A 115,343-nucleotide genomic window follows, 5' to 3' on the forward strand; every position below is an offset into this window, starting at 1 on the left:
CGTCTACCCGGGCAGGCGAATGTACCTCGACGAGGACATCGCCAACGGAGTTGCGGTCAAGGACGCGGTCCAGCTGATGAACACCAATCCCGACTTCAATGTCACGGCGTCCACCAAGCGATACGGCGTCTACGACGAGGCAGGCAACCGGATCAGCGGCGCCACCGCCACCGACGCCCAGATCGCGCTGAATGATCTGGCGGCGGCGCTGGCCGCAGGCAACGCCACCATGGTCACGATCAACACCGACTCCATCTGGAGCACGCAGCCGGACTACCGGACGTCGGCGACACCGAATTACACCCGTGCCAACCACGAAGCGGTGGTGATTGCCGTCGACCTGGTCAACGGCACGGTGTACTTCAACGACAGCGGGCCGGCGTACGGCAAGGACATGGCCGTACCGATCGGGGCGTTCCTCAACGGTTGGCAGAGCAACGACTACGAGTTGACCATCGTGAAGGCCAAACCCACCACCACATAAGCTCACTCGGGTGAGTCAGATCGTTGTCGCCGGAGCGCTGATCTCCGGCGCGACACTTCTGGTGGCCCAGCGACAGCGTCCGCCCGCACTCGCCGGACTGTGGGAGTTGCCGGGTGGCAAGGTCGCAGCGGGGGAGACCGAGGCTGACGCGCTGGTGCGGGAGCTACGCGAAGAACTCGGCGTCGACGTGGTCGTCGGTGAGCGGCTCGGGGCGGACGTTCCCCTTGGCCAGGCAATGATCCTGCGGGCCTATCTCGTCACCCACGCCGACGGCGACCTCCACCCGCACGACCACCGCGCATTGCGGTGGGTGAACTCCGACGAGCTGGACTCGCTGGACTGGGTGCCCGCCGATCGGGCATGGCTGCCGGACCTCGCGAAACGCCTTGGAGCCTGAGCCCGTCGCCCTATGATCTGGGTCGTGCTCACGGACGTCACCGCCGGCGTCGATCTGATGGACGGCCGGTTCTACGCCAGCAATGAGGCGCGTGACGCCTACCGCTGGATGCGCACGCACCAGCCGGTCTTTCGCGACCGCAACGGACTGGCCGCCGCGGCGACCTACCGGGCGGTGATCGACGCCGAGCGGCAGCCGGAGTTGTTCTCCAACACCGGCGGTATCCGGCCCACCACACCGCCGTTGCCGCACATGATCGACATGGACGACCCGGAGCACCTGCTGCGGCGCAAGCTGGTCAACGCCGGCTTCACCCGGAAGCGGGTCAGAGACAGAGCGGAATCCATTGACGCGCTGTGCGATACATTGATCGACGCGATCTGCGAGCGCGGCTCGTGCGACTTCGTCCGCGACCTCGCCGCACCGCTGCCGATGGCCGTCATCGGCGACATGCTCGGCGTCGCACCCCAAGACCGGGACACGCTGCTGGGCTGGTCCGACGACATGGTGGTCGCACTGAGTTCGGTGGCCACCGAGGAGTCGCTCACCACGGCGGCGAACGCGCTGACCGCGTACAACGAGTTCATGGCGGGCTTCGTCGCCGAACGTCGGCGCGAACCCGCCGACGACCTGGTCAGCGTGCTGATCGCCGCCGAGGTCGATGGCCAGCAGCTCACCGACGAGCAGATCTTCGCCGAGACGCTGCTGATCCTCATCGGCGGCGACGAGACCACCCGCCACACCCTCTCCGGCGGAACCGCCGAACTGACCCGCCATCCAGACCAGTGGCAGGCGTTGCGCGACGACCCCGAACTGCTGCCCGGTGCGGTGGAGGAGATGCTGCGGTGGACCTCGCCGATCAAGAACATGTGCCGAATGTTGACTGCCGACACCGAATTTCACGGCACCGCTCTGCACAAGGGCGAGAAGATCATGCTGCTGTTCGAGTCGGCGAACTTCGACGAAACGGTATTCGGTGATCCCGACGTATTCCGTATCGACCGCAATCCCAACAACCATGTCAGCTTCGGGTTCGGCACCCACTTCTGCCTGGGCAACCAGCTGGCTCGCCTGGAGTTGACGGCCATGACTCGGCGGGTGCTGGAGCGGCTGCCGGATCTGCGGCTGGCCGACAGGGCCGAGCTGCCGCTGCGGCCGGCCAACTTCGTCAGCGGACTGGAGGCCATGCCCGTCGAATTCACCCCGACCGCCCCGATTTCCCGCTGAGGGTCGTGGGCGTGCTCCGGTTCATCTGGCAGCGTGTACTGGCGTTCGACCGCATCGGGTCCCGGATCCCGCAGCTGATCCAAATCTGGCTTCTCGAACTGTTTTTCGCGTTGCCGCTGGCGTTCTTCATCGGCAAGGCCATCGACATCCACGGCGCGTTCGGAGTGCCCGGCACGGGGGAGTCGATGCCCGGTACCTTCTGGGCTGCGCTCGTGATCGCCCTGATCGCCGGGTTCTTCTTCGTGCGTTCCCTCGTCAAGCCGAGGATTGTGCAGGGCTCGTGGGCGCCGGTAGTCCACGCCGATGTCGGCGACTTCACGATCTACGCCGCCAACAACCAAGCTCGGGTCAACTACGTCTACCTGAGCAGCCACCCGTCGTACGCGCTGCTGCTCCTGCTCACCGCGCCCATTCCCGCGGTCATGTTCGCGGCCACCCAGAACCAGGGTGACAGCACCTTCTACTGGCGGATAACCGGCATCGTCGGTCTGATCATTCTCGGCTGTATGGCGCTGGCGCGGGTATTGGCCTGGTACGTCTTCAAATTCGGCCGCAAGCAGCTCGACGACCAGCTGTCGGTCCTGCCGGTGTCGCCGCGAAGGTTGAGCTGGGAGATCGCCTGGAAACCGGTGCTGATGCTGATGGTCCTGATGTACGGGATCGTCTGCGTCCCACTCGGCTGGATGTGGCTGGCCGAGAAACGCACGATCGCCGCGCTACCCGAAGTGACCGTCGCGGACGCACAGAGCCATGTCGGTGACTACCGCAGGGTGCAGGGCCGGCCGGCCTCGGACCCGGTGTACTGGGCGCCCCGTGGCACCGGCCGTGGCGGCAACAACTATGCAGGCGCAGGGATTCTCATCGATCTCGACAATGGCGGGCAGGCACTGCTGCTCGCGGAATCGATGTCGGTACCCGACTTCCGCGGCGTCATGAAGGACACCGGCAACGGCCGATTGACGGCGACCGGCAAGGTGATCGACGAGATCACCGCCGACCAGCGCAGGTATTACGGCTTCGACCCGGATGCGTTCGGCGTCGCGCCGCGGGACGGGCGCGTCATGCTGCTGCTGTCCTATCCCTGAGGTCGGCGCCTAGCGCGCCGTCTCCAGTTGCGCGCGCACCGCTTCGACGCCGACCCCCCGGATATCGTCGCGGCGGATCGTGGCCCACCGGGCCTGCGTCATGGCGAATCCGACCATGGTGTCGGGGCGGTCCCGGCGGGTCTCCACCGTCGTGCCCGTCTCGGTGTAGGGCAGCGAACGTGTCACCGCCAGCGAGGCGGTGTTGTCGTGCCAGGCCCGGGTGATGGCCAGATCGGCGTCGAAGCCGGCGAAGATCAGGTGCAGTGCCGCCTGCCGCATCTCCTTGCCGATGCCCCGGCGCTGGTACGCGCGGCCCAGCCAGGACCCGGTGGTCAGACTGCGGTTCTGCGGAAAGTGTTCGGCGTGAACCGAACACATGCCGACAACCACCTCATCGACCAGCACGGCGAGATCGAGATTCCATCGGTTCGCCGACGTCTCGGCGCGGTTGCGCCAATAGAACTGCAGGCTGTTGCGTTCCAGCTGCGGGGAGGGCACATCCGTCCACGGCTCACTGAACGGCATGGTGGCTGGATCGTGAATGCCTTTGGCCGCCAACGTAGCCAGCTGCACACCCAACTCGTCGCTGACGTAGCGCAGCACCAATCGCGGTGTCACCACCTGTAGGTCGGCCAGCGGCCAGATATCAGCCATGACCAATCGGACCACAGCGCATGCCGAGCGTGAAAGCGATTTATCCGCGCAGCTGCGGCAGCACCTCTTTCTCCCACGCGGCGAAGAACCCGTCCATGTCCGGCGCGATCTGCTGGACGTAGACCTCGTCGACCCCGGCGTCGATGTACTTGCGCGCTCGCGCGGCGTGCTTGTCGGAGTCCGGTCCACAGATGATCGACTCGCCGACCGTCTCCCGCGGCACCAGGTCCATCAACGCGGCAAAGTCCTTGGGCCGCGGCAGAGTCTGCGCGCTCTGCCCCGGCAGGCCGTCGTTGGCCCATAGTCGGTGCGCGATGTCCAGCGCGGTGTCGGCGTCGCGATCCCAGGCGACCTTCATGCCCGCCTGCACCGGTTTGTCACCCCCGCCGGATGTGCGGAACGTCTGCACCAGATCGGCGTCCGGCGTCACCAGCACGTAGCCGTCGCCGATGCGGCCGGCCAGCTCGGCGGCCTGCGGCCCGAAACCCGAGACGTAGATCGGCACCGGCTGCTCGGGCCGGGTGTAGATGCGGGCCTCCTGCACTTCGTAATACACACCGTGATGGCTCACCTCGTCGCCGCGGTGCAGCAGCCGGATCACCTCGACCGCCTCCTCGAGCATCTTGAGCCGAACCCCGACCGACGGCCACGGGTCGCCGAGGATGTGTTCGTTGAGGGCCTCACCACTGCCCACGCCCAACACGAATTTTCCGTCGAGTTGCACGGCGGCCGTCGCGGCGGCTTGGGCGATGATCGCCGGGTGGATCCGTATCGTCGGGCAGGTCACGGCCGTCGACACCGGAAGCGAGGTGGCTTCCGACAGCGCGCCGATCACGCCCCAGACGAACGCGCTCTGCCCCTGTTCGTCGTTCCACGGATGGAAATGGTCCGAGATCCACAGACTTTCGAATCCGGCCGCCTCCGCGCGCTTGGCCTGATCGACGAGTTCCTTGGGGCGGTACTGCTCAGAAGACAGGAAATATCCGATTTTCGCCATGACGGCGAAGTACCCATTGCGGGCAAGGCTATTCGCTGGTCTGCCGGCCTTGCGGGCCGGAATGCCGCGATGATGGAGGCCCCCGAACTCGACGTCAGATCGGGGTCGGAGAGCACACGGATTAGCGCCGCTGCGGGGGCTCTACGTCGACGGCGGACACGTGCTGGACACCGAAACCGGCCATTTGCTAACCACTTTCGCCGATCAGGCATGCCATGCCTGGCGCCGGCGCGATGCCGGGACCTGGAACGACTCGAGCACTGGCGTCCACCATCGACGCGCTGTTCGGCAACCTGCCGCAGGGGCTCAGCCGTCTGGCGCTGATCGGCGCCGGGCTCGACCTCGCGTCCTGACGTGCGGCAAGATGCCGGGTAATGAGCACACCTAACGGACCCCAAGTGGCCTTCTGCGTCGGCTTCACCGGGGTCAGCGAGGCCGGCATCTCCCTGCAGCAACAGGTGAGTTCGGCGCTCGTCGACCACCGCGGCCTGGTCGAGATGCCGGCGTACGCGGTGATGGCTGAATCGGTGACCAGCGGCGCCTACTGGTATTCCTTCGACGAACCGGTCGCGACCGTGCAGTCCTGGCTGGCGCTGACCGCAGGTGCCCGGCCGCAGGTGGGGGACCGCCTGCACGCCGTGTCGGTGCTGGCCCATCACGACGACGCCCATGGCACCGCGACGATGACGGTCACCAACGGCTCCCATGACGTCGTCTGCTCCGGGGTTGCCCGCGCCGTACGGGTCGGCCGCACCACCGAAGCGCTGCGTGCCGTGGAGAAGCGGGTCGTCGTCGAACCCGACGAGCTGCCGGCGCCGCCGGACATCGACGCAGACGTCTCGGCCATCGACCCGGACTGGGACGGCCGGCGCATCCTGACCGCCATCGCCCGCGGCGACATTGCCCGCGGGCCACTGTGCGAACTGCTGGCCATGACCGTCGAGCCCGGCGATGACCCCGTGATGACCGTCGAGCCGCAGCCGTGGATGGCCAACCCGCTCGGTGCCATCCAGGGCGGCGTCATCGCCTCGATCATCGGTCAGGCCTGCTCGCTGGCCGGCCAGGCCCACACCGGCCCCGGCGACCGCTACACCCTGGCCGACCTGAGCGTTTACTATTTCCGGTCGCCTCCGGTCGACGGCCGAGCCCTCACGTTGACGGCCACCACCGACCGGGTCGGGGGGCGGATGGCGACCGTCGAGGCCGCGATGACCGACGCCGCCGGCACCCGCTACGTCCGGGCCGTCGCCAACATCGCCTACGAGCGGGGACGAGCGTTTTGACCGGCCCGCATCGTCGCAGGTAAGCTGCCACGTTGGCGTGCGGTACGCCGCGGATTCGTCCGCGGGGTAAGCCGGGTTCTCGGGTCAGTGTTGGTCGCCGAGAAGCAACCCCACCTGTCGCGTCCCGACCGGCACCCGGGTCATACCGGGGCTCATCCGAGAAGAAAAGAAGGTAGCGCTGTGCCTACGTACACGCCGAAGGCGGGTGACACCACGCGTTCGTGGTACGTCATCGACGCCACCGACGTGGTGCTCGGCCGGCTCGCCGTCGCGGCAGCAAGTCTGTTGCGCGGCAAGCACAAGCCGACATTCACGCCGAATGTGGACGGTGGCGATTTCGTCATCGTCATCAATGCCGACAAGATCGCCGTCAGTGGCGACAAGCTGCAGACCAAAATGGCCTACCGTCACTCGGGTTACCCCGGTGGTTTGCGGGCGCGCACGCTCGGCGACGAGATGGCCAAGCATGCCGATCGCGTGGTCGAGAAGGCCATCATCGGGATGCTGCCGCACAACAAGCTGAGCCGGCAGATCCAGAAGAAGCTCAAGGTCTACGCGGGCCCGGATCATCCGCACGCCGCCCAGCAGCCGATTCCGTACGAGATCAAGCAGGTGGCCCAGTGAGCGAACCGACAGACGTGACCGAGGTCGAGGTGACCGAGGTCGAGGTGACCGAGGCCCCGGAGGCCGCTGCCGAGAGCACGCCCCGCGCGCCGGTGATCATCGACCGTCCGATCCAGACCGTCGGCCGCCGCAAGGAGGCCGTGGTGCGGGTTCGGCTGGTGCCGGGCACCGGCCAGTTCAACCTCGACGGCCGCAGCCTCGAGGCGTACTTCCCGAACAAGGTGCACCAGCAGCTGATCAAGGCCCCGCTGGTGACTGTCGACCGGGTGGACAGCTTCGACGTCTTCGCCCACCTCGACGGCGGTGGCCCCTCGGGTCAGGCCGGTGCGCTTCGCCTCGCGATCGCCCGCGCGCTGATCCTGGTGCAGCCCGAGGACCGTCCGGCGCTGAAGAAGGCCGGCTTCCTCACGCGTGACCCGCGTGCCATCGAGCGCAAGAAGTACGGCCTCAAGAAGGCCCGCAAGGCGCCGCAGTACAGCAAGCGCTGATCTGCCGGGTCCCTATGCAACGGCCCACCGGGCGTCGCCCAGCTTTTCGCTGGAGGCGCCCGGTGCGTCGTTTGTGGCCTGGGTCACACACGTGTGGCCTGCTCAGCGGGTGTGCCGCAGAGAATTATTAAAAAATGGTTTGAGTACATGCCGCTCCGGCAAGCCTTGAAGAGGCCGGCGGAAACGTCGGCTGCCCAAGGTAGGAGCAGGACCCTTCGGGGGGTCGGTGTCCTCCTTCGGGGCTGTGAGGTGAGTTGAATGCTCCCGCAGCTCTGATTCCCTGCCAATCACGCAGAAGAAAAGGAGCGAACATGAACACGTTCACGAAGACGGCCGCTGGTGCGGTTTTGGGTGGCTCGCTGCTCGTCGCGGGTGGTTTCGGACTCGCGAACGCGGCTCCCGAGGCCCCGGCGCCTCAGCCCCAGGCTCAGTCCGTGGTGAGCGACGGCAAGGTCAACGTCGCGCTTTCGGTCAACGGCCAGCAGCTGGGCATCATCCAAGATGTGACGCTGACCAACGCCGAGAGCCTCGCCACGGCGGTGTGCCCCAGCGATGACCTGGCGTCGCGCCTGGGTGAGCTCGACACCAACCAGATCACCACGCTTCCGGTTTGCGCCAGCGTGACCGGTGGCCTGAGCTACACCTTCACCCAGAACGGGCCGGGTAACTCTGAGGTCGCTCAGGGTCAGGGCCACGGCAACGGCAACGGCAGCATGGGGTCGGCTACCACGACCGCGGTGCCCGCGCCGACGGCGCCCTCGGCCGGCTCGTCGACCGCTGACAGCCAGTAGGCAATAGTCAGCCCGTACAAGCTGCGCACTGCCCGCACCCGCACCGGGTGCGGGCAGTGTTCGCTGTTGGGCGTCTCGGAGCAGTGTCGGTTTGGCGGCGACACGGTGGTTGACCTCATTGGTTGTGTCGTGAGCGGCCACATGTGAGAGGTTTGTCCGCATGGGTCGACTGTTCGGCACTGACGGTGTCCGGGGCGTCGCCAACCGTGAACTGACTGCCGAGCTGGGTCTGGCGTTGGGAGCGGCGGCGGCTCGCCGTCTCGCCGTCTCGGCAAGCTCTGGGCGGCGGTTCGCGGTCATCGGTCGTGATCCGCGGGCCAGCGGCGAAATGCTCGAAGCGGCGGTGATCGCCGGCGTCACCAGCGAGGGTGTGGACGCGCTGCGCGTCGGTGTGCTGCCCACGCCGGCAGTGGCGCACCTGACCGCGTCATACGGCGCAGACTTCGGTGTGATGATCTCCGCCTCGCACAACGCCATGCCGGACAACGGCATCAAGATCTTCGGCTCCGGCGGCCACAAGCTCGATGACGACGCCGAGGACCGCATCGAAGAGCTCGTGGCTCAGGGTCCCGGGCTGCGGCCCGTCGGCGCCGACATCGGCCGCGTACTCGATGCCCGCGACGCTTTGGAGCGCTACCTGCACCACGTGCGTGCGGCGGTGCCGGTCCGGTTGGACGGCCTGACCGTGGTGGTCGACTGCGCCAACGGCGCGGCGTTCCAGGCCGCTCCGCGCGCCTATCACGCTGCCGGCGCCCGGGTCATCGCGATCAACGCCGATCCGGACGGCCTGAACATCAACCACGGCTGCGGCTCGACGCATCTGGAGCAGGTGCAGGCCGCCGTGTTGGCCCACGGTGCCGACCTTGGCTTGGCGCACGACGGTGACGCGGACCGCTGCCTGGCGGTCGATGCGACCGGGCGCGTGGTCGACGGCGACGCGATCATGGTGATCTTGGCGCTGGCCATGCGCGAGGCCGGTGAGCTGACGTCCGAGACGCTGGTGGCCACGGTGATGAGCAATCTCGGGTTGCACATCGCCATGCGTGAGGCCGGTATCGCGGTGCGCATCACCGGCGTTGGGGATCGGTATGTCCTGGAGGAGCTACGGGCCGGAGGGTTCAGCCTTGGCGGTGAGCAGTCGGGCCACATCGTGATGCCAGCGCTGGGCACCACTGGGGACGGCATCGCGACCGGGCTGCGGCTGATGGCGCGGATGGCGCAGACCGGCCGGTCGTTGGCCGAGCTGGCCGCACCCATGCAGACCGTGCCGCAGGTGCTCATCAACGTCCAGGTCGCCGACAAGGCGACAGTCGCCGAAGCGCCCGCGGTGCAGAGCGCGGTGCGCGAGGCCGAGGCCGAACTCGGCGACACCGGACGGATTCTGTTGCGCCCGTCGGGAACTGAACAGATGGTCCGCGTCATGGTGGAGGCTGCCGACGAGGACACCGCTCGGCAACTGGCGGTCCGGATCGCCGAATCGGTCAGCGCCGCGGGCTGATCTGAACTTTTTGGAACCGGTTCGGCGTTTTGTGCGTCATACCCGAATATGGGTAACACGCGTGTGGACTGCGCTGGGGTACGCGTTGCCGCGCAACGTTTCGACGCCACCGCTGGGATACTCGACGGTGCATTGCGTGCGCAGCTGAGCCGCTTGCAGTTCGACCGCAATGTGGCGGGGCGCGCGCATGGTGCTCACGGCGACGCGGTCCGTGCCGAGCTTGAGCGTCTGACGGCCGGGATGGCGCAGTGGTCGCGGGCGGCAGTGCGGGTGGCCGACGCGCTACGAGTCACCGCCGACCGCTACGGTGACGCCGAACTACGGGCGGTGATCCGATGACCCTGGACGTCGCTGCACGGCTCGCGGCGGGGCGGCCGTCGGTGACCAACACGCAGACCTACGTGACCGCGTGCCATGCCGTCGGCTATCAGCATCCGGATTTGACTGCGCACCCGGCGCAGATCGTCGAGTGGTTCGGCAATGAGGACGGCCTGGACTTGACCCAGCTCGATGCCGACTGTGCGGCGCTGCGCGCTGCATCGGCCGCCGCCGACGACGCCGTGCGCGCGTCGAGAGATGGGCTGGCAGCCCTGACGGCGGCATGGGACGGTGAGTCCGGCTCTATGGCAATCGAATTCGTCGACCGCCATTGTGCGGCAGGGTTGGCGTTGGCGGGCGCACTGCGTGCCGCAGCCGCGGCGTGTGAAGCACTGCGTGATGGTCTGAGCCGGCTGGTCGACGAGAAGGTCGGTGCTGCGGTATCGATCGACGACCGTCGCGCCGGCGAGCGGCCGGTATGGCTGGCCGCGGCGGCGACGGTGTCCGGCGGGGGAGCGGAGGTCGTCACCCACCAGATCGTCCCGTACGTTGACGCCGACATCCGCATCGACTGGCTCACTGCGATGCGATCGGCGACGTCGTCGGTGTCAGCCGCCTACGAGGACGCGCTGCGGCAGTTGAATGCCGCTGCGACGGTCTATTTCGAGGTGCCCGGCGCCTTCGGTTCGCCGCCTCCTTCCGCTGCGCCTGCGCCGCCGCCTGCGCCGCCGCCTGCGCCTGCGCCGGTCACGTCGCCGGCCGCCGTGCCCCTCCTTCCCCCGCCGGTCACCGTACCTGAACCGACGGTGCCACTGTCGGCCGCGGATCCCGCTCCGGCTCAACCACTTCCGCCACCCCCGCTTGCCGGACCGCCGGCTCTCGATACACCCGCGTCTGCCGGCATACCGGCCATGCCGACCATGCCTGATGTCGGCGGTGGCCTGTCCGGGCTGGTGGGGCAGATCGCCGACGCGCTCGGTGGGCTGTTCGACTCCATGCCGGATGATGCGGTAGCCAATGACATGCCGGAGGCCGAAGACTCTGTCGCCAAAAACGATCCCGACAATGTGGACGTCGTGGAAGAGCCTGCATCCGAACACGATCCGGCTGCCGAGGAACCCATCCCCGAGGAGGTGGCGACCGAAGAAATGCTTGCCCCGGACGCAGAGGCACCCGAAGCCGAGCCGCCGCCACCGCCCCCGCCACCCGAACCGGTGACGGCACCAGTCCCACCGCCGCCGGTTGCCGAGCAGCCCGATGGGCAGACGCCGTGTGAGATCGCCGCCGACGAACTTCCGCAGGTCGGCCAGTGACCGAGCGTGAACGGCCCCTTGTGCCGGCATCCCGTCGCCGGCTGCTGCGTCCGGCCGACGAGCAACGGGCCGCACACCCACCGGTCGTCAGGGCAGTAGCTGCCGCAATTCCTCGACCCAGCTGATGTATTCACCGGCGTCGGTTGTGGTGGGCGTGGCCAACAGTGTGGTGACGCCGGCCTGGGCGAACGCGGCGATGCGTTCCTTGACGAATCCGCGCGGGCCGATCAGGTTCACCGCGCGCACCAGCTCGTCAGGCACCGCGGCGATCGCCTCGGCCTTGCGGCCGGACAGGAACAGGTCTTGGATGTGGTCGGCCACCTCGCCGTACCCGTAGCGAGTCGCCAGCTTGTGGTAGAAGTTCTGGCCTCGAGCGCCCATTCCGCCGATGTAGAGCGCCAGGTGCGGCTTGGCCCAGTTCAGGCGTTCCTCGACATCGTCGCCGATGGCCAGTGACACGCCGACCATCACGTCTAATTCACCAAGTGCGCTGTCACGCTTGGCCTTTCCGGCCCGCAACGCGTCACCCCAGACGTCATCGGCCTTCTCCGGGTAGAAGAACACCGGCTGCCAGCCCTCGGCGATCTCGGCCGTCAGCTCGACGTTCTTGGGGCCGAGTGCGGCGATGGTGATCGGAATCCGTTCGCGGACAGGGTGATTGATCAACTGCAGCGGCTTGCCCAATCCGGTTCCCCGGTCGGCGGGCAGAGGGATCTGATAGTTGCGACCCTGGTGCTGGACGCGTTCACGGCGCCAGACCTGCCGGCAGATATCGACGACTTCGCGGGTGCGGCCCAGTGGCGCGTCGAACGGCACTCCGTGAAATCCCTCCACCACCTGCGGGCCGGACGTGCCGATGCCGAGCCGGAAGCGACCGTCGGACACGAAGTCCAGGCCGGCCGCGGTCATCGCCAGCAGCGTCGGCGTCCGGGTGTAGATCGGGAAGACGCCCGAGCCCAGCTCGATCGTCGAGGTCTTCGCGGCCAGATAGCCGAGCTGGCTGACCGCGTCGTACGAGTAGGCCTCGGCGACGAGGGCGATGTCGACCCCGGCTTTCTCCAACACGACGATGTGCTCGACGGCCTCGCGGAAGCCGCCCGAATAGTCCAGAAATATCCCGGTGCGCATTCGCAAAGTAAATCACCAACCAGTTGGTTGGGCGAGGGTGGCTACTTCAGCAGCGCGACGAACTGTTGCTCCGGGGTCACCGGCTCGGCGTCGGGATCGGGCAATTCGGTCTTGGGCAGCACCGCCTCTGGATCGGCGAACTCTCGATAGGTCTTGTCGCCGGTCAGGTGGAACAGCAGGAAGCCGGTCAGCAGAGCACGCGCCGTCTTCTGCGTCTTTCTGTCCGACCCCGGCATGCCCAGCACCTTGGCGAATCGACGCTTCTCGGCCAGCCCGGACGACTCGGCCTTACTGACGATGCGCAGCACCGATCCCTTCCAGGCCTCGGCCAGGTGAATGGCATCGGTGCGCAGCGAATGCAGATCATCGGGCGCACTGAGCACCAGGCCGGGCACTTTCAGCGACGCCGCCGGCTGCTCAGCCTCGGGCTTGGTCACCGTCGGGAAAAGCGCTGCGACCGCCTTGGGGGCGCCCGACGCCGCCCCGGCCAGGCCCGCCGCGGCGAAGACCGCGGCCGAGCCACCGAAGCCGTGTCCGGCCAGGCCCAGTTTGGTGGGGTGCACGCTGATCTCACCGGGGCCCAGCCGCACGCCGCTGATGATGTCGAGGGTGGTGCCCAGGTCGACCGAAAGATTCAGCACCGACGGCGCGAATCCGCGCTCGGTGTTCGGGGCGGCCGCGACGATGCCCCATGACGCGAGATGTTCCAACGTCTTCACGTAGTGGTCGACATCTGTGAGCCAATCGTGGCCGAAGGCCACACCTGGCAGATTGAATCCCGACGCCGGGGTGTAGACGATGCCGGGTAACCCGGCAAAGGCCAGGTCACCGCGCAGAACCTGATGCGGACCGCGGCGTGTCAGCGCCGCGAAGAGCTTGCGTGTCCGGGCCACCCCTTGAACCTAGCGGACTCGGTTGAACCCCGGATGCTGCACTACCCTGGATCAACATGTGCGGAATCGTGGCCTACGTCGGGCATCGTCCTGCCCGCGGTGTCGTGGTCGATGCACTGCGGCGCATGGAATACCGCGGCTACGACTCATCCGGGGTCGCCCTGCTGGACGGCGACGGCGGCTTGACCGTGCGTCGCCGGGCCGGCCGGCTGACCAATCTCGAGGAGGCGCTGGCCGAAACCGACCCCGATGCGCTGACCGGGACCGCAGGAATGGGCCACACCCGGTGGGCCACCCACGGCCGCCCGACCGACCGCAACGCCCATCCGCACCGCGACGCGGCCGGCAAGTTCGCCGTCGTGCACAACGGGATCATCGAGAACTTCGCCACCCTGCGCCACGAGCTGGAGGCCGACGGTGTGGAGTTCGCCAGCGACACCGACAGCGAGGTGGCTGTTCACCTGGTCGCCCAGGCGTACCGCCAGGGCCCGACCGCGGGTGACTTCGAGGCGTCTGTGCTGGCGGTGCTGCGGCGGCTCGAGGGCCATTTCACGCTGGTGTTCGCCCACGCCGACGATCCCGGCACGATCATCGCCGCCCGTCGGTCCACCCCCCTGGTCGTCGGCATCGGCGACGGCGAGATGTTCATCGGCTCCGACGTCGCGGCGTTCATCGAGTTCACCCGCGACGCTGTCGAGTTGGGCCAGGACCAGGCGGTGGTGATCACCGCCGAGGGCTATTCGATCACCGACTTCGACGGGGTCGACGACACCGCGAACGCCCGCGAATTTCACATCGACTGGGATCTGTCAGCCGCTGAGAAGGGCGGCTACGACTACTTCATGCTCAAGGAGATCGCGGAGCAGCCGGCGGCCGTCGCCGACACCCTGCTCGGCCATTTCATCGACGGCCGCATCGTGCTCGACGAGCAGCGCCTGTCCGATCAGGAACTGCGCGAGGTCGACAAGGTCTTCATCGTCGCCTGCGGCACGGCATTCCACTCCGGGCTACTGGCCAAGTACGCCATCGAGCATTGGACCCGCCTGCCGGTGGAGGTAGAACTCGCCAGTGAGTTCAGATACCGCGATCCCGTCTTGGACCGCGGCACCCTGGTGATCGCGATCTCCCAGTCCGGCGAGACCGCCGACACCCTGGAGGCCGTCCGGCACGCCAAGAGCCAGAAGGCCAAGGTGCTGGCGATCTGCAACACCAACGGCAGCCAGATCCCGCGTGAGGCGGACGCGGTGCTCTACACCCGCGCCGGGCCCGAGATCGGGGTGGCGGCCACGAAGACCTTCCTGGCCCAGATCGCCGCGAACTATCTCGTCGGCCTCGCGCTGGCGCAGGCCCGGGGCACCAAGTACCCCGATGAGGTCGAGCGCGAGTATCACGAGTTGGAGTCGATGCCCGACCAGGTCACCCGGGTGCTCGAACACCTCGAGCCCATCACGGCGTTGGGTCAGCAGTTCGCGTCGTCGCCGACGGTGCTGTTCCTGGGCCGCCACGTCGGCTATCCGGTGGCGCTCGAGGGTGCGCTCAAGCTCAAGGAATTGGCGTACATGCACGCCGAGGGCTTCGCGGCCGGCGAGCTCAAGCACGGACCGATCGCGCTGATCGAAGACGGCCTACCCGTGATCGTGGTGATGCCGTCACCGAAGAACGCGGCGACCCTGCACGCCAAGTTGCTGAGCAACATCCGCGAAATCCAGGCCCGCGGCGCGGTCACGATCGTGATCGCCGAGGACGGCGATGACACCGTGCGCCCGTACGCCGACTACATCTTCGAAATACCCGCGGTGTCAACGCTTTTCCAGCCGCTGCTGTCCACCGTCCCGCTGCAGGTGTTCGCGGCCGCGGTGGCCCGGGCTCGCGGCTTCGACGTCGACAAGCCCCGCAATCTCGCCAAGTCCGTCACGGTCGAGTGACGACGGCGGTCTGCTGATACAGCACGAGCCGCCACCTGCCGTCGACGCGGTGATACACCGACGACATGGCTCCGACGAACGGTTCCTCGGCACCGTCGCGCCGGGCCGTGCCGACGTACACCAGTGCCGCCGTGTCGGCGCCCGCGGCGACGACCCGGGGATCGGACAGCTCGAAACTCGTCCACGGCGGAGCCTGGCCGAGCGCCGAGGTGACGGCAGCGCGGTCCATCACCGAACCGTTGGCCAACACCATTACCGCGTCCTCGGTCATCAGGTCGCCGTAGAAGCGATCGCCGGTGGACTCACACAGCGATTGCCACCCGGCCTGTTCGACTTCCAGGAGCTCATTCAGTAACTGCTGATCGGTCATGAGCGTGAATACCCACGCGGACTTGGCTGCTATCCGCGATTGAGCACGTAACCTTGGTGCCGATGCGGCACTACTACACCGCCGACGCGATTCGCGCCGCCGAGGCGCCCTTGCTGGCGAGCCTGCCCGATGGTGTGCTGATGCGCCGTGCCGCCTACGGTTTAGCCACCGCGATCGCCCGGGAACTGCGGGCGCGCACCGGCGCGGTGACCGGTCGTCAGCTGTGTGCGGTGGTCGGCTCGGGTGACAACGGCGGTGACGCGCTGTGGGCGGTGACCTTGCTGCGGCGCCGCGGTGCGGCCGCAACAGCCGTGCTACTCAACCCCGAACACACCCATGCCAAGGCGTTGACGGCGTTCCGCTCCGCCGGTGGCCGGGTGGTGCCCGCCGTGCCGCCGTCGACCGATCTCGTGATCGACGGAGTCGTCGGCATCTCCGGCAGCGGCCCTCTGCGCCCGGCGGCCGCCGAACTGTTCGCCGCCGTCGACGACGCCGGCATTCCGGTGGTGGCCGTCGACATCCCCAGCGGCATCGACGTGCAGACCGGAGCGATCACCGGGCCGGCGGTGCACGCCGCGGTCACCGTCACCTTCGGTGGCCTCAAACCCGTTCATGCGCTGGCCGACTGCGGTCGCGTCGAACTCGTCGACATCGGCCTGGACCTGCCACGTACCGATGTGCTGGGCATGGAAGCCCCCGACGTGAAGGCACGCTGGCCGTTGCCCGGTGTGCGCGACGACAAGTACTCCCAAGGCGTGACCGGCATCTTGGCCGGTTCGTCCACCTACCCCGGGGCGGCGATCCTGTGCACGGGTGCCGCGGTGGCCACGACCTCGGGCATGAAGCGCTACGCGGGATCCGCCGCAGCCGAGGTCGTGTCACACTGGCCGGAGGTGGTGGCCGCGCCGAACCCGCACGCCGCCGGACGGGTGCAATCCTGGGTCGTCGGACCCGGCCTCGGTACCGACGAGAACGGTTTTGCCGCATTGCATTTCGCGCTCAGTTCAGATCTTCCGGTGGTGGTCGACGCCGACGCTCTGACCATCCTCTCGACGCAGCCCGACCTGGTGGCCGGGCGGGCAGCGCCGACGGTGCTGACCCCGCATGCCGGCGAGTTCGCCCGGCTGGCCGGCGGTCCGCCCGGCGAGGACCGGGTCGCCGCCACCCGCAGGCTGGCCGAGGCCTTCGGCGCCACGGTCCTCCTCAAGGGCAACGTCACGGTCATTGCGGAGCCGTCCGGCACGGTGTACCTCAACCCGGCCGGCGGGTCGTGGGCGGCAACCGCCGGCTCCGGCGACGTGTTGTCCGGCATGATCGGTGGGCTGCTGGCGTCTGGACTGCCACCCGCGGAGGCGGCGGCGTCAGCGGCGTTCGTGCACGCCCGCGCCGCCAACGCCTCTGCTGCCGATCCCGGCCCGTCCCCGGTGCCCACGTCGGCGTCGCGCATCCTCGCCCATATCCGTCAAGCCATCGCAGAACTGTAGAAAGGACGCCCGTGCCCCACGTCAAATACCGATCCCCGTCGATCGCACCGGCATACACCGGACGTCTGTCCACCGACCCGATCCCGTCGCTGAGGCTGCCCGACGAAGCGATGGAACCCACTGCGGCATACCGATTCATCCACGACGAGCTGATGCTCGACGGCAGCTCTCGGCTCAACCTCGCTACGTTCGTCACCACCTGGATGGACCCCGAGGCCGAGAAGCTGATGGCCGAGACGTTCGACAAGAATATGATCGACAAGGACGAATACCCAGCCACCGCGGCCATCGAATCACGCTGTGTGGCAATGGTTGCCGATCTGTTCCACGCCGAGAACCTTCGTGACGACGATGCCGCCACCGCGGTCGGGGTCTCCACCATCGGGTCGTCGGAGGCGGTGATGCTCGGCGGGTTGGCCCTGAAGTGGCGCTGGAAGGCCCGGGTCGGGGATAAGTGGAAAACCCGCACCCCCAACCTGGTGATGGGCTCCAACGTGCAGGTGGTGTGGGAGAAGTTCTGCCGTTACTTCGAGGTCGAGCCGCGCTACCTGCCGATGGCCGAAGACCGCTACGTCATCACCCCCGAGCAGGTCCTTGACTACGTCGACGAGGACACCATCGGTGTCGTGGGCATCCTGGGCACCACCTACACCGGTGAACTGGAGCCGATCGCCGACATCTGTGCGGCCCTGGACAAACTGCAGAAGGAGAAGGGACTCGACATCCCGGTCCACGTCGACGCGGCCAGCGGCGGCTTCGTGGTGCCGTTCCTGCACCCGGACATCAAGTGGGACTTCCGGTTACCGCGCGTGGCGTCGATCAACGTCAGCGGCCACAAGTACGGGCTGACCTATCCGGGCATCGGATTCGTGGTGTGGCGCAACGCCGATTGCCTACCAGAAGAGCTGGTGTTCCGGGTCAACTACCTCGGCGGTGACATGCCGACCTTCACGCTGAACTTCTCCCGGCCCGGCAATCAGGTGGTCGGCCAGTACTACAACTTCCTGCGGCTGGGCCGGGCCGGTTATACCCATGTGATGCAATGCCTTTCCGGGACGGCACGGTGGCTGTCCGACCAGCTGGAGGCTTGTCAGCACTTCGAGGTGATCTCGGACGGCTCGGCGATCCCGGTGGTGGCGTTCCGGCTCAAGGGTGACCTCGGCTACACCGAGTTCGACGTGTCAGCAGCGCTGCGCTCCTACGGCTGGCAGGTGCCCGCCTACACCATGCCTGATGGCGCGGAGAACATCTCGGTCCTGCGCGTGGTGGTCCGTGAAGGCTTCTCCGCCGATCTGGCCCGCTCGCTGTGGGCGGACCTCAACGCCGTGCTCGGCCACCTCGACGCGATCCAGCCCGAGGGTCACTTCACACAGGAACACTTCGCGCACTGATGGCCGACTCCGACGCTGCTGCAATACGCGCTGACCGTGCCGCCTGGGCGGCGCAACACCTTGCGACCTATCTGGAATCCGGCGGGACGCGCGGACATGTCCTCGACTTGAGCGAGGTGGGTGGTCGCACGTTCACTACCCACTGCCTGCTCCGCTACACCGGACGCAAGTCGGGTCAGCACTACATCAAGCCGTTGATCTACGGCAATGCCGGCGGTGAGGTCGTGATTGTCGCGTCGAAAGGTGGCGCGGACAGTCATCCGGAGTGGTATCTGAACGTCCTGGCCAGCGAGACGCTCGAGGTGCAGATTGCAACGGAGGCTTTCGAAGCCGCGTGGCGCGAACCGCAGGGCGATGAGCGGCATCAGGTGTGGGAGTACATGTGCCACCTGTATCCGCCCTACATCGCGTATCAGCAGTCCACGAGTCGGCGCATTCCGCTGGTGATGTTGAGTCTGCTCAGGCCGATAGCGACGTTCAGCGCACCCGCTGATTAGCCGGGTCGTAGATCGGCTTGAGCGACACCGTGATCGGGTAGGTCTCGCCGCCGACGTTGACGGCGTAGGAACCGGCCCGCACCCAGTCAGCTGTGACGACGGCGTGGTCGGGCGCCCGGACATAACCCAGCCCGACGCACGCGCCGGTGGTGGCGCCCCATGCCGCCGAGCTGACCTGCCCGGCGATGGCGCCGTCGCGCAGGATCAGCTCGCCACCCCACAGCATCGGCTCGGCCGAGTCGACGGCGAAGCTCACCAGCCGCTTACGCGCGCCTTCGGCCTTCATTTTCTCCACCGCCGCGCGGCCGAGGAAGTCGATGTCGGAGGAGAGTTTGCAGGCGAACAGCAGACCGGCCTCGACCGGACTGTCGTTGGGGGTGAGTTCCCGGCCGAACGCCCGATAACCCTTCTCCAGCCGCATCGACTCGATCGCGTAGTAACCGCCGCGGGCGATGCCGAAGCTCTCACCGGTAGCCACGAGGTCCTCGTAGACACCCACTGCGAACTCGGTGGGAACGTAGAGCTCCCAACCCAGTTCACCGACGTAGGTGATACGCGTCGCCCGCACCGTGGCATAGCCCAGTGAGATCATCTGGCTGGTGCCGAACGGGAACGCGGCATCGGACAGGTCGGCGTCGGTGAGCTCGCTGAGCAACTCTCGCGACTTCGGGCCCATCACGCCGAACACCGCCATCGACGATGTGACGTCGACGAGTTCGGCGTGCGCCCCGGGCGGCATGTTCTTGCGGATGTGGTCCTTGTCGCGCTCGGTGGTGGCCGCGCTGCTGACGATCAGGTATTCCTGTGGGCCGGTGCGGGTGACGGTGACGTCCGACTCGTAGGTGCCGCGTTCGTTGAGCATGCCGGTGTACACCGACTTGCCAACCGGCACAGCCACATCCGCGCTGCACAGCCACTGCAGTGCCGCCTCGGCTCCCGGACCGGCGAGCACGTACTTGGAGAACGACGTCTGGTCGAAGACCGTGACCGCGGTTCGGGTGTTGATCTGCTCGGCCGCCGACCAGGGCAGCCAGTTCTGCTTGCCCCACGAGTATTCGATGACCGGCTCGCTGCCCGGCGGAGCGAAGAAATTGGCGCGCTCCCAACCCATCCGGCTGCCGAAGTTCGCGTTCGCTGCGGCGAGCAAATGGTGCACCGGGGAGCGTCGGAACGGTCGTGCCGTCGTCAGCTCGCGGTTGGGCCAGGGGATTTCGTAGTGCACGCCGAGAACCTCGGCCACCCGGTCGTGTAACCAGGCCACGTTGCCGTTGAACGGGGCGAAGCGCCGGATGTCGACGCCGGTGAGATCGGTGGTGGGGGAGCCGTTGACGATCCACTCGGCCAGCGCGCGTCCGGCGCCGCCGGCCGAGGCGATGCCCACCGAGTTGAATCCCGCGCCGACGAAGAAGTTCGAGCACTCGGGTGCCTCGCCGAGGATGAACTGATTGTCCGGGGTGAAACTCTCCGGGCCGTTGTACAGCTTCTTCAGCCCGGTGTGCTCCAGTGCCGGAATCCGCAGCAGCGCGTTGTCCATCAGAATCTCGAAGTGCTCCCAGTCCTCGTCGAGCAGCTGGAACTCGAAGGGGTAGGGGATCTTGTCGGGCGCCACCCACGGCTTGGCCTCCGGCTCGAAGCCACCGATGACCAACCCGCCGACTTCCTCCTTGAAGTAGGTGTAGCCGTCGGGATCTCGCAGGATCGGAAGGTCGGGGTGCACACCGGCGATGGTTTCGGTGACCACATAGAAGTGCTCGGCCGAATACAGCGGCACGTTCACCCCGGCCAGTGCGCCAATGGCTTTGGCCCACTGCCCGGCGCAGTTGACGACGATTTCGGCCTCGATGTCACCGGCATCGGTGCGCACACCGGTCACCCGGTCGCCGGCGGTCAGGACGTCGAGCACGCGGACGTGTTCGAATACCTTGGCACCGCGCTGGCGCGCACCTTTTGCCAACGCCATTGTCAGGTCGGTCGGATTGGCCTTGCCGTCGGCGGGCAACCAGATGGCGCCCACCAGATCGTCGACCCGCATCACCGGGTAGCGTTCGACAGCCTCATCGGGGCTGAGGAGTTCGCAGTCGAGCTGGTACGCCGCCGCGTTCGCCGCCGTGCGGCGCAGCTGGGTCATCCGGTCTTCGCTGCGGGCCACCGTCACCCCGCCGCACTGCTTGTAGCCGGCGCTCAATCCCGTCTCGGCCTCCAGCTCGGCGTACAGCGAGGTGGAGTACTGCACCAGCCTGGTGCCACTTTCCGACGCGCGGAGCTGGCCGACCAAACCGGCTGCGTGCCAGGTGGTTCCGCACGACAGCTGACCCTGCTCGAGCAACACGACATCGGTGCGGCCCAGCTTGGTGAGGTGGTAGGCGACGCTGGTGCCGATGACGCCGCCGCCGATGATGACGATCTGGGCGCGGTCGGGCAATGATGGGAGCGACATGGGTTCCTATGGGTTCCTATCCGTCGTCAGTCGGGTGCCTGGGCATCAGCGAGCAGGCGCGGGAAATCGGGTCCGCGGAATTCGGCGACCGCGGATTCGTAGCGTTCCATCGCCCATTCCCAGAAATCGAAATCCAATGTGCTGATGCCATTTTGGATACAGCCCCACAAAGTCCAGCCGTACTTGCCGATGATGCCCTGCAGGCGGGCCCGTGCGGTCTTGTGCCGCAACCGGCGGCCGTAGTACAGGCTGACCAATTCGTCGAGCTGGTCCGTGGACAACCCGCACTCGGCCCAGATGTTGCCGAGTTCGAAACAGGGGTCGTTGTTCCCGGAGTACTCGTAGTCGATCAGCCAGACCTTGCTGCCGTTGTCGACGAAATTGCCGGCTAGCAGGTCGTTGTTACACGGAACGGTCACGTGTTCGTCGGGCCCGAGAATGCGCTTCACCGCCTGGAACTCGCGTGTGAAGTACATATAGTCGGTCGGTATCAGGAACCCGCGCTCCTGAACCACCTTCAAATAAGCGGGTTGGCGCTCGAACATGTTGAAGCGGTCGCGGAACCGTGGACCGGCGTGCAGTGTGCGGCAACCCTCGGCGACGCGGGCCAGCACGTCGGGACGCTGCAGGTCGGTGTTGGTCAAGGTGTTGCCCTCGAGGAAGCCGACCAGCAGGATGCCGAGATCGGGTCGGTAGTCGATCACCGGTGCCCCGACGCCGGCCTGCTGGGCAGCCTTGCTGTTGTAGTACTCGTTGTCGCGGTCGATGCCGAGCAGGCTGGTGGCATTGATGCTGCAGCGAGCGACGTAAATGCCTGCCGGAGTTGTGATCTTGATGTTGCGGTTGGTCAGACCGCCGGAAAGTTCCTCGAGTTCGCGCGGTTGCCCGGCCAATGCCGGCAGTTGATCCAGCAGCGCGTCCAGTTCCGGATCGGAATTGAACGGCATGATGCATCCTTGCGCAGAGAGTAAATGTGTCGCGCCTAAAAGACTAGACTATTGACTTGTGGCGGCGCTAATGTTCGGCCGTGCCGTCATATCAGGATGCCCGTCTGGCCCGCGAGATAATCAGCGACTGGGCGGGTGCCCGGCGGCCTGCGGTGATCTTCGACTTCAACGGAACGCTGTCCGACGACGAGCCGGTGTTGTTCCGCATCTTCAGCGAGCTGTTCGCCGAGCATCTGGACTGGTCGATGACGCAGCAGGATTATGACCAGCATCTGTTGGGCCACAGCGACCGCGAGATCGTCGAGAAAGCGCTGGAGATGGCCGGCGCCGAAGGGCTCGACATCGACCAGTTGCTCGAACTACGCAAGCGCCGCTACCGCGAACTCGTCGCCGACGACAACCCGATCCGGCCCGACACGGTGCGGCTGGTGCAGCTGCTGGCTGACCACGATGTGCCGATGGCCATCGTTACCGGGGCGCAGCGCGACGACGTCCGTGCCGTCCTGGAAAGCAGCCCGGTCGGTGAGCTGATCCGGGTGGTCGTCACCGAGGAAGACGTCGCCCGCGGGAAGCCGGATCCGGAAGGCTTCCTGGCTGGCGCTAGCCAATTAGATTGTGCGCCAGAGCAGATCGTGGTCTTCGAAGACTCGGTACCGGGTGTGCGCGGCGCCCTCGCGGCCGGAATGCGCTGCATCGCCGTTGCCGTCGAGCCCAGTGCCGAGCTGGCAGCAGTGGCACCGGCCATCGTCGAGCGGCTGTCTCCACACCTCATAAAGCCCGTCCTGCCGTTACTGCTCAGACGCTAGTTGTCAGGCGGCGGTTGTGGTTCGAAGGGGTGGTACCACTTCCATTGGGCGCGTTCGCCGATCGGCCCCGGACACGGCGGGACATCCGGTGGTGGGTTGTTCGGCGGGCGCGCTAGCGACTGTGACGTGAGTGGTTCGCCATCGCTGTCGGTGACGGTCAGCTGATGGGCGGGTCCGCTGATGGTGATGTCGCCGCGGTGGTGTGCCCGGTGGTGATACGGACACAACAGCACCAGGTTGTGCAATTCGGTGGGCCCGCCGTTTTCCCAGTGCTGGATGTGATGGGCGTGCAGTCCGCGTGTTGCGCCGCAGCCGGGGACCGCGCATGTGGCGTCGCGATGTTCGAGCGCGCGGCGGAGCCGCCGGTTGATGGTCCGGGTGGTGCGACCGGCGCCGATCGGTTGGCCGTCGCGTTCGAACCAGACTTCACAGGTGGCGTCGCAGGTCAGGTATTGGCGGTCGGCATCGGACAGCAGTGGGCCCAAATGGAGCGCAGCAATCCGCTGCTCGACATCGACATGCATGACCACCGTGGTGCGTTGCCCGTGCGGCCGTTGCACCACGTCGGCGTCCCAGCCGGCCTCGACCAGGCTCATGAACGCGTCCACTGTATTCGGCAGTGGCGGCGGGGTTTCCGCCGTCTCGTGCTCGCGCTGGTATTCGGCGATGAGACTGTCGTGGTGAGACTGTAGTGCAGCCTCGACTGTCGCGGCCTCGTCGGCGGGCACGGTGATACGCCACGTGGTGGACTCGTCGCGAACGGTTTTGCGCACTGATCGTGGCGGGTCGGGTTGCGGACCAGGCTTGGGTGGCCGGGGTTCGAGCTTGATGGCTTTGCGCAGCTGGCTGACTGTCGCAACAGAGGCCAGCTGTGCGTAGTGCTCATCGGAGCCGTCGGCGGCTCGTTCGGCGATGACGCCGACCTGATCCACCGACAGCCGTCCCTCACGCAGCGCTTGGGTGCAAAGCGGGAACTCGGGAAGTCGGTGCGCCACAGCAGAAATCGTCTTGGCGGTGGTCGATGAAGTGCCCAACTTCCAAGCCACTACCGCGGCGACGGAACGTGCACCGGTCATGCCGCAGAGATTGCCGTGCTCCAGCTCGGCGACGAGTTCCACGATGCGCCCGTCGATCGCATTGCGCTGACCGGCCAGCTCCGCAAGCTCCTCGAACAACACCTCGAGGCGTTCCTTCGGGCTGAGCGCCACGGTCGACGACATACTGCCATCATGGCGGAAGGGTCCGACAAGTTTGGGTCGCGGCGGTGCTAGGACGCCGGCGAGGTCTCCACTTTGGCGTCGGGCCCGCGGTCGAGGCCGGACTTCACCCGGATGCGGGTGCGGTCCGAGCGGAAGTAGTCGTAGGAGAACTCCACCGGAACGTCGTTGCCGTCGTACGCCGTTCGCGTCACCAGCAGCAACGGATCGCCGACCGCCACGCCCAGCAGCTCGGCCGAGGACTCACCGGCCGGTACCGCCTCGATGTGTTCATCGGCCGAATACAGCGGGGTGTCGAACTCGTCGGCCATCAGCGCGTATATCGAGCCGGTCAGGTCGGCGGCCAGCAGTCCCGGGAAGCGGGTGGCCGGCAGATAGGTCTCCTCGATCAACACCGGCGTGTTGTTGGCCGACCGCATGCGCACGATCTTGTAGACCTGAGCGCCCCGCTTGAGGTGCAGTGCTTGGCGCACGACAGCCGTCGCCGGACGGGTGGCAGCGCCGATCACCCGTGCGCCCGCGGCCATGTCCAGCCTGCGCAGCTGCTCGGTGAATCCCGGAAGGCCGGTGTGGTCGAACTCCAGCCGCGGCGTCTCGACGAAGTTGCCCCCGAACCGCCCCCGGCTGCGTCGGATGAGTCCCTTGGCTTCAATGGCCGCCAGGGCCTGGCGCAGCGTCATCCGGCTCACGCCCAGCGCTCCGGCGATCTCGACCTCGGCCGGCAACTTGTCGCCCGGCGTCAGCCGCCCGGAGATGATCAGCTTCTCCAGCCAGGTGGCGATCCGCGAGTGCGCCGGGCCCTCGGAGGTCTCGCCCAGGTCCGGCCGCTCGGCCAGCACGGCGTCGTCCATCGACAGCACCCGCATACTGCCGACTCTACCGCCCCTTCAGCGATGAAAGGACAGGTCAGCGCCCTATGCGGGGCCTCGTGTCGGTTTCTGGGACAATTGGCCGTGGTGACATGACTATGCACACGACTCCGTTGACCTCGTCGACGCACACCCAGGTTTGGCGCCCCGGCGCCGAAGCGATCATCGATCTCGGGGCGATCGCCCACAACGTGCGTGTTCTGCGTGAGCACGCAGGCTCCGCCCAGGTGATGGCGGTCGTCAAAGCCGACGCCTACGGCCACGGCGCCGTACCGGCCGGTCAGGCGGCCGTCGACGCCGGCGCGGCCGAGTTGGGTGTGGCCACCATCGACGAGGCGCTGGCGCTACGTCGCGGCGGCATCACGGCACCGGTCTTGGCCTGGTTGCACCCGCCGGGAACCGACTTCGCCCCGGCGCTGTCGGCCGACGTCGGAGTCGCCGTGTCCTCGGTGCTTCAGGTCGGAGCGGTGCTCGACGCCGTCGAACGCACAGGCCGCACGGCTGAGGTCACTGTCAAGGTCGACACCGGGCTCAATCGCAACGGGGTCAGCGCCGCGGACTACCCGGCCCTGCTGACCGAACTACAGCGTGGGGTTGCCGCCGACGCGGTCCGGCTGCGCGGCATCATGTCGCACCTGGCCAACGGTGACGTCCCCGATGATCCGCTGAATGATCTTCAGGCACAACGATTTACCGACATGATTGCCGAAGCCCGCTCACGGGGAATCACCTTCGACGTTGCGCACCTGTCCAACTCGCCGTCGGCGATGACGCGGCCGGATCTGGGCTTCGACATGGTTCGTCCCGGTATCGCGGTGTACGGGCTGAGCCCGATCCCGGAACGCGGTGGTATGGGATTGCGCCCGGCGATGACGTTGAGATGCACCGTTGCGATGGTCAAACCGGTCAAAGCCGGCGACGGAGTGTCCTACGGGCACACCTGGATCGCCGAGCGGGACACCAACCTGGCGCTGCTGCCGGTGGGTTACGCCGACGGGCTGTATCGCACACTCGGCGGCCGCATCGACGTCCTGATCAACGGTCGGTTGCGTCGCAGCGTCGGCCGGGTGTGCATGGACCAGTTCGTCGTCGATCTCGGCCCCGGCGACCCCGACGCCGCCGAGGGCGACGAGGCAATCCTGTTCGGCCCCGGCGCGTCCGGCGAACCGACCGCTCAAGATTGGGCCGACCTGCTCGGCACGATCCACTACGAGGTAGTCACCAGCCCGCGCGGACGGGTCGTGCGCACCTACCGGGAGGCCGCCGCCGATGGGCAGTGACGAGCGGGTGAACCCCAAGCCGCGCGGCATCGACGGACGGCTGGCGCGCCGGGCCGAAAAGAGCGCTGAGCGGCTGGCCCGCAAGGCCGAGCATCCCGGCCTCGGCGTGGGCAAGCGAGCCGGTCTGCTTGCCGGAGTCGCCGGGCTCGGCGCGGTCGGAACCGTCGCCGGTGTCTCGGCCGCCCGCGCGCTCGGGCACCGGTCCGCAGTCGAAGACATCTACGAGCGTGAGGATTTCGGACTGCTTCACGCCGACCGCGGTTGTGTGGTCACCACCCCCGACGGCATCCCGCTGGTGGTGCGCGAGGTCGGACCGACCACCGCCCCGCTGACGGTGGTGTTCGCCCATGGCTTCTGCCTGCAGATGGGATCGTTTCACTTTCAGCGCGCGGCGCTGGCGGACCGCTGGGGCGATCAGGTCAGGATGGTGTTCTACGACCAGCGTGGGCACGGTCAGTCCAGCCCCGCACCGGTCGAGACCTACACGGTGGAACAGCTGGGCAAGGATCTGGAAACGATTCTGCAAGTGATGGTTCCGCGTGGTCCCGTCGTGCTCGTCGGGCACTCGATGGGCGGCATGACGGTGCTCTCGCACGCCCGCCAGTTCCCCAAGCACTATGGCACCCGCATCGTCGGCGCGGCGCTGATCTCCTCGGCCGCCGAAGGCCTGTCCCGTTCACCGCTCGGCGAGATCCTGCAGAACCCCGCACTGGAAGCGGTGCGCTTCGCGGCTCGGTACGCGCCCAAGCTCGTCCACCGCACCCGCGGTGCGGCGCGCGCCGTCATCCGTCCCATCCTGCGGGCCGCGTCCTACGGCGACGACCAGATGAGCCCGCGTGTTGTCGCGTACTCCGAGGAGATGATTCACGACACGCCGATCGCCACGCTGGTGGAGTTCCTGCACGCCTTGGAAGTTCACGACGAGAGCGCGGCGCTTCCGGTGCTGGCCCGGATCCCGACGCTGATCGCTTGTGGTGATCACGACGTGCTGACCCCGATGGTGCACTCCGAGGAAATGGCGGACGTGCTGCCGGACAGTGATCTGCTGATAGTCGGGGGCGCAGGTCATCTGGTGCAGCTCGAGCGGCCCGAGCTGATCAACGATGGGCTCGTAGAGCTCGTCGAACGTGCGACTCCGTCGAAACTGGTGGCTTTGGCCCGGCGGCTCAAGGACCGGACCCGTGGATAGCACGCAGGTACAGAGCGGCACGCGTGAGCTGCCCACCGTCGAGGACACCATCGCGCTGGGCGAACAGCTCGGCCGACAACTTCGGGCCGGTGACGTCGTCGTGCTGTCCGGACCGCTCGGAGCGGGAAAGACCGCTCTCACCAAGGGGATCGCGCTCGGCATGGATGTCGAGGGCCCGGTGACCTCACCGACGTTCGTACTGGCACGGGTGCACCGCGCGCGCCGGCCCGGTGGCCCGGAACTGGTACATGTCGACGTCTATCGGTTGCTCGAACACACCGGCGCCGACCTGTTGGCCGAACTCGATTCGCTGGACCTCGACGCCGACCTTGAGGATGCCGTCGTGGTGGTCGAGTGGGGCGAAGGTCTGGCTGAGCGGCTGTCGGAGAACCACCTCGACATCCGACTCGAGCGCGCCGCTGACAGCGACGTGCGCACCGCGATCTGGCAGTGGAATCACGGATGATTCGCAATATCTTGGTCATCGACACCGCCACGCCGGCAGTCACGGCGGCGGTGGTGGTGCGTGAGCGTGGCATCGAGGTGGCCGGTGAGCGGATCACGCTCGACGCGCGCGCCCACGCCGAGACGCTGACCCCGAATGTGGTGATGGCGGTCGCCGACGCCCGGCTGACCATGGCCGCCCTGGATGCCGTCGTCGTCGGTTGCGGCCCAGGACCTTTCACCGGGTTGCGGGTGGGGATGGCCACCGCCGCGGCCTACGGACACGCGTTGAACATCCCGGTGCACGGGGTGTGCAGCCTGGACGCCATCGGCCTTCACACCACCGGCGAGGTCCTGGTCGTCACCGATGCTCGTCGCCGTGAGGTGTACTGGGCGCGGTACGCCGACGGAACGCGGCTCGAGGGCCCCGATGTCGCCGCGCCCGCCGACGTTTCGGTCGGCGACGCCGCGGCGGTGGCCGGATCACCGGAACACGCCGCGCTCTTCGGCCTGCCCGTCGTCGGGCCGGCTTACCCGACGGCGACGGGTCTGGTTGCCGCCGTTGCAGATTTGGATGCCGAACCCGAGCCGCTGGTTCCGCTGTACCTCCGTCGCCCGGACGCGAAGACGCTCGCGGAACGCGGGGTCCTGCGATGAACGTCCGCTACGGCCCGCTGCAGGAGGCCGACGCCGCTCGCTGCGCCGAGCTGGAGAACATGTTGTTCGACGGCGACGATCCCTGGCCGGACTTCGCATTCGTGCGTGAGCTGGCCGTTCCGCACAATCGTTATGTCGCAGCGCGGGTGGACGACAAGCTGGTCGGCTACGCCGGGATATCGCGCCTGGGCCGGATTCCGCCGTTCGAATACGAGATCCACACCGTCGGAGTCGATCCCGCCTACCAGGGTCAGGGTATCGGTCGGCAGATGATGGTCGAGCTGCTCAGCGAGGTCGGCCCGAAGTCGACGGTGTTCCTGGAGGTCCGCACCGACAACGCGCCGGCGATCGCGCTCTACACCAGCCTTGGTTTCGCGAAAGTTGGTGTGCGTAAACGTTATTACCGGGTCAGCGGCGCTGATGCCTACACCATGCGACGGGATCCCACACCATGATTGTGCTCGCCCTCGAAAGCTCTTGTGACGAAACCGGAGTCGGGATCGCTCGCCTCGACGACAACGGCACCGTCACGCTGCTGGCCGATGAGGTGGCCTCCAGCGTCGACGAGCACACCCGATTCGGCGGGGTGGTACCCGAAATCGCGTCCCGCGCCCACCTCGAAGCGCTCGGGCCGACCATGCGCCGGGCCATGCAGGTGGCCGGGATCGGGAAGCCCGATGTCGTTGCGGCCACGATCGGGCCTGGGCTGGCGGGAGCCCTGCTGGTCGGGGTGGCCGCCGCCAAGGCGTACGCCGCGGCGTGGGGCGTTCCGTTCTACGCCGTCAACCACCTGGGTGGACATCTGGCGGCCGATGTCTACGACCACGGTCCGCTGCCGGAATGCGTAGGACTGCTGGTGTCCGGCGGGCACACCCATCTGCTGCACGTGCGATCACTGGGTGAGCCGATCATCGAACTCGGCAGCACCGTCGACGACGCGGCAGGGGAGGCCTACGACAAGGTGGCCAGGCTGCTCGGCCTCGGCTATCCGGGCGGCCGGCCGCTCGATGAACTGGCCCGCACCGGGGATCGAGACGCCATCGTCTTCCCGCGCGGCATGACCGGCCCGCGCGACGAACCGTTCGCGTTCTCGTTCTCCGGGCTCAAGACCGCCGTCGCGCGGTATGTCGAGAGTCATCCCGATGTGGCGACCGCCGACGTAGCCGCCGGGTTCCAGGAGGCTGTCGCCGACGTGCTGACCGCCAAGGCGGTGCGGGCCGCCGCCGAGCTCGGGGTCTCGACGCTGCTGATCGCCGGCGGGGTCGCGGCCAACTCGCGGCTTCGCGAACTGGCCGAAGAGCGTTGTGCCGCAGCCGGTTTGACACTACGGATCCCGCGACCGCGATTGTGCACCGACAATGGGGCGATGATCGCCTCCTTCGCTGCGCACCTCATCGCCGCGGGCGCCGCGCCGTCACCGCTGGACGTGCCCAGCGACCCGGGCCTGCCCGTCATCGCGGGTCAGGTCGCCACCAGCCGAGCCGGTCGCTGATGCACTACGACATCCGGCTGCGTCCCGCGCAGCCGGATACTCCGGGACCCGATGCCTTCACGATCCATCGCGCCGAGGTGCCGCCCAGCCCCGGGCGCGACGGGCTGACGCTGGCCTACGTCCACGAGGGGCCGAAAAGCGGGGCCGGGTACCCGCTGCTTCTGCTGCACGGCTACCCCGAAACCAAGCGGATCTGGTGGCGCAACATCGCCGCACTCGCCGAGGCGGGCTACGAGGTGATCGCCCCGGACCTGCGCGGACATGGAGACTCCGACATGTCACAAGACGACGTCTATGACATCGCGGCCTACAGCCGAGACGTCTACCTGTTGGTCCGCTCCTTGGGTCATGAGCGGTGCGGGGTCGTCGGCGGCGACGTCGGTGGGGTGGTCGCGGTGGACCTGCTGCACCGCTATCCCGGGTTCGTCGAGAAGCTCGTCTTCTTCGACACCGTGCCGCCCCTGGTCTTCGACGACTACATCGCCGCCGGGCTCGACCCGATGAGCATCCTGAGCGACGGCCCGACCGGAGATTACCGCCAACGGCAAGGCGCCGCCCCGGACGAACTGGCCGCCGAACTCGACACGAAAGACAAGCGACGGCGCTACGTGGGGGAGATGTACGGCCACCGACTATGGGCGTCGCCGGGCACGTTCAGTCCCGGCGACGTCGACTTCATGACCGAGCCCTTCGGCAGTGCGGAGCGGCTGCGGGCGGGATGGGCCGTCTACCAGCTGGCGCACGGCCGGCCGGTCAGTGAGCCGCCTATCATGGATCGCAAGGTCGACGTCCCGACCCTGATCCTCTACGGCATGGACGACCATGTCGTCGGCCCGGAGTTCATGCACTTTTGCGAGGTGGCCTTCACCAATCGGACTGGACCCGTCATGCTGCCGGGTGCCGGGCACTTCCTGCAATGGGAACGCGCGGACCTGTTCAACGCGCTGGTCATCGCGTTCTACGGCGACTTACGCGTGCGTCATGAGCTGGGTGAACAGCCCGCGGTGTCCGCTCTGGGCGAATAGGCAGCATGCCACCCTTGAGTGCTAGCACTCGCATGTATAGAGTGCTAGGTGGCTGCGGACAACCCCTGTGCCGGCACCCGCGACGACGGCGCGAGGGCATGGACGTACGCCGAACACCTGGCAATTCCGACTGGTCCGGGCGCCACAGCCCCGGCCGCAAGTTAACTAAGTGGAGGACTCCATCGTGGCCGTGAACATCAAGCCACTCGAGGACAAGATCCTCGTACAGGCCAATGAGGCCGAGACGACCACCGCATCCGGTCTGGTCATCCCGGACACCGCCAAGGAGAAGCCGCAGGAAGGCACCGTCGTCGCAGTTGGCCCCGGCCGCTGGGACGAGGATGGCGAGAAGCGGATTCCCCTGGACGTTGCCGAGGGTGACACCGTCATCTACAGCAAGTACGGCGGCACCGAGATCAAGTACAACGGCGAGGAGTACCTGATCCTGTCCGCCCGCGACGTGCTGGCGGTCGTCAACAAGTAGCAGTCGTGAACCGCCCCGGAGGTCCCCGTATTCGTGCGGGCGGTTTCCGGGGCGGAACGCGCTGGAGCGAAGTCAGGACTGACATATGAGCAAGCAGATTGAGTTCAACGAGACTGCGCGTCGAGCCATGGAGGTCGGCGTCGACAAGCTCGCCGACGCCGTGAAGGTGACGCTGGGTCCGCGCGGTCGCCATGTGGTGCTCGCCAAGTCGTTCGGCGGCCCGACGGTCACCAACGACGGTGTGACCATCGCGCGTGAGATCGAGCTGGAAGATCCGTTCGAGAACCTCGGTGCCCAGCTGGTGAAGTCGGTGGCCACCAAGACCAACGACATCGCCGGCGACGGCACCACCACGGCCACCGTTCTGGCGCAGGCCATCATCAAGAACGGCCTGCGCAACGTGGCCGCGGGTGCCAACCCGATCGCGCTGGGTGTAGGCATTGGCCGCGCGGCCGATGCCGTGTCCGAGGCGCTGCTGGCATCGGCCAAGCAGGTGTCGGACAAGGTCGCCATCGGCCAGGTCGCAACCGTCTCCTCGCGCGACGAGGAGGTCGGCGAGATGGTCGGCGAGGCGATGACCAAGGTCGGCGCCGATGGTGTGGTCAGTGTCGAGGAGTCCTCGACCATGAACACCGAGCTGGAGATCACCGACGGTGTCGGTTTCGACAAGGGCTTCATCTCGGCCTACTTCGTCACCGATTTCGATTCGCAGGAGGCCGTCCTCGAGGACGCGCTGGTGCTGCTGCACCGCGACAAGATCAGCTCGCTGCCTGACCTGCTGCCGTTGCTGGAGAAGGTTGCGCAGGCCGGTAAGCCGTTGCTGATCGTGGCCGAGGACGTCGAGGGTGAGGCGCTGTCGACGCTGGTCGTCAATGCAATTCGCAAGACCCTCAAGGCTGTTGCGGTCAAGGCGCCGTTCTTCGGTGATCGCCGCAAGGCGTTTCTCGACGACCTGGCGGTCGTGACCGGTGGTCAGGTGGTCAACCCCGACATCGGCCTGCTGCTGCGTGAGGTCGGCCTCGAGGTGCTGGGCTCCGCGCGCCGCGTGGTGGTCAGCAAGGACGACACCGTGATCGTCGACGGTGGCGGCACCGCCGAGGCGATCGCCGATCGCGTCAAGCAGCTCAAGAGCGAGATCGAGGCGAGCGACTCCGACTGGGACCGCGAGAAGCTGCAGGAGCGGCTGGCCAAACTGGCCGGCGGTGTTGCGGTGATCAAGGTCGGTGCGGCCACCGAGACCGCGCTCAAGGAGCGCAAGCACCGGGTCGAGGACGCCGTTTCGGCAGCCAAGGCCGCGGTCGAGGAGGGCATCGTCGCCGGCGGCGGCAGTGCTCTGGTCCAGGCCAATGCGGCACTGGATGCGCTGCGCGCAACGGTGTCCGGTGACGAGGCGCTGGGCGTCGAGGTGTTCGCGTCGTCACTGTCGGCTCCGCTGTTCTGGATCGCCACCAACGCCGGTTTCGACGGCGCCGTCGTGGTCAACAAGGTGAGCGAATTGCCGGTCGGACACGGCTTCAACGCCGCGACGCTGACCTACGGCGATCTGATCGCCGACGGTGTGATCGACCCGGTGAAGGTGACCCGCTCCGCGGTGCTCAACGCCGCGTCGGTGGCACGCATGGTTCTCACCACCGAGACCGCTATCGTCGAGAAGCCGGTCGAGGTCGACGAGCATGCCGGCCATGGCCATCACCACGGCCACGCGCACTGACGAGTTCCACGGAAGCACCCCCGGTCCTGTTGGGCCGGGGGTGTTTTCGTTTCGGGTCACATACGCCCGCGCGAGTAACCAAACCCGACCTGGCTGTAGTGACAGCCAGCGTCGTTCAGCGATATGCAGACGGCATTGGCTGCGGCCACGACTTCATGCTGCCCATCAGTTTATTTACTTACCCTGACTTGCCAGCCAGTCATCGATGCGCTCGGCGACAGCCTTCCAGCCGGGCTCGAGCATCATGATGTGTCCCATGTCCGGGAATAGCTCCAGGTCTGCTCGGTAGATTTTCGCCACCGCCGAGGCATCCCCGTCGACTCGCGAGGCGTCATCTCTCGCACCGAGAACAAGCAGTGGGGTTGTTACGAGATCAGGAACGGGCAGCGGATTGACCGTCTGCCGGGCGGCGCGCACACTTTCGGGTTCCAAACGGCTCGCACACGATTCGACAATTGAGTCGGGGGTGTTCGGGCTGAACAGGAACTCACGGACCAATGCCGGTGTGCTGAAGAGGTCCACCGGATTGCCGAATGTGTTGGTAATGAAGACCCGCCACGGGTGCCGGCGAAGAGCTCGCAGTGCCCATCGACGCAATCCCGCTGGCGTGCCGGGGGCCAGCAGGACTGCCGCTGAAACACTCTGTCTTGCAAGGTAGTTCAGTACAACCCAGCATCCCATTGAATGCCCGATGAGTACCGGTGACGAGCTCAAACCCGCCGCTACGGTGTCGACGTCGTCGACGTAGTCCTCGAGCGAGCATGATCTGAGCGGCTGGGACAAACTGCTGGCCCCGTGGCCACGAAGACTCACGGCGACAGCGTGGTAGCCGCTATCGGCGAAGAAATCCAAGAAATGGTCATCCCACACTCCTGCGGCGCTGCAAGCTCCGTGGACGAAAAGCAATGGGAATGGATGCGCGCTCGTAGTCGCACCCTTCTCGATCACTTCTAGCAATGGGCGGCCCTTTCGATCCCCTGGCACCAAAGCGATTTTTGCAGACGGTGCGCGGTCGTCTGGGTCAATTCGTTCCGTTGCCCGACAGACGTACACACTGCCGTGGCTGCACCCCACCACCGCCGATGCAGGCCGCGGCGGCCACGACGGGCACGCCAGTGAGCAATTCGTTACCGGCATGGATCCTGACAACCGGAATTGTTGGAATCGGTAGCGGCGCCGGACCTGTGCACTGAGCATCCTGCGCGTCGCCGCACATCGCACGCCAGTCTGAGGAGGAACGATGCCGCTATCGGTGCTGCCGCGCCACCCTTGGGCGGCTATCTTCGCCGCCGCCGCCGCCGCCATCGCTGCCGTCGCGGTCGCTCCGCCGGCCAACGCCGATCCGCTCGACCCCATCCCCGGAGAGGGCGTCTTTCTCGTCGGCCGTGACATCGCGCCTGGTCTGTACAACACCAGCGGATCGGCGGCACCCTTCGCCGTCTACATCAACGATGTGCCAACCCAGGACTCGATGTGCGTGTGGGTCACCTACAGCACGCCGGACACCAATAAGGACCACGTCGTCGCGACCAACATGTCCATCGGCCCGATGAACGCGGCGATCAATTCGACGGTCATGGCCTTCGAGACGCACAACTGCGAGCCCTGGGCTCGGGTCAGCTGAATGCAGCCAATGACGTCGCGATGTCGACCTCGGACGTCAGCGTTTGATGCACCGGGCAGTGCTCGGCGATCGCGAGGAGCCGCTCACGCTGGCTGTCGTCGAGGTCGCCGACCAAGGTGATGGACCGATCGATATGGCTGACCCAGCCCTTCGTGGTCTCGCACTCAGCGCAATCTTCGGCGTGAATGCGGGAGTGCCGCAGGCTCACCTGGACCCGCTCGAGCGGCCAGCCCTTCTTGTTCGCATACATCCGAATCGTCATCGACGTGCATGCCCCGAGCCCGGCCAACAGCAGGTCGTACGGCGTCGGCCCGGCGTCCTCGCTGATCGGCTTCGGTTCGTCCGCGATCAGCTGATGCCGCCCCGCAGTGATCTGCTGTGTATAGGTCCCCGTGCCGGATTCGGTCACCGTAACCGTGCCCTCGGACGATGTGGGGTGAGCGCCGAAATTCTCTGCCGTCATGGCTGCAATCCAACACCACACGCAGTGACCTGCGCCTATGCTGCCCGCATACTCGTCCCGTCACGCGTGAGTGAGGCGCAGATGAACAACGGCGACAAGCGCAACCGCTGGTCGATGGTCAGCGTGGTCTGCGCTGTGGTGATCAGTGTGGTGACACCGGCGACCGGCAGCGCGGACCCCGCAGGCGGCACCGTGGTCACGCTGCAGCAATTGCTGTCCGCGCCAGTGCCTGCGCTATGTCAGCACGACCCCGGCAATCTGGTGAACGGCACTCTGCCACAACAGGAGTCGCACCGCGGGCATGTTGGAATCGCCCGGAGATACGACCAACTCGGCGAACCTTACAAGGTTGCCTTCGGCAGCCTGACCGGCGAGGACAACACCGATGCCGCGATGGTGACCGACTGCAGCGCCGGCGGAGTGCCGTGGCCGGAGACCGTGCAGCTCTACACTGCCGGGCCGACACGCCTGGGTGGTGTGGACCTGGGCGACATCACCCACAGTCGCGAGGTGGTGACGGATCTGTCCATCAGTGACGGCCTTGTTCACGTCACGTGGTTGGCCAACGCGCCAGGCGACGGCGAGTGCTGCCCCTCGATTCAGATGGCGGCTGACGTGCGTTGGGACGGTCTGACTGTGAGCGCGGAAAACGTCCGCAGGATCAACTGACGGTTGTCGGCTGGATCGACACCAGCTGGAAGACGCCGGGCGCAGCGTCGTCGGGCGTGAATCGGACCAACAGAGTGTTCGTCGGGAACTGCGTGGCAAGGTCATTCAGTGTCCTCGGCATGAACACTCGGGTCTTGGCATTGCCGTACCAGTTTGGGTCGAACTGGTCGACACTGAGACTGCCCACGCTGTCGATGGTGGTGTCCCACTGCTTGATGGGCTCCGGTACCGCATCGCCGAATCCCGCCGACTTCAGGTACGCATCGCCCTGTCCTGCAAGGGTTATCGCTGTGTTGCCCCCGACCGGTGTCCCGGTGATGGTGCCGTTGACGGCGTCGGCGGAAACCGACGTCAGACGTGTGGTGCAGACGTTGTCGACGACATGGGCCGGCACGCAGAAGCCGGGCAGCGGATCGGCATGCGACACGGCGATGGTCGGCGCGCCGACGGACAGCACCGGGGCGGCGACAGCCGCCACGGCACGGGTGCGAGCGTGCGGCATCCCAGCGTCTCTCCTTCGCAAGCGTCGACTTCCTGCACTGTATTCGGCACCGCGGCCAAGGGAGTTACCTGAATACGAAATAAGCCCGGCGATCGATTGAAACGTTCAGATCCACCACGGCGATGTCCTTACTGATCTCCCTGAGGGGGAGTCGGATTGACAAGTGGGGGAACCAATCATGAACAGATCTGTCGCTGTGCTGGCCGCGTCGGTTTTCGGCGTCATTGCCATCGGAGTCGCCGCACCCGCGAATGCTCAACCAACGGTGCCGTTCAAGAACTGCACTGCCGCCAAAGCCGCGGGTTATTGCGATATACCGACCGACAGCCCGCTGTACACCCCCAGCCAGGATCGCGACAGCGACGGAGTCGCCTGCGAGTGCTGATCTAGTCGCGGCCGCCGGCCAACAACCCGCTGGACGCGAACTTCAAGCCGGCGCGTAGTTCGTCCAGGGAGATGGGGTCGTCGGATTCGATGTAGCGCATGGTCGTTGCCACGGCCATGTTGAAGAACAACCACGCCAGGGCGCTGGTGCTCAGCTCGTCGCGGTAGTGGCTTCGATAGTGCGTCATATGCAGTCGGGTCATCGCCAGCAGCGTGGCGTTGAGCCCGGACACGCTCTCGAAGGTGCGGACGTGCTCAGGACGTTCGTTGAGGTAGCGGATCAACCGACGATTGGCGATCGTGAAGTCGATGAGCATATCGATCGACGACTCCATCGCCGACTCCGGCCGCTCCAGGGTGTGTGCCCGCAACATCTCCTCGATCGCCGGGGCCTGTTCGGCGGCGAGCTGCTCGACCGCGGCGTTGATCATCTGATCCTTGTTCTCGAAGTACTGGTAGATCGATCCCTTCGAGATACCGGCTTTCTCCGCGATCAGATTCGTGGTGATCTCCTCAGGGGCGTGCCGGTGCAGCAACATCGCCGTTGTCGAGACGATTTTTGCGACCATCTCGCGGGAACGCGCCTGCTGTGGCGCTTTGCGGCGCTCTGATCTGGGCTTTGCTGTGCTCACACAACACTCCTGATGCGACTTGAATGCGACCTGATAGTCAGGTTAGCGTCTGGCCAACCGTTAGGAGGGTTACCGATGACCGCAACCCCGGATGTCGATATCCGCCAGTTCACCGAGGATCCCGGGCCGATCGAACTCGTGCCGCCCGACTCGCTGACCGCCGAGCACACCGGCCATTGGACGTTCCTCATCCTCGAGGGTGCGGCGTTCATGATGCAGGCCATGCACCCGGTTATCGCCGAAGTCACCGGGAAGTACTCCGCTGCCTTCCACGGTGACCCGGGCGGTCGCGCTATCCGCTCCGTCGACTCGGTGCTGCGCTGGACCTACGGTGGCGCTGAGGCCGCCGCCGAAGGCGATCGCGTTCGCGACCTGCACAAGCCCATCACGATGAAGAGTGCCGAAACCGGTAAGCAGATCAGCGCTTTGAACCCCGAGGCCTATCAGTGGGTGATTGCCACCGGCTACATCGTCAACGCCCAGGCCGGGCGGCTGATGATCGGTCGGGAGTTCACCGACGCGGAAAAGGATGAGCTGCTGCGGGATAACCGCCGCCTGGCTCGTCTGCTGCACGTCCCGATGCGCGGCTATCCCGAGACTCAGCAGGAAATGGCTGACTACTACGAGGCGATGATCGGCACGCTGCAAGGCACGCCGCAGGCACTGTCGTTGATCGAGGATCTGAAGAACGGCAAGACCGAGGTGCCGCCGTCGACGCCGAAGCCCGTGGCTGCTCTGGTGCGGGCGGCGTTGAAGCCCGCGTTGCGCTTGAATTATCTGTCGATCGTCGGGCTGTTGGATCCACGACTTCGCGAGAAGCTGGGCGTCACCTGGAGCGCCGAAGAAGAATGCCAGCTCACGCGAAGATACGCCGCCATCCGCACTGCCTACCGGGTGCTACCCGACCGGCTGACGTACTTCCCGTTGGCTTATCACGCTCGCAAGCACCATAGGTGCCTCGAGAAAATGAAGCAGCGCCAACAAAAGTCGTTCGCCTACAACCTGCCGAAGTAGGCCCGGCGAGGGGAGGATCTGAAGTCGGGTCCCTTCGACACGAGCGGCTACGCCCGCTCGAGCAGCACTCCAGGCTGGAATTCGGTGAAGAGTCCCTGGCACGGGCGCGCACGCACTGAAAGGGAAGGCCGCTCGCGCAGAGGCTTACGGGCTTAACCCAGCGGCGGCTTGATACTCACGGGCGACATCGAGCACCCGGAAGAGCTCACACGGCGTGGCGATGCCCTTCAGCGTGTGTGTCCCGCGGCCCTCCAGCGTGATGCCAGAGCCGGCAACCAGATTGCGGACAGCCGACGAAACCATCACTTCCGAGTTGGCCGCCACGCCTTGCACGCGCGCAGCCTGATGCACCGTCAGCCCGGCTACATCGCCACCGCGAATTTCGATTTCGCCGGTGTGCAGGCCCGCCCGTATTTCGACACCGAGTTCCGAACGGATGCGATCAGTCAGCGCCCATGCGCATCGGATTGCGCGACTGGGGCTGTCGAACGTCGCCAGCATTCCGTCGCCGGTGCTCTTGACCCAACGTCCGCCGCAGACACCGATCTCGATGCGGCACAAATCATCGTGGCGGTCCAGGACGTCGCGCCACACTGTGTCGCCGACACGCGCCGCATGCACTGTCGAACCGACGATGTCGGTGAACAGAACTGTTGCAAGCTTTCGAGAGTGGTCGGCATTCGGCCGGGTGCCGGTGAGGAATTCCTCGATTGCGTCGGCGTATGTGTCGCGCGCGCTGAACCAGACCGCGTGGTCGTCAGTAGGCACCTCGAGGAACCTGGCGCCCACGATGTGCTCGGCCAGGTAACGGCCGCTTTGGAATGGAACAATGCGGTCCCCGGGAGCGTGCATGACGAGAGTCGGCGCGTAGATGGCGGGCAGCACGTGGCGGACGTCGAGGTCGGCGATCATCTGACCGAACGAAGTGAGCTTCGATCGGGCGATCGACGCACGTTCATACCGTCCGGCCCAGCGGCGAAAGCCGGGCTGCTTCGCCACCGAAGGGGCCATGTTGCGAGCCGATGCTATGCCGGTGCCCCAGAGTAACGGTCCGAACCGAAAGACCAGCGACTGCTGTCGACGAGTTGGCGCCCACGGATGGTCGGCACAGCGCACCCAGCTTGCGAAGCTCCCGCTGAGGATGAGGCCCTCGGTGCGCTCGGGATACGTCGCGGCAAAGAATGCCGCCAGGGTGCCACCCTCTGACCAGCCGAGCAGGACGGCGCGGTCCACGGCTTCGGCTCGCATCACCGCGTCGAGGTCCTGCACCCGCGCGTCGAGAGAGGGCAGCGGCAGGGCGCGGTCGGACGTTCCCGTGCCCCGCTTGTCGAACTGAATCACCCGGCAGAAGGACCCAAGACGTTCGAAAAAGGCTGCAGCTTCGGGGTTTTCCCAGATCACCTCGATGTTCTGAGCGAACCCCAGGACGCAGATCAACGTGCGCTTTCCCGAACCGAACACCTGGTAGCCGATGCGCACACCGTCTGCCTCGGCGTATCGGGTTTCGGGGCGGGGGAGTGTCACACTCGCAAACTACAAACCGCCGGGTGCCCTCGTTGATCTTTCACCGGAATGCGGTCAACGCTTCGATGTCGCTCGTCCCGAGGCCAGACCGCCCCTGGCAGGTCCGCCACGCTGTAAGCGAGGGGTACTGCTGATACCCCGAACGACCGTCCCTGTCCGGGGCTCAGGCAGGCCACCTAGTGTCGAGCCATGCGAGCAACCGTGATGTACGAAGCCGGCGACGTGCGGGTCGAAAGTGTGCCAGACCCCGTCCTGCAGAATCCGACCGATGCCATCGTGCGGGTCACGAGCGCCTGCATCTGCGGCAGCGACCTGTGGCCCTACCAATCCATGCCGCACAAGGACGGCGGTCGCCGGATGGGGCATGAGTTCATCGGAATCGTCGAGGACGTCGGCTCCGATGTCGCAAACCTCAACCGCGGTGATCTGGTCGTCGCGCCGTTCGTCTGGGCTGACAACACCTGCGACTTCTGCCGCGAGGGCCTCCAGACATCGTGCCGCCACGGTGGTGGGTGGGGAGCCCGTGGCGTCGACGCCGGCCAAGGCGAAGCCGTACGCGTGCCCCAGGCTCAAGGCACGCTGGTGAAGCTGCCGGTCGCCGAGGACTCGGCCCTGATGCCGTCGCTGCTAACGCTGTCCGACGTGTTCTGTACCGGCCACCACGGTGTGGTGACGGCCAAGGTGCGGCCCGGGTCATCGGTGACCGTCATCGGCGACGGCGCGGTGGGACTGTGCGCGGTCCTGGCCGCCAAGCGCCTCGGCGCAGAGCAGATCATCCTCAACGGCCGCCACATCGACCGAACAGATCTGGGCCGCGACTTCGGCGCGACCGATGTCGTGGCTGAACGCGGTGACGAAGCTGTGGAAAAGATCCGAGAACTCACCGGCGGCGACGGTACCCATGCCGTCATCGAATGTGTCGGAACGGAACAGGCGCTCGTCACCGCCCTCGGGGCCGTCCGTGCCGGAGGCGCGGTCAGTCGACTCGGGGTAGCGCAATACCGCCAGGGTCCAATGGGTTTCGACATGATGATGCGCAACATCACTCTCACCGGTGGTGCTGCACCCGCCCGCGCCTACATCGAGGAACTCATGCCCGACATCCTCGACGGCGCCATTGAACCCGGCCGGGTCTTCGACCGCACCATCGGCCTGGACGAGACGCCGGACGGCTATCGGGCCATGGCCGACCGCGAAGCCCTCAAGGTGCTGATCCAGCCGTAGCCCTAAATCCGTACACCACGAGCGGCCCAGGCGGTCGCTGTGACTGTGAATGGGCCATCGCCCAACCGTTTGCGAGCCGTCGCCTCGAGACGGGCGATGGCGTCTGCATCGAGTCGTCGGACATATTCGCCGGCCGGGCCGATACCGAATGTGTACGGCTGCCACCACTCCTGGAACGTCGCATGCAGGACTTCGACGGCGAGGGAACCCTCTCGTACGCCGGTCAATCCGGCTTCGCCGAACAGTTCGGTCAAATGACCGGCAGACGCTCCTGAGCGGAACGCGTCATCTTGAGCGTCTGGAGCGATCATGTGCACCGCATCCCAAAATGGCGCCAGGGCTCCCGAAGTGCCGTCCCACACGCATGCCGCAACGGTGCCTCCAGGGCGGGTCACTCGTGCCATCTCTTCGAGGCCGGCCACGGGGTCGGTCATGAAGTGCACCACCAGTTGCGCAAGGCATGCGTCGAATGATGCTGTCGCGAAGGGCAATTCCTCCGCTATCCCGAGACGGGCGTCGACGTCCGGCAAACGCTCGGCGATTGCAGCGACGAACGGCGGTGAAGGGTCGATCGCCTTGACGTCGGCTCCAACAGAGCGCAGGTGTGCCGTGAGCGCGCCTGTTCCACACCCCACGTCGAGCACTTTATCGCCGGAACTGATCCCTGCGAATGCCGCGAAAACCGGAGCCAACGGTTCGGCGTAGCGGCCCATGAACCGGGCATAGTCCTCTGGAGGGACCTCGAAGCTCACCCTGGCAATGCTACGTCGCTGAAGGCTCTACTCACTTGGCCACCGCCGCCACCTCGAAAGCGGATCGCCGTCCCGTTGGAACGCTCGAACCCGATCGAGAAGATCGAGATTTAAACGGCTCGGCGAAGGTTGCCACATCGCGTCGCCGGTCACAGTAAAGTGCTGGTCGTGGTCAATGTGTTCGCCGGCGCGCGAGGTCGCTGGCTGGCGGTGGCGGCTTCGGTGGCCGTCGCCGGTGGCATGTTCTATGCCCAGAGCACCGAAGCCCCGAAGTGTTGTGTTGCGGCGCCGACGGTTTCGCCGGCCGCCCAGACCTCCGTCGCAGCTGACATGCCGCGCATCGCCCAGCCCACCGAAGCCGAATTGCTGGCAGCCAGCGCACCCGTCGCCGGCGCCGACTTCCAGTTGGCGCTGCCTCGCGGCATCGCGCCCGAGGAAGGCCTACAGGTGCACACCATCTGGGTGGCCCGGGCGATCAGCGTGATGTTCCTCGAGATCAAGACAATCGGCGGCTACCGCCAAGACCCGTTGCCCTGGCACCCGAACGGGTTGGCGATCGACGTGATGATCCCGAACTACCACTCGCAGGAAGGAATCGAGCTCGGTAACCAGATCGCCGGCTTTGCCCTGGCGAATGCCAAGCGGTGGGGCGTGCTGCACGTGATCTGGCGACAGGGCTTCTACCCGGGCATCGGGGCGCCGAGTTGGACCGCCGACTACGGCAACGAAACCGCCAACCACTACGACCACGTCCACATCGCCACCGACGGTGGCGGGTACCCGACCGGACACGAGACGTACTTCCTCGGGTCCATGCGCTCAGGGCCGGCCTAGCAGGTGCATACCGCGACGACCCGCGTGGCGATGCTCGCTGTTGCGGGCATCACCGCACTGAGTCCGCTGACCGCCTGTGCCGGACCCAATCCGCACCCCGCGACCGCGCCGGCGCCGCCCGTCAGTTCGGGAGAGGCCGCTGGGGCTCCGATGCCGCAGGACGCGCCCGGCCAACCGCCGACGGCCAAACGCGATGTGGTCAAGACGGCGTCGATGTCGATTTCCGTGGCCCACCCGGCGGAGGCCGCGGACAAAGCCGCCGTCATCGTCGAGAACGCCAAGGGCCGAGTCGACAGCCGATCCGAGGACGCGGGGTCGGGCACAGGGCGGGCTCGGTCGACGGTGGTCCTGCGGGTCCCGGCTGCCAAGCTCGATGAGACCCTGCGTGAACTCAAGACGTTGGGCACCGTCGAGCACGTACAGGTCAGTGCGGACGATGTCACCGCCCAGCGCGTCGATCTCGACGCCCGGATCACGGCATTGCAGACGTCGGTCGACCGGCTGCTCGGCATCATGCGTGACGCCAAAGACCCCGACGCACTGATCAAGGCCGAAAGTGCGCTGTCCGAGCGTCAGGCAGATCTCGACAGCCTGCGGGCCCAGCGACAGGCACTCGGCGACCAGATCGACTACAGCACCGTCGATGTCACGTTCATCGCCCAGGAGATCGGCGGGCCTGCGCCCACCGAGTACCGCGGATTCTTCGGCCAGGTCGAACGCGGCTGGGACACACTGGTTTCGGTAGCCGGCAACCTGGTGTTGCTGTTCGGTCTGTTGCTGCCCTGGCTGGCGGTGCTAGCCGTTGCCGGCTTGATCGTTTATCTGATCGTGCGGGTGACGAAGGCCCGACAATCTGCGCCGCAACCTCCGCAGCCCACTCCGGTCGGTGCTCCTCCCGAGGACGAGGCACCGCCCAGCTGACATGGTGACCCGATACGACCGGCCCTGGCGACGGCCCGGTGCAGCGGCCTATGCCCGGCGCCGGATTCGGTCCTTCCTGCATCCGCCGGTGAGCGTCGTGCCCGCACCGACCGACTTGATCAAGGACCATGACGTCGCGGTCCCGATGCGCGACGGAGTCACGTTACGCGCCAACATCTATCGCCCGCCTGGCGACGGACCCTTTCCGGTCATCATGTCCGTGCACCCCTATGGAAAAGACGCGCTGCCGCGGCGGACCGGCAGAGGCTGGCGGCTCAACTTCCAGTTCCGGATCATGAATCAACCCGAACCTCTGCAGATTTCGAGCGAGACCGGCTGGGAGGCACCCGATCCCGTGGCATGGGTTGGGCGTGGGTATGTCGTGATCAACGCCGACTCGCGCGGCGCAGGCACCTCCGGCGGTACCGGCTCACTGCTGACCGACGACGAGGCCCGCGACACCTACGACCTGATCGAATGGGCCGGAACGCAACCCTGGTCCAACGGCCGGGTGGGGATGCTCGGCGTTTCGTATCTGGCTCTCTCGCAATATAAGCCGGCGGCACTGCGGCCACCCCACCTCGCCGCCATCTGCCCATGGGAGGGATTCACCGACGCCTACTGCGACTTCATGACGCCGGGCGGCATCCCAGAGCGGGGCTTCTCGGTGATCTGGCAGACGCTGACGCGTCGCGTCGCCCGCCTCTCGGTCGACATCGGGGCGCAGCGACGCCGGCATCCGCTGCGCGACGCGTGGTGGCAGTCCATCACCCCGGACCTCGGCAGCATCGAGGTGCCGATCCTGGCCTGCGCCAGCTTCTCCGATCACAACCTGCACAGCCAGGGCTCCTGGCGGCTCATCGAGCGAGCGGGCTCGGCGGAGTGCAGTGCGTACGCGCATCGCGGCGGCAAGTGGGCGGTGTTTTACAGTGACGAGGCGCAGCGTGCGCAGGCCGCGTTCTTCGACCGGCATCTGCGAAGCCTGGATGTTCCCGCCCCTCCGCGGGTCCGGCTGGAAGTCCGCGAACGCCGAGACACGGTGGTTGCCGTGCGTGACGAACACGACTGGCCGTTGGCCCGGACCTGTTGGGCTGCACTGCATCTCGGCGACGACGGCGCCCTCGGCGAGTCCAAGCCGGCCGTGACGGGCACCGCGTCATTCCGGCTGCGCCGCCAAGCCATCGCGTTCTCCCACCGCTTCGACCGCGACGTCGAGCTCACCGGCCCGATGAACCTGCGGCTGCGGATGTCGTTGGACGGCGCGGACGACGCGCACCTGTTCGTCGGCGTCGAGAAATGGAGCGACGGGCACTACGTACCGTTCGAGGGCTCCTACGGTTACGGCCGGGACCGGATCGCCGACGGCCGGCTGCGGCTGGCGATGCGGGAATCCCTGGACGTCCTAAATCCGCTGCGACCGGGTGAAATCGTGGACGCCCACATCCCGCTGAGCGCGTCATCGACATTGTTCCGGGCCGGCGACGAACTCCGGCTGCTGATCGCCGGCCGATACCTCGAACCGTTCAATCCTCTGTTCGGCCACCTGCCCGCGCGGTATACGCCCAGCCGTCGGGGTCGCGCCGTCGTGCACTGGGGACCGGGCGCCTCGGCGCTAACCATTCCGGTGATCCCGGGATGAACCCGCGATCGCCACGGCGTTCAGTACAACAGGTACCGACAACCATCTCTGGAGGTCTTCCATGCGTATCGCGGTAGCCGGCGCGACCGGCAATATCGGGGCTCGCACCGTCGCGGCCCTCGAGCGCAACGGGCACGATGCTGTGCGGATCAGCCGCTCCCTCGGTGTCGACCTCATGACCGGCGACGGCCTGGATGCGGCGCTCGCCGGCGTCGACGCGGTGGTCGATGCCATCAGCGCCCCGCCCGTCGGCCCGGACGAGACCCGTGAGTACTTCGCAACAACGACGACAAACCTGCTCGCAGCCGAGCAACGAGCCGGCGTGCGCCATCATGTGCTGCTGTCGATCGTCGGCATCAATCGGATCGACGGGGGCACCGCCCACTATGAGGGCAAACGGGCGCAGGAACGCCTGGTGGAGGCCGGCGCGGTGCCATGGACGATCGTCCCGGCCGCGCAGTTCCACGACTTCGCCGCAATGGCGGCCAGCTGGACCGAACAGCAGGGCGTCGCGGTGATCGCCCCACTGCTTGTACAGCCGATCGCCCCCGACGACATCGCCGCGGTGCTGGCCGAGGTCGCTGCGGGCGAACCGCAGGGCCGATACGTCGACGTCGTCGGCCCGGAAACCCAGGATCTGGTCGACATGGCCCGGCGCACCCACGCGGTGCAGGGCCGTTCGGTGAAGCTGGTTCCGTCCTGGTCGGGCCCACTGGGAGAGGAACTGGCCGGAAACGTCCTGCTTCCCGGCGACGGCGCCCGCATCGCCCCGACCACGTTCGAACAATGGCTGGCGGACGGCGCGAAGTGAGAAAGAGGCCCACCCCGCGTGGGATGGGCCTCTCTCAAAGGTTTGCTGCGATCAGGCAGTCCGGCGAATTCCGCGCTTGAGCAACAACTCGCGCTCGGATTCACTCAATCCGCCCCAGATGCCATAAGGCTCGGCGACAGCCAAGGCATGGGAACGGCATTGAGCAATCACCGGGCAACTCCGGCACATTTCTTTGGCGCGCATCTCGCGCTGGGCGCGAGCGCGGCCACGCTCCCCGTCGGGGTGGAAGAACATGGACGAATCGACGCCCCGACAGACGCCTTGCATCTGCCAATCCCAGATGTCGGCGTTCGGGCCAGGTAGCTGCTGCGGCTGTGGCATTGGAAAACCCCTCTCTCCGCACATCTTTCACATGCGTGAGTTGTGGAACCGATCCGAGCACTGTCGCCGGTGACTACTCGTGGGAACAAAGTTAGGGGCGCTTCGCAAAGCGAGTCAATAGCCATGCCATGTGCGGAATCACATAATCGCAGCTCGAGAATTTACATCACGTTCATCATTGCGACCCATCGCCGCCGGGCAAGGTGCTATTCGACACGCGATCATCGTGATGGTTTTGTGATTTGTGCAGGACGGCGCCTCAGGAGTCGACACCGGATTTCGGTGCACTCGGGTGGCAGTAAACACGGCCGTAACACGGTGACCACGAACTGTTAACTGAGATGTTTTCGGTCGCCGGTTGATAGCGTGCCGGGCAGATGGACACCTCCGCACTGAGCGCCGCCGCTTTCGGTGATACCCCGGGCCGCTGGCCGCTGCCCGCCGCGCGCACTCCCGAACAGCTATGGGCTCGTGCCGTCGCCGCCGCCGGCCAGGGGCGCTACAGCAACGCCCGCGCCGACCTCGCCGCGCTGCGTCGGCGGGAACCGGCCGGGGCCTTGGCGTCGCTGTCGTTGAGCACCGAGGCGTCATTGCTACGCCAACTCGGGGGTCATCGACTCGCGGCCGGGTGGGACGGCCGCGCCCTGGCGATGGCACCGACCACGAGCGACGGCCCACTCGCCGTGCAGGCCCGCGCCGACGCCGTCGTAGGTCTGGCCGCCGACGCATTGGGGGTGGGCCGGCTCGCGGCCTCGGCGCGACTGCTCGAGCAGGCCGGGGAGCTGACGCGTGAGGCCCAGGTGCCGCGGTTGGCCATCCGCCTGGCCTGGGTCAACGCTGAACTGGCGATGGCCGGTGGCCGGGGCGAGGACGCCGTGACCCACGCGCGCCGCGGGGTCGAGATTGCCGAGAGGGCACTGCCGGCTTTGCGGCGGCATCGGGTCAAAAGTGGCGTGGTGCTCGCCGCTGCGTTCTGCTCCGCGGGGTCCCTGGAGTCCGCCCGCGAGGTCGCCGACGCCACGCTGAGCGACACCGAGACCCATGGACTGGTTCCGCTACGCTGGGCGCTGGCGTGTCTGCTGGCCGATATCGGTAGTGCATCGCTTACGTCACAGCAGGTCTCGGCCATCCGGGACGATTGTGCTGGCCTTATCACACGGCGCGGCGGTCGGTGGAGTAGCCGCTAACACCCGATCGGCACTTTGGGCCGATATTGTCTAGCTGAATGGCTGCCGGGAAGCGTCCCGTACGTAACGTTGGAGATATCGCCGTCGATGACAATTCCAGGAGAACGTCTCGACGCCGCCGTTGCTGAGGCAGTGGGCGGCAGCCGAGATGCCCTCCGGGAAGTTGTGGAGACCATCCGCCCCATCGTGGTCCGTTATGTCCGGGCTCGCCTGGGGTCCACGGAGCGGGTCGGTCTCTCTGCAGACGACGTCGCTCAGGAGGTTTGCTTGGCCGCCATCCAGGCGCTGCCGCGCTACCAGGATCAGGGTCGCCCCTTCCTGGCCTTCGTGTACGGCATCGCTGCCCACAAGGTCGCCGACGCGCATCGCGCCGCGGCCCGTAACCGTGCCGACCCCACCGATGTGGTGCCGGAGCGGTTCTCGCTCGACGCCGGCCCCGAGCAGATGGCGATGCAGTCCGATTCCGCCGCGCGGATGACCAAATTGCTGGAGATCCTGCCCGAGAAGCAGCGCGAAATCCTCATGCTGCGCATCGTGGTCGGGTTGTCCGCCGAGGAGACCGCCGACGCCGTCGGCAGCACACCCGGTGCGGTCCGCGTCGCACAGCACCGCGCGTTGGCCAAGTTGAAGACCGAGATCACCGCGGCAGGTAACGGCCATGCCTGACTTCGGACGCACTTCCCGCAACGACGATCCGTCGCTCGATGCCATCCTGGCCAGTGAGCGCTTCCTCGACGCCCTGGCCGCCGGTCATCCGGTGGCCCCACAAGACCGCGCCGACGCCGAACTGGCGGACCTGCTCGGTGGGTGGCGCGACGAGATGCGCTGGCCGCCGGCGACCGGCCTGATCACCGAGCGTGACGCCGTCACCGCACTGCGTGCCGGGCTGGCCGAGAAGCAGAGCAGCGGACGCAGCCGGCGCGGTCTGAGCATCGTCGGCGCAGCCGCTGCCGGTGTGCTCGCCCTCGGCGGCTTCGGTGCGGTCGTGGCCGGTGCCGGACCGGGCGACGCCCTCTACGGACTGCGCACGATGCTGTTCGGCGCGCCGACCCAGGTCCGCGACGACCAGGTGGCGCTGGCCTCGGCCAAGGAGCAGCTCGCCCAGGTCCAGCAGTTGGTCGCCCAGGGCGACTGGCAGCGGGCCCAGGACAAGCTGGTCGAGGTCAGCAGCAAGGTGAACAGCCTCGGTGACGAGCCGCAGAAGCAGCAGCTGCTCGAGCAGTGGAACGAACTGTCGGCGAAGGTCGTGCAGAAGGATCCGGAGGCCACCGTGCCGCCCGGCATCACCTACACGGTTCCGCCGTCGGCCTCCGAGCTCGTCCCGGCGGTGATCACCCCGACCAATGGACCTGAGGTGCCGCCGACCAGCATCCCGGGTATGCCGCCGATCACAATCTCGACGACGCCGGATGGCACCGGCACGTTCGGTCCGTCGCCCTCGGACGCGCCGACATCGCCGGCTCAGCAGACCGATCCGTCGACCACGACGACGACCCCGTCCACGACGACCGTCGCTCCGACCACGACGCAGCCGACGACGACGGTTCCCACCACGTCGACGAGCGGCACCACGACCACCACCAGGCTGCCGACGACGACCACCACGACGACGTTGGCCGGGGCGACGTCGAGTGCCAGCACCGCCGCCGAGGCGCCGGCACTGGCAACGACGGCCCAGGCCGCGCCGGAGCCTCCGGCTGCGGCCACGTCGACGGCCGTCGTCGAGCAGCAGCAGCAGACCGTCGCCTCGATTCCGTCGACGGTGATTCAGGCGCCACGAACGCAGTCGCCGAATGCTGTGATCACCACCACGATGTTGTTCCCGATGCCGCAGGCGCCTGCGCTACCGCAATTGCCGAACCTGCCGGGTCTCGGCGGAGGCGGCAGCGGTCAGGGCAGTGGGCACTGAGCGGTTTCGCGCTCAGCAGATATTGACGCCGCGCTCAGCGGAATCCGTCGTAGTCCGACGTCGCTTCGTTCAGTGATGCGTCGGCGTATCCGCGGCAGTAATCCCACGTGACGTAGGCATCCGGCTCGGGGTCGTATGCGGGCTCGTGCGGGCGGACCGTGCCGTCGACCAACAGCTGAAGTAGGTTGGCGCGCAACATATCCCAGTCGTGATAGTGGTCCTGCTGGCATTCGTCACAGCACACCACGAGCCCGCGAACCCCGCGGTGTGCGAGCAGTGCCTCGTAGACCGCCAGGTCCGCCAGATCGGCCTCGACCGCGGCGCGCTCCTGGGGGTCCAGTGGCTGCCCCGGCTCAAGTGCATCCAACGCGGCCGACGGGTCGGCCGGGTCGTCGGCGAACGGATCGGGTGGCAGGCCTGGTGGGAGGTGGTCGCGCACGAGTCCACACTACGTAACGCGGCGGGTATCGCGCCAGGGAACGTAACCGTGAGCCGATAGGATGGTGTCCTCATTCCGCCAGCTGATGGGGGCCCCACCGATGACCATTGCCGAAGGCAGCGCCGGCCGCATCGACGGCTTGACCGCGCATCTGAATGGCCTGCTGGGGGAATCGGTTCCCACCGGCGGTGACGACCCCAACAAGATCGCGATGCTGGGGTTGACATTCGACGACGTGCTGCTGCTGCCCGCCGCCTCCGACGTGGTTCCGGCCACCGCCGACACCTCCAGCCAGTTGACCAAGAAAATCCGGCTCAAGGTGCCGCTGGTGAGCGCCGCGATGGATACCGTGACCGAGGCCCGCATGGCGATCGCGATGGCCCGCCAGGGCGGCATGGGCGTCCTGCACCGCAATCTGTCGATCGCTGAGCAGGCCGGACAGGTCGAAATGGTCAAGCGGTCCGAGGCCGGCATGGTCACCGACCCGGTGACCTGTTCGCCGGACAACACGCTGGCCGAGGTCGACGCGATGTGCGCCCGGTTCCGCATCTCCGGTCTGCCGGTGGTGGATGCGCAGGGCTCACTTGTTGGCATCATCACCAACCGCGACATGCGCTTCGAAGTCGACATGAGCAAGCCGGTTTCCGAGGTGATGACCAAGGCCCCGCTGATCACCGCCCAGGAGGGTGTGACGGCCGATGCGGCGTTAGGCCTGTTGCGGCGCAACAAGATTGAGAAACTCCCGATCGTCGACGGTCACGGCAGGTTGACCGGCCTGATCACCGTCAAGGACTTCGTCAAGACCGAGCAGCACCCGCTGGCCACCAAGGACAGCGACGGGCGCCTGCTGGTCGGTGCGGCAGTCGGCGTCGGTGATGACGCGTGGGAGCGTGCCATGACGCTCGCCGACGCCGGAGTGGACGTGCTGATCGTCGACACCGCGCACGCCCACAACCGCCGGGTGCTCGACACGGTCGGCAAGCTCAAGGCCGAGGTGGGGCACCGGGTGGAGGTGGTCGGCGGCAACGTCGCCACCCGCAGCGGAGCCGCTGCACTCGTCGAGGCCGGTGCCGACGCCGTCAAGGTCGGTGTGGGCCCCGGCTCGATCTGCACCACCCGGGTCGTGGCAGGTGTTGGCGCTCCACAGATCACGGCGATTCTGGAGGCCACCGCGGTGTGCGCACCTGCCGGCGTGCCGGTGATCGCCGACGGCGGGCTGCAGTATTCCGGCGATATCGCCAAGGCACTGGCAGCCGGTGCGTCGACGGCGATGCTCGGCTCACTGCTCGCCGGCACCGCCGAGGCGCCCGGTGACCTGATCTTCGTCAACGGCAAGCAGTTCAAGAGCTACCGCGGCATGGGCTCGCTGGGCGCCATGCAGGGTCGCGGTGCGGCCAAGTCCTACTCCAAAGACCGCTATTTCCAGGACGATGTGCTCTCCGAGGACAAGCTGGTCCCCGAGGGAATCGAGGGCCGGGTGCCCTTCCGCGGCCCGCTGTCCACCGTCATCCACCAGCTCACCGGTGGACTGCGCGCCGCCATGGGCTACACCGGAGCCTCCAGCATCGAAGGGTTGCAGCACGCGCAGTTCGTGCGGATCACCGCCGCCGGACTCAAGGAGAGCCACCCGCACGACGTCACCATGACCGTCGAAGCCCCCAACTACTACGCCCGCTAGGGGTCGATCATGCGTGACATGGTTGAAATCGGCATGGGCAGAACTGCCCGTCGCACTTACGAACTCGACGACATCAACATCGTTCCGTCCCGGCGCACCCGCTCGTCGCAGGACGTGTCCACGGCCTGGCAGCTCGACGCCTACCGGTTCGAGATCCCGGTGATCGCTCACCCGACCGATGCGCTGGTGTCCCCGGAGTTCGCCATCGAGATGGGCCGCCTGGGCGGTCTCGGGGTGCTCAACGGCGAGGGCCTGATCGGCAGGCATGCCGACGTCGAGGCGAAGATCACCCAGGTGATCGAGGCCGCTGAGAAGGAGCCCGAACCGTCGGCGGCGATCCGGCTGTTGCAGCAGCTACACGCCGCGCCGCTGGACCCGGAGCTGCTGGGTGCGGCCGTGGCCCGAATCCGCGACGCCGGCGTGACCACCGCGGTGCGGGTGAGCCCGCAGAACGCGCAGGCGCTGACGCCGGCGCTGGTTCAGGCTGGCGTCGATCTGCTGGTCATCCAGGGCACGATCATCTCCGCTGAGCGGGTGGCCTCCGATGGCGAGCCGCTGAATCTGAAGACGTTCATCTCCGAGCTCGACATTCCCGTAGTGGCCGGCGGCGTGCTGGATCACCGGACCGCACTGCATCTGATGCGCACCGGGGCGGCCGGGGTGATCGTCGGTTACGGCTCGACGCTCGGGGTCACCACCAGCGATGAGGTGCTGGGCATCAGCGTGCCGATGGCAACGGCGATCGCCGACGCGGCCGCGGCCCGTCGGGAGTACCTCGACGAAACCGGTGGCCGCTACGTCCACGTCCTGGCCGACGGCGACATCCACACCTCGGGTGACCTCGCGAAGGCCATCGCATGCGGCGCCGACGCCGTCGTGTTGGGTACGCCGCTGGCCGAATCCGCCGAGGCCCTCGGTGACGGCTGGTTCTGGCCGGTGGCTGCCGCGCACCCGTCGCTGCCGCGGGGTGCCCTGCTGCAGATCGCGGCGGGGGAGCGCCCGTCGCTGGACAAGGTGCTCAACGGGCCTTCCGACGACCCGTTCGGCTCGCTCAACCTGGTCGGCGGGCTGCGCCGGTCGATGGCCAAGGCCGGGTACTGCGACCTCAAGGAATTCCAGAAGGTCGGCCTGACTGTCGGCCGCTGAACGGCTCACCTGCAGGATCCGGTCGGCTCAGCTGGCGAGCAGGACGATGCCCGACACTCCCGCGATGACGATGATGAGGTGGCGACGGTACGTCCGCATCCAGTTGTACAGGGACGTCAGCGTCGCCTGTGTCCGCGAGGGGTGCACCAGGTAGCTGATGAGCAGAAGTTCGAGGATCGCGAGCATGGCGACGGTGAAGGCGATCGAAGCACCGACCTGGGAGCCGATCGACGCCCCCGAAGCGTGGATGACCGCTATGACAGCGAGGTACTCGACCGGCGCCGGCCCCTGAAGGAGCCCGGCGACAAACGAGATCCATGGATTCCCGCGGTTCAGCATGCGGCGCGCGCGGAAAACCAACTCTGAGATCGCAGTCGACTTAGCCGGCTTAGGCGGCTGCTCGGCCCAATCCGACGGATTGCCAGTACCTTCGGGCACCAATGCCGGTTTACGTATCAGACGCACGGCGCCCACCACGGCGACGACAAGGAGGATCACGCCAAAGACCGGTTTGCCATGGCCGCCGGTGAGGTGCCCCGTTGCAGCAAGCGCCTTTGCGATGAGTTCGGGGACGACGTCCTTCAGCAAGACGAAGGTTCCGATGGCGAAGGTCAATCCCGCCACCATGGCGCCGGCCCAGAACGCGACGAGATTGAGGAATGGCCGCGGGCGTGCCGTCAAGATCATCATGATCCCGATGCGCAGTGGGTCCGCCGCCACGGAGAGGCCCAGCAGCAAGACGATGCCCCACATATGGGTGAACGGTACCCACGGTCTGCGGGGCCGTCAAACCGCTAGTTAACCCGCGTCGAGCGGGTTCGGTCGTTCGGTTGGCTGTGGTCGAGTGACGGTGGTCGGGTGTTGGCATGTTTGCCAGATGACCCGAGTCCGCTGCCGCTCACTGTGATACCGTCCCCCGGGAACAGGATGCGCCGGACCTAACAACGAGTGTCAACCGGTGCCGATGTTGGGGGTCTGCAGTGGCCCCGCTTGGGAGGACGGGTGGGGCGGTCACCGGCGAGATTCTCATGGCTCCAGTGTTTGCTGGGTCGTTCGAACACCAGGCTCGTCCGGCACATCGCCTCGCATACTCGAGCGCGTCGCGCCAAGCAGGAAAAGATGTTGGCTAACAAAAGTTCGGTTGGGCCCGTGGTCCCAGTGCGGGCGGAATGCAGCAAGCGGCCATCGATCCGGAAGGTGTTCGACATGACTCCCGCATACGGTTTCCTCATGAGGATGACGACGGATCGGCTTGGTGCTGCCAATGGCTGAGGGATTGCCGGTTGTTGCGGCCATTCCGAACTACAACATGGGCGAACACCTGCGCAGACTGATCCCGCAAGTGTTGGCTCAGAATTACGATGCCGTGTTCGTGCTCGACGATGCGTCGACCGACGACACGAGCGATGTCGTACGTGAATTCGGCGACGACGTGCGACTGGTGAGCAGCGGTGAAAATCGCGGCGCCGGCGCCAACCGGAACCAGATACTCGACCAGGTCGCAGACGACGTGATCATCCATTTCGTTGACGCCGACATGGACTTGGAGACGCCCGAGATACCGCTGGTCGCAAGAACACTCGTCGAGCGTTACGCCGCGAGCGGGGTCGGCGCGATCGGTGGGCTTGTCAGCCGGAACGACGGCACTCAGGAGCCATACAACTACGGTCCGGTGTTCTCGCTGTGGGGAAACACAGTCGGGGCGTCGCTGCCGGCGATGTTCGATCGCTTGAGGGACAAGCCACGGCTTGCTCACGCCATCCACCGGGTGGTCGCACCGTTGATGCGGGGTTGTCCGTACGTGCTCGAACCGCCCGTTGCGGAGCCGGCGTACTGGCTGCATGAAGGCAATCTGCTCATCCGGGCCGACGTCTTCCGAGCGGCGGGCGGCTACAACCCCCTTCTGCGGTCACATGAGGCTCAGGATCTCGCAATACGTTTGGAGAAATTGGGCGTCGGGCGGCAGTTCGACCCGAGCATCAGGGTCATCCATCATCACATCGATGTCAGGGGCGGCAACCGGTCGAAGTGGGAGCGGGCGGCGCTGCTCTATCTGATCCGCGAGCATGGCGTCTATCGCTTTCTGACCGAGCACTAGCCACGAGGTGAAGCAAAAGCCCTGGAAAACCAGGGGGCGCTAGCTAGTTACCCGGCGGTAAGTTCATACTGGTTGGTATGGAGCCGGATTTCGACGTTCTCATCATCGGTTCGGGTTTTGGCGGCAGCGTCAGCGCGCTACGGCTGACCGAGAAGGGCTATAAGGTCGGCGTTCTGGAGGCGGGCCGCCGCTACGCCGACCACGAGTTCGCCAAGACCTCGTGGCGACTGCGCGAGTTCCTCTGGGCGCCTCGGCTGGGCTGCTACGGGATCCAGCGGATCCATCTGCTGCGCAACGTCATGATCCTGGCCGGCGCGGGCGTCGGCGGAGGATCGCTGAACTACGCCAACACTCTCTATGTGCCGCCGGACCCGTTCTTCAACGATCCGCAGTGGAAGGACATCACTGACTGGCGCGCAGAGCTGATGCCGCACTACGACCAGGCGCAGCGGATGCTGGGCGTGGTCAAGAACCCGACGTTCACCGACGCCGACCGCATCATGAAAGAGGTGGCCGACGAGATGGGCGTGGGCGACACGTTCACGCCCACCCCGGTGGGCGTGTTCTTCGGGGTGGGCGGCGAGAAGACACCCGGCAAGACGGTGCCGGACCCCTACTTCGGCGGTGTCGGTCCGGCCCGCACCGGCTGTATCGAGTGCGGCGAGTGCATGACCGGCTGCCGGCACGGCGCCAAGAACACTTTGGTCAAGAACTACCTGGGCCTGGCGGAACGAGCTGGGGCGCAGGTCTTTCCGATGACCACCGTCACCGGCTTCGTCCAGCGGCCCGATGGCGTTTGGGAAATCAATACCGTGCGCACCGGGCGGGTCGCCCGCAAGGATCGCCGCACGTTCACCGCGAACCAGGTCATCCTGGCGGCAGGGACCTGGGGCACGCAGAAGCTGCTGTTCAAGATGCGCGATACCGGCACGCTGCCCAAGCTGTCCGACAAGCTCGGGGTGCTGACCCGAACCAACTCAGAATCGATCGTCGGCGCGGGACGATTGGAGGCCCGCCCCGATCTCGACCTCACTCACGGGGTGGCGATCACGTCCTCGATTCACCCGAGTGCGGACACCCACGTCGAGCCGTGCCGCTACGGCAAGGGCTCCAACGCGATGGGTCTGCTGCAGACGTTGATGACCGACGGTCCGGGACCCGAGGGCAGTGACGTACCGCGGTGGAAACAGTTGCTCACCAACGCCGGCGAGGATCCGAAGGCCATGATCCGGATGCTGAGCCCGCGGCGCTGGAGCGAGCGCACGATGATCTCGCTCGTCATGCAGCACCTGGACAATTCGATCACCACCTACACCAAGCGCGGTGCGTTCGGCAGACGGCGGATGACAAGCAAGCAGGGTCACGGCGAACCGAATCCGACCTGGATTCCGGTGGGCAACAAGGTAACTCGCCGTGTCGCGGAGAAGATCGACGGCGTGGCCGGTGGCACCTGGGGAGAGTTGTTCAACATCCCGCTGACCGCACACTTCCTCGGAGGTGCCGCGATCAGCGACAAGCCCGAGAACGGTGTCATCGACCCATATCAGCGGGTGTACAACTACCCGACGCTGCACGTCATGGACGGCGCCTCGGTGTCGGCGAACCTCGGCGTCAACCCGTCGCTGTCCATCACCGCCCAGGCCGAGCGGGCAACATCGTTGTGGCCCAACAAGGGTGAAGAAGATCTGCGTCCTGCTCAGGGCCAGCCCTACCGGCGCCTGACGCCGATCGCGCCGAAGAATCCGGTGGTGCCCACCGAAGCGCCGGGCGGCCTGCGTAACCTGCCGATCGAGCCGATCAACACCGGGGCGTAGTACTCAGTCCTCGATGTGCCGGCGCGGCGCGCGGCCGGGCGGCTGTTGGGGGGCGGGTAGCAGGGGGCGGCGGTGTCGCAGCGCCACCTTGGTCGGGGCACGGGTGGTCAAAGCCAGATCGTCGCCGGAATGCCGGATGGTGAGCTGTCCGTCGGGCCCGTCGCGCAGCGTATAGGTGACCTCGTCGTGGTTGATGTCGGCGGCAAGTCGGTACTTGCGCCAGTGCAATCCGAACTTCAGCCGTGAGATCTCTTCGGGTAGTTGAGGATCCAGCGACAAGATGTGTTCGTCGTCGCGGAGGCCGCCGAAACCGGCCACCAGCGCGGTCCAGGTTCCGGCCAGCGAGGCCATGTGCAGTCCGTCGCGGGTGTTGTGATGCAGGTCCCGAAGGTCGATCAGAGCCGCTTCCTGGGTGTAGTCATGGGCCAGTTCCAGGTGGCCGACCTCGGCGCACATGACCGCTTGGGTGCAGGCCGACAGGGATGAGTCGCGTACCGTGCGGCGCTCGTAATAGTCGACGTTGCGGGCCTTTTGGTCGCTGGTGAACGCGTGGCTCTGCCACTGCATCGCCAGTACCAGGTCGGCCTGCTTGATCACCTGCGAGGGATAGAGCCGTACATACGGCTGGTGCATCAGCAGCGGATAGACGGTGTCGTCGGTGAAGTCCCACTCCCGCAGCTTTGTGAAGCCGTCGCACTGCTGGTGTACCCCCAGGTGCTCGTCGTAGGGGATGTGGGCGCAGTCGGCGGCGTCGCGCCATGCGGCGGTCTCCTCGGTGCTGACCCCCATCGCGTACGCCGCCTCGGCGTTGCGGTTGCAGGCGTCGGCCGCGGTTCGGAGATTGTCTGCGGCCATGAGGTTGGTGAACACGTTGTCATTGACGACGGCGGTGTACTCATCAGGTCCGGTGACCCCGTTGAGGTGCCACACCCCATCGCGGTCGTGGTGGCCCAGCGACATCCACAGTCGGGCAGTCTCGACGAGAACCGCTAGGCCGCAGTCTGACTCAAGGGAATTGTCTCCGGTGACCGTCCGGTAGCGTTCGAACGCCATGGCGATGTCGGCGTTGATGTGCCACGCGGCGGTGCCGGCAGGCCAATAGGCGGAGCATTCCTCCCCGTGAATCGTCCGCCATGGGAACGCCGCACCCCGCAGGTCGAGCAGCTCGGCCCGCTGCTTGGCCAGACCGAGGATCGAGGCACGCCACCGGAGCGCGTCGGCGGCCGCCTCGGGCTGGGTGTAGGTCAACACCGGCAGGACGAAACCTTCGGTGTCCCAGAAGGCGTGGCCGTCATAACCAGGCCCGGTGAGGCCCTTCCCGGCGATCGCCCGGCGCTCGGCTCGCGCACTGGCCTGAATCACGTGGAACAGACCGAACCGCACCGCCTGCTGGACACCTGGGTCACCATCGACCTCGACGTCGGAGCAGTCCCAGTACTCGTCGAGATAGCTTCGCTGGGCCTTCAGCAGACCGTCCCAACCGGTGTAGCGGGCCCCGGCCAGCGCGCCGGCCACCTGGTCGCGCAGCGCGGGACGGGAGCGCAGGCTCGACCAGCCGTAGGCCAGAAACTTCACGATGCGCAACCGCTGACCCGGGCGCAACCCGCAGATGACCGTGGTACGCGCGATGTCTTCGTGTGCGATGGAGTCGATCTCGACCCGGCCCGGGACCTCGACGAGATGATCCATCGCGGCGGCCACCATCAACTTGCTCGCCCTGGTGCGGTGCACCAGGAGGCAGCCCTCTTCGGTGGCCTCGTGCTGGATCGCCTCCAGCGGATGCTTCAGCACCGCCGACACCCGCGGATCGGTGGACTGTTCTGGTTGATCCTCGTTCGCGACGAGTTCGGATTGCACAGTGAGACGGGCGAATTCGTCGACGGCCTCGACTGTGTACTCGATCGCCGCCACCGAGCGCTGAGCCAATGACACCAGTCGCGTCGAGACCACCTTGACCTGCTTGCCCGCCGGTGAACGCCACCGCGCCCGTCGGGTCAGAGTTCCGGCGCGCAGGTCCAGGACTCGCTCATGTTCGTCGAGGTCGCCGTACCGAACGTCGAAGGGCTCGTCGTCGACCAGGAGCCGCAGAATCTTGCCGTTGGTGACGTCCACGATCGTTTGGCCGTCCTCCGGGTAGCCGAAACCCGACTCGGCGTACGGCAGGGGACGCGCCTCGTAGAGGGAGTTCAGGTATGTACCCGGAATACCAAACGGCTCACCCTCGTCGAGATTGCCACGTAATCCGATGTGCCCGTTGGATAGTGCGAACAGCGACTCCGACTGCGCCAGTTGGTCGAGGTCCAGGTGGGTCTCCCGGACCTGCCAGGGCTCGATCGGAAATGCTTCGCCACTGATCACGGCGGGCCCAGCAACTCGGCAAGATCGGTGACGACGATGTCAGCGCCGTTGTGCCGCAACGCATCAGCCTGCCCCAGCCGGTCGACGCCGACGACGAAACCGAATTTCCCGGCCCGGCCTGCTGCCACTCCGGCCAAGGCGTCTTCGAACACCGCTGCGTGCTCCGGTTCGACATCGAGCAGCTGCGCTCCGCGCAGGAACGAATCCGGTGCCGGCTTGCCGCGCAAGTTCTCGTCGCGAATCGTGACCCCGTCGACGCGCTGCTGCACGAAGCGGTTCAGCCCGGTGATTTCCAGCACCTGCTCGGTGTTCGCGCTGGACGACACCACTGCTGCCGGGATGCCCGCGGCGTGCACGGCCTCCAGATAACGCCGCGAGCCGTCGAACACCTCGACACCCTGCTTCTGCAGGATCTGCTGGAAGAGCGCGTTCTTGCGGTTGCCCAGTCCGTTGATCGTCTCCGCGGTCGACGGGTCGTCCAGGTCGCCGTCGGGCAGATCGATGTTGCGACTGGCCAGGAAGGACCGAACACCGTCTTGACGCTTCTTGCCGTCGACATAGGTGCGGTAGTCCTTGACCGGGTCGAACGGCACGAACGCGGTGTGAGCCCGTTGGGCCCGCCGCTCGAGATACCCGTCGAACATCGACTTCCAGGCACGGGTATGCACACGGGCGGTATCGGTCAGGACGCCGTCGAGGTCGAACAAACAGGCATGTACCCCGTCTGGCAGTCCCAGCACGCGCCGTCTCCTTTGTCGGTCCCCCCGCTATCCATTCCCGTTCTTACCCCATAACATTCCTGACCCGCAGATGAGCACTCATAGGTGACGGCGGAGGTGATCGGCGAGGCTGCTGCGGAAGTCCTGCATCGCAGGTACTTTGGCGGCGAGTCCGTCCGCGCCGTGGTACATCCCGGTCACGGTCACCAGTTCGCACGGGACACCGTCGGCGCGCAGCCGCTTCGCGTAGTCGACGGATTCGTCGTAAAACAAGTCCAGGTCACCGACCCCTATCCACGCCGGTGCCAGGCTGGACAGGGATTTTCGCCGGGCCGGCGCGGCGTATTGCGGCGCGTCCGACGCCTGCGGTGAACTTCCCAGGTAGGCCGTCCAGCCGAATCGATTGGACTCGGGTGTCCACAGGAAACGGCCGCGACCGTTGTGGTCGCCACGCAACACGGTGCGGTCGTCGAGCATCGGATACGCCAGCGCCTGCGCCACCAACGGGATGCCCTCGTCGTGCGCACGTTGCGCGACGGCTGCGGACAGCCCGCCGCCGGCACTGGACCCGGTGACCGCGATGCGGTCTGGATCGATGCCGAGTTCGGCGGCGTTGTCGCGCATCCAGTACAGGGTCGACATGCAGTCGTCGAGGGCGGCCGGGAACGGATGCTCGGGCGCGAGTCGGTAATCCGGTGACGCGACAAGAACCCCCAGTTGCCGCGCTAGCGCTGCGCTGCCTCTGGCCTCAGACTGCGGCGAGCCCACCACCATTCCGCCACCGTGGATGTAGAGCAGCGCGCCGGTGCCCTGATTAGGCGGGGTCAGGACGAGCACCAATCGGCCCCGGACCTGTCGTTTCGCCAGCGCGACCCCATGGCCGGGGGGGATGTTGAGGCGGGAGGCCAGCCGGGTGGCTTTCAACGAGCGCGGCGTGGTGTCGCGGGCCAGCACCGCCAGCAGTGGACTGCGCAGCTCGGCGGGCACCGCGGCGAGGGCGTCGCGCACCGACAGGTAGCGGCGCAGCGCCAGTGTGGCCGAAGCGACGACAGTGACTCCCAGAGCCGCCGACAGGGCTTTCATCAGCGAAAGGCTACCTGCGCCTGCCGAGCGGCCCGGGCGATCCGGCGCACTAGACTCTATGCGTGACATCCCCCTCGCCTCGTCCTGTGTTGGTGGTCGATTTCGGTGCTCAGTACGCCCAGCTGATTGCCCGGCGGGTCCGGGAAGCCCGGGTGTTCTCCGAGGTCATCCCGCACACCGCGACCGTCGAGGAGATCAAGGCCAAGGATCCGCAGGCCATCGTGCTCTCCGGCGGACCGGCCAGCGTGTATGCCGACGGCGCCCCGCAGCTCGATCCGGCCGTCTTCGACCTCGATGTACCGGTGTTCGGCATCTGCTACGGATTCCAGGCCATGGCCCGGGCCCTCGGCGGCACCGTCGCCCGTACGGGCACCAGCGAATACGGCCGCACTGAACTGGAAGTGCTTGGCGGAGACCTACATTCGGGCCTGCCCGGCTCGCAGCCGGTCTGGATGAGCCACGGCGACGCGGTCACATCGGCGCCGGAGGGGTTCGAGGTGGTGGCTGTCAGCTCCGGAGCGCCGGTTGCCGCCTTCGAAGACCGGGCCCGTCGGTTGGCCGGGGTGCAATACCACCCGGAGGTCATGCACACTCCGCACGGCCAGCAGGTCCTCAGCCGCTTCCTGCACGACTTCGCCGGCATCGGCGCAAGCTGGACTCCGGCCAACATCGCCGAGAGCCTGATCGAGCAGGTGCGCGAGCAGATCGGTGAGGGCAAGGCCATCTGCGGGCTGTCCGGCGGGGTCGATTCCGCGGTGGCGGCCGCGCTCGTGCAGCGCGCCATCGGCGACCGGCTGACATGCGTGTTCGTCGACCACGGACTGTTGCGTGCCGGTGAACGAGCGCAGGTGCAAAGGGATTTCGTAGCCGCCACCGGTGCCCGGTTGGTGACCGTCGATGCCGAGGGACGGTTCCTGCAGGCGTTGTCCGGCGTGCATGATCCGGAAGGCAAGCGCAAGATCATCGGCCGGGAGTTCATTCGCGCGTTCGAAGGCTCGGTGCGAGACCTGCTGGCCGAGAACGATTCCGACGGTCATCCGGTCGAATTCCTGGTCCAGGGCACGCTCTATCCCGACGTCGTGGAGTCCGGTGGTGGAACCGGGACGGCGAACATCAAGAGCCACCACAATGTTGGCGGGCTGCCGGCCGACCTGAAGTTCAAGCTCGTCGAACCGCTGCGGTTGCTGTTCAAAGACGAGGTGCGCGCGGTCGGCCGCGAGTTGGGTCTGCCGGAGGAAATCGTTGGCCGCCAACCCTTCCCGGGGCCTGGTCTGGGTATCCGGATCGTCGGTGAGGTGACGGCGAGCCGGCTGGACACCCTGCGCCGAGCCGACCTGATCGCTCGCGAAGAGCTGACGTCGGCAGGTTTGGACGGTCAGATCTGGCAGTGCCCGGTCGTGCTGCTGGCCGATGTCCACTCGGTTGGTGTGCAGGGCGACGGGCGCACCTACGGCCACCCGATCGTCCTGCGGCCGGTGTCCAGTGAGGACGCGATGACCGCCGACTGGACCCGGGTGCCCTACGAGGTGTTGGAGCGTATCTCCACCCGCATCACCAATGAGGTGCCCGAGGTGAATCGGGTGGTGCTCGATGTCACGAGCAAGCCGCCCGGCACCATCGAATGGGAGTGAGTCCCCCGTTAAGTCGCTGAGGCGGCGGCGATTTCGGCGATCGCCTCGTCAAGGGTCTTGTCGAACTCCTCGTCGCTCTGCTGGGCGGTCAGCCCCTCGGTCAGTGCGCGGGAGAAGCTGGCGATGACGCCATGGTTGCGGGCGAGGCGCTCGCAGGCCGCGGTGCGGTCGTAGCCGCCGGACAGGGCGACAACCCGCATCACCTTGGGGTGTTCGACCAGTTCACGGTAGAGATCGTCGGTGTCGGGCAGGGTGAGCTTGAGCATCACCTGCTGGTCCTCGCCGAGGGCGCCGAGGTGGCTGAGAATCGCGGCTTTGAGCTGCTTCTCGGCGGCACCCTTCTCCGGGCTGTGGATATCGACCTCGGGCTCGATGATCGGGATGAGGCCGGCGGCCAGGATCTGGCGGGCGATCGCGAACTGCTGCTCGACCACCGCATCCAAGCCACCGCCGGGCAGCTTGATGACCGAGCGCATCTTGGTGCCGAAGATGCCGTTGGCGACCGCGCGGGACAGCAGCTCATCCAGACCGTCGATGGGCTTCATCACCGCAGCACCGTCCTCTTCGGCGGCCAGACCCTTGTCGACCTTGAGGATCGGTACGACGTTCTTGACGTTCCACAGGTAGTCGGCGGTCGGGCGCCCCTCGATCTCGCGGTCCATGGTCATCTCGAACAGGATCGCGGCGACGATCCGGTCGCCGTTGAAGCTCGGGCTGGTGATGATCCGGGTGCGCATCTCGTGCACCAGGTCGAACATCTGCTCGTCGCCGGAGTAAGCGTCCTCGGCGATGCCGTAGAGCTTCAGCGCCTTGGGGGTGCTGCCACCGCTCTGGTCGAGCGCGGCAATGAAGCCGGCTCCGTGGGCAACCTTGTCAGCTTGTTCGCGGTTGATCGTCATGCCCTGCATCGTGCCAGGTGCGATTTCGGACGCGTCACCAACATCGGCTTGGGTGCACAGCGGGGCGATTCCACGCTTGACGCTGTCGGTGGGTGGGTGTTTACTCGGAGTATCGAACATACATTCGAACACAGTGAATCGGGATCGCAGCTGGAGGTGGGCGATGACGGCGGCGATTGCCCTGGAGAAGCGTCAGCTTAACCGCGCTGAGCAGCTAGAACAACTCAGACGCCAGATGGCGGCGGTGTCGGGGAAGGTGGGCGTCACCCGACCTGTTACGGATGTGGCGAATGAGGTGATTCCCGCCTCTGAAAGTTTGCTGCCGGTCCCCGAATCGCTGGCCGGAGTGCTGCCGACGGGGTTGCCGCGTGGTGCTGTCGCAGTGGCGTCGGGAGCATTGTCCTTGCCGGTGAGCATGGCCGCGGCGGTCACGGCAGGTGGTGGGCATGTGGCCGTCGTGGGGCTACCGGATTTCGGTCTGCTGGCCGCCGTGGAGATGGGTGCGGACCTGAGCCGGCTGGCGGTTATCCCGGACCCGGGCACCGATCCCGTCGAGGTGGCCGCGGTGCTGATGGACGGGATGGATCTGGTGGTGCTCGGGCTGGCCGGCCGGACGGTGACCGCTACTCGGGCGCGGGCGGTGGTGGCCCGGGCCCGGCAGAAGGGTTGCACCCTGCTGGTGGCCCGGGGGGACTGGCAAGGCGCGACGATGCGCTTGGACGCCCGGGTGCGTGGCTATGAGATCACCGCGGGTCGCGGTGATGTCCCGGTGTCGGGGTGTGGCCGCATCAGTCGGGTGCGGTTGTCGGTCAGGGCGCACGGTCGCGCCGCCCGATCCAGGGTGAGCTGACATGACCGGCCGGGTGCTGGCGATCTGGTGCATGGACTGGCCCGCCGTCGCCGCGGCCGCGGCAGCCGGGCTGCCGGCGACGTCTCCGGTCGCGGTCACCCTGGCCAACCGGGTGATCGCCTGCTCGGCCGCCGCCCGCGCGGCCGGGGTTCGCCGCACTCTGCGCCGGCGCGAGGCACAAGCCCGGTGCCCGCAGCTGCATGTGGTCACCGCCGACCCGGCCCGCGACGCCCGCTACTTCGAAGGGGTGACGGCGGCGGTCGACGAGGTGGTGCCCCGCGCCGAGGTACTGCGGCCCGGGCTGCTGGTGTTGTCGGTTCGCGGCGCGGCCCGTTACTTCGGTTCCGAACAGGCCGCCGCCGAGCGGTTGGTCGATGCCGTCGCCGCGGCCGGTGCCGAATGTCAGGTGGGAATTGCCGATCAGTTGCCGACGGCGGTCTTCGCAGCTCGTGCCGGTCGGGTGATCGAGACCGGTGGGGACGCCCGATTTCTGTCGGCGTTGTCGATCCGCCAGCTGGCCGGTGAGCCCAGCCTGTCCGGCCCCGGTCGGGAAGAACTGGCTGATCTGTTGTGGCGCATGGGTATTCGCAACCTCGGTCAGTTCGCGGCGTTGTCGCGCAGCGATGTCGCGTCCCGGTTCGGCGCTGATGGGGTGGCCGCTCATCGCTTCGCCCGGGGTGAGCCGGTACGCGGCCCATCCGGTCGCGAGCCGCCCGCCGACCTCGAGGCGGTGTTGCAGTGCGACCCGCCGGTCGACCGGGTCGACGCGGCGGCGTTCGCCGGGCGAACGCTGGCGAGCGCCCTGCATCGCAGTCTGGAGGCGGCCGGTGTGGGATGTACCAGGTTGGCCATCCATGCCCTCACCGCGAGTGGTGGTGAGCTGACCCGGGTGTGGCGCTGTGCCGAGCCGCTGACCGAGGATGCGACCGCCGACCGGGTGCGCTGGCAGCTCGACGGTTGGCTCAACAGACGCCGGCCCGACGACCGTCCGAACTCGCCGGTGACGATGCTTCGGTTGCAGCCGGTGGAAGTTGTTTCCGCAGAAGCGCTTCAGTTACCGCTGTGGGGCGGTATTGGCGAGGAAGACCGGTTGCGGGCTCGCCGGGCGCTGGTTCGGGTGCAGGGCTTGCTGGGGCAGGAAGCCGTCCAGCTGCCGGTGTTGTCCGGTGGTCGCGGTCCCGCCGAGCGCATCACGTTGACCCCACTCGGTGACGAGCTGGTGCCCAGGGCAAACCCCGACCGGCCGTGGCCCGGTCGGCTGCCTGAGCCCGCGCCGGTGGTGATCCTCGATGATCCGGTGGAATTGCTTGACGCCGAAGGTAATCCGGTGCGGGTCACCGGGCGCGGAATGTTCACGGCCGAGCCGGCGAGGTTGGACGGTGCGGGTCACCACTACCGGGGTGCGCTGAGCTGGTGGGCCGGGCCGTGGTCGGTGGACGAACGGTGGTGGGATCAGGGTCAACAGTCCAGGGCCGGCCGGACGGCGCGCGCTCAGGTGCTGGTGGACAGCCGACCCGGTGAGCCGGGAACCGCACTGCTGCTCTGCTACCGGCAGCGCCGGTGGTATCTGGAAGGCGTCTACGAATGAGCGGCAAGCCGACGCGCGAACGGGCCCACTCGTTCAATGAACCGGTCGAAGAACGCCGCCGGATCAACTCCCACCCCGACGTGCGCGTTGGGTTCCCGGCCCCACCGCTGGCTCCAGTCGGCGATGGTCATGCCGCGGGTCAGCGTTCCTGTGAGCTCGACATCGACTGTCGTCGCCCGGGTTTGGATCAATCCGGGATCCAAGGCCACCGCCGCCGCCAGTGGATCGTGCAGATGCGCCAGATAACCCTCGCCCTGGTCGAAGTGGAACTCGAAGTAGAACCGCATCGCATCCTCGAGTACGCGGATCAACCCGTTGTCGGCCGCCGACCGGGTGCCCCGGGAATCCAGGACGCTCATCGCGGTGCTGACGGTTTCCGCTGCGGCAGCCAGACGGCTCAAGATCTTCGGTGTCAATGCGATGTTCTCGGTCAGGTTCAACCCACACACGATCGGAAGTTGATGCGGTGCAATCGCATTGGCATCCGCGGCCCGCCCCCAGGCGCTGAACACCTCGGCTGCGGCCTCCGGGTCGACGCTGATGTTCCACTCGGCCACCGGGGTGGTGTTACCGCGGTAGTCGAATGCCCCACCCATGATCACCAGTCGGCGTAACAACGACGGCAGGTTCGGCTCATCACGCACGGCCAGTGCGAGGTTGGTCATCGGCCCGGTGACCAGACCGACGAGCTCGCCGGGCAGGGCGCGGGCTGCGCGTACCCAGGCCTCGGCCGCGTCATAACTGGTGAGTTCGCTCCTGTGCACCGGTAATTCGGCGTAGCCCAGGCCGGCGGGCCCGTGGGTGTCTTCGGCGGTGCGCATCGCGGTGCTCAGTGGTTGATCGGCGCCCCGTGACACCGGGATCGCGGTGGCCCCGCACAGCTCGAGCAGCCCGAGGTTGTTGCGGCACACCTGATCAACATCGACATTGCCACCGGTGGAGGCGACGCCGATGAGGTTTGCATCGGAGCTGGCCAGCAAGTAGACCAGCGCCATCGCATCGTCGACGCCGGTGTCCACATCGGCGAAAACGGGCAGCGCAGTGGCCTGATCATCCCCGACAGTCACGCGGTAACGATACCCGTCGGTGCATCAACTCTGGGGACCGCGCGCACCGCCCGGGCGGATGATGGCGGCCAGCCCATCACGATCGGACACACCGAGTTTCAGACACGCCCGATAGACGTGACCTTCGACGGTGCGGACCGAAACCGACAGCTGCTCGGCGATTTCGCGGTTCGGTTGACCGGCGGCGACCAACTCGGCAACCTCGAGTTCACGCGCGGTCACCGGCAATGGTCTCGCCGCTGCCCGAATCGCGGGGGAGGAGACACCACCGCATAGGGAAACCAGATGCATTGTCCGGGTTACTGATTCGATCTCCTTGCGGCGGTCATGACTTTGCTGGTGGCTCGCGGCAGCCTGCGCGGCGGAATCGGCGGCGGCCAACAGCAGCCCGGCCCGTTCGAACTCGAGGCTGACGGCGTCCAGCGCATCGCCGTCGGCGTCCGCCACCGCAGCGGCGTGCCGGGCATACAACTGCGGCAGCGGACCGTCGATGCGTCCCACCAGCGACTGCAGCCGATGTGCCAGTTTGCGGTCACCGAAGCGGGCGGCGTCGTGCAATGCCTCGGCTTCCACCGCGAACTGCCCGCTGCGTTGCGCGGCGTCGGCGGCCGACCGAGCCAGTTCGGCGGCTCGCCGCCCGCCGCCGCGGGCCGCGGCGATCCATGCCCTGGCGAGCAACAGCTGCGGGTCGAACAGTGCCACTGTGGGACCGGCGTGTTCAGCAGCCTCAGCCAGCACCCGGTCGGCCTCGTCGGGCCTGCCCAGGCCGGCGTAGGAGCGGGCCAGCAGAAGCCGGCCCGGCAACCGCCACGGCAGCGAATTCTCCGCGTTGAACGCCGCCAACGCCTGCTCGAACGTCGGGATTGCTTCGGCGAACCTGCCCCGGTAACACGCCACCATTCCGGCCATCGTCTTGGCGATGGCCCAGCCCAGAAACTCTCCGGACGAGGAGAACTCGGCGTAGTTCACGGCCTGCGTTTCGGCCTTGTCGAGTTCGCCGCTGTGCACCAGGGCCAGCACCTCGCCGTACCGGGCGAGCATCCGGATCAGGCCATCGGTCGACTTCTGGGTGTCGAAGCAGCGCGCGACGATCGCCGTGTACTCAGCGCCGCGTCCGGCCAACGGCATCGCCATCCCGGCCGCAAAAGCCGCGGTTTCCACGGCTTGCTCCGGAGCCTCGGGGTTGGACAACACCGCCTCGGCTTTCGCCAGTCCCTCGGGCAGCTTGTTCTCGAAGATCGTCAGCGCCGCGTCGGCGGCGTCGAGCATCGGTCGCAGGATCGGATTGCCGACCCGGTGCCGCAGCAACTCCAGCACCTCGTAGGCGCGCGTCACCTCGCCGAGCGACCAGAACACGATCGAGGCCCGCGGAACGCCCCACAGCAGCAGCTGGCCCTCGTCGAGGTCGTCGGGGTCGAACCGGCCCAGGATCTCGTCGGCCTCGGCGGGCCGGCCCTGCCACATCAGCGCCCGCGACAGCAGATGTGCCGCCCGCATCCCGGCGTCGCGCTCGAATGCGGTGCGCGCCAAGCGTTCCCCCAACGGCGCATTGGCCAGTGACACCGCGTCTTTGGCCGCCGCCACCAACAGCCCGGTATCGGCGTTCTGGTCACTGTCCAGATACAACTCGGCCAGTCTGATCCGGGCTGCCGCCGATGTCGGCTTCTCCCGGTTCAGCACGTTCACGATCTGGCCGCGCAACATCCGAGCCGATGCCGTGCCGATCTGCCGCCGCACCACGTCGCCGTACAGCGGATGACTGATCCGCGCATTGAGTGTCGGACCGTCGCGATCGATCCGGATCAGATGCTCCTTCTCCGCGGCATCGATCGCCTGCTCGCCGGCCAGTTCCACCAGCGAATCGAGATCCAGCGGCTCGCACAACGACAGCAACCGAAGCACCGTGACGGCACTGGGATCGGCGTTGTCGAAACGGCTTTCCAGCAGCGTGGCCAGGACGGGCGACACCGTGGTCGCCCCGCGCAATTGCCACACGCCCTTGACCTCGCTCAGGGTGCCGGCCTCCAGTGCCGCCTCCACCATGTGCCGCAGGAACAGCGGATTGCCGCCCGACTGGGACCAGATGACGTTGGCGCTGAGCTCTTCCAACGTGCCGCCGAGTACCGACTCGACCAGGGCGACGCACTCTTGCCTGCTGAACGGCTCCAGGTCGATGTGGCGTAGGTAGCCGTCCTTCCACAGCGTCATCACCGAATCGGGTACGGGTTCCCCGCTGCGCACCGTCGCGACGATCGAACCGGTGCGCTCGACGGCGATTTGGTGTAGCAGTGTGGCCGACAGCTGGTCGAGCAGGTGCGCGTCGTCGACGCCGATCACCGCGGGACCGTCGGCCAGTAGGGACTGACGTGCCGACACCAGCAACTGGATCGGATCCCGAGCCTCGGTGGGTCTGACCCACTGTGCGAAGGCGCCGAGCGGGATGCTGCTCGACGACGTGGTGCAGGCCGCCCAACGAGCCCGCCCGGGCAGAGACGCGGTGACCGAACGGGCCAACGTTGTTTTGCCGACCCCGGCCACACCCGTGATCACGACACCTGAAGCTTCGCTGTCGGACAGCGCGGACCTGATGACCTCGTACTTGGCCGGGCGCTCCAGTAGCTGCCAGGCCGTCCCCATGTAGTCAGCCTAAGTGTCGATCCGGCCTGCCGCTGAGTCTCGCCGCGAACTGGTTGAGTTCACCAGTGCACGCCGGGCACCAGTCGTACGGCGTGCTTGACCGGACGCGGTGCACGGAGTCGGATCACCGGTAGACGGGGACCCGGCGCCGAGGGGCGCCGGACCTCGCCGCGGGCTGCCGCCGAGTCGGGATAGCCCAGGTACAGCTGGTGCAGTACCCGGCGCGCCAGCTTCGGGGTGAAGTACTGGCCCGCGTCGGCCAGCGTGCCCAGCGGGGTGTCGATGCGCACCGGTTTGTCCACCAGGGCCCGCACCACCATCGCCGCCGCGTGTTCGGCGCTGATCGGTGGCACCGGGTTCAGCCGACCCGACGGCGCGATCATCGGCGTCTTGACCAACGGCATATGGATCGTCGTGAAGGTGATGTTGTCCGACAACGTCTCCGAGGCCACCACATCGGTGAAAGCATCGAGCGCCGCCTTGGTCGGCAGGTACGAGCTGTACTTGGGATTGCGGGCCTGCACCCCGGCGCTGGACACGTTCACGACATGCCCGAACCGGCGTGCGCGCCAGTGCGGCAGCAGCGCCAGCACCATCCGGACGGCGCCGAAATAGTTGACTGCCATCACCCGCTCGTAGTCGTGCAGCCGGTCGGTCGACGCGCTCACCGACCGCCGGATCGACCGGCCCGCGTTGTTCACCAGATAGTCGACGTGACCGAACCGGCCCAGAATCTCGGCGATCGTCGTGTCGACGGATTCGGTATCGGTGACGTCACAGCTGAAGGCGAAGGCCTGCCCGCCGTCGGCGGTGATCTCCTCGACCAGTTCCTGTAGCGCTGCGCCGTTGCGTGCCAACGCGAACACGGTGGCACCACGCGCCGCCACCGCCACCGCCGAGGCACGGCCGATACCGCTGGACGCGCCGGTGATGATCACGTGCCTGCCCGCCAGCGGCTCAGAGTCGGAGACGGTGCGGTCGGGGTCCAGATGTTCGGCCCAGTATCGCCACAGCACGGGGGCATACGCCGGGAAGGCAGGCGGCTCGATCCCACTGGGAAGCAACGCCTTTCGGGTCACCTCGGAATGAAACACGGCTGCGGTCTCCAGCGTGTCGATGGCCTCCGGTGGCACACCGAGTTGCGTGACGGCCATGTCTCGCAACACTTTCGCGCGGCCGCGAGCGGCCAGCAGCGGCTTCGTCATCTGGCGGGGCAGTCCACCGCGCAGCGGCGGCAGTCCCGCGCTGCGGGCCACGCCCCGATAGATCTGACGCACGCCGACCGGCTCGAGTGCGGTGAGGTGGAACGTCTGCCCGTCCCGGCCGTCGATATGCATGAGTTCGACCAGTGCCGCGGCTACATAGTCGACCGGGACGAGGTTGATCCGGCCGATGTCCGGCAGCAGCACCGGTGTGATCGACGGCAACGCGGCCAGCCGGGCGAGTAACCCAAAGAGGTGATACGGGCCGGTGATCCGGTCGATTTCGCCGGTGCGTGAGTCGCCCACGATCACGCCGGTCCGATAGATGCGAAATCGCACATCCGCCGAGCGCACCAGGTGTTCGGCCTCGAACGCCACACGGTGCCGGCCGGTGGGCAGCTGCTGGCCGATATCGAAATCGTCCTCGGTGAACTCGCCCCGGAAGTCGCCGGCCACCGCGACCGAAGACAGCTGATGCAACGTCGCGCCCAGGTCCCGGCTCAGCGCCAGCGCCGATTCGGTGTCGGCAGCCCGGAGGTTCACAACATGGTCGGCGTCGGTCGGCAGGGCCGCGTCCGGCAACGCATGCACGCGCTGCCCCCAGTCCGCGGCGAGCATGGCCAAACCGGTCCGAGTCGATGAGTCGCGGGCAGCCAGCCATACCTCGGCGTCATCTCTCTGTGCGAGCAGCCGGGTGACGACCCGGCGCCCGATGAACCCGGTACCGCCGGTAACGACATAGCGCATGGGTCATCTTTGATCGGCGGTCGCACCCCGGTCAACAGGCTGACGAGATTCGTTCCCGGAACCAGTCCGGCCATGGCTGTTTCTCGAACGTCGCCGCGTCGACGCAGACGTGGACCATCGAGGCCTCCGCGATCAGATCCTCGCCGCGCCGGATCGCGAACCTGCTGCGCAGCGACGTCGTGCCCACCGGGTCGAACCGGACATCGACCACGAGGTCGTCGTCGAATCGCGCCGGCTGGCGAAACTGCAATTCCGCCGCGGCCACGACGAAGTCGATGCCCCCGTCGAGCAGCACCTGGTAGTCGCCGAAGATGTCCCGGAAGGCTTCGTTGAGCGCCATGTCGACCCACGTCAGGTAGTGGCCGTTGAAGACCCGGCCCTGCATGTCGCATTCGACATACCGCACGCGCAGCGGCATGCCGAACCCCATCTGCGTCATCTCAGAACGAGGTGATGCCATCCCAGTCCACGAGTGTCCAGCCGATGACCGGGTTGCCCGTCACCACGACGCGGCCGGTGTTGGGCAGCGGATGATCCGTGGCGAGGCTGTTTTTGGCATTGCGGGCGTTCATCAACGTCCACAACATGATTGACGCCGCGCTGGAGAACGCGACCGGCTTGTTGTTGCCACTCTCGTAGATGCGCTGCACCGCCCCGGTGAACTTGCCGTTGAACTCGGCGCCGCTCACCGAACCGGGAATGGTGAAGTCGGTGTCGCCGCGCAGCCAGTCGGCCGGGGCGACCATGTACGTCGCGGCGGCGCTCTTCACGTTGCCGCCGTTGAACCAGCCCGCCGAGATTTCGTTGAGGCCCGGCAGCACGGTGACCTGCTTGCCGAGCGCCTTGGCCATCGGCGCGGCAGTCTGCTGGGTTCGCACCATCTCCGAGGCGTAGACACCGTCATATCCGTTCCCCTTCAGCCGGTTGGCGGCCGCGGCGGCCTGCTGCTCGCCGGTCGGAGTCAGCGAGGGGCCGGGAACTTCGGTATCGATCACCCCGGCCGCATTGGCCTCCGATTCCCCGTGACGGATGAACGTCAGCGTGATCGTCCGGTCGTGCGGCGTATCAGAACTGCAACTGGCGAGCAGGACAACGGCCAAGAGGGCGGCAATCAGCGAGACAAGGGTCCGGGCGCGCAGAAGAGGCATCCTCCTAGCGTGCCTTGTCGACCGCTGTGGTGGGTCCAATTCTGGCCAGTGCGACGATGATGTTTCTGATCCGACGACGTCAGGAGTACGGCAATGGCCATCGACCCCACCGCAATCGGAGCGGTCACCGATCCTGCGCCCTACCGGTGGACCGACCGCGACACGATGCTCTACGCGCTCGGCGTGGGCGCAGGCACCGATGATTTGGCCTTCACCACCGACAACAGCCACGACATCACCCAGCAGGTATTGCCGACCTTTGCCGTCATCTGCTGCCCGGCATTCGGGGCCGCCACCAAGGTGGGTTCATTCAACTGGGGCATGCTGCTGCACGGCTCGCAGGAGATCCGCTTGCACGCACCGCTGCCCGCGTCGGGTGAGCTGTCGGTGGTCTCCGAGGTGGCCGACATTCAGGACAAGGGGGAGGGCAAGAACGCGATCATCGTGATGCGCGGCAAGGGCACCGATCCGGCGACCGGAGAACTGATCGCCGAAACGCTGTCGACGGCGGTGATCCGCGGCGAGGGCGGCTTCGGCGGGCAACCCGGTCAGCGCCCGGCCGCTCCCGAATTCCCCGATCGCGAACCGGACGCCCGCATCGCCATGCCCACCCGAGGCGATCAGGCGTTGATCTACCGACTGTCCGGTGACCGCAATCCGCTGCACAGCGACCCCTGGTTCGCCCGCGAGATGGCCGGCTTCGACAGGCCGATCCTGCACGGGCTGTGCACCTATGGGTTCGCCGGTCGCGCGCTGCTGGCCGAGTTGGCCGGCAGCGACGCCGCGAAGCTCACCGCGGTCAGCGCGCGATTTACGTCGCCGGTCTTCCCGGGTGAGACGTTGACGACGTCGATCTGGCGCACCGATCCTGGCCGGGCGGTCTACCGCACCGAGGCCAGCGGGCCCGACGGCTCCAACGCGCGGGTCGTGCTCGACGACGGCTCGGCCGAGTACCGCTAGCCCACGGCGCCGCCGACCAGGTGGCCGATGCCGAACGTGATGCCCATCGCCAGCGCACCGCCGATGACCACCCGGTAGATCGCCCGCCGCGGGTTGGCGCCACCGAGGCGCGCGCTGACCCAGCCGGTGACCGCCAACGCGATCAACACCGCGATGAAGGTGACCGGCACCCGAATCGACGGCGGCGGCAACAGAATTGCCAGTAGGGGCAGGATCGCGCCGACCGTGAAGGAGACTGCCGAGGAGAACGCGGCCTGCCACGGATTGGTGAGTTCGTCGGGGTTGATCCGCAATTCGATCTCGACGTGGGCGGCGAATGCGTCGTGGTCGGTCAGTTCCTCGGCCACGGCGCGCGCGGTCGCCGGCGTCAAGCCCTTGGCCTCATAGAGCGCGGCGAGTTCGTCGAGCTCGGCCGCCGGTTCGGTGTCCAATTCGCGGCGTTCCTTCTTCAGCATCGCCTCTTCGGAATCCCGCTGGGTACTCACCGAGACGTATTCACCGACCGCCATCGACAGGGCGCCGGCCGCCAGGGCCGCGATGCCGGCCGTGAAGATCGGCCCGCGCTCGATGGTTGCCGCGGCGACACCGACGACGATGCCTGCCGTGGACACGATGCCGTCATTGGCGCCGAGGACACCCGCCCGCAGCCAGTTCAGTCGACTTCCGAAGGCGTCGTGGTGCGGCTCGGCTGGATGGACCGGGGGTATCGGTGGCGTCGTCACGTGTGCAGCGTAGGACTTTCGCCGTAGGCCCGCGCAATGTCTTCCGAGCCGGCCCAACCGGAATACGTCGGTCGCTGCGGCCAGCCGTCGGGGGAGTCCTGCCATTCCTCCTGCCGGCCCCAGGGCAGTAGGTCGATGAGCGCGAATGAGTGACTGAGTTGCTCGGTGCCGCGACCATTGGTGTGCCACGTGCGGTAGACGGTGTCGCCGTCGCGCATAAAGACGTTGACGCCGAACCCGTCGCCCGGGGCGGCGTCGACATCGGCGCCGAACGAGCTGCCCGCCGACGAGTACCAGTCCATGGCATTGCCGACCTTGGCTTTGTAGGCCAGGGCTTCGTCGATCGGCCCGTTCGTGACGATCACGAAGCGGGCGTCGTAGTTGTCCAGAAACTCCAGCCGGGTGAACTGTGAGGTGAACCCGGTGCAGCCCGGGCACTGCCACTCCGCGCCGTCGGTCCACATGTGGTTGTAGACGATCAGCTGTGCGCGCCCGTCGAACACCTCGGCCAGGCAGACCGGACCTTGGGCCCCGGTCAAGACATAGTTCGGCATCTCGACCATCGGTAGGCGCCGGCGTTGTGCGGCGATCGCGTCGAGTTCGCGGGTGGCGGCCTTCTCGCGCACGCGCAGCTCGTCGAGTGCGGCGCGCCAAGTCTGCTGATCGACCACCGGAGGCAGGGCGGACATGGGGACTCCTTTGTGTCGGGTTACTTCACAAAGGGTTGACTCGCCCCGCCCCCGATAGTCATCGCGTTCGGTCAGCCCCGCTTACTGCGGGCCCCGCCGCTCTTGGTGCCGGTCTTGGCTGACGTGGCTTTCTTTGCGCTCGCCGAAGCGGCCGACGGGGCCTTCGACCGGTCCCGCGCCGAGCCCGCCACCCCAGATGCTCGCGGACTCGCCGTGGTCGCGGCCGCCGTGGGCTGCGACGTTGCCGCGCCTGCCTTCTTGAACGGCAGGACGATGGTCGGTGGCGTGGTGTAAAGGGCCTGAGTCAGCAGGTTTCGGACGACGATCGGAAGGCCGATCGGACCGTAGATGCCGAGCAGTCCGACCTCGTTGTTGAGGATGACGTCGAGGAACGCTGCCGGTGCTTCGAACACACCCACCAGCGGGTTGGCGCTGCCGGTGAAGGTGTTGATGGCGGACTGGACGGCGGCGATCGGTAACTGAAGTTGAGCGGCGATGATCGGCGGGAGCGCGTTGACTACCGTTGAACCGACGCTGATTACGCCGGTGAGGTGTGCGCTGATCTCCGCAGGGATCGAAGCACCCTGGCCGGTGAACAATTGGGCGGCGTAGATCAGCTGATTCAGCACCAGCTGGGTCACGACCGGAGCCAGCGGAATGGTGGGGCTCGGCAACGGAACGTTGTTGTTGACGCCGAATGCTGTCGCGGCGAGCTGAATTACGTTGGCTACCGTGTTGTTTGCCAGATCTGACCATGCGTCGGTGAGCTGGACTGCTTCAGCGGAAATTCGTGAGGGGGCGACGGCCATCTCGTGCGGCGTCGCGATCACGGGCGACAGGGCCAGGGCCCCAGCGGTGGTCATGGTTGCAACCGCGAGCAGCGAGCGACGGGCGGCATGTTCCATCGAAGAGTGCTCCTTCGTAGTGCGGTGCCGACGAGGCCTCGTCGACTTCTCTTCCCCGACCGGGAATCCGCTGTGGTCAGCATTCCAGGAGGGCCCGAGCAGCGCATGATAATTTGCTGAATCTGCAGCTGCATTCCCAAGTGCGAAAGCTCGTCAACTGTCGTAGTCGGCGAGACCGCTCAGGACCGCGGGCAGCGGGCGTTGATGTAACACGCCCAGCCGCTGGGTGGCGCGAGTGAGTGCAACGTAAAGCTCGGCAGCACCGCGCGGCCCGTCGGCGAGGATGCGGTCCGGTTCCACCACCAGCACCGCGTCGAACTCGAGACCCTTGGTCTCCGACGGCGCGACCGCGCCCGGAACACCCGGGGGCCCGATCACGACGCTGGTGCCCTCGCGGGCGGCTTCGTCCGTCACGAACTCTTCGATCGCGGCCGACAGGCGGTCCGCGGTGACCCGCCGAGACCAAGGGCGGATTCCGCACGCGCGCACCGACTCCGGCGCCGGGACGCCGGGCGCGAACTCGGCGAGCAGCGCGGCGGCGACGGTCATGATCTCGGCGGGCGTGCGGTAGTTCACCGACAATGACCGATAGACCCACCGGCCGGGTGCGTACGGCTCGAGCATCTGCGCCCAGCTTGTCGCCCCGGCCATCGAGCGGCGCTGGGCGAGGTCGCCGACGACGGTGAACGACCGGCTCGGGCAGCGACGCATCAGCACCCGCCAGTCCATCTCGGAGAGTTCCTGCGCCTCGTCGACCACGACGTGTCGGTAGGTCCAGTCGCGGTCGGCGGCGGCGCGCTCGGCCAGATCGCGGTAGTCGCGCTCGATGAAGCGTTCGGCGAGGTCCTCGGCGTCGATCAAGTCCTGCGCGAGCAGATGGTCCTCGTCGTCCATCAGGTCCTCGCGTGCGATCATGTTGTCCAACACGCCTGCTGCATAGCGTGTTTCGGCCTTGCGCTCCTGTTCAGCGGTATCGTCCGCGGCCTGATGCGGACCCAGCAGGTCGACCAGTTCGTCGAGCAGTGGAACGTCCGACACGGTCCAGGCGTCGCCGGCTTCCCGCCATAGCGCCGAGTCGGCGCCGGCGGCGCGCAACCGTTCGGGCGACGTGTACAGCGTCGCCAATACGTCCTCCGGCGTCAGGATCGGCCAGAGTTCGTCCAGGGCGGCGACGAACCGGTCGTTGTCGTCGAGCTCGGCGAGCAGATCCGCGCGCACCTTCTCCCAGGCCTCGCGATTGTCGCGGGTCAGCCAGCCGCGACCGATGCGGGCAATCGCCCGCTCGGTGAGGACGTAGGTGACGATCTCCTTGAATACCGCACGGGCCGTGTTGTGCGGCAGCCCGCTTGCGCGTGCCTCGTCGATCGCCCACTGGGCGGTGTCGGCGGCTATCTGCATCGTGACGTCCGCCAGCGGGATCTCCAGGACCTGTTCGGGCAGCCGTTGGCGGTCGGCGATGGCAGCGGCGAGTACATCCAGCATCGCGCGAGAACCTTTGAGGCGGGCGACTTCTGGGGTGTCTTCGGCGTCGACATGCAATCCGGGAACCAGATCACCGACCGTCACGAACACCACCTCCGACTCGCCGAGCGACGGCAGCACGCGGCCGATGTGGTTCATGAACGCCTGGTTGGGGCCGACGACCAGCACCCCGTGCCGCTCGATTCGCGCCCGTTGGGTGTAGAGGAGGTACGCGACGCGATGCAGCGCCACCACGGTCTTGCCGGTGCCGGGTCCGCCCTCGATGACCAGGACGCCCGGATGATCGAGCCGGATGATCTCGTCCTGCTCGGCCTGGATCGTCGCCACGATGTCGCGCATGCCTTCAGCGCGGGGAGCGTTGACCGCAGCGAGCAGGGCCGCATCACTGCTGAACGGACTGTCGTCCCCGGCGTCGGGATCCGGGCGACCGAAGACCTCATCGGTGAAATCAAGCAGCCGCCGGCCAAGGGATTGGAACTGGCGGCGCCGACGCATGCCCTCCGGGCTGGCGCCGGTGGCGACGTAGAACGCACGCGCGGCCGGTGCCCGCCAGTCGAGCAGCAGGGGTTCGTGGTCGTTGTCCTCGTCGAAGATGCCGATACGACCGACGTAGAGCCGCTCGCCCGAATGAGCGTCCAGCCGTCCGAAACACAGCCCATGGTCGGCCACGTCCAATCGTGCCGCCGACCGGGCAAGGGCACGCACCTCGGCGTCGCGGGCGACCAGAGTTCCGCCATCTTGCATGTCGATCGGGCCGCCGAGCGCGGCGCGGTACTGGGCCTTGACCCGCGCGCGCTTGGCGTCGAGCCGGTCATAGAGCCCGGCCAGGTAGTCCCGTTCGGACTCCAGCTCACGGTCGTGCGCCTGTGTCGTCATACCCCTCGTTCCCATCGACTCCATCCTTGTCTACTTTTCCCGGCGACTTTTCCCAGCGCCCGATCCGTAGAACACATGTTCGATAAGCTGTACCGGTGAGCTGGTTCAACGGGCCGCCGAGCTGGGGCGAGATGGAGCGGGTGCTCAACGGCAAGCCGCGCCGGCCAGGCTTGTCGCTCGGGGAGCCGCACGCCGACGGCGGGGACAGCCCGGCGTGGTCGCGCCGTCGGGAACCCTACGAGCCGATCGGCGACCGTACGCAGCGGTCGGCCGTGCCTTACGCCGAGCTGCATGCGCATTCGGCCTACAGCTTCCTCGATGGGGCCAGCACTCCAGAGGAACTGGTCGAGGAGGCGTCGCGGCTGGACCTGCGCGCCATTGCGCTGACCGACCACGACGGGCTCTACGGTGTGGTGCGCTTCGCCGAGGCTGCCAAGGAACTCGACATGCGCACCGTATTCGGTGCCGAACTCTCGTTGAGCAATACTGCCCGCACCGAGGTGCCCGACCCGCCGGGCCCGCACCTGCTGGTGTTGGCTCGTGGCCCGGAGGGCTACCGCCGGCTGTCGCGTCAGCTGTCCGCCGCGCATCTGGCCGGCGGCGAGAAGGGCAAGCCCCGCTATGACTACGACTCACTCACCGAGGCCGCAGGCGGGCATTGGCACATTCTCACCGGTTGTCGAAAAGGGCATGTCCGGCAGGCACTTTCACAGGGTGGTCCGGAGGCGGCGGCCGCGGCCCTGGCCGACCTGGTGGATCGATTCGGCCGGGACCGGGTCAGCATCGAGATCAGCAGCCATGGCGATCCGTTCGACGACGAGCGCAATGCCGCGCTGGCCGCACTGGCTCCACGGTTCGGAGTCGGGGTCGTCGCCACCACCGGAGCCCACTTCGCCGAGCCGGGCCGCGGTCGGCTGGCCATGGCCATGGGCGCGATCCGGGCGCGCCAGTCCCTGGATGAGGCGGCCGGTTGGCTGGCCCCGCTGGGTGGCTCACACCTGCGGTCCGGTGACGAGATGGCTCGGCTGTTCGCGCAGTACCCCGAATCTGTCAGCGCCGCAGCCTATCTCGGTGAGCAGTGCGCATTCGAGCTGGCACTGATCGCGCCGCAACTGCCCCCGTTCGACGTGCCGGACGGGCACACCGAGGACAGCTGGCTGCGTGAACTGGTGATGGTCGGTGCCGCCCGGCGCTACGGGCCGCGCGCCGGTGCGCCGGAGGCTTACGCCCAGCTCGAGCGCGAGCTCGAGGTCATCGCCACCTTGAAGTTCCCGGGCTACTTCCTGGTGGTTCATGACATCACGCGGTTCTGCCGGGAGAACGACATCCTGTGCCAGGGGCGGGGTTCGGCGGCCAACTCCGCGGTGTGCTACGCGCTCGGTGTTACCGCCGTCGACCCGATCGCCAACGAATTGCTCTTCGAACGGTTCCTGTCCCCGGCCCGTGACGGGCCACCCGATATCGACATCGACATCGAATCGGACCTGCGGGAGAAGGCCATCCAGTACGTCTACGACCGGTACGGACGCGACTACGCCGCACAGGTCGCCAACGTCATCACCTACCGTGGCAAGAGTGCCGTGCGCGACATGGCTCGTGCCCTCGGGTTCTCGCAGGGCCAGCAGGACGCCTGGAGCAAGCAGATCAGCCACTGGCACTCCGGTGCCGACTCACCTGACATCGAGGACATCCCCGAGCCGGTGGTCGACCTGGCGGTCCAGATCAAGAACCTGCCGAGGCACATGGGCATCCATTCCGGTGGCATGGTGATCTGTGACCGCCCGATCGCCGACGTGTGCCCGGTGGAGTGGGCGCGCATGGAGAATCGTAGCGTGCTGCAGTGGGATAAAGACGACTGTGCCGCAATCGGATTGGTGAAGTTCGACATGCTCGGCCTCGGCATGCTTTCAGCGCTGCATTACTGCATAGATCTGGTGGCCGAACACAAGGGCATCGAGGTCGACCTGGCACGCCTGGACCTGTCCGATCCCGCGGTCTACGAGATGTTGCAGAAGGCGGATTCGGTCGGGGTGTTCCAGGTGGAGTCGCGCGCCCAAATGGCCACGCTTCCACGGCTGAAGCCGCGGGTGTTCTACGACCTGGTGGTGGAGGTGGCGCTGATCCGCCCCGGACCTATCCAGGGTGGCTCGGTGCATCCCTACATCAAGCGGCGCAACGGCCTGGAGGAGGTCACCTACGACCACCCGTCGATGGAACCGGCGCTGCGAAAGACATTGGGTGTGCCGTTGTTCCAGGAGCAACTGATGCAGCTGGCGGTGGACTGCGCGGGTTTCTCGGCCGCGGAGGCCGACCAGCTGCGCCGGGCCATGGGCTCCAAGCGTTCCACCGAGAAGATGCGGCGGCTCCGTGACCGGTTCTACGCCGGGATGGCCGAGCGTCACGGCATCACCGGCGAGATTGCCGACCGGATCTACGACAAACTCGAAGCGTTCGCCAATTTCGGTTTCCCGGAGAGTCATTCGCTGAGCTTCGCCTCGCTGGTGTACTACTCCTCGTGGTTCAAGCTGTACCACCCGGCGGCGTTCTGCGCCGCGCTGCTGCGCGCTCAGCCGATGGGCTTCTACTCGCCGCAGTCGCTGGTTGCCGACGCCCGCAGGCACGGGGTCACCGTGCACGGACCCGACATCAACGCCAGCCTGGCGCACCCCACCCTGGAGAACACCGGGATGGAGGTTCGGCTGGGATTGGCCACCGTGCGGCACATCGGTGACGAACTGGCTCAACGCATCGTCGACGAGCGTGAGGCCGGCGGCCGGTATGCCTCGCTACTGGATCTGACTGGACGCGTGCAGCTTTCGGTGCCACAGACCGAGGCGCTGGCCACCGCGGGGGCATTGGGCTGCTTCTCGGTCACTCGCCGGGAGGGACTATGGGCGGCCGGTGCGGCAGCGACCCAGCGTCCCGACCGGTTGCCCGGCGTCGGCTCGTCGTCGCACGTGCCGGCGTTACCCGGCATGACCGAGGTGGAGTTGGCCGCCTCCGACGTGTGGGCCACCGGCATTTCGCCGGACAGCTATCCGACTCAGTTCCTGCGCGAAGACCTCGATGCGTTGGGAGTGGTTCCTGCCGATCGGTTGTTGGACGTGCCCGACGGCAGCCGGGTGCTGATCGCCGGGGCGGTGACGCACCGCCAACGGCCGGCCACCGCCCAGGGCGTGACGTTCATGAACATCGAGGACGAGACCGGCATGGTCAATGTGCTGTGCACGCCGGGGGTTTGGAACCGGCATCGCAAACTGGCTCAGACCGCGGCGGCGCTGCTGATTCGCGGACAGGTGCAGAACGCCACCGGGGCGGTGACCGTGGTGGCCGAGCGGATGGGCCGCATCACGATGAAGGTCGGCTCGCGCTCGCGGGATTTCCGGTGAGCTAGTCCTTTTCGTCGTCTTTGGGTAGCAGGCGTTCGGGGTGGTGGTAGTCGTTGGTGCCGCCGATGAGCGGAACATCGGGCGGCGGCATCCAGTGGGTTTGGCCGTTGGGGAGTTGCTGGGTGGTCCAGCCGTCGTTTTCGACCAGCAGGTTGTCGCATTTGCACGCCAGCGTGAGGTCGTCGATGTCGGTACTGCCGCCATGCTTCCAGTCCTTGGCAGCGTGGTGGACCTGGCTGTTGTAGCCGTTGACCGTGCAACCTGGCGCGGTGCAGCCGCGGTACTTGGCCAGCAACATGATTCGTTGGTCCGCCGAGGCCAACCGCTTGCTGCGGCCGAGCCATAGCGACTGCCCGGTGGCGCCGTCGAACACCGCCAGGTAGTGGTTGGCGGGGGTCGCCATCCGGATCAGGTCGGTGATCGGGATCAAGGTGCCGCCGGCGGTGACCGCGTGGCCGGCGCCGGCTTGTAGTTCCTGCAAGGTGGTGGTGACGATCATGGTCACCGGAAGACCATTGTGCTGACCGAGTTTCGGATCTCCCAACCGACCGCGCACCAAGTCCGCCAGCGCATCATGTTGGCGTTGCGCGTGACTACGCAGATCGGGCTCTTCACTGTCGGGGTTGGGTGCGGCGAATTTCGCCAACCACGCGTCCAGCATCGCCCGCAGCTCGGGGTCGGCCACCAACTTCCCGACGCTCATGCCATCGGCGCGCTGACCACCGCACCACAGGAACCCGCGCTTACGGGCTCGGTCCTCCTCAGAAAAATTGCCATCGGGGTTGAGGTGGGTGGCCAGCCGGTCGGCGACCTTTTCAAGCTGATCGGGCCGCATGGTCTGCGCATGCTCGGCGAGCGTGCGTTCGGCCTTCTCGATCTCTGCAGGGCTGACATGATCGGGTAGCTCACGAAAGAACTTCTGAATGACCCGCACATGCTCCCCGTCGAGATGGCCGGCCTCCCAGGCTTTCCCCGTCGCAGGCAACAGCGGCTGCAACTGCTCGCCGGTCAACGTTGTGCGAGGCGTCAACTGTTCGGCATCGCGGACCCGGCGCTTGGCGGTGGCACGGCTGATCCGAAGCGCGTCTGCCAGCACGATCGCGATCGGCGGACAGCCCTCGTAGCGCTCCAAATGGGTGATCTGATCGTGTGATACCGCGACCTGGCGGCGCACCGCACGTTCCAGCCGCTCCATTGCCGCGAACCGCTCCGGCGCGGGCAATTCCTCGATATCAGCGGCGCCCAACAATTCGACCGCGGCGTCCAGCGCATCCAACGCCATCGTGATCGAACTCATGTTCGAACAATATCTCGCCCGCCCGACAAAAACTTACGCCGAAATCAATCTGTGGACGAAGTCGAATCTGTGGAAAGCGTTGCGCCGCTAGATCGCGAAGGCAATCGGCAGCGTCAACGGACCACGGATGGCGGGGTATCGCGCAGGTGGGTGTGCCGGCCAGGGCGGGCTGCCGCGAATGGAGGTGCCGGAGGGCCGAGGCGATTTCCATTAGGGGGCCAGCGCCGCTCCTAAGCAGTAGTGGGCGCCGTACCCTAACGACAATGCGGCGCGGCCGGGGCGAAAATCGTTGGGCTGCTTGGCCAGCCGGATTCGGGCGGGGTAGCTAGCGTGCCGGCATCACTCAGTCGGTGTGGTCCACACCTTGTCGATGCTGATCCGCAGCCGCAGGTTGAAGCTGCCCATCGATGCTGTGAGGCCGAATTGATCTGACAGAGCACCATATTTCGCCCAGTACGGGGCGTCGTCGCGGGGATCGGCGTCCTCGCTGTCGACGGTAGCCGGGCCGCCGACGACAATGATGCCGCCACCGTTGCCGTCGGAATCCAGATTCAGGCTCACGCGCGGATGCGCGTCGATGTGGCGCACCTTGGCCGCGCTCGGCATCGTGTAGACGAGGACATCGGTGCCGTCGAAGAAGAACCACACCAGCTTGGGCACCGGCTGGCCGGATTTGGCCACCGTTGTCAGCCAGCCGTACTTGTCGTGGGTGAGCCGATCGACCACCTCTGAAGTCAGTTCAGTTGCCATAACGCCGAATGTAGTCTCAGCTCATGACACTCGATCTGACCGTTGATGAACTTCTGACTTCCACCCGATCGGTGCGCAAGCGGCTCGACTTCGACCGGCCCGTGCCGCGCGAGGTGCTGATGGAGTGTCTGGATCTGGCCCTGCAGGCGCCGACAGGCTCCAATGCCCAAGGCTGGCAGTGGGTCTTCGTCGAGGACCCCGCCAAGAAGAAGGCGCTGGCCGATATCTACCGGGCCACCGGCACGCCCTACCTCGACATGCCCGCGCCGGTCCGCGGCGACATGCGCGATGCACAGATGGACTCGGTGCTCAGCTCGGCCAAGTACCTCAATGAGAACCTCGAGAAGGCTCCGGTGTTCCTGATCCCGTGCCTGGAAGGCCGCCCGGACGGCGCCCCCGCCGGCATGCAGGCGTCCTACTGGGGTTCCCTCATCCCCGCCGTCTGGAGTTTCATGCTGGCCCTGCGGTCGCGGGGGCTGGGCTCGGCGTACACGACGCTGCACCTGATCGGGGACGGCGAAAAGCAGGCCGCCGAACTGCTCGGCATCCCGTTCGACCGGTACACCCAGGGCGGCCTCTGGCCCATCGCTTACACCAAGGGCACCGACTTCAAGAAGGCCAAGCGGCTGCCGGCCGAGGAGCTCACCCACTGGGACACCTGGTGAGCTAGATCCCACCTTCGAAGCCGTGCTGGCGCCACGCTTCGTAGGCCACCACCGCGGCGGCGTTCGACAGATTCAGCGACCGCCGGCCCGCCAGCATCGGGATCCGCACCTGTTGGGTGATGTGCGGGTCGGCGAGCGTCGCCGCATCCAAACCCGTCGGCTCCGGTCCGAACAGCATGACGTCGCCCGGCTCGTAGGCGATATCGAACGACGACCGCGTGGCATGCGCGGTGAACGCGTATACCCGCGCGCCGGCCACCGCGGCCCACGCCTGCTCCAGGTTGGCGTGAACCGTCACCGACGCCAGGTCGTGATAGTCCAGGCCGGCCCGGCGGAGCTTCGGTTCGGAAAGGTCGAACCCCAACGGCTCCACCAGATGCAATTCACATCCGGTCGCCGCGACCATGCGGATGGCATTACCGGTGTTCGGTGCGATCCGCGGCGAATAGAACATCAGCCTGAACACGACCACCCTCCGGTCACGCGGATAATGGCGGCATGGTCGAGACCAGTCTTTGGATGCAGAAAGTCGCGGCTGATCCGGGACATTCGCGTTGGTACATCGAGCGTTTCCGCGCGATGGAGCGCGCCGGTGACGACGTGGTCGGCGAAGCCCGGTTCGTCGACGCACTGGCGCGTCGAGGCTCCCATATTCTCGACGCCGGCTGTGGCTCCGGCCGGGTAGGCGGCTACCTGGCCGGCGTCGGTCACCGGGTGGTCGGGGTCGACGTCGATCCAGCACTCGTCGAGGCGGCCGAACACGATCATCCCGGCCCGCGCTGGCTCGTTGGTGACCTCGCCGAATTGGACCTGCCTGCGCGCGGCATCGCCGAGCAGTTCGACATCATCGTGTCGGCGGGCAACGTGATGACGTTCCTCGCGCCGAGCACCCGGGTGCAGGTGCTGTCGCGACTGCGTGCTCACCTCAAGGCTGGCGGGCGTGCGGTCATCGGCTTCGGCGCCGGGCGCGAGTACTCCTACAGCCAGTTCCTGGACGACGCCGTCGAAGCCGGGTTCGCCGTCGATCTGCTGCTGTCCACCTGGGATGTGCGGCCGTTTACCGATGACTCCGACTTTCTCGTCGCGCTGCTCAAGCCAGCTTAGGCAATTCGTGTGAGTTGATGATCTCAGTTGTGCCGCAGCGCAATTTGCTCGGCACCCCGCAACGTGAATTGACCGGGGGTCACCGGTATCTCTCTGTTCAGTAACGACTCTGGAGATGCTGGGCATTGGCTGTCATACTCGACGAATTGCCAGGGGTTATGCGCAGCTCCGTTGTGGGCAACACGGGCAGCGATGACCAGGAAGTCACCGATGATTCAGACTCAACAGCCAACAACCGTGCCGCCGAAGCGGCCGTCGCGGTGGTCGCTGGGCAACTGGCCCGTGCGGGGCAAAGTGTTTGCGATCGTGGCCGTTCCGCTGGCGCTGGCGCTCGCCTTTGCCGGCGCCCGCATCTGGGATGGCGTGAATTCGGCGCGGGATCTGCAGGTCGCCGCCGATCGCGTCCAGATGATCCCGGTGATCGAGAGCTACGTCGGTGCGCTGCAGGGCGTGCTTCTGGCGTACTCGTCGAACGGGGACACCCAATCGGCGGCAAACACATTCGACAAGAACAAGGCCGCACTACAGAACAAGCTGAACAGCACCGACGTCGCACCCGACGTCCGGACCGGCGTGACCAACCTGCTCACCGGTGGCCAACAGCTGGTGGGCGCGGTGTCGGCCAACACCATCGGGCTGCGTGACCGGATCACCGGCTACGCGCCGATCCTGCTGACCGCCGAGGACGCCATCAACGGATCGGTGCGCCTGGACGACGAAAAACTGCTCGCTCAGACCCAGGGCCTGAGCCGTGCGGTCGGCGCTCGCGGACAGATGTTCATGCAGGAGCTGCTCGTCGAACAGGGCGGCGACCTGCCCGAGCCGGAGCTGCGCACGTCGATGATCACGCTGGCCGGCACGGAACCCTCGACGTTGTTCGGAATGAGCCAGGTGCTCGGCGTCGGCTCTCCGGAGGCCAAGACGCTGCAGAGCCAGATGGTCGGCCGGATGGGCATCATGTCCAGCCCTGACGCCACCCTGGCCGGCAATGCCGACCTGCGTCAGTCGCTGCAGGCCACCGACGCCATCGCGGAGAAGGTCGTCGCGAGCACCACCGATGAGGTCACCTCGTCGGTGCAGCAGATGGCGACCGACCGCAGGCACGCCGTCATCCGCGACGCCCTGCTGGTGCTGGCCGCGTTCATCGCGGCGCTGGTCGTGGTGTACCTGGTCGCGCGGTCCCTGGTCCGTCCGCTGCGCATTCTGCGCGACAGCGCGTTGCGCGTCGCGCACACCGATCTGGAGCAGGGCATCGCCCGGGTCCGGGCCGGCGACGAGCGTGAACCCGAGCCGCTGCCGGTCTACACCACCGAGGAGGTCGGCCAGGTCGCCCATGCGGTCGACGAGCTGCACACCCAGGCACTGCTGCTGGCCGGTGACGAGGCCCGGCTGCGGCTGGTGATCAACGAGATGTTCGAGACGATGTCGCGCCGCAATCGCTCGCTGGTCGACCAGCAGCTCTCGCTCATCGACCGGCTGGAACGCAATGAGAAGGATCCCGAGCGGCTCGACAACCTCTTCCGGCTCGATCACCTGGCCACCCGGATGCGCCGCATCGGCTCCAACCTGCTGGTGCTGGCGGGTGCGCAGGTGTCCCGCGACCACCGCGAGTCCTTGCCGTTGGCCAATGCCGTCAACGCCGCGGTCTCCGAAGTCGAGGACTACAAGCGGGTGGAGGTCGGCGAGGTGCCAGACTCGGCCCTGATCGGGCGCGTCTCCGCCGACGCGGTACACATGCTCGCCGAATTGATCGACAACGCACTGCGCTATTCACCGCCGATCTCGCCGGTGCGTGTCAGCGCGGGGCACACCAGTAACGCCGGGGTACTGATCGAGGTGCACGACGACGGCATCGGCATGACCGACAGCGACCTGCGGATCGCCAACATGCGGCTGCACGCCGGCGGCGAGGTCAGCCAGGACAACACCCGGCACATGGGCCTGTTCGTGGTTGGCCGGCTGGCGCACATGCACGGCATGGAGGTGCGGCTGCGCAACGCCGTCGAGGGGGAGCCGTCGTCGGGGACCACCGCCGAGCTCTACATCCCGGCCAAACTGCTCGAGCACGGCGAGGCGATCGGGGACGACGCCCGCCGCTACGACGCGCCGACTGAACCAGCTGTCGAGGAAGACGCGCCCGCCGCGCCGTTCCCGGCGGTGGTCGAGCCCGGCGTCGTCGACTCGAGCGGCCTACCGCGACGCTCACCGGGTTCCAGCGGGATCACCGGCGCGCCAACGCCACAACCGAAGCCCGAGCCCGAACCCGAGCCGCAGCCCTCACTGTGGTTCGCCGACGCGGGATCCGTTGCCGAGAACGAGCACGCCTCGGACACCTCGCGCTTCTTCACCGCGCGTGCCCGCGCCGAGGAGGCGCGCGAGGAGCACCTCGACATCAGCGACATGGATGTGCTGGCCGCCGACCTGTCGGCACCCGATTTCGAGGACACCGACACCGACTTCATCTACCAGAAAATGCTCAACGAGCTGATGGTCGACCCGCACACCATCGCGGTGCCTCAGGATTGGAAGTCGGTGTGGGACAACGGCTGGGAGACCGCAGCCGAGGTGGACAACGTGCCGGTGCAGGACCACACCGAACACGGCCTGCCGGTGCGCGATCCCGGCGCCCGGCTGGTGCCCGGCGCCGCGGAGCCGGTCTCGGCACCTGCTCTCCCGCAACGTGATCCCGACGCGGTCCGGTCCTCGTTCAGCAGCCACTTCGGTGGCGTGCGGGCCGCGCGTTCCGACCTCCAGGCCGGGTCCGCAGAGAACGGAAAAGACCACACATGACCTTGCCCCAGCGGCCACAGAACAATTCACTCGACTGGCTGGTTTCCAACTTCGCCCGTGAGGTGCCCGGTGTCTCACACGCGGTGCTGGTGTCGGTCGACGGGCTGCTGATCGCGGCCAGCGAGCAACTGCCGCGGGAACGCGCCGAGCAGCTCGCCGCGGTGACGTCCGGCCTGGCCAGCCTGGCCGCCGGGGCCGCGCAGCTCTTCGAGGCGGGCCAGGTCCTGCAATCGGTGGTCGAGATGGCCGGCGGCTTCCTGCTGGTCATGCGGGTGGGCGACGGATCTCACCTGGCCACACTGGCCGCTCCGAACTGTGACATCGGCCAAATCGGTTACGAGATGGCGGTTTTGGTTGAACGAGTGGGCAATGTCGTCTCGTCGTCACGGCGGGCCGCGCAACCGTCGTGACCGGTGATGCCGAGGCGAACCTGGTGCGCCCCTACACGCTGACCGCGGGACGCACCGACACCTCCGTCGAACTCCCGATCGAGGCGCCGATCACCACGATGCCGTCGGCGGAAGAGCAGCACTGGCCGTCGGGTGACATGCGCGGGCGCATCTGCGAGCTGTGCGTCGACCGCCCATCTGTGGCCGAAATCTCAGCGCTATTGGATCTTCCGCTCGGCGTCGCGCGCGTCCTCGTCGGTGACCTGGTGACGGCGGGTTATCTTCGGGTAGAGACCACTTTGACCGACCGCTCGACATCGGACGAGCGCCGCAGCCTGATAGGAAGGACCCTTCGTGGCCTACGAGCCCTCTGAGGGGCGATCATCCGCGTCGACGAAGATCGTCGTCGCAGGTGGGTTCGGCGCAGGCAAGACCACATTCGTCGGGGCGGTGTCGGAGATCATGCCGTTGCGCACCGAGGCGATGGTGACCGACACCTCCGCCTCGGTGGACGCGCTGGACGCCACCCCGGGCAAGTCGACGACGACGGTGGCCATGGACTTCGGCCGTATCACCCTCGACCAGGACCTGGTGCTCTACCTGTTCGGCACACCGGGCCAGCGCCGGTTCTGGTTCATGTGGGACGACCTGGTGCGCGGCGCGATCGGGGCGATCATCCTGGTCGATGTGCGCCGCCTGCAGGACAGCTTCGCCGCCGTCGACTTCTTCGAGCACCGAAAGATGCCGTTCCTGATCGCAGTCAACGAATTCGACGGTGCACCAAGGTATCCCACTGATGAAGTGCGCCGGGCGCTGACCTTGCCGGAGACCACTCCGGTGGTGACCGTCGATGCCAGAGACCGCAAGTCGGCGACCGATGCGCTGATCGCGATCAGTGAGTACGCGCTGGCCGGCCTGGCCAGTTAGAGCCGCCCGTGCAGCACTGGACCGACCGCGAATTCGTCGGCCACGACTTTCGCGACGAGGATCTCTCCGGCCTGCACACCGAACAGGTGGTGTTCACCGAATGTGACTTCGGCGGCGCGAACCTGTCCGAGTCCATTCATCAGGGGTCGGCGTTCCGCAACTGCCGGTTTCTGCGAACCACTCTCTGGCACAGCACCTTCCGGAATTGCAGTATGCTCGGCTCGACGTTCGAAGACTGTCGCCTTCGCCCGATCGTCTGTGACGAGGTCGATTTCACGCTCGCGGTCCTCGGCGGCGCCGACCTGCGCGGGGTCGACCTGTCCGGATGCCGGTTGCGCGAAGCCGGCCTGGTGCAGGCCGATCTGCGCAAGGCGGTGCTGCGCGGCGCGGATCTGACCGGCGCGCGGACCAACGGCCTGCGGCTGGAGCAGGCCGACCTGCGGGGCGCACGCATCGACCCGACGCTGTGGACCACCGCGGCGTGCCGGGGGGCACGCATCGACATCGCGCAGGCGCTGGCGTTCGCGGCCGCGCACGGCCTCGACGTCAGCGGCGGTTGAGCGCGCAGATGCGTCGATGTCGACGAGCGGGATCGCGGCATCGCCTGCGTTTGGTTTGCCAGGTGTGACGCTCCCCGTAAAGACACGGCGACGCCACCGATTGTTCACCGATCAACCAATATGCCCCTGATTGCCCTCGTTGGTTCTGTTCGCCCGTCCCTTACTGCGACTCAATCCATTTGATCTAGCGGACCATCTGCTGAAGGTAATTGTTCAGGACGTCAGCGATCCCACACCAACGGCACGATTATGTGATATAGCTCAGGCGAACATTTGCTGCATAGCTGTCGGAGGGGCGATGCGATGAGGGCTGACTCATTGCTGCAAGCGAGCGATGGCGCGCGAGGCAGCCTGATTCGCGTGGTGACCGGACCACGTCGATGACTGCGGCCGCCGGGCAGGGGGAGTCCACGCGTCACCTCCGGCGGGCCAGGTCTGTCGGGGGCCGGCATCGAATTTCGACAGGCATGGTGCGGCCGGTTGAGGACGCCGCGGGCGGGTGGTCGTTGGTTCCGGTAGCCCGTTCGACCCCTCCCATCGGTCGGGTGGGCGCGTTGGCGGTGGCCCTGGGCGTCGGCGTTGTGGTCGTGGGGTTCCCGGCCGTCGCCGCCGCCGACACCGGTACCGCCAATCAGGCGGGATCGCCCACACCATCCGGGCCGCAGAAGTCCGTTGGCACACCGCACAGGCCGCGAATCAACGGAACCGGGACCGCGACCGATTCCGCTTCCGATCCGACAGGTCAGCAGTCGGGCGCCGGAAGGACCGGTCGCGGGTCGAACCCTGCCACGAACTCCGGCAGCGCCACTGATCCGGCACCGAAACGACGCGCGGCGGTCCCGTCCGCCCCAGACGCCGGGAAGGGCAAGACTTCCGGGCTGACCACCGCCGCGGCGTCACCCGCCGAATCCGAGCCCATCGAGCAGCTCTCCTCGCGGCCATCGGTGGGACGCGCGAACAGTGCTCAGGGCGTGCCCACGGTTGCGGACGTCCCATCGACTTCGGCTGACTCACAGACCGTGACGGCCCAGGAGGCCGGCGCGGCGGTCATGACGGTCGCGCCCCAGGGCTCGGTGTCGGGCACGGGAGGCAGCCTGCGTGACCACCTCGGTGGGGGCGCACAAGACGACGCTCCGATCGGCGGTCCGCTGGCATGGGCGGCGTTGGCTGCAAGTAGGCGTGAACGGCCCCGCGCCGCACGCACAGTCCCGTCGGCGTCCAGCGCGAGCACCGGTGAAACGTCGTCTGACCCGGCGGCCGCCGCGCGGGCCTCGGCCGTGGCGCCGAACCCGATCGCCGACTTCATCCGCATCTTCGTCGGCGACGGAACTGCCGATCATCCCGACGCGGGAATCCTGTTCGGCAACGGTTTCAGCTACACCGGTTACGCGGGCGCGTGCACCAGCGGGGCGTGCAACGGCGGTAGCGCCGGACTCTTCGGCGGTAATGGCGGCAACGGGTTCAACGGCGGTGACGGCGGCGCTGCGGGCTTGTTCGGTGACGGTGGTGACGGCGGTACCGGTGCCCTCGGCATCAACAACGGTGACGGCGGCAACGGCGGCAGGGGCGGCCTGTTCTTCGGCGACGGGGGCAAGGGTGGTACCGGCGCCGCGGCAGGAGCGACCGGTAACGGCGGCGCGGGAGGCAATGGCGGAGACGCCGGAATGCTCTCGATCCGAGGCTCGGGCGGCGCCGGTGGTGACGGCGGACGTGGCGGCACCGAAAGCGGGGCCGGCGGTCACGGCGGCAATGGCGGTAGTGGCGGCCTCGTCTACGGCAACGGTGGTATGGGCGGCCGTGGCGGAGCCGGTGCGGACGCCGGCGGCGCCGGCGGTGATGGTGGCCGCGCGGCGCTGCTGGCCGGTAACGGCGGCGACGCCGGCGCGGGTGGGCAAGCATCCCTGCCGTTGGGGACCGCCGGCATGGGCGGCATGGGCGGCAAGGGCGGCCTGCTGTTCGGGCGGGACGGCGGAATGGCCGCGCCGCCCGGAGCGGCAGCGGCGCGAACCGTGACGATGGCTTTGGCGGTCGCAGATCTGTCGTTCAGCGGGTGTGGGATCGACCCGTTCTGCTATGCGCTACAAGCCGCGATGGCAGCGGCACAGCCGTTGATCATCGACGGAATCGCCTCTCTGGTAACGGCTTTCGATCCTTCGGCGGGTCCGATCGCCAAGCTGGTAGGATCAGCGTTCTTCACGATTCTGGACGCGTTGATGTTCAACGATCTGGGACTGTTGCCGTCGACGGTGCAGAATCTGGTCACCGACCCGACGATGCTCACCTGGATATCCTCGACGGTCGCCGGCAACTCGGCGCTGGCCGCTCTGCCGCCGGACCTGCGAGCCACCCTGGGTAATGCGGTCGCATACTTCCTGCAAGAATCGCTGGGCAATCAAACCGTGGCGGACGCGCTGACCCCGGTCTTTTCGTCAGTGCCGCTGCCCACGAGCTTCTTGGGGCTCGCGGACTGGCTGGCGCACTTCATCTTCAGTGGGTTCGACTTCAAGCAAACCCTGCAGGACATGATCGGCACGCCGGTCGAGGATTCGCTCAGTGCGTTCTTCGCCAACCCCGCGGTCCAGCAGCAGTTCGGAACGGCGTTCACCGGTGCGATCAATGTGCTGACCGGGTCGACGTCCCCGTCATGGGCGACTCCGGTCAGCTCGACGGCTCTCGCGGACTATCTCGGCCAGCTGGCCGCCGGTTCGTTGCCGCCCGGCATGAGTCCCGCTGCACCAGTGGTGAGCACGGTCGTCAGCTCGGCCATCGTCGCGCTGCTGGCGTCGGTCGGTGGAAGCGTGGCAAGCCAATTCGGCACCGCTTACACCACATTCATGGCGCAACCAGGAGTCAGCAGCACGTTGGCCAACCTCGTCGCCAACTACCTGCTGAGCGTCGTCGACGGGTCGCCGCTGCCCGCGCCGCCCAACACCTTGCCGTCGGCCGCGCAGGTGACCTTCAGCGCGCTGGTGACGAGTCTGCTGTCCGGATCGGTGCCCTCAGCCGTGGGCACGTTCATCAGCAGTGTGGTTTCCGGACTCGCGGTGTCTCCGGTAGTGCAGCAGGTTGCCGGCACACAAGTCACTGATTACGTGGCGACGATGTTGGCGGGTAATCCGATCGCCGGGCCGGTGAGTACCGCGGTTGGTCAAGCGGTGCAGACGCTGCTGGCGAGCACGACGTTCACCGGCGAAATCGCCACGGTGCTAGGTGGATTGGTTCCCGGATTCCTGGCGCAGCCGGGTCTGGTTGGTGCACTGTCGGCTACTGCGGGCACGCTGGCCAGTGCGGTCTTCTCGGGGACAGCCCCGTCGGCGGCGCTGGCCGCCGTGTTGGCTGCGTTGCAGGGTGATCCCGTTGTTCAGAACGCCGTGCAGGCCACCACGTCCACGACGGTGAACGCGCTGCTGAGCGATCTGGCGGTGTGGCAGGTGGTCGGCTCGGCGTTGTCGACGATGGTCAATCAGCTTCTCACTGATGCGGTGGTGCAGCAGTACGCCGCTCAGCAGGTGACGGCGTTTGTGGCGTCGGCGTTGGTGGGCAATCCGATCGCCGGGCCGGTGAGTACCGCGGTTGGTCAAGCGGTGCAGACGCTGCTGGCGAGCACGACGTTCACCGGCGAAATCGCCACGGTGCTAGGTGGATTGGTTCCCGGATTCCTGGCGCAGCCGGGTCTGGTTGGTGCACTGTCGGCTACTGCGGGCACGCTGGCCAGTGCGGTCTTCTCGGGGACAGCCCCGTCGGCGGCGCTGGCCGCCGCGTTGGCTGCGTTGCAGGGTGATCCCGTTGTTCAGAACGCCGTGCAGGCCACCACGTCCACGACGGTGAACGCGCTGCTGAGCGATCTGGCGGTGTGGCAGGTGGTCGGCTCGGCGTTGTCGACGATGGTCAATCAGCTTCTCACTGATGCGGTGGTGCAGCAGTACGCCGCTCAGCAGGTGACGGCGTTTGTGGCGTCGGCGCTGGCGGGTAATCCGATCGCCGGGCCGGTGAGTACCGCGGTTGGTCAAGCGGTGCAGACGCTGCTGGCGAGCACGACGTTCACCGGCGAAATCGCCACGGTGCTAGGTGGATTGGTTCCCGGATTCCTGGCGCAGCCGGGTCTGGTTGGTGCACTGTCGGCTACTGCGGGCACGCTGGCCAGTGCGGTCTTCTCGGGGACAGCCCCGTCGGCGGCGCTGGCCGCCGCGTTGGCTGCGTTGCAGGGTGATCCCGTTGTTCAGAACGCCGTGCAGGCCACCACGTCCACGACGGTGAACGCGCTGCTGAGCGATCTGGCGGTGTGGCAGGTGGTCGGCTCGGCGTTGTCGACGATGGTCAATCAGCTTCTCACTGATGCGGTGGTGCAGCAGTACGCCGCTCAGCAGGTGACGGCGTTTGTGGCGTCGGCGCTGGCGGGTAATCCGATCGCCGGGCCGGTGAGTACCGCGGTTGGTCAAGCGGTGCAGACGCTGCTGGCGAGCACGACGTTCACCGGCGAAATCGCCACGGTGCTAGGTGGATTGGTTCCCGGATTCCTGGCGCAGCCGGGTCTGGTTGGTGCACTGTCGGCTACTGCGGGCACGCTGGCCAGTGCGGTCTTCTCGGGGACAGCCCCGTCGGCGGCGCTGGCCGCCGCGTTGGCTGCGTTGCAGGGTGATCCCGTTGTTCAGAACGCCGTGCAGGCCACCACGTCCACGACGGTGAACGCGCTGCTGAGCGATCTGGCGGTGTGGCAGGTGGTCGGCTCGGCGTTGTCGACGATGGTCAATCAGCTTCTCACTGATGCGGTGGTGCAGCAGTACGCCGCTCAGCAGGTGACGGCGTTTGTGGCGTCGGCGCTGGTGGGCAATCCGATCGCCGGGCCGGTGAGTACCGCGGTTGGTCAGGCTGTGCAGACGTTGTTGACGGTGCCGGCGATCACGGGTGGGTTGGCGGCGTTGGTGGGTGCTGCGTTGCCGACGATTCTAAGTCAGCCGGGGGTGCCGGTCGCGTTGGCGGACGCCGCGGGTGGTCTTGCTGCGGCTGTGGTTGCCGGGCAGGATCTTTCGGCTGCGCTGGCTACAGCGCTCGCCGAATTGCGAGCGAATGTTGATATTCAGCATGCTGCTGATGTCGTGACGACGATGGCGGTGCAGGCGGCGTTGACGGATGCCGCGGTGTGGCAGGTGGTCGGCTCGGCGTTGTCGACGATGGCCAACCAACTCCTCACTGATGCGGTGGTGCAGCAGTACGCCGTCCAGCAGGTGACGGCGTTTGTGGCGTCGGCGCTGGCGGGCAACCCGATCGCCGGGCCGGTGAGTGCGGCGGTTGGTCAGGCTGTGCAGACGTTGTTGACGGTGCCGGCGATCACGGGTGGGTTGGCGGCGTTGGTGGGTGCTGCGTTGCCGACGGTGTTGGGTCAGCCGGGGGTGCCGGTCGCGTTGGCGGACGCCGCGGGTGGTCTGGCTGCGGCTGTGGTTGCCGGGCAGGATCTTTCGGCCGCTCTGGCTACAGCGCTCGCCGAATTGCGAGCGAATGTTGATATTCAGCATGCTGTCGATGTCGTGACGACGATGGCGGTGCAGGCGGCGTTGACGGATGCCGCGGTGTGGCAGGCGGTCGGCTCGGCGTTGTCGACGATGGTCAACCAGCTTCTCACCGATGCGACGGTGCAGCAGTACGCCGTCCAGCAGGTGACGGCGTTTGTGGCGTCGGCGCTGGCGGGCAACCCGATCGCCGGGCCGGTGAGTGCGGCGGTTGGTCAGGCTGTGCAGACGTTGTTGACGGTGCCGGCGATCACGGGTGGGTTGGCGGCGTTGGTGGGTGCTGCGTTGCCGACGATTCTAAGTCAGCCGGGGGTTCCGGTCGCGTTGGCGGACGCCGCGGGTGGTCTGGCTGCGGCTGTGGTTGCCGGGCAAGATCTTTCGGCTGCTCTGGCTACAGCGTTGGCGCAGCTTCGGGCGAATATCCAGATCCAAGGTGCGGCGCAGACAGTCGTTGTCATGGCGGTGCAGGTGGCGTTGGCTGATGCCGCGGTGTGGCAGGCGGTCGGCTCGGCGTTGTCGACGATGGTCAACCAGCTTCTCACCGATGCGGTGGTGCAGCAGTACGCCGTCCAGCAGGTGACGGCGTTTGTGGCGTCGGCACTGGCGGGCAATCCCATCGCCGGGCCGGTCAGCACCGCAGTTGGTCAGGCCGTGCAGACGTTGTTGGCAGCACCAGGAATGAGCAGTGGACTGGCTGTAGTGATCGGCTCGGTGCTGCCGGAGTTCTTCAGCCAGATCGGAGTACCCGGCTCCTTGGCCGTGGTTGCCGGTCAGATCGTGAGGGCAATCGTCGCCGGCCAAGACCTGTCGACAGTGTGGCCCGTGGTCCTTGAACAGCTGCGATTGAACCTGGCAATAACCGGTGGGCTGAAGACGACCGTCGCGGCCATCCTCGAGCTGGTCAATACGACCTTGTTGAGCATCCCGTCGATTCAGCAGGCGATCGGCACGACGATCACCACATTGATCACCGACCTTGCCGGCAGCGCGGTCGTGCGGGCCTTCGTCGGGGACCAACTCGGTCCGACGATCGGCAGCGCCATCGTTGCCCTGCTGGCGAACAGCGCCGCCGTCGAGGTCCTCGCATCCGTGCTCGGCTCGACTGTCACCGACTTCTTGGCCTATTCAGGGTTCACCACCGCGGTGATCGGTGCCGCGAATCAGTTCGCCGACGCGGTACTCGACGGCACCGAACTGTCCGCTGCTCTGCAGACCGCGTTGGCGGCGCTGCAGGCCAACCCCGCCTTCACCGCGGCGCTGAACGCCATCATCCCGGAGTCTGTGCGGTCAATCCTCACCAACGGCTCGGTACTGGTGGCGGCCGGGATAGCGGCACAAATCGTCGTAGTCAACCTTCTCAAAGACAATGGCATCACCAGCCCGTTCCTGGACGGCGTCGCGGGCCAGGTCACCAAGGTGGCGGTGATGTCCTTGCTGGCCAGAGCGGCCATCGTCAAGCTGGTCTACAGCATCGCCGTCGATCTGCTGGGCGGAATGCCGTTGGATCAGCTCAAAGACGTGGTGATCAACGCCGTGTTGCGAGAGCCTGACGTTCAGATCGCATTGGGCATGTCCCTGGGGCAGGGCGTCGGATCGCTATTCGGAGACAACATCATCGGTGCTGTCATCGGCACGACAACCGGGATAACCCTCTCGATCATGCTCGGAGTGGTGGGCGCGCTGTCCGGACTCTTCATGAACCGCCAAGGCGGCACCGGCGTGGGTCCGGGCGGCTTCGCCCGATCCGTCGGCCGGCAGGACCTGTACGCGATGACCGTCGCGAGTGATCCCGGCAAACCATCCGGACGAAGGATCGCTGCCGGCGTCCCATTGGTGATCACCCACATGGCAATCGGCGGGCCGGGTCGGCAGACATCGGTCGACCTGACCGTACGTGTCGAAACGGAGGCGGCTCAGGCGCTTTCGGTCGACTTCACCTTCCGACTCGAGTCGCTGCTCGGAATGCAGCCCTCAGCACCCGTCGAGCAGGTCGCCTGACGCGCACGCCGCCGACTTCGATTCACCTTGCTTTTATTCGTTTTGAAACCGGCCGGGCGTTGTTAGCTTTGCTGTCAACCCCATAGCCCGTCCCATGTCGACGCTGACTGGACGACTCGAAGAGCGTTATGGGACAACGCATCCGTGTGCGATGCAATTTCTACGACGACAAACGGATACGAGACAGCGTGGCAACCGGCCAGAAACGAATCTTCGATGACGTCGCACAGACGGTGGGAAACACCCCCCTCGTGCGTCTGAACAGCCCATTTGCTTCGGCCGATACAGAGTTGTTGGTAAAGCTCGAGTACTACAACCCGACGGCCAGCGTGAAAGATCGACTCTCTGTCGGTGCCATCAACTTCGCGGAGCGCAGCGGACAGCTGCCGCCGGGCGGCACGATCGTGGCTGCCAGCAGTGGAAACCTCGGCATCGGACTCGCAGCAGCAGGAGCCAGCCGCGGATACCGCGTCGTCATCGTCATCTACGAGGACACGAGCTACGAACGGAAAGTCATCATCCAAAACCTCGGGGCGGAGCTTGTCCTGACGCCGAAGGAGGATGGCGTCCGAGGCTCGGTCGAGGAGGCCGAGCGAATCGCCAACAGCACACCCGGTGCATTCTTCGTGAATCAGTTCATCATTCCGATCAATCGCGAAATACACCGGCAGACAACGGGACCCGAGATCTGGCGCGACACAGCCGGTGATGTCGACGCGGTCGTCATCGGTGTCGGGTCGGGCGGAACGATCAGCGGTGTCGGATCCTTCCTGAAAGCCCAGAATCCGGGCATCAAGATTTTCGCGGTCGAACCGGACAATTCCGCGGTGCTCAGCGGCGAGGAGTTCAACCCCCACAAGATCTACGGCCTGGGACCCAACTTCAAGAGTCCGAATTTCGCCGATGAGGTCGTCGACGGAATCCTCCGGGTCACCGAGCACGACGCGGCCGCCACGGCCAGGGAGCTCGCCCGATACGCCGGAATCCCAAGCGGGCTCAGCGGGGGAGCAGCGGTCGCCGCTGCCAGGCAGGTTGCCGAACGCCGAGACCCGTCCATCCGGACGATCGTCACGCTGGTGCCGGATTCCGCCGATCGCTACATATCGAGCTTCCTGTTCCAGGACGCGTTCGACGAGAACGGAGCACACCGCGAACATGTCGGTGTCTGAGCAGCAACTGGAAGAGCGCGCAGCGCGTCTGCGTCAACCGGGCAAGCAATTCAAACTGGGGTTGTTCACGCAGGTGCCCAGTACCACCGACCGGCCGGCCCGGCATACCTATGACGAGCTCATCGAAAGCATCGTCGCCGCTGAGGAACTCGGTTACGACAGCGTCTGGATCGGGCAACACCACTTCAGCCCCGAGGACGGTGGTGTCCCGTCTCCGCTGGTCGTGCTCGCCGCGGCAGCCGCGCGGACCACGCGGATTCAGCTGGGCACGGCGGTCATTGCCCTGCCCTTCGAACACCCGATCCGCCTCGCCGAGGATCTCTCCGTGCTGGACGAGATATCGGGTGGCCGCGTCCAGGTCGGACTGGGCGGCGCCCGAGGAGACCTGCAGGCTTTCAACACCTTCGGTGTCGACTTCTCGGCGCGTCACGAACTGTTCGACCGCAATCTCGAGATTCTCCACCATCTGCTGGAGGGCCTGGAGTGTACGCAGTTCGTCCATGCTCGCGTCGGCGCGTCGTCGCCCTCGCAGCTCTCCGCGTCCGATTCGGTTGCCGGTCAACAGGCGTCAGCGGATGTGGAGCCGAAGCGACTCTTCCCCAGCGTGACGAGTCTGCGGGACAGGCTGTGGCAGACGGCCAGTAGCGAAGAACGAGCTCGCTTGATTGCCCGGAACGGCAACGGGCTCATGATCGGTGCGTTCCACGACCATGTCATCTTCCACCAGCTTCGGTTCATCGTCGGCTATCTGGAAGAATGGCTGGCACTGCACGGCAATCTCGAAGACGCACGAGTGGGCGCGCAGCGCTTCACCTTTCACGGCGAGAGCGCAGACGCGATTGCGGATGAGCTGGCATCGCACGTGGCGGCCACGCAACGAACTCTGGACGCCCGCTTCCCGCAGCTGGGCGCGCTGTCACCGAAGGAATATCTGCGAACGGTCGCGCGAACCGGCACCGCAGCGGACATCGTTCGGCAGCTTCAGGAGGATCGGGCGCTGTTGGGGTTCGTCACCGACTTCTTCCCGACCACCGGGCTGTTCCCGTCGGTCAGGACAGGTACTGCCGGAGCGGATCTCGACGTCGAACGATTGCGCTTCGTCGCCGAGGAGATCGCGCCGGAACTCGGGTGGAAACCCGCCGCGTAACGCCCTCACCCATTTCATCACTCACACAAGGAGACCGGCTGTGCCGCACCTCGAATTCATCCAGCAGTCAGGCGCATTGGGGTATGCGCTGCTGTTCGGTCCGGGCATCGTACTGTTGCTCATCGCCCTCGCTGTGAAGGGCGCCGTCAAGACGACACACAACTTCGTGATCTCCGGCCGCCTTCTTGGCTTCGGGTTCGGGGTGGCGTCGCTGATCTCGGTGTGGACGTGGTCGATGGCGGTGATGTTGTCGTCCGCTCAGGCCTACACCTGGGGTACCTCTGGCCTGGTCTGGTTCATCGTGCCCAACGGGCTCGCGGTGATCATCATGGTGCCCTTTGCGTTGAAGCTCCGCCAGAAGATGCCGGCCGGATACACGCTCGCGGAATTCATCCGCGCGCGGTTCCAGAACACGATCAGCAGTGTGGCGACCCTGATCTTCTTGATCGGAGCATTGCTCGGCGTCATCATGATCAACCTCGCCGGGCTGGTGCTCGTCATGAACAAGATCTTCGGGCTGACCCCGATCGGCATCGTCATCACCGGCATCGTCGTCGTCACCGTGTACTCGTATTTCGGCGGGTTGACGACATCCGCGGTCACCGGAACGTTGAACACGCTGCTGCTTGGCGTCGGCTCGTCGGTGGTCGTGCTCTTCGCCCTTGCCAAGGCCGGCGGCGCCGAACTGATCTTCGACAAGGTCGACGCTTTGGGGGACCAGCATCTGAACCCGTTCAATCCGGTCACCGCCGCGAGCTTCGGCCTCGCCTTGGCGCTCGGGCTGCTGACCAACGTCATCGCCGATCAGTCGTTCTGGCAACGTGTTTGGGCGATCAGGCCCAAGGACCTCGGCCGCAGCTTCCTGTGGGCGGGTGTGTGGTTCTATCCCATTCCGCTGGCGCTCGGATTGCTCGGGTTCATCGGGGTCGCCTACGGCGTGACGCCCGAGCAGCTGGGCTCGTTGGGTGCAGGGGCGGTCGGCCCGCACGTCATCGCCAGTCTCGGTCTGCCGGTGTTCATCGTCGCGCTCTATACGCTCGTCGTGGTCAATGCGTGCTTCGCGGCGATCGACGGTGCCCTCTCGGGGGTGACCTCACTGGTCGCGGTCGACATCGTGCACCGGTATTGGCCGAAGGTGTCCGAGCGCAGGCTGCTCACCATCACCAAGACCAGCATGATCGTCGCGGCCGCGATCGCCGGTGGTGTGGTGCTCACCGGTATCGACTACGTGAATCTGGTGACCACCGTGTACTTCTACGGCACCAGCCTGCTCATCCCGGTGACGCTGTCCATCTTCTGGTCGCGGATGACCGGGACGGGATACGTCGCGGGCGTGCTCGCCGGCATCGCCGTCGGAGGTCCGCTTCGGGAGACCCTCGGGCCCACCTACGGACCGCTGTTCGGAATCATCGGCTTGATCGCCGCGTCGGCGATCGTGTCGGTCGTGGTGAGCCTGCGAGCCAACACCCGGTTCGACTTCGGCAGCCTCGCCGAAGGCAAGGGCGCACTGCTCGAACGTGACACCGCGAGCGTCGCCACCGAGAAGCCCGGTGACCCCGTCGTCGCCGGTCAGCAGTAGCAGCCGAAGCTCCCGAAAGGCATTGTCGTGACTCTTTTTTACCTCGGCGCCGGCATCGGCCTGGTGCTCGCCGTCATCTATCTGATCGTCGGTACGTTGAGCTTCCTGCGGATCCGGCGAGAGCTGGCCGAAGGCACCGGCATCGGCGCATTCGACGAAGAGCTCGAATCTTCGGAAGTTGCACTGGTTCCCGGCTTCACATGGAAGGCCACCGTAGCGGTCCTCACGTCGTTGGTGTTGCTGATCATCGCGTCCTATAGCGGTGCGTTCTGGTATGTCCTTGCCTTCAGCGGCCTCGGTACCGCTGCCGCGGTGATCGTGGCGTTCATCCTCGAGTTGCGCGGCGACCGGGCGGAGAGCGGCGCGTGACGAAGAAGAAGGCGCACCTGCTCGGGTTCGTTCAGCACGGCGTGATGAACCACGCCTCCACGATGTGGGCCCACCCGCGCGATAAGGTCGGTTACCACTGGTCGCGGCCGGAGTACTGGCGCGATCTCGGGAGGACCATGGAACGTGGCCTTTTCGACGCGATGTTCATCGCCGACGAACTCGCGCCGTACACGACCTACAAGGGCAACTCCGATCCGGTGGTGAAGTTCGCGGGCCAGTGTCCGGTGCACGAGCCCGCCAGCGTCGTCCCGATCGTCGGTGCGTTCACGCAGCACCTCGGCATCGGTATCACTCTGTCGACTTCCTTTGTGCCGCCCTACATGATGGCCCGTCAGCTCTCGACGCTCGATCACCTCACCGGCGGCCGCGTCGGCTGGAACATCGTCACCTCGTACTCCAAGAGCGAATTCCAGGCGATGGGCAAGGAGAACCTGACGCCGCGCGACAAGCGCTACGAGGTGGTCGAGGAGTACATGCAGCTGCTGTACCAGCTGTGGGATTCATGGGACGACGACGCCATCGTCTACGACCGGGAGAACGGCATTTTCGCCGACCCGGCCAAGGTCCGCGAAGTCGACTTCCAAGGCGAGTTCTTCAAGTCCAAGGGCCGCCACTTCGTCGCCCCCTCGCCGCAGAAACGGCCTGTGCTGTGGCAAGCCGGATCGTCGGACCAGGGCCGTGAATTCGCGGCCAAGCACGCCGAATCCGTGTTCGGCATCTTCCCGACGCCCAAGAGCATGCGGGCCTACGCCGACGACATCCGCACCCGCGCCAGTGATGCCGGCCGTGACCCCGAGTCGGTGAAGCTGATCTACGGCCTGCAGACCATCATCGACCGCGACAAGGGCCGCGCCAACGACCGGTACGCCGAATTCGTGGAGAAGGTGCAGATCGAGAGCGCGCTCGGAATCCTCTCCGGCCACACCGGTTTCGACTTCTCCACGCTCGGCCTCGACGACAACGTGGTGGATGCCGACGTGCAGGGCATCCGTGGTCTGTTCGACGCGATCCTCGAGGCCAAGGACGGCGCGCCGGTGACGGTGCGCGAAGCCGCGCAGATCTACGGCGTCTCGATGGGTGCGCCGGTGGCCGTGGGTACACCGTCCGACGTCGCCGACCAGATGGAGCAGTACCTCGACGAGGGCGGCTGCAACGGCTTCATGATGCTGGCCACCGATACACCGGGCTGCTTCAACGACATGACCGAGCTGCTGGTGCCGGAGTTGCAGCGTCGCGGTCGCTTCCGCACCCGCTACCCCGGCACCACCCTGCGTGAAAGCCTGCAGGAGTACTGAGCTACTTCCAGACCAGCAGGTCCTCGACCCCGTTGTTGTAGACCACCTGGGTCGGGGCGGGACCGGTCACGTCGAAATACAGCTTGCCAGAAGACGTGTCGCCCTGCTGCAGGGTCGCCCCGCTGATGCCCTGCGGCGTGGCGGCCTGCCACAGCACCGGGTAGTTGGTGGCTCCTGCGCGGGCGTTGAAGTCGGGGATGATCGGCGTGACGGTGCCCTTGGCGGCGCGCACCTTGGCGGTGGCCTCCCACAGCTTGCCTGCGAGCGGATAGCCAGGGATCGTGTCGGTGCTGGGCTTCAGGGCAGTGATCTTCCACACCGTGATCACCTGGCCGCCGTTGTCGACCAGATGATTCCAGCCACCGAACTTGTCGACGCTCGGATCGGCCGCCGCGGTGGGGGCGAACGCGACCGACAGGCTCACTGCTGCGGCCAGCGCCGCCGCTTTCATCCTCATGCGCCGAAACGCTATGGACGCCGGATGAACGGCAGTCAACCGCGACACGAATTCCAGTTGCGCTGCACCTCAACGGGCGCTGACCGGCGGCAGCGGGCAGGCTAAGCGCTCTTGAGTCGGATCTTCCAGCGCACCAGGCTCAGATATCCGATGCACAGCACGCCGAGCATGCCCATGTCGAACCACCACCGTGCCGCGGTGTGCTCCCAGTGCCGGTCCTTCGGCGTCAGCGGTCCGGGCACCAACTTGATCAGGTCGACGGTCGAGGCCGACGCCGCGAATCCCCAGCGGGCCGGGGTGAACCACGACAGCTGATCGAGCACAAGGCGACCGGTCACCGGGATCATGCCGCCGGAGAACACCAACTGGCTCATGACCGCGACCACGAGCAGCGGCATGATCTGCTCGTTGGACTTGGCCAGCGCCGAGAGCGCCAGACCCACCATCGCCGCGGTGACCGTCGTCGCGGCCATCACCACGAACAACTCCAGCGTAGGACTCAGGAAGGTCAGCGACCCCTGCGTCGGGCTGCCCTTGCCGGCGATGGTGATGGCCGTGACGATCGAGGACTGCACGATCGCGAACACCGCGTAGATACAGACCTTCGCCAGTAGATACGCCGTCGTAGACAACCCGACGGCCTGTTCTCGGCGGAAGATCGCGCGTTCACCGATCAGGTCACGCACGGTCAGCGCGGTCCCCATGAAGATTGCACCGACGTTGAGCAACACCAGAATCTGGCCGGGCTCGTTGGGGGCGTCACCCATCGGATTGGGCACGCCGAAGCCGACGGTGCCCGGCACCGACAGGGACAGCACACCCATGATGAACGGCAGCATCGCCAGGAACGCGAAATAACCCCGGTCGGAGATGATCAAGCGCAACTGGCGGCGCGCGATGGTCGAGAACTGGCGCAGCAGGCTGGTGTGCGTCGGTTCGCCCATCGCCGACGGAGTTTCCACCGGCGGCGGAGGGGGAGTCGGCCCGGTCTGCTGCAGGTAGCGCTGATAGGCGGCGTCGGGATCACCAGCGACCGTGCTGAAGATGTCGGCCCAGTTGGTGGTGCCCATCGCCGGACCGATCTGGCTGGGCGGACCGCAGAACGCGGTCTTGCCGCCAGGCGCCAGCAGCAGCACCTGGTCGCACACGTCGAGGTAGGTCAGCGAGTGGGTGACCACCAGCACCACGCGGCCGGCGTCGGCCAGCTGGCGCAACATCGTCATGACCTGACGGTCGAGTGCAGGGTCCAGACCCGACGTCGGCTCGTCGAGGATCAGCAGTGACGGACCGGTCAGCAGCTCCAGTGCCACCGAGGCGCGCTTGCGCTGACCGCCGGACAGTTTGTCCACCCGGGTGTTCTGATGCTGGGTCATCTCCAGCTCGGCCAGGACCTGGGCCACCACTTGCTGGCGGTCCTCCTTGGTGGTGTCCGGCGGCAGCCGCAGTTCGGCGGCGTACATCAGCGCCTGGTTCACGGTCAGCTGCCCATGCACCACGTCGTCCTGCGGCACCATGCCGATCCGGGATCGCAGCGAGGCGTACTCGGCGTGGATGTTGTGACCCTCGAAAGTGACTGTGCCGCTTGTCGGATGGGTGTAGCCCGCGACCAGTCGCGCGAACGTCGACTTACCCGCACCGGACGGGCCGATCACCGCGGTCAGCGTGCCGGGGCGAGCAGTCAGCGAGATGTTGTCCAGCAGCGTCTTGTTGTGCTCGATCGTCCAGGTCACCGCTCGCACGTCCAGACCGCCGGTGGCGGTGGCCGCCTCGGTCTCGGTGCGCCGGACCAGCGTGCCGCCGGAGAAGACGAGGTCGATGTTGCCGATCGTCACGGTGTCGCCGTCGTTCAGCAACGCCCGGTCGACCCGGTTGCCGTTGACGAACGTGCCGTTGATGCTGCGGTTGTCGACGATCTCGGTGCCACCCGGCGTCGGGATCAGCGTGGCGTGGTGACGCGAGGCCAGCACGTCGGGGATGACGATGTCGTTGTCGGTCGCGCGCCCGATCTTGATCCCGCCCGGCGGCACATCACCGGGGGCGCCCGGGCGCAGGATCTTCAGCATCGACGTCGCGAGGTTCGACGACGATGACTGCGTCGGCCTGCCTACCGCCGGGCGCATCTGCGTCGGCGCGGCCGGTGCGGGCCCGGCTCCGGTGGGCGGGTGGTACGCCGGCTGGGCCCGCGAACCGCTGGTCGGATATGCCGGCGGCTGGTGGCCCCACTGCCCGGCGGTCGCCGCACCCCTGCTCGGGTTGGCCGGCCACGACGGCGACGACGGCGGCGCGGAGACCCGAACCCCGGAGGTCTGCGGCGGGCGTCCCACCGAGCCCTGATGGCGGCCGAGCCCGAAACTCATCGGAGGTCCGTCGGGGTTGCCGACGTTGACGGTCAGGCCATCACTGATGTCGACCGACGGCACCCGCCGGCCGTTGACGAACATGCCGTTCAGCGAGCCGTTGTCGATCGCCATCCACCGGCCATGGTCGAATCGCAGCACCAGGTGGGCGCGAGAGATCAAAGGGTGGGCGATTCGCACGTCGGCACGGAGGTCGCGGCCGACCACGACGTCATGCCCAGCGGCGAAAGTACGCTCCGACCCGTCGTACCGAACTGTCAGATCAGGCGCGGCTGGTCGAGTCATCGAGACCAACTCTATCGGTAACGGCGCCGCCGGCTCGTTACGCCGGACCGCCCGTCACCACACAGAGCGTCCGCGAGTAGATGGTCGGCATGCATTTGTTGCAGTGCGTGCACATCGACTTCACCGAGTGCGCCTCGCCGTCGGCCTGAATGCGATTGACCAGATCAGGCTCGGCCAGCAGTGCCCGGCCCATTGCCACGAACTCGAAACCGGCGGCCATCGCGCGGTCCATGCTCTCGCGGTTCGTGATGCCGCCGAGCAGGATCAGCGGCATCGTCAGCTCCTTGCGGAACTGCTCGGCGTCGCGCAGCAGGTACGTCTCCCGGTAGGGGTATTCGCGCATGAACTTCTTGCCGGTCATCCGCATGCCCCAGTTCAGCGGCCATTTCTGCGCCGCGGCGAACTCCTTGACCGGGGCGTCGCCGCGGAACAGGTACATCGGGTTGAGCAGCGAGCTGCCCGCGGTGAGTTCGATGGCGTCCAGGCCGCCGTCCTCTTCGAGCCACTTCGCGGTCTGCAGGGATTCCTCGATGTTGATCGACCCGCGGACCCCGTCGGCCATGTTGAGCTTGGCGGTCACCGCGATCGGTGCGGGTCCGAGCCGCTCGACCTCGCGACGGACGGCCAGCACGATGCCGCGAGCCACCTTGGCCCGGTTCTCCAGCGAGCCGCCGAATTCGTCGGTGCGCCGGTTGATCATCGGCGACAGGAAGGAACTCGCCAGATAGTTGTGGCCGAGATGGATCTCGACGGCGTCGAAGCCGGAGTCGATGGCGAACCGGGCTGCCGACGCGTGCGCAGCGATGACGTCGTTGATGTCATCGCGGCTGGCGTGCCTGGCGAATTTCATCGACAGCGGGTTGAAGAACCGGACCGGAGCCAGCGCCGGCGCCTTGTTCGAGCGCGCATTCGCCACCGGGCCGGCGTGGCCGATCTGGGCGCTGATCTTGGCACCCTCGGCGTGCACGGCGTCGGCGAGGCGCCGCAGGCCGGGCACCGCTTCCGGGCGCATCCAGATCTGGCCGCCGTTGGTGCGCCCACCCTGGCTGACCGCGGTGTAGGCGACGGTCGTCATGCCGATGCCGCCGGCGGCGACGGCCCGGTGGAAGGCGATCAGATCGTCGGACACCACGTCGTCGGGGGTGCGGGCCTCGAAGGTGGCCGATTTGATGGTGCGGTTGCGCAGGGTGATGGGTCCAAGCTGGGCCGGGCTGAACACATCTGGCGCACTGTTCATTACCGCAGCTGACCACGCTGCGAACGGTGCTGTCAACGACAGCGTTCGGTCAATGGAACAATACGGTCCGTGGTCGCGATCAGCCTGGACGGCAAGCTCACCCGTGACGAGATCTTCGTCGATCTCGCCGACCGCGTGGCGGCGCTGACCGCTGCTGGACGCACACCGGGACTGGGTACCGTCCTGGTCGGTGACGACCCCGGCTCGCACGCCTACGTCAAAGGCAAGCACTCCGACTGTGCGAAGGTCGGCATCACCTCGATCCGTCGGGATCTGCCCGCCGATGTGAGCCAGGCGCAGCTCGACGACACCCTCGACGAACTCAACGCCAACCCTGAGTGCACCGGCTACATCGTGCAGCTGCCGTTGCCGCGTCACCTCGACGAGAACGCCGCGCTGGAGCGGGTCGACCCGGACAAGGACGCCGACGGATTGCACCCGACCAACCTGGGCCGGCTGGTGCTGGGCAAGGCGGCGCCTTTACCCTGCACCCCGCGCGGCATCGTGCATCTGCTGCGCCGTTTCGACGTGCCCATCGCAGGGGCGCACGTCGTGGTCATCGGCCGCGGTGTGACGGTCGGTCGCCCGCTGGGCCTGCTGCTCACCCGCCGCAGTGAGAACGCCACAGTGACGTTGTGTCACACCGGAACTCGCGATCTGCCTACGCTTACCAAGCAGGCCGACATCATCGTGGCCGCAGTCGGGGTGCCGCACATGCTGACTCCGGACATGGTGCGGCCCGGCGCTGCCGTGGTCGACGTCGGGGTGAGCCGGGTGGAGGGCAAGCTCACCGGCGACGTGCATCCCGACGTTTGGGAGGTCGCCGGCCATGTGTCGCCCAATCCCGGCGGGGTCGGCCCGCTGACCAGGGCCTTCCTGTTGACCAACGTCGTCGAACTGGCCGAAGCGGCCCAGTGACGGCTCGCGCGAAGCGCCGGCTGCCGACCCGAGCGGAGGCGGCGGCCTTCACCGGGCGGGTGGTGCGATCGCAGTGGCCGATCCTGGGAGTCGGCGTGATCTTCGTGGTCGCGTTTGTTCTTGTGGCGGCCGGGTTCTGGCGCCGCGGCTCGCTGTTGATCGGCATCGCGGTGGGCGTGGCCGCGGCGATGCGGTTGGTGCTCTCCGATGACCGGGCGGGCCTGCTGGTGGTCCGTTCGCGCGGAGTCGACTTCGCGACGATGACGACGGTCTGCGTGATCATGGTGTACGTCGCGTCGACGATCGACCCATTGGGCACCAGCTGATTATTGCCCGACGGGCAATCTTGCACGGTGTGCAACTTTGGGCGTAGCGTGGCGGCGTGACCGAGGGACTGCGCGAGCGCAAAAAGGCCGACACGCGCAGGGCGCTCAGTGATGCCGCCCTGCATCTGGCCTTCGAGCGCGGGATCGACAACGTCACCCGGGAAGCTATCGCAGAGCGGGCCGGGGTGTCACTGCGCACGTTCAACAACTACTTCGCCGGCAAGTACGACGCCATCGCCTACCGTCAGCTCGAGCGAATGCGCCGCAGCCTCAACGTCTTTCGTGAGTGGCCGGCGGGTGAGCCGCTGTGGACGGCCATCACCGAGTCGGTGCTCGAGCCGCTGCTGGCCGAGATGGGCGAGGGCTACGCGCCCACCCGCGACCAGCTTGACCAGCTCGTCGAACTGAGTATGGCCATCGAGGTGCGTAATGCGCTGGCCAACAACCTGATGGCCGAATGGATCGAGGCGATCGCCGAGCGCACCGGAACCGACCCCGCGCGCGACATGTATCCCCGCCTCGTGGCCGCCAGCATCCGTGCCGTCGCCGAAGCCGCCATGGACACCTACATCGCCTCCGACCCGCCCGTTCCGATCGTCGGCCTGATTCGCCGGGGTTTCGCCGACGTCGTCGCCGGGCTGCCCGAACGGAAAAGAGAGTCCTCATGACCGAGAAGTGCGACGTCGTCATCTCCGGAGCCGGCCCCAATGGCCTGATGCTGGCCTGCGAGCTGGCGCTGGCCGGAATCACCGCGGTCGTCCTCGACGCCCTGCCCGGGGCCGGTGCCGAACCGAAGGCCAACGGCCTTGTCGGACAGGTGGTCCGGATGCTCGATCTGCGCGGGCTCTACGCGACATTCACCGGTGAGGACCGCCCTCAACCGCTGCCGGGATGGATGTTCTCCGGCATGCAGCTGGCCTATCCCGACCCGTCGACCAGTCCGATGTACGCGATGATGCTGCCCCAGCCGCGACTGGTGCGGCTGCTGGAAAAGCGCGCTCGCGATCTCGGTGTCGACCTGCGCTGGGGACACGAACTCACCGGCCTGCAGCCAACTGGCGACGGTGTGGCGCTCAGCGTCGCCACCGCCGACGGCGACCACTCGCTGACCGCCGGCTACCTTGTCGGTGCCGACGGCGGCCGCAGCCTCGTCCGTAAGAGCGTCGGCATCGGCTTCCCCGGAACCACCTCGGATACCGTGGCGCGCCTGGCGCAGGTGCACGTTCCCGACGAGATGCGCGCCCCCGACGGCGGCCTCGATCTGCCCGGTGTCGGCCATATACCGTTCGGGCACAACAGGTTCGACCAAGGCATGGTGCTCGTCGGCAGCTTCGCGCCGGATGTGCTGCTGATCGGCACCAGAGAGGACGGGCGCGCCGCCGAGGACGGGCCGATGTCACTCGACGAGCTGCGCGCCAGCCTGAAACGAATTCTGGGTGTCGACGTGCCGCTGGAAGAACCGCGTGGCGCCGGCCCGCATGCGCTGCGCCGCATCGACGGCCAGAACACCCGGCAGGCCGAGCATTACCGGGCCGGACGGGTGCTGCTGCTCGGCGACGCCGCACACGTGCACTCCGCGATGGGCGGACCCGGGCTGAACCTCGGCCTGCAGGACGCGGTGAATCTCGGCTGGAAGCTGGCAGCCGACATCAACGGCTGGGCGCCGCACGGCCTGCTCGACACCTACGAATCCGAACGCCACCCAGTCGGCCGGCGGGTGATGATGCACTCGATGGCCCAGAGCGCGCTCATGGCTCCAGGCCCCGAAGTAGCCGAGCTGCGAACACTTTTCAACGAACTGATCGCCATCCCCGACGTCAGTCAACACCTGGGTCGATTGCTCGCCGGCTCGGACGTCCGCTACGACGTCGGCGACGACCACCCGCTGTCGGGCTATCTGGTGCCCGACCTCATCCTGGACGACGGACGCCGGGTGGCCGGCCTGCTGCACGCGGCCAGGCCGGTACTGCTCGACCTGTGCGGCGGTGCGGCCGCCAACGCCGCACAGGGCTGGGCCGCCCGCGTCGACACGATCGCGGGTGGGCTGACAGGTGGCCCGTCGGCCGTTCTCATTCGGCCCGACGGCTATGTCGCCTGGGCCGCAGACGATTTCGGCACCACCGATGCGCAGAACCTGTGCATCGCGCTGCAGCGCTGGTTCGGACCGGCTAGGGACGCAGCGTAGCCCGAATGCCCACCGTGATGTAGGGCAGCGCCAACCCGGCGGAATTAGCCAGCGCCGGATGCGTTCTCAGCAGCTCGCGAACCTCGTCCAAGGTTTGTGTGCGCACGTCCGTCGGTGAGGTGATGCAGTAGCTGCGCGAGGCCACCAGGTCGATCAGCGCCTGCGGCGTCAGATAACTCGTCCACTCGACGCGGTGGTGTTCGACATCAACGAACGGCTCGGGCAGGGTTGTGGTCTCGTTGAATTGAGCATTTTCGTGGCCGATGATGCGGCCGAGATCCTTGACCCAGCCCAGGCGTTCGTCCCGGGCGTTCCACACCAGGCCGAGCCGGCCGCCCGGCCGAAGCACCCGGGCCACCTCGGCGACCGCGCGCTCCGGATCGAACCAATGCCAGGCCTGCGCCACCAACACCGCGTCAACATGAGAGTCCGGCAACGGGATCTGCTCAGCGGTCCCGAGAAGCGCCGGCGTATCGGGCAGCGCGGAGCTGAGCAACTCCAGCATCTCGGCCAAGGGATCGACCGCCACCACATCCAGGCCGCGCTCGACCAGCCGGGTGGTGAGCTTGCCGGTACCGGCACCCAGGTCCAGCACGTCGCGCGCATCGGGCGGCAACAGCCAGTCGATGGCCTCCGGCGGATACGACGGGCGACCGCGCTCGTAGGCGGCGGCCTCGGACCCGAAGGACAGTGAACGTTCCCGCCGCGACTCGGTCACGGCGTGCGGGAACTCTCGGCCAGATCCAGTGTCCGGCGGATCAGTTCGCCCACGGCCTCGGTCTCGACGAGGAAACCGTCGTGGCCGTAGATCGACTCGACGACGTTGAGTCCCGAGCAGTTCGGCAGCAACCCGGCCAGCTCCTCCTGCAGCCGCAGCGGGTAGAGCCGGTCGGAGGTGATGCCGCCGACCACAGTCGGCACCGGGCACGACCCCAGCGCGGCGGCCACACCACCGCGTCCGCGCCCGACGTCGTGGTTGGACAGCGTCTCGGTCAGCGTCACGTAGCTGCCCGCGTCGAACCGATCGACCAGCTTGGCGCCCTGGTATTCCAGATAGCTCTGCACGGCGTAGCGGCCGCCGGCGAGCGTGTCCTCGTCGTCCTGGGCTGCGTTGCCGAACCGGCTGTCGAGCTCGACCTCACCGCGATACGTCAGGTGCGCGAACCGGCGTGCCAGCTGTAATCCGACGTCCGGGTTGCGGCCGGTGCCGTGATAGTCACCGCCCTGCCAGTTCGGATCGGCCTTGATGGTTGCGATCTGGGTGCTCTGGGTGCCGATCTGGTCAGCGGTCGCCCGAGCGCCGACGGCCAGTACCAGCGCAGCCCGCACGCGGTCGGGATAACCGACCATCCACTCCAGCGCACGCGCGCCGCCCATCGACCCGCCGACCAGCGCGGCGACATCGGTGATGCCGAGTGCGGCCAACGCGGCCACATCGGCGTTGACCTGGTCGCGCACCGTGATGATGGGGAAACGCGAACCCCACGGCTTGCCGTCGCGGGCCAGCGAACTGGGTCCGGTCGAGCCGCGGCAACCGCCGAGCACATTGGTGGCCACCGCGCACCAGCGGTCGGTGTCGATCGGCGCGCCGAGGCCAGCGACGCCGTCCCACCAGCCGGGGGTCGGGTGGCCGGGGCCGGCAGGCCCGGTCAGATGCGAGTCGCCGGTCAGCGCGTGCAGCGCCACGACGACGTTGTCGCGGTTCGGGGAGAGCTCACCCCAGCGCTGCACCGCGATCGAGACGTCCTCGAGCACCTCGCCGCTCTCCAGGGTCAGCGGGCCGATGTCGACGACGCCGATCTCGCCCTCAGCAGGCAGGGTCACCACACGTTCATCCGAGATAGTCATGTCAGGCTCACTCAAAAGGCCGCCACGGCCCGCGGGTCCGACTGTCCGTCCGAGATGGACCTGGCGGCCGCGAAGCCGCGTTCCAGATCGGCCAGGATGTCGTCGATGCCCTCGAGGCCGACGGCCAGGCGCACCAGCCCCGGCGTGACACCGGTGGCCAGCTGCTCCTCGGCGGACAGCTGCTGGTGCGTGGTCGACGCCGGGTGGATCACGAGCGAGCGCACATCGCCGATGTTGGCGACATGGCTGTGCAAGGTGAGGGCGTTGACGAACGCCTTGCCCGCCTCGACGCCGCCGGCCAGCTCGAAGGCCAGTACCGCCCCGGTTCCTCTGGGCGCCAGCTTCTTACCGCGCTCGTACCAAGGCGAGGTCGGCAGACCCGCGTAGTTGACCGACACCACGTCGTCGCGCCCGGCCAGGTATTCGGCGACCTTGAGCGCGTTGGACACGTGACGTTCGATCCGCAGGCTCAGCGTCTCCAGGCCCTGGGCGATCAGGAAGGCGTTGAACGGCGAGGCGGCCGAGCCCAGGTCCCGCAGCAACTGGACACGCGCCTTGAGCGCATAGGCTGGCGGCCCGAGTTCGGCGAACACCACACCGTGGTAGCTGGGGTCCGGGGTGGTGAACCCGGGGAACTTGCCGCTGGTCCAGTCGAACTTGCCGCTGTCGACGATCACCCCGGCGATCGCCGTGCCGTGCCCGCCGAGGTACTTGGTCGCCGAGTGCACGACGATGTCGGCGCCATGAGCGATCGGCTGGATCAGGTAGGGCGTGGCGATGGTGTTGTCCACGATCAACGGAACGCCGTTGTCGTGGGCCACCTTGGACACCGCGGGGATGTCCAGAATGTCGATCTGAGGATTGGAGATCGTCTCGCCGAAGAACGCCTTGGTGTTCGGCTGGACCGCCGCCTGCCAGGACTCCGGGTCGTCCGGGTCGGTGACGAACGTGGTTTCGATGCCCAGCTTGGGCAGCGTGTAGTGCAGCAGGTTATAGGTACCGCCGTAGAGCCGTGGGCTGGACACGATGTGGTCTCCGGCGTTGGCCAGATTCAGGATCGCGAAGGTTTCCGCGGCCTGGCCCGACGACAGGAACAGCGCGGCTACGCCGCCTTCGAGTGCGGCGATCCGCTGCTCGACGGTGTCCTGGGTCGGATTCATGATCCGGGTGTAGATGTTGCCCGGCTCGGCCAGGCCGAACAGCGCGGCGGCGTGCTCGGTGCTGTCAAAGGTGTACGACGTGGTCGCGTAGATCGGCAGTGCCCGCGCGTGTGTCGCCGCGTCCGGGGTCTGCCCGGCGTGGATCTGTTTGGTCTCGAAGGACCAGTTGGCGGTCGGATCCTCGGTGTCTGGCGTGCTCATGTGAAACGAACCTCCATCTGTTCTGGGGGCCCGTTCATGGCGGACCCGCGCTTGCCGTGCAGCCGACTGCGACTGCTCAACCTGGTCTTCACCCGGAGCACCCCACCGCGGTTGGAGGGTTGCCGGCCAGCAAGCCGGGGCTTGATGCTGGCACTCATGACCGGTTGAGAGCTTAGCGCAACTTGTCTTTTGTCGGCCAGCGGCACCGGTCTCGAGGGCCGTCAGCCGGCGGTGTGCGGGCCGAATTCAGCCGCAATCGGCGAGATCAGGTCGGCCGGAAACCCACCGCGCCTGGCGTGTTCGCGGACGGTGTCTTCGTCGTCGGCCTCGTGAATGCAGTAGACCTTGTCACCCGCGACGTAGCTGGTGATCCATCGGTAGGGCACACCCAGCGAAGCGACGCAGGTGTTCGACTTCCCGGAGATCTCGGCGAGCTGCGTGTCGCTGAGTTCGCTCGCGCCGGGAATCGTGCGCTCGATGAGGAATCTGGTCATGGTGGTCTCCTGTCGGTGAGGGCCCGGCGGGAGCCGGACTGGACTCACCGTCGCTCATCCCGCCGTGCCGGGTCATCGGGAACCACTCCCTATCTTTTGCCGCGCAGCTTCCTCATTCGTCTTGATTTGCGCTGGTCAGCGGTGATTCCCGTCGTTACCATCGGCCCATGGCGCTGATGGAGCGCGAGCATGCCTTCGCCGTGCTCGACGAGTGTGCCGAGCGCGCTCGCGCCGGACGCGGAGGCCTTGCGGTCGTTGTCGGGGAGGCCGGTGCCGGCAAGACGTCGTTCGTCGACGCCTTTGTCGCCGGTCGGCCCGACGGGGTTCGACTGCTGTGGGGCGCGT

The 115,343-nt window shown here is 66.8% G+C and carries 106 protein-coding genes and 1 riboswitch (2 of these 107 cut by a window edge); of the genes, 65 read left to right on the forward strand and 41 right to left on the reverse strand.

Annotated features, from left to right (window positions below):
* The 4 genes in view from AB431_RS29475 to AB431_RS06760 are tightly spaced (at most 12 nt apart) and all read left to right on the forward strand, a layout consistent with a single transcriptional unit that may run on beyond the window.
* Positions 1-484, forward strand: partial view of an Ig-like domain-containing protein gene (locus tag AB431_RS29475; protein ID WP_052960222.1) — the end only. It extends 611 nt beyond the left edge of the window; 484 of the gene's 1,095 nt are visible here — the last part of the coding sequence; its start codon lies beyond the left edge, outside the window; its stop codon occupies positions 482-484.
* Positions 485-494: 10 nt separating this feature from the next.
* A complete protein-coding gene (locus AB431_RS06750; RefSeq protein WP_047329280.1) occupies positions 495-881 on the forward strand; it encodes a (deoxy)nucleoside triphosphate pyrophosphohydrolase in 387 nt (128 codons plus the stop codon).
* Between the two features lie 12 nt (positions 882-893).
* Positions 894-2,108, forward strand: coding sequence for a cytochrome P450 (locus AB431_RS06755; protein ID WP_047329281.1), 1,215 nt, complete (start codon positions 894-896; stop codon positions 2,106-2,108).
* An 11-nt stretch (positions 2,109-2,119) separates the two neighbouring features.
* Entirely contained in the window at positions 2,120-3,193 is a 1,074-nt protein-coding gene (locus AB431_RS06760; RefSeq protein WP_235435843.1) for a hypothetical protein, read from the forward strand.
* Between the two features lie 9 nt (positions 3,194-3,202).
* Here the strand turns inward: AB431_RS06760 and AB431_RS06765 are convergent, their stop codons facing one another.
* Both AB431_RS06765 and AB431_RS06770 read right to left on the reverse strand, forming a co-directional pair.
* The gene (locus AB431_RS06765) at positions 3,203-3,847 is read right to left on the reverse strand and encodes a GNAT family N-acetyltransferase (RefSeq protein WP_047333159.1); all 645 of its coding nucleotides are present in this window, start codon (positions 3,845-3,847) and stop codon (positions 3,203-3,205) included.
* Positions 3,848-3,887: 40 nt separating this feature from the next.
* On the reverse strand, positions 3,888-4,844 hold the full coding sequence (locus AB431_RS06770) for a TIGR03557 family F420-dependent LLM class oxidoreductase (RefSeq protein ID WP_047329283.1): 957 nt from the start codon (positions 4,842-4,844) through the stop codon (positions 3,888-3,890).
* Between the two features lie 215 nt (positions 4,845-5,059).
* Between AB431_RS06770 and AB431_RS30770 the strand changes: the two genes are divergently transcribed.
* The 8 genes from AB431_RS30770 to AB431_RS06805 all read left to right on the forward strand — a co-directional run bounded on the left by AB431_RS30770 (position 5,060) and on the right by AB431_RS06805 (position 11,159).
* Complete coding sequence (locus tag AB431_RS30770; protein ID WP_158423524.1) at positions 5,060-5,197, forward strand: hypothetical protein; 138 nt, start codon at positions 5,060-5,062, stop codon at positions 5,195-5,197.
* Between the two features lie 21 nt (positions 5,198-5,218).
* Positions 5,219-6,127: a PaaI family thioesterase gene (locus tag AB431_RS06775; protein WP_047329284.1), complete on the forward strand. Its 909-nt coding sequence runs from the start codon at positions 5,219-5,221 to the stop codon at positions 6,125-6,127.
* A gap of 180 nt (positions 6,128-6,307) precedes the next feature.
* Entirely contained in the window at positions 6,308-6,751 is a 444-nt protein-coding gene (gene rplM, locus AB431_RS06780) for a 50S ribosomal protein L13 (protein ID WP_047329285.1), read from the forward strand.
* Between the two features lie 14 nt (positions 6,752-6,765).
* Positions 6,766-7,239: a 30S ribosomal protein S9 gene (rpsI, locus tag AB431_RS06785; RefSeq protein WP_082135868.1), complete on the forward strand. Its 474-nt coding sequence runs from the start codon at positions 6,766-6,768 to the stop codon at positions 7,237-7,239.
* A gap of 311 nt (positions 7,240-7,550) precedes the next feature.
* Positions 7,551-8,030: a hypothetical protein gene (locus tag AB431_RS06790; protein ID WP_047329287.1), complete on the forward strand. Its 480-nt coding sequence runs from the start codon at positions 7,551-7,553 to the stop codon at positions 8,028-8,030.
* A gap of 160 nt (positions 8,031-8,190) precedes the next feature.
* A complete protein-coding gene (glmM, locus tag AB431_RS06795) occupies positions 8,191-9,528 on the forward strand; it encodes a phosphoglucosamine mutase (RefSeq protein WP_047329288.1) in 1,338 nt (445 codons plus the stop codon).
* 48 nt (positions 9,529-9,576) lie between these two features.
* Complete coding sequence (locus AB431_RS06800) at positions 9,577-9,867, forward strand: type VII secretion target (protein WP_047329289.1); 291 nt, start codon at positions 9,577-9,579, stop codon at positions 9,865-9,867.
* Positions 9,864-11,159: a hypothetical protein gene (locus tag AB431_RS06805; protein ID WP_047329290.1), complete on the forward strand. Its 1,296-nt coding sequence runs from the start codon at positions 9,864-9,866 to the stop codon at positions 11,157-11,159. The genes AB431_RS06800 and AB431_RS06805 overlap by 4 nt, the downstream gene beginning before the upstream one ends.
* An 87-nt stretch (positions 11,160-11,246) precedes the next feature.
* On the opposite strand, the gene AB431_RS06810 is transcribed toward AB431_RS06805, so the two are convergent.
* Positions 11,247-12,287 (reverse strand): LLM class F420-dependent oxidoreductase, encoded by a 1,041-nt coding sequence (locus AB431_RS06810; protein WP_047329291.1) that lies wholly within the window; start codon positions 12,285-12,287, stop codon positions 11,247-11,249.
* 41 nt (positions 12,288-12,328) lie between these two features.
* Entirely contained in the window at positions 12,329-13,180 is an 852-nt protein-coding gene (locus AB431_RS06815) for a dienelactone hydrolase family protein (protein ID WP_047329292.1), read from the reverse strand.
* A gap of 56 nt (positions 13,181-13,236) precedes the next feature.
* Here AB431_RS06815 and glmS point away from each other — a divergent pair, with 56 nt between their 5' ends.
* Complete coding sequence (gene glmS, locus AB431_RS06820; RefSeq protein ID WP_047329293.1) at positions 13,237-15,105, forward strand: glutamine--fructose-6-phosphate transaminase (isomerizing); 1,869 nt, start codon at positions 13,237-13,239, stop codon at positions 15,103-15,105.
* Here glmS and AB431_RS06825 read toward each other — a convergent pair.
* On the reverse strand, positions 15,092-15,475 hold the full coding sequence (locus AB431_RS06825) for a nuclear transport factor 2 family protein (protein WP_047329294.1): 384 nt from the start codon (positions 15,473-15,475) through the stop codon (positions 15,092-15,094). The two genes, glmS and AB431_RS06825, sit on opposite strands and share 14 nt — an antisense overlap.
* 62 nt (positions 15,476-15,537) lie before the next feature.
* Here AB431_RS06825 and AB431_RS06830 point away from each other — a divergent pair, with 62 nt between their 5' ends.
* Genes AB431_RS06830 through AB431_RS06840 form a run of 3 tightly spaced genes read left to right on the forward strand, consistent with a single transcriptional unit; the run spans position 15,538 to position 18,847 of the window.
* Positions 15,538-16,959, forward strand: a complete 1,422-nt coding sequence (locus AB431_RS06830; RefSeq protein ID WP_047329295.1) for an NAD(P)H-hydrate dehydratase — start codon at positions 15,538-15,540, stop codon at positions 16,957-16,959.
* 11 nt (positions 16,960-16,970) lie between these two features.
* Positions 16,971-18,350 (forward strand): glutamate decarboxylase, encoded by a 1,380-nt coding sequence (locus tag AB431_RS06835; protein ID WP_047329296.1) that lies wholly within the window; start codon positions 16,971-16,973, stop codon positions 18,348-18,350.
* Entirely contained in the window at positions 18,350-18,847 is a 498-nt protein-coding gene (locus AB431_RS06840; RefSeq protein ID WP_047329297.1) for a nitroreductase/quinone reductase family protein, read from the forward strand. The genes AB431_RS06835 and AB431_RS06840 overlap by 1 nt, the downstream gene beginning before the upstream one ends.
* On the opposite strand, the gene AB431_RS06845 is transcribed toward AB431_RS06840, so the two are convergent.
* Positions 18,828-21,284, reverse strand: a complete 2,457-nt coding sequence (locus AB431_RS06845) for an FAD-dependent oxidoreductase (protein WP_047329298.1) — start codon at positions 21,282-21,284, stop codon at positions 18,828-18,830. The genes AB431_RS06840 and AB431_RS06845 overlap by 20 nt on opposite strands.
* A gap of 26 nt (positions 21,285-21,310) precedes the next feature.
* Positions 21,311-22,231, reverse strand: a complete 921-nt coding sequence (locus AB431_RS06850; protein WP_047329299.1) for a phosphotransferase — start codon at positions 22,229-22,231, stop codon at positions 21,311-21,313.
* Between the two features lie 80 nt (positions 22,232-22,311).
* Here AB431_RS06850 and AB431_RS06855 point away from each other — a divergent pair, with 80 nt between their 5' ends.
* Positions 22,312-23,037 (forward strand): HAD family phosphatase, encoded by a 726-nt coding sequence (locus AB431_RS06855; RefSeq protein WP_235435844.1) that lies wholly within the window; start codon positions 22,312-22,314, stop codon positions 23,035-23,037.
* Here the strand turns inward: AB431_RS06855 and AB431_RS06860 are convergent.
* Together AB431_RS06860 and AB431_RS06865 are read right to left on the reverse strand one after the other, a co-directional pair.
* On the reverse strand, positions 23,034-24,257 hold the full coding sequence (locus AB431_RS06860) for an HNH endonuclease signature motif containing protein (protein WP_047329300.1): 1,224 nt from the start codon (positions 24,255-24,257) through the stop codon (positions 23,034-23,036). The two genes, AB431_RS06855 and AB431_RS06860, sit on opposite strands and share 4 nt — an antisense overlap.
* Before the next feature lie 47 nt (positions 24,258-24,304).
* Positions 24,305-25,120, reverse strand: coding sequence for a GntR family transcriptional regulator (locus tag AB431_RS06865; RefSeq protein WP_052960223.1), 816 nt, complete (start codon positions 25,118-25,120; stop codon positions 24,305-24,307).
* Positions 25,121-25,215: 95 nt separating this feature from the next.
* On the opposite strand from AB431_RS06865, the gene alr reads away from it, so the two are divergent.
* The 9 genes from alr (at position 25,216) to groL (ending at position 33,405) form a co-directional block, all read left to right on the forward strand.
* Positions 25,216-26,403, forward strand: coding sequence for an alanine racemase (gene alr, locus AB431_RS06870; protein WP_144418211.1), 1,188 nt, complete (start codon positions 25,216-25,218; stop codon positions 26,401-26,403).
* Positions 26,393-27,592, forward strand: a complete 1,200-nt coding sequence (locus tag AB431_RS06875) for an alpha/beta fold hydrolase (protein ID WP_082135576.1) — start codon at positions 26,393-26,395, stop codon at positions 27,590-27,592. Before alr ends, AB431_RS06875 begins: the two co-directional genes overlap by 11 nt.
* A complete protein-coding gene (gene tsaE, locus AB431_RS06880) occupies positions 27,585-28,058 on the forward strand; it encodes a tRNA (adenosine(37)-N6)-threonylcarbamoyltransferase complex ATPase subunit type 1 TsaE (RefSeq protein WP_047329302.1) in 474 nt (157 codons plus the stop codon). The genes AB431_RS06875 and tsaE overlap by 8 nt, the downstream gene beginning before the upstream one ends.
* A complete protein-coding gene (gene tsaB, locus AB431_RS06885) occupies positions 28,055-28,693 on the forward strand; it encodes a tRNA (adenosine(37)-N6)-threonylcarbamoyltransferase complex dimerization subunit type 1 TsaB (protein ID WP_047329303.1) in 639 nt (212 codons plus the stop codon). Before tsaE ends, tsaB begins: the two co-directional genes overlap by 4 nt.
* Complete coding sequence (gene rimI / locus AB431_RS06890; protein WP_047329304.1) at positions 28,690-29,148, forward strand: ribosomal protein S18-alanine N-acetyltransferase; 459 nt, start codon at positions 28,690-28,692, stop codon at positions 29,146-29,148. The genes tsaB and rimI overlap by 4 nt, the downstream gene beginning before the upstream one ends.
* Positions 29,145-30,185, forward strand: a complete 1,041-nt coding sequence (gene tsaD, locus AB431_RS06895; RefSeq protein WP_047329305.1) for a tRNA (adenosine(37)-N6)-threonylcarbamoyltransferase complex transferase subunit TsaD — start codon at positions 29,145-29,147, stop codon at positions 30,183-30,185. Before rimI ends, tsaD begins: the two co-directional genes overlap by 4 nt.
* Entirely contained in the window at positions 30,185-31,210 is a 1,026-nt protein-coding gene (locus AB431_RS06900; RefSeq protein WP_047329306.1) for an alpha/beta fold hydrolase, read from the forward strand. The genes tsaD and AB431_RS06900 overlap by 1 nt, the downstream gene beginning before the upstream one ends.
* A gap of 181 nt (positions 31,211-31,391) precedes the next feature.
* Entirely contained in the window at positions 31,392-31,694 is a 303-nt protein-coding gene (groES, locus tag AB431_RS06905) for a co-chaperone GroES (RefSeq protein ID WP_036346100.1), read from the forward strand.
* 85 nt (positions 31,695-31,779) lie between these two features.
* On the forward strand, positions 31,780-33,405 hold the full coding sequence (gene groL, locus AB431_RS06910) for a chaperonin GroEL (RefSeq protein WP_047329307.1): 1,626 nt from the start codon (positions 31,780-31,782) through the stop codon (positions 33,403-33,405).
* A 174-nt stretch (positions 33,406-33,579) separates the two neighbouring features.
* On the opposite strand, the gene AB431_RS06915 is transcribed toward groL, so the two are convergent.
* Complete coding sequence (locus AB431_RS06915; RefSeq protein ID WP_047329308.1) at positions 33,580-34,362, reverse strand: alpha/beta hydrolase; 783 nt, start codon at positions 34,360-34,362, stop codon at positions 33,580-33,582.
* A 283-nt stretch (positions 34,363-34,645) separates the two neighbouring features.
* On the opposite strand from AB431_RS06915, the gene AB431_RS06920 reads away from it, so the two are divergent.
* Positions 34,646-35,029 (forward strand): hypothetical protein, encoded by a 384-nt coding sequence (locus tag AB431_RS06920; RefSeq protein ID WP_047329309.1) that lies wholly within the window; start codon positions 34,646-34,648, stop codon positions 35,027-35,029.
* Here the strand turns inward: AB431_RS06920 and AB431_RS06925 are convergent.
* Complete coding sequence (locus AB431_RS06925) at positions 35,022-35,492, reverse strand: OsmC family protein (RefSeq protein ID WP_047329310.1); 471 nt, start codon at positions 35,490-35,492, stop codon at positions 35,022-35,024. The two genes, AB431_RS06920 and AB431_RS06925, sit on opposite strands and share 8 nt — an antisense overlap.
* Positions 35,493-35,558: 66 nt before the next feature.
* On the opposite strand from AB431_RS06925, the gene AB431_RS06930 reads away from it, so the two are divergent.
* Entirely contained in the window at positions 35,559-36,161 is a 603-nt protein-coding gene (locus AB431_RS06930) for a hypothetical protein (protein WP_200902702.1), read from the forward strand.
* On the opposite strand, the gene AB431_RS06935 is transcribed toward AB431_RS06930, so the two are convergent.
* Positions 36,154-36,663 (reverse strand): hypothetical protein, encoded by a 510-nt coding sequence (locus AB431_RS06935; RefSeq protein ID WP_047329312.1) that lies wholly within the window; start codon positions 36,661-36,663, stop codon positions 36,154-36,156. The two genes, AB431_RS06930 and AB431_RS06935, sit on opposite strands and share 8 nt — an antisense overlap.
* A gap of 178 nt (positions 36,664-36,841) precedes the next feature.
* Between AB431_RS06935 and AB431_RS06940 the strand changes: the two genes are divergently transcribed.
* The gene (locus tag AB431_RS06940; protein ID WP_047329313.1) at positions 36,842-37,048 is read left to right on the forward strand and encodes an excalibur calcium-binding domain-containing protein; all 207 of its coding nucleotides are present in this window, start codon (positions 36,842-36,844) and stop codon (positions 37,046-37,048) included.
* Position 37,049: 1 nt separating this feature from the next.
* Here the strand turns inward: AB431_RS06940 and AB431_RS06945 are convergent, their stop codons facing one another.
* Complete coding sequence (locus AB431_RS06945) at positions 37,050-37,616, reverse strand: TetR/AcrR family transcriptional regulator (RefSeq protein ID WP_047329314.1); 567 nt, start codon at positions 37,614-37,616, stop codon at positions 37,050-37,052.
* A gap of 138 nt (positions 37,617-37,754) precedes the next feature.
* Between AB431_RS06945 and AB431_RS06950 the strand changes: the two genes are divergently transcribed.
* Positions 37,755-38,693 (forward strand): oxygenase MpaB family protein, encoded by a 939-nt coding sequence (locus AB431_RS06950; protein ID WP_047329315.1) that lies wholly within the window; start codon positions 37,755-37,757, stop codon positions 38,691-38,693.
* 144 nt (positions 38,694-38,837) lie between these two features.
* On the opposite strand, the gene AB431_RS06955 is transcribed toward AB431_RS06950, so the two are convergent.
* A complete protein-coding gene (locus AB431_RS06955) occupies positions 38,838-40,217 on the reverse strand; it encodes an adenylate/guanylate cyclase domain-containing protein (RefSeq protein WP_047329316.1) in 1,380 nt (459 codons plus the stop codon).
* 189 nt (positions 40,218-40,406) lie between these two features.
* Here AB431_RS06955 and AB431_RS06960 point away from each other — a divergent pair, with 189 nt between their 5' ends.
* Entirely contained in the window at positions 40,407-41,441 is a 1,035-nt protein-coding gene (locus AB431_RS06960) for an alcohol dehydrogenase catalytic domain-containing protein (protein ID WP_047329317.1), read from the forward strand.
* 2 nt (positions 41,442-41,443) lie between these two features.
* Here the strand turns inward: AB431_RS06960 and AB431_RS06965 are convergent, their stop codons facing one another.
* Positions 41,444-42,193 (reverse strand): class I SAM-dependent methyltransferase, encoded by a 750-nt coding sequence (locus AB431_RS06965; protein WP_047329318.1) that lies wholly within the window; start codon positions 42,191-42,193, stop codon positions 41,444-41,446.
* A 159-nt stretch (positions 42,194-42,352) separates the two neighbouring features.
* Here AB431_RS06965 and AB431_RS06970 point away from each other — a divergent pair, with 159 nt between their 5' ends.
* From AB431_RS06970 to AB431_RS06985, 4 genes are all read left to right on the forward strand, one after another.
* Entirely contained in the window at positions 42,353-43,027 is a 675-nt protein-coding gene (locus tag AB431_RS06970) for a glycoside hydrolase (protein ID WP_144418212.1), read from the forward strand.
* A 30-nt stretch (positions 43,028-43,057) separates the two neighbouring features.
* Complete coding sequence (locus AB431_RS06975; protein ID WP_047333163.1) at positions 43,058-43,948, forward strand: DUF4349 domain-containing protein; 891 nt, start codon at positions 43,058-43,060, stop codon at positions 43,946-43,948.
* Position 43,949: 1 nt separating this feature from the next.
* Positions 43,950-45,587 (forward strand): CocE/NonD family hydrolase, encoded by a 1,638-nt coding sequence (locus AB431_RS06980; protein ID WP_047329320.1) that lies wholly within the window; start codon positions 43,950-43,952, stop codon positions 45,585-45,587.
* Positions 45,588-45,648: 61 nt separating this feature from the next.
* Positions 45,649-46,398 carry an SDR family oxidoreductase gene (locus AB431_RS06985; protein WP_047329321.1) on the forward strand — a complete coding sequence of 250 codons (750 nt, stop codon included), beginning with the start codon at positions 45,649-45,651 and terminating at the stop codon, positions 46,396-46,398.
* A gap of 51 nt (positions 46,399-46,449) precedes the next feature.
* Here the strand turns inward: AB431_RS06985 and AB431_RS06990 are convergent, their stop codons facing one another.
* The gene (locus AB431_RS06990; protein WP_047333164.1) at positions 46,450-46,740 is read right to left on the reverse strand and encodes a WhiB family transcriptional regulator; all 291 of its coding nucleotides are present in this window, start codon (positions 46,738-46,740) and stop codon (positions 46,450-46,452) included.
* Between the two features lie 377 nt (positions 46,741-47,117).
* Here AB431_RS06990 and AB431_RS06995 point away from each other — a divergent pair, with 377 nt between their 5' ends.
* The 3 genes from AB431_RS06995 (at position 47,118) to AB431_RS07005 (ending at position 49,836) form a co-directional block, all read left to right on the forward strand.
* The gene (locus tag AB431_RS06995; protein WP_047329322.1) at positions 47,118-47,927 is read left to right on the forward strand and encodes a hypothetical protein; all 810 of its coding nucleotides are present in this window, start codon (positions 47,118-47,120) and stop codon (positions 47,925-47,927) included.
* Positions 47,928-48,014: 87 nt separating this feature from the next.
* Positions 48,015-48,593: a sigma-70 family RNA polymerase sigma factor gene (locus AB431_RS07000; RefSeq protein WP_047329323.1), complete on the forward strand. Its 579-nt coding sequence runs from the start codon at positions 48,015-48,017 to the stop codon at positions 48,591-48,593.
* Positions 48,586-49,836: an anti-sigma-D factor RsdA gene (locus AB431_RS07005; RefSeq protein ID WP_047329324.1), complete on the forward strand. Its 1,251-nt coding sequence runs from the start codon at positions 48,586-48,588 to the stop codon at positions 49,834-49,836. The genes AB431_RS07000 and AB431_RS07005 overlap by 8 nt, the downstream gene beginning before the upstream one ends.
* Positions 49,837-49,870: 34 nt before the next feature.
* On the opposite strand, the gene AB431_RS07010 is transcribed toward AB431_RS07005, so the two are convergent.
* A complete protein-coding gene (locus tag AB431_RS07010) occupies positions 49,871-50,275 on the reverse strand; it encodes a DUF5319 domain-containing protein (protein WP_047329325.1) in 405 nt (134 codons plus the stop codon).
* Positions 50,276-50,486: 211 nt separating this feature from the next.
* Here AB431_RS07010 and guaB point away from each other — a divergent pair, with 211 nt between their 5' ends.
* The gene (gene guaB, locus AB431_RS07015; protein ID WP_200902744.1) at positions 50,487-51,953 is read left to right on the forward strand and encodes an IMP dehydrogenase; all 1,467 of its coding nucleotides are present in this window, start codon (positions 50,487-50,489) and stop codon (positions 51,951-51,953) included.
* Positions 51,954-51,971: 18 nt separating this feature from the next.
* Complete coding sequence (locus tag AB431_RS07020) at positions 51,972-53,099, forward strand: GuaB3 family IMP dehydrogenase-related protein (protein ID WP_200902745.1); 1,128 nt, start codon at positions 51,972-51,974, stop codon at positions 53,097-53,099.
* A 27-nt stretch (positions 53,100-53,126) separates the two neighbouring features.
* Here the strand turns inward: AB431_RS07020 and AB431_RS07025 are convergent, their stop codons facing one another.
* Entirely contained in the window at positions 53,127-53,852 is a 726-nt protein-coding gene (locus AB431_RS07025; RefSeq protein WP_047329327.1) for a GAP family protein, read from the reverse strand.
* Positions 53,853-54,363: 511 nt separating this feature from the next.
* On the opposite strand from AB431_RS07025, the gene AB431_RS07030 reads away from it, so the two are divergent.
* Positions 54,364-55,197, forward strand: a complete 834-nt coding sequence (locus AB431_RS07030; protein ID WP_047329328.1) for a glycosyltransferase family 2 protein — start codon at positions 54,364-54,366, stop codon at positions 55,195-55,197.
* Between the two features lie 77 nt (positions 55,198-55,274).
* Positions 55,275-57,011, forward strand: coding sequence for a GMC family oxidoreductase (locus AB431_RS07035; RefSeq protein WP_047329329.1), 1,737 nt, complete (start codon positions 55,275-55,277; stop codon positions 57,009-57,011).
* A 3-nt stretch (positions 57,012-57,014) separates the two neighbouring features.
* Here AB431_RS07035 and AB431_RS07040 read toward each other — a convergent pair whose 3' ends face one another.
* From AB431_RS07040 to AB431_RS07050, 3 genes are all read right to left on the reverse strand, one after another.
* Positions 57,015-59,369 carry a glycoside hydrolase family 65 protein gene (locus AB431_RS07040; RefSeq protein ID WP_047329330.1) on the reverse strand — a complete coding sequence of 785 codons (2,355 nt, stop codon included), beginning with the start codon at positions 59,367-59,369 and terminating at the stop codon, positions 57,015-57,017.
* Positions 59,366-60,109, reverse strand: a complete 744-nt coding sequence (locus tag AB431_RS07045) for a beta-phosphoglucomutase family hydrolase (protein ID WP_047329331.1) — start codon at positions 60,107-60,109, stop codon at positions 59,366-59,368. Before AB431_RS07045 ends, AB431_RS07040 begins: the two co-directional genes overlap by 4 nt.
* A 78-nt stretch (positions 60,110-60,187) precedes the next feature.
* A complete protein-coding gene (locus tag AB431_RS07050) occupies positions 60,188-61,171 on the reverse strand; it encodes an alpha/beta hydrolase (protein ID WP_047329332.1) in 984 nt (327 codons plus the stop codon).
* Positions 61,172-61,233: 62 nt separating this feature from the next.
* Between AB431_RS07050 and guaA the strand changes: the two genes are divergently transcribed.
* A complete protein-coding gene (gene guaA / locus AB431_RS07055; RefSeq protein WP_047329333.1) occupies positions 61,234-62,802 on the forward strand; it encodes a glutamine-hydrolyzing GMP synthase in 1,569 nt (522 codons plus the stop codon).
* 8 nt (positions 62,803-62,810) lie between these two features.
* Here guaA and AB431_RS07060 read toward each other — a convergent pair whose 3' ends face one another.
* Positions 62,811-63,710: a fructose bisphosphate aldolase gene (locus AB431_RS07060; protein ID WP_200902746.1), complete on the reverse strand. Its 900-nt coding sequence runs from the start codon at positions 63,708-63,710 to the stop codon at positions 62,811-62,813.
* A gap of 154 nt (positions 63,711-63,864) precedes the next feature.
* Here AB431_RS07060 and AB431_RS07065 point away from each other — a divergent pair, with 154 nt between their 5' ends.
* Together AB431_RS07065 and AB431_RS07070 are read left to right on the forward strand one after the other, a co-directional pair.
* Entirely contained in the window at positions 63,865-64,551 is a 687-nt protein-coding gene (locus AB431_RS07065; RefSeq protein ID WP_047329334.1) for a hypothetical protein, read from the forward strand.
* 1 nt (position 64,552) lies between these two features.
* Positions 64,553-66,139, forward strand: a complete 1,587-nt coding sequence (locus AB431_RS07070) for a DNA polymerase Y family protein (protein WP_047329335.1) — start codon at positions 64,553-64,555, stop codon at positions 66,137-66,139.
* Here the strand turns inward: AB431_RS07070 and AB431_RS07075 are convergent.
* The 5 genes from AB431_RS07075 to AB431_RS07095 all read right to left on the reverse strand — a co-directional run bounded on the left by AB431_RS07075 (position 66,130) and on the right by AB431_RS07095 (position 72,940).
* Positions 66,130-67,134 (reverse strand): nucleoside hydrolase, encoded by a 1,005-nt coding sequence (locus tag AB431_RS07075; protein WP_235435906.1) that lies wholly within the window; start codon positions 67,132-67,134, stop codon positions 66,130-66,132. The two genes, AB431_RS07070 and AB431_RS07075, sit on opposite strands and share 10 nt — an antisense overlap.
* A gap of 96 nt (positions 67,135-67,230) precedes the next feature.
* Positions 67,231-69,843 carry a LuxR C-terminal-related transcriptional regulator gene (locus AB431_RS07080; protein ID WP_047329336.1) on the reverse strand — a complete coding sequence of 871 codons (2,613 nt, stop codon included), beginning with the start codon at positions 69,841-69,843 and terminating at the stop codon, positions 67,231-67,233.
* Between the two features lie 59 nt (positions 69,844-69,902).
* Entirely contained in the window at positions 69,903-71,792 is a 1,890-nt protein-coding gene (locus AB431_RS07085) for an SDR family oxidoreductase (protein WP_047329337.1), read from the reverse strand.
* Positions 71,793-71,823: 31 nt separating this feature from the next.
* Positions 71,824-72,231 (reverse strand): thioesterase family protein, encoded by a 408-nt coding sequence (locus AB431_RS07090; RefSeq protein WP_052960224.1) that lies wholly within the window; start codon positions 72,229-72,231, stop codon positions 71,824-71,826.
* A gap of 1 nt (position 72,232) precedes the next feature.
* Positions 72,233-72,940, reverse strand: coding sequence for a histidine phosphatase family protein (locus AB431_RS07095; RefSeq protein ID WP_047329339.1), 708 nt, complete (start codon positions 72,938-72,940; stop codon positions 72,233-72,235).
* A 93-nt stretch (positions 72,941-73,033) separates the two neighbouring features.
* Here AB431_RS07095 and AB431_RS07100 point away from each other — a divergent pair, with 93 nt between their 5' ends.
* Positions 73,034-73,900 (forward strand): MaoC family dehydratase, encoded by an 867-nt coding sequence (locus AB431_RS07100; RefSeq protein WP_047329340.1) that lies wholly within the window; start codon positions 73,034-73,036, stop codon positions 73,898-73,900.
* On the opposite strand, the gene AB431_RS07105 is transcribed toward AB431_RS07100, so the two are convergent.
* The 4 genes from AB431_RS07105 to helR form a co-directional block, all read right to left on the reverse strand.
* Positions 73,897-74,622, reverse strand: coding sequence for a VIT family protein (locus tag AB431_RS07105; protein WP_235435845.1), 726 nt, complete (start codon positions 74,620-74,622; stop codon positions 73,897-73,899). The genes AB431_RS07100 and AB431_RS07105 overlap by 4 nt on opposite strands.
* Positions 74,619-75,311: a DUF899 family protein gene (locus AB431_RS07110; RefSeq protein WP_047329341.1), complete on the reverse strand. Its 693-nt coding sequence runs from the start codon at positions 75,309-75,311 to the stop codon at positions 74,619-74,621. Before AB431_RS07110 ends, AB431_RS07105 begins: the two co-directional genes overlap by 4 nt.
* Positions 75,312-75,382: 71 nt before the next feature.
* Positions 75,383-76,174, reverse strand: a complete 792-nt coding sequence (locus AB431_RS07115; protein ID WP_235435846.1) for a hypothetical protein — start codon at positions 76,172-76,174, stop codon at positions 75,383-75,385.
* Between the two features lie 195 nt (positions 76,175-76,369).
* On the reverse strand, positions 76,370-78,574 hold the full coding sequence (gene helR, locus AB431_RS07120; RefSeq protein WP_369802993.1) for an RNA polymerase recycling motor ATPase HelR: 2,205 nt from the start codon (positions 78,572-78,574) through the stop codon (positions 76,370-76,372).
* A 95-nt stretch (positions 78,575-78,669) separates the two neighbouring features.
* On the opposite strand from helR, the gene AB431_RS07125 reads away from it, so the two are divergent.
* The gene (locus AB431_RS07125) at positions 78,670-81,963 is read left to right on the forward strand and encodes an error-prone DNA polymerase (RefSeq protein WP_047329343.1); all 3,294 of its coding nucleotides are present in this window, start codon (positions 78,670-78,672) and stop codon (positions 81,961-81,963) included.
* Position 81,964: 1 nt separating this feature from the next.
* On the opposite strand, the gene AB431_RS07130 is transcribed toward AB431_RS07125, so the two are convergent.
* Positions 81,965-83,260, reverse strand: a complete 1,296-nt coding sequence (locus AB431_RS07130) for an HNH endonuclease signature motif containing protein (protein WP_047329344.1) — start codon at positions 83,258-83,260, stop codon at positions 81,965-81,967.
* A 339-nt stretch (positions 83,261-83,599) separates the two neighbouring features.
* Positions 83,600-84,010, reverse strand: coding sequence for a TIGR03667 family PPOX class F420-dependent oxidoreductase (locus tag AB431_RS07135; RefSeq protein WP_047329345.1), 411 nt, complete (start codon positions 84,008-84,010; stop codon positions 83,600-83,602).
* A 23-nt stretch (positions 84,011-84,033) separates the two neighbouring features.
* Between AB431_RS07135 and AB431_RS07140 the strand changes: the two genes are divergently transcribed.
* Positions 84,034-84,675 (forward strand): nitroreductase family protein, encoded by a 642-nt coding sequence (locus tag AB431_RS07140; RefSeq protein WP_047329346.1) that lies wholly within the window; start codon positions 84,034-84,036, stop codon positions 84,673-84,675.
* Between the two features lies 1 nt (position 84,676).
* Here the strand turns inward: AB431_RS07140 and AB431_RS07145 are convergent, their stop codons facing one another.
* Positions 84,677-85,141, reverse strand: coding sequence for a tRNA (cytidine(34)-2'-O)-methyltransferase (locus AB431_RS07145; RefSeq protein WP_047333170.1), 465 nt, complete (start codon positions 85,139-85,141; stop codon positions 84,677-84,679).
* A 32-nt stretch (positions 85,142-85,173) separates the two neighbouring features.
* Here AB431_RS07145 and AB431_RS07150 point away from each other — a divergent pair, with 32 nt between their 5' ends.
* The 12 genes from AB431_RS07150 to AB431_RS07205 all read left to right on the forward strand — a co-directional run bounded on the left by AB431_RS07150 (position 85,174) and on the right by AB431_RS07205 (position 103,530).
* Positions 85,174-85,779: a bifunctional 2-polyprenyl-6-hydroxyphenol methylase/3-demethylubiquinol 3-O-methyltransferase UbiG gene (locus AB431_RS07150; RefSeq protein ID WP_047329347.1), complete on the forward strand. Its 606-nt coding sequence runs from the start codon at positions 85,174-85,176 to the stop codon at positions 85,777-85,779.
* A 210-nt stretch (positions 85,780-85,989) separates the two neighbouring features.
* On the forward strand, positions 85,990-88,569 hold the full coding sequence (locus tag AB431_RS07155; RefSeq protein ID WP_082135580.1) for a sensor histidine kinase: 2,580 nt from the start codon (positions 85,990-85,992) through the stop codon (positions 88,567-88,569).
* A complete protein-coding gene (locus AB431_RS07160) occupies positions 88,566-88,979 on the forward strand; it encodes a roadblock/LC7 domain-containing protein (RefSeq protein ID WP_047329349.1) in 414 nt (137 codons plus the stop codon). Before AB431_RS07155 ends, AB431_RS07160 begins: the two co-directional genes overlap by 4 nt.
* Positions 88,976-89,332 carry a DUF742 domain-containing protein gene (locus tag AB431_RS07165; RefSeq protein WP_047329350.1) on the forward strand — a complete coding sequence of 119 codons (357 nt, stop codon included), beginning with the start codon at positions 88,976-88,978 and terminating at the stop codon, positions 89,330-89,332. The genes AB431_RS07160 and AB431_RS07165 overlap by 4 nt, the downstream gene beginning before the upstream one ends.
* A complete protein-coding gene (locus AB431_RS07170) occupies positions 89,313-89,885 on the forward strand; it encodes an ATP/GTP-binding protein (RefSeq protein WP_047329351.1) in 573 nt (190 codons plus the stop codon). The genes AB431_RS07165 and AB431_RS07170 overlap by 20 nt, the downstream gene beginning before the upstream one ends.
* A gap of 8 nt (positions 89,886-89,893) precedes the next feature.
* The gene (locus AB431_RS07175) at positions 89,894-90,445 is read left to right on the forward strand and encodes a pentapeptide repeat-containing protein (protein ID WP_047329352.1); all 552 of its coding nucleotides are present in this window, start codon (positions 89,894-89,896) and stop codon (positions 90,443-90,445) included.
* 467 nt (positions 90,446-90,912) lie between these two features.
* Positions 90,913-97,950 (forward strand): hypothetical protein, encoded by a 7,038-nt coding sequence (locus AB431_RS07180; protein ID WP_047329353.1) that lies wholly within the window; start codon positions 90,913-90,915, stop codon positions 97,948-97,950.
* A gap of 188 nt (positions 97,951-98,138) precedes the next feature.
* A complete protein-coding gene (locus tag AB431_RS07185) occupies positions 98,139-99,119 on the forward strand; it encodes a PLP-dependent cysteine synthase family protein (RefSeq protein ID WP_047333171.1) in 981 nt (326 codons plus the stop codon).
* On the forward strand, positions 99,106-100,266 hold the full coding sequence (locus AB431_RS29480; protein ID WP_052960225.1) for an LLM class flavin-dependent oxidoreductase: 1,161 nt from the start codon (positions 99,106-99,108) through the stop codon (positions 100,264-100,266). Before AB431_RS07185 ends, AB431_RS29480 begins: the two co-directional genes overlap by 14 nt.
* A gap of 40 nt (positions 100,267-100,306) precedes the next feature.
* Positions 100,307-101,845 carry a sodium:solute symporter gene (locus AB431_RS07195; RefSeq protein WP_052960226.1) on the forward strand — a complete coding sequence of 513 codons (1,539 nt, stop codon included), beginning with the start codon at positions 100,307-100,309 and terminating at the stop codon, positions 101,843-101,845.
* Between the two features lie 27 nt (positions 101,846-101,872).
* Positions 101,873-102,214: a hypothetical protein gene (locus AB431_RS07200; protein ID WP_047329354.1), complete on the forward strand. Its 342-nt coding sequence runs from the start codon at positions 101,873-101,875 to the stop codon at positions 102,212-102,214.
* A complete protein-coding gene (locus AB431_RS07205; protein ID WP_082135581.1) occupies positions 102,211-103,530 on the forward strand; it encodes an LLM class flavin-dependent oxidoreductase in 1,320 nt (439 codons plus the stop codon). Before AB431_RS07200 ends, AB431_RS07205 begins: the two co-directional genes overlap by 4 nt.
* Before the next feature lies 1 nt (position 103,531).
* Here the strand turns inward: AB431_RS07205 and AB431_RS07210 are convergent, their stop codons facing one another.
* From AB431_RS07210 to AB431_RS07220, 3 genes are all read right to left on the reverse strand, one after another.
* Positions 103,532-103,987: an MPT63 family protein gene (locus AB431_RS07210; RefSeq protein WP_047329355.1), complete on the reverse strand. Its 456-nt coding sequence runs from the start codon at positions 103,985-103,987 to the stop codon at positions 103,532-103,534.
* 101 nt (positions 103,988-104,088) lie between these two features.
* Entirely contained in the window at positions 104,089-106,629 is a 2,541-nt protein-coding gene (locus AB431_RS07215) for an FHA domain-containing protein (RefSeq protein WP_047329356.1), read from the reverse strand.
* A 37-nt stretch (positions 106,630-106,666) separates the two neighbouring features.
* Positions 106,667-107,866, reverse strand: a complete 1,200-nt coding sequence (locus tag AB431_RS07220; RefSeq protein ID WP_047329357.1) for an NADH:flavin oxidoreductase — start codon at positions 107,864-107,866, stop codon at positions 106,667-106,669.
* A gap of 69 nt (positions 107,867-107,935) precedes the next feature.
* On the opposite strand from AB431_RS07220, the gene AB431_RS07225 reads away from it, so the two are divergent.
* The 4 genes from AB431_RS07225 to AB431_RS07240 are packed head-to-tail and all read left to right on the forward strand — an operon-like array spanning position 107,936 to position 111,295.
* Positions 107,936-108,784 carry a bifunctional methylenetetrahydrofolate dehydrogenase/methenyltetrahydrofolate cyclohydrolase gene (locus AB431_RS07225; protein ID WP_047329358.1) on the forward strand — a complete coding sequence of 283 codons (849 nt, stop codon included), beginning with the start codon at positions 107,936-107,938 and terminating at the stop codon, positions 108,782-108,784.
* Complete coding sequence (locus AB431_RS07230) at positions 108,781-109,110, forward strand: DUF3017 domain-containing protein (protein WP_144418213.1); 330 nt, start codon at positions 108,781-108,783, stop codon at positions 109,108-109,110. The genes AB431_RS07225 and AB431_RS07230 overlap by 4 nt, the downstream gene beginning before the upstream one ends.
* Before the next feature lie 56 nt (positions 109,111-109,166).
* Positions 109,167-109,778 (forward strand): TetR/AcrR family transcriptional regulator, encoded by a 612-nt coding sequence (locus tag AB431_RS07235; RefSeq protein WP_047329359.1) that lies wholly within the window; start codon positions 109,167-109,169, stop codon positions 109,776-109,778.
* Complete coding sequence (locus AB431_RS07240; protein ID WP_047329360.1) at positions 109,775-111,295, forward strand: FAD-dependent monooxygenase; 1,521 nt, start codon at positions 109,775-109,777, stop codon at positions 111,293-111,295. Before AB431_RS07235 ends, AB431_RS07240 begins: the two co-directional genes overlap by 4 nt.
* Here AB431_RS07240 and AB431_RS07245 read toward each other — a convergent pair.
* From AB431_RS07245 to AB431_RS07260, 4 genes are all read right to left on the reverse strand, one after another.
* On the reverse strand, positions 111,279-112,013 hold the full coding sequence (locus AB431_RS07245; RefSeq protein WP_047329361.1) for a class I SAM-dependent methyltransferase: 735 nt from the start codon (positions 112,011-112,013) through the stop codon (positions 111,279-111,281). The two genes, AB431_RS07240 and AB431_RS07245, sit on opposite strands and share 17 nt — an antisense overlap.
* Positions 112,010-113,143 (reverse strand): homoserine O-acetyltransferase, encoded by a 1,134-nt coding sequence (locus AB431_RS07250; protein ID WP_047329362.1) that lies wholly within the window; start codon positions 113,141-113,143, stop codon positions 112,010-112,012. Before AB431_RS07250 ends, AB431_RS07245 begins: the two co-directional genes overlap by 4 nt.
* 11 nt (positions 113,144-113,154) lie before the next feature.
* The gene (locus AB431_RS07255) at positions 113,155-114,504 is read right to left on the reverse strand and encodes a bifunctional o-acetylhomoserine/o-acetylserine sulfhydrylase (RefSeq protein WP_047329363.1); all 1,350 of its coding nucleotides are present in this window, start codon (positions 114,502-114,504) and stop codon (positions 113,155-113,157) included.
* A 42-nt stretch (positions 114,505-114,546) separates the two neighbouring features.
* Positions 114,547-114,666: riboswitch (SAM riboswitch) on the reverse strand.
* Between the two features lie 59 nt (positions 114,667-114,725).
* The gene (locus AB431_RS07260; protein WP_047329364.1) at positions 114,726-114,998 is read right to left on the reverse strand and encodes a DUF4242 domain-containing protein; all 273 of its coding nucleotides are present in this window, start codon (positions 114,996-114,998) and stop codon (positions 114,726-114,728) included.
* Between the two features lie 167 nt (positions 114,999-115,165).
* Between AB431_RS07260 and AB431_RS07265 the strand changes: the two genes are divergently transcribed.
* Positions 115,166-115,343 carry the beginning of a LuxR family transcriptional regulator gene (locus tag AB431_RS07265; protein ID WP_052960227.1) on the forward strand. Its footprint extends 2,405 nt past the window's final position, so only the first 178 of its 2,583 coding nucleotides appear in the window; its start codon is at positions 115,166-115,168; its stop codon lies off the right edge, out of view.

The organism is Mycobacterium sp. EPa45 (assembly GCF_001021385.1).
Classification (GTDB): Bacteria; Actinomycetota; Actinomycetes; order Mycobacteriales; family Mycobacteriaceae; genus Mycobacterium.

What these genes read in the sequence shown, in the direction of transcription:
- AB431_RS06755 (WP_047329281.1), top strand. Translation starts at nt 894, where the DNA reads ATGATCTGGGTCGTGCTCACGGACGTCACCGCCGGCGTCGATCTGATG.
- AB431_RS06765 (WP_047333159.1), bottom strand. Translation starts at nt 3,847, where the DNA reads ATGGCTGATATCTGGCCGCTGGCCGACCTACAGGTGGTGACACCGCGA.
- AB431_RS06770 (WP_047329283.1), bottom strand. Translation starts at nt 4,844, where the DNA reads ATGGCGAAAATCGGATATTTCCTGTCTTCTGAGCAGTACCGCCCCAAG.
- AB431_RS30770 (WP_158423524.1), top strand. Translation starts at nt 5,060, where the DNA reads ATGCCTGGCGCCGGCGCGATGCCGGGACCTGGAACGACTCGAGCACTG.
- AB431_RS06775 (WP_047329284.1), top strand. Translation starts at nt 5,219, where the DNA reads ATGAGCACACCTAACGGACCCCAAGTGGCCTTCTGCGTCGGCTTCACC.
- AB431_RS06790 (WP_047329287.1), top strand. Translation starts at nt 7,551, where the DNA reads ATGAACACGTTCACGAAGACGGCCGCTGGTGCGGTTTTGGGTGGCTCG.
- glmM (WP_047329288.1), top strand. Translation starts at nt 8,191, where the DNA reads ATGGGTCGACTGTTCGGCACTGACGGTGTCCGGGGCGTCGCCAACCGT.
- AB431_RS06800 (WP_047329289.1), top strand. Translation starts at nt 9,577, where the DNA reads ATGGGTAACACGCGTGTGGACTGCGCTGGGGTACGCGTTGCCGCGCAA.
- AB431_RS06805 (WP_047329290.1), top strand. Translation starts at nt 9,864, where the DNA reads ATGACCCTGGACGTCGCTGCACGGCTCGCGGCGGGGCGGCCGTCGGTG.
- AB431_RS06810 (WP_047329291.1), bottom strand. Translation starts at nt 12,287, where the DNA reads ATGCGCACCGGGATATTTCTGGACTATTCGGGCGGCTTCCGCGAGGCC.
- glmS (WP_047329293.1), top strand. Translation starts at nt 13,237, where the DNA reads ATGTGCGGAATCGTGGCCTACGTCGGGCATCGTCCTGCCCGCGGTGTC.
- AB431_RS06825 (WP_047329294.1), bottom strand. Translation starts at nt 15,475, where the DNA reads ATGACCGATCAGCAGTTACTGAATGAGCTCCTGGAAGTCGAACAGGCC.
- AB431_RS06830 (WP_047329295.1), top strand. Translation starts at nt 15,538, where the DNA reads ATGCGGCACTACTACACCGCCGACGCGATTCGCGCCGCCGAGGCGCCC.
- AB431_RS06840 (WP_047329297.1), top strand. Translation starts at nt 18,350, where the DNA reads ATGGCCGACTCCGACGCTGCTGCAATACGCGCTGACCGTGCCGCCTGG.
- AB431_RS06845 (WP_047329298.1), bottom strand. Translation starts at nt 21,284, where the DNA reads ATGTCGCTCCCATCATTGCCCGACCGCGCCCAGATCGTCATCATCGGC.
- AB431_RS06850 (WP_047329299.1), bottom strand. Translation starts at nt 22,231, where the DNA reads ATGCCGTTCAATTCCGATCCGGAACTGGACGCGCTGCTGGATCAACTG.
- AB431_RS06860 (WP_047329300.1), bottom strand. Translation starts at nt 24,257, where the DNA reads ATGTCGTCGACCGTGGCGCTCAGCCCGAAGGAACGCCTCGAGGTGTTG.
- AB431_RS06865 (WP_052960223.1), bottom strand. Translation starts at nt 25,120, where the DNA reads ATGCGGGTGCTGTCGATGGACGACGCCGTGCTGGCCGAGCGGCCGGAC.
- alr (WP_144418211.1), top strand. Translation starts at nt 25,216, where the DNA reads ATGACTATGCACACGACTCCGTTGACCTCGTCGACGCACACCCAGGTT.
- AB431_RS06875 (WP_082135576.1), top strand. Translation starts at nt 26,393, where the DNA reads ATGGGCAGTGACGAGCGGGTGAACCCCAAGCCGCGCGGCATCGACGGA.
- tsaB (WP_047329303.1), top strand. Translation starts at nt 28,055, where the DNA reads ATGATTCGCAATATCTTGGTCATCGACACCGCCACGCCGGCAGTCACG.
- rimI (WP_047329304.1), top strand. Translation starts at nt 28,690, where the DNA reads ATGAACGTCCGCTACGGCCCGCTGCAGGAGGCCGACGCCGCTCGCTGC.
- tsaD (WP_047329305.1), top strand. Translation starts at nt 29,145, where the DNA reads ATGATTGTGCTCGCCCTCGAAAGCTCTTGTGACGAAACCGGAGTCGGG.
- AB431_RS06900 (WP_047329306.1), top strand. Translation starts at nt 30,185, where the DNA reads ATGCACTACGACATCCGGCTGCGTCCCGCGCAGCCGGATACTCCGGGA.
- groL (WP_047329307.1), top strand. Translation starts at nt 31,780, where the DNA reads ATGAGCAAGCAGATTGAGTTCAACGAGACTGCGCGTCGAGCCATGGAG.
- AB431_RS06920 (WP_047329309.1), top strand. Translation starts at nt 34,646, where the DNA reads ATGCCGCTATCGGTGCTGCCGCGCCACCCTTGGGCGGCTATCTTCGCC.
- AB431_RS06925 (WP_047329310.1), bottom strand. Translation starts at nt 35,492, where the DNA reads ATGACGGCAGAGAATTTCGGCGCTCACCCCACATCGTCCGAGGGCACG.
- AB431_RS06935 (WP_047329312.1), bottom strand. Translation starts at nt 36,663, where the DNA reads ATGCCGCACGCTCGCACCCGTGCCGTGGCGGCTGTCGCCGCCCCGGTG.
- AB431_RS06940 (WP_047329313.1), top strand. Translation starts at nt 36,842, where the DNA reads ATGAACAGATCTGTCGCTGTGCTGGCCGCGTCGGTTTTCGGCGTCATT.
- AB431_RS06945 (WP_047329314.1), bottom strand. Translation starts at nt 37,616, where the DNA reads ATGGTCGCAAAAATCGTCTCGACAACGGCGATGTTGCTGCACCGGCAC.
- AB431_RS06950 (WP_047329315.1), top strand. Translation starts at nt 37,755, where the DNA reads ATGACCGCAACCCCGGATGTCGATATCCGCCAGTTCACCGAGGATCCC.
- AB431_RS06960 (WP_047329317.1), top strand. Translation starts at nt 40,407, where the DNA reads ATGCGAGCAACCGTGATGTACGAAGCCGGCGACGTGCGGGTCGAAAGT.
- AB431_RS06975 (WP_047333163.1), top strand. Translation starts at nt 43,058, where the DNA reads ATGCTCGCTGTTGCGGGCATCACCGCACTGAGTCCGCTGACCGCCTGT.
- AB431_RS06980 (WP_047329320.1), top strand. Translation starts at nt 43,950, where the DNA reads ATGGTGACCCGATACGACCGGCCCTGGCGACGGCCCGGTGCAGCGGCC.
- AB431_RS06985 (WP_047329321.1), top strand. Translation starts at nt 45,649, where the DNA reads ATGCGTATCGCGGTAGCCGGCGCGACCGGCAATATCGGGGCTCGCACC.
- AB431_RS06990 (WP_047333164.1), bottom strand. Translation starts at nt 46,740, where the DNA reads ATGCCACAGCCGCAGCAGCTACCTGGCCCGAACGCCGACATCTGGGAT.
- AB431_RS06995 (WP_047329322.1), top strand. Translation starts at nt 47,118, where the DNA reads ATGGACACCTCCGCACTGAGCGCCGCCGCTTTCGGTGATACCCCGGGC.
- AB431_RS07000 (WP_047329323.1), top strand. Translation starts at nt 48,015, where the DNA reads ATGACAATTCCAGGAGAACGTCTCGACGCCGCCGTTGCTGAGGCAGTG.
- AB431_RS07005 (WP_047329324.1), top strand. Translation starts at nt 48,586, where the DNA reads ATGCCTGACTTCGGACGCACTTCCCGCAACGACGATCCGTCGCTCGAT.
- guaB (WP_200902744.1), top strand. Translation starts at nt 50,487, where the DNA reads ATGCTGGGGTTGACATTCGACGACGTGCTGCTGCTGCCCGCCGCCTCC.
- AB431_RS07020 (WP_200902745.1), top strand. Translation starts at nt 51,972, where the DNA reads ATGGTTGAAATCGGCATGGGCAGAACTGCCCGTCGCACTTACGAACTC.
- AB431_RS07025 (WP_047329327.1), bottom strand. Translation starts at nt 53,852, where the DNA reads ATGTGGGGCATCGTCTTGCTGCTGGGCCTCTCCGTGGCGGCGGACCCA.
- AB431_RS07030 (WP_047329328.1), top strand. Translation starts at nt 54,364, where the DNA reads ATGGCTGAGGGATTGCCGGTTGTTGCGGCCATTCCGAACTACAACATG.
- AB431_RS07035 (WP_047329329.1), top strand. Translation starts at nt 55,275, where the DNA reads ATGGAGCCGGATTTCGACGTTCTCATCATCGGTTCGGGTTTTGGCGGC.
- AB431_RS07050 (WP_047329332.1), bottom strand. Translation starts at nt 61,171, where the DNA reads ATGAAAGCCCTGTCGGCGGCTCTGGGAGTCACTGTCGTCGCTTCGGCC.
- AB431_RS07060 (WP_200902746.1), bottom strand. Translation starts at nt 63,710, where the DNA reads ATGCAGGGCATGACGATCAACCGCGAACAAGCTGACAAGGTTGCCCAC.
- AB431_RS07065 (WP_047329334.1), top strand. Translation starts at nt 63,865, where the DNA reads ATGACGGCGGCGATTGCCCTGGAGAAGCGTCAGCTTAACCGCGCTGAG.
- AB431_RS07070 (WP_047329335.1), top strand. Translation starts at nt 64,553, where the DNA reads ATGACCGGCCGGGTGCTGGCGATCTGGTGCATGGACTGGCCCGCCGTC.
- AB431_RS07075 (WP_235435906.1), bottom strand. Translation starts at nt 67,134, where the DNA reads ATGGCGCTGGTCTACTTGCTGGCCAGCTCCGATGCAAACCTCATCGGC.
- AB431_RS07080 (WP_047329336.1), bottom strand. Translation starts at nt 69,843, where the DNA reads ATGGGGACGGCCTGGCAGCTACTGGAGCGCCCGGCCAAGTACGAGGTC.
- AB431_RS07085 (WP_047329337.1), bottom strand. Translation starts at nt 71,792, where the DNA reads ATGCGCTATGTCGTTACCGGCGGTACCGGGTTCATCGGGCGCCGGGTC.
- AB431_RS07090 (WP_052960224.1), bottom strand. Translation starts at nt 72,231, where the DNA reads ATGACGCAGATGGGGTTCGGCATGCCGCTGCGCGTGCGGTATGTCGAA.
- AB431_RS07095 (WP_047329339.1), bottom strand. Translation starts at nt 72,940, where the DNA reads ATGCCTCTTCTGCGCGCCCGGACCCTTGTCTCGCTGATTGCCGCCCTC.
- AB431_RS07100 (WP_047329340.1), top strand. Translation starts at nt 73,034, where the DNA reads ATGGCCATCGACCCCACCGCAATCGGAGCGGTCACCGATCCTGCGCCC.
- AB431_RS07110 (WP_047329341.1), bottom strand. Translation starts at nt 75,311, where the DNA reads ATGTCCGCCCTGCCTCCGGTGGTCGATCAGCAGACTTGGCGCGCCGCA.
- AB431_RS07115 (WP_235435846.1), bottom strand. Translation starts at nt 76,174, where the DNA reads ATGACCACCGCTGGGGCCCTGGCCCTGTCGCCCGTGATCGCGACGCCG.
- helR (WP_369802993.1), bottom strand. Translation starts at nt 78,574, where the DNA reads ATGACGACACAGGCGCACGACCGTGAGCTGGAGTCCGAACGGGACTAC.
- AB431_RS07130 (WP_047329344.1), bottom strand. Translation starts at nt 83,260, where the DNA reads ATGAGTTCGATCACGATGGCGTTGGATGCGCTGGACGCCGCGGTCGAA.
- AB431_RS07135 (WP_047329345.1), bottom strand. Translation starts at nt 84,010, where the DNA reads ATGGCAACTGAACTGACTTCAGAGGTGGTCGATCGGCTCACCCACGAC.
- AB431_RS07140 (WP_047329346.1), top strand. Translation starts at nt 84,034, where the DNA reads ATGACACTCGATCTGACCGTTGATGAACTTCTGACTTCCACCCGATCG.
- AB431_RS07150 (WP_047329347.1), top strand. Translation starts at nt 85,174, where the DNA reads ATGGTCGAGACCAGTCTTTGGATGCAGAAAGTCGCGGCTGATCCGGGA.
- AB431_RS07155 (WP_082135580.1), top strand. Translation starts at nt 85,990, where the DNA reads ATGATTCAGACTCAACAGCCAACAACCGTGCCGCCGAAGCGGCCGTCG.
- AB431_RS07160 (WP_047329349.1), top strand. Translation starts at nt 88,566, where the DNA reads ATGACCTTGCCCCAGCGGCCACAGAACAATTCACTCGACTGGCTGGTT.
- AB431_RS07180 (WP_047329353.1), top strand. Translation starts at nt 90,913, where the DNA reads ATGGTGCGGCCGGTTGAGGACGCCGCGGGCGGGTGGTCGTTGGTTCCG.
- AB431_RS29480 (WP_052960225.1), top strand. Translation starts at nt 99,106, where the DNA reads ATGTCGGTGTCTGAGCAGCAACTGGAAGAGCGCGCAGCGCGTCTGCGT.
- AB431_RS07210 (WP_047329355.1), bottom strand. Translation starts at nt 103,987, where the DNA reads ATGAGGATGAAAGCGGCGGCGCTGGCCGCAGCAGTGAGCCTGTCGGTC.
- AB431_RS07215 (WP_047329356.1), bottom strand. Translation starts at nt 106,629, where the DNA reads ATGACTCGACCAGCCGCGCCTGATCTGACAGTTCGGTACGACGGGTCG.
- AB431_RS07220 (WP_047329357.1), bottom strand. Translation starts at nt 107,866, where the DNA reads ATGAACAGTGCGCCAGATGTGTTCAGCCCGGCCCAGCTTGGACCCATC.
- AB431_RS07240 (WP_047329360.1), top strand. Translation starts at nt 109,775, where the DNA reads ATGACCGAGAAGTGCGACGTCGTCATCTCCGGAGCCGGCCCCAATGGC.
- AB431_RS07250 (WP_047329362.1), bottom strand. Translation starts at nt 113,143, where the DNA reads ATGACTATCTCGGATGAACGTGTGGTGACCCTGCCTGCTGAGGGCGAG.
- AB431_RS07255 (WP_047329363.1), bottom strand. Translation starts at nt 114,504, where the DNA reads ATGAGCACGCCAGACACCGAGGATCCGACCGCCAACTGGTCCTTCGAG.
- AB431_RS07260 (WP_047329364.1), bottom strand. Translation starts at nt 114,998, where the DNA reads ATGACCAGATTCCTCATCGAGCGCACGATTCCCGGCGCGAGCGAACTC.